73 protein-coding genes, 3 tRNA genes, 3 riboswitches and 1 other annotated feature (1 of these 80 only partly in view) are annotated in these 84,726 nt (G+C 30.1%); of the genes, 65 read left to right on the top strand and 11 right to left on the bottom strand.

What is annotated here, in order from left to right:
- The 24 genes from G594_RS0103400 to G594_RS0103280 all read left to right on the top strand — a co-directional run.
- Nucleotides 1-180, top strand: a 180-nt coding sequence (locus tag G594_RS0103400) for a transketolase C-terminal domain-containing protein (RefSeq protein WP_027097276.1), incomplete at its 5' end; no start/stop codon positions are given.
- Between the two features lie 124 nt (nucleotides 181-304).
- A complete protein-coding gene (locus G594_RS0103395) occupies nucleotides 305-1,159 on the top strand; it encodes a YitT family protein (protein ID WP_027097275.1) in 855 nt (284 codons plus the stop codon).
- A 163-nt stretch (nucleotides 1,160-1,322) separates the two neighbouring features.
- Complete coding sequence (gene ftsE, locus G594_RS0103390) at nucleotides 1,323-2,009, top strand: cell division ATP-binding protein FtsE (RefSeq protein WP_027097274.1); 687 nt, start codon at nucleotides 1,323-1,325, stop codon at nucleotides 2,007-2,009.
- On the top strand, nucleotides 1,999-2,889 hold the full coding sequence (gene ftsX, locus G594_RS0103385) for a permease-like cell division protein FtsX (RefSeq protein WP_027097273.1): 891 nt from the start codon (nucleotides 1,999-2,001) through the stop codon (nucleotides 2,887-2,889). The genes ftsE and ftsX overlap by 11 nt, the downstream gene beginning before the upstream one ends.
- Nucleotides 2,890-2,985: 96 nt before the next feature.
- The gene (locus G594_RS0103380; protein WP_242829695.1) at nucleotides 2,986-4,188 is read left to right on the top strand and encodes a S41 family peptidase; all 1,203 of its coding nucleotides are present in this window, start codon (nucleotides 2,986-2,988) and stop codon (nucleotides 4,186-4,188) included.
- A 14-nt stretch (nucleotides 4,189-4,202) separates the two neighbouring features.
- On the top strand, nucleotides 4,203-5,495 hold the full coding sequence (locus tag G594_RS0103375; protein ID WP_027097271.1) for a PDZ domain-containing protein: 1,293 nt from the start codon (nucleotides 4,203-4,205) through the stop codon (nucleotides 5,493-5,495).
- Nucleotides 5,496-5,755: 260 nt separating this feature from the next.
- On the top strand, nucleotides 5,756-7,717 hold the full coding sequence (gene uvrB / locus G594_RS0103370; protein ID WP_027097270.1) for an excinuclease ABC subunit UvrB: 1,962 nt from the start codon (nucleotides 5,756-5,758) through the stop codon (nucleotides 7,715-7,717).
- Nucleotides 7,718-7,743: 26 nt separating this feature from the next.
- Nucleotides 7,744-9,114, top strand: a complete 1,371-nt coding sequence (locus G594_RS0103365) for a WG repeat-containing protein (RefSeq protein WP_027097269.1) — start codon at nucleotides 7,744-7,746, stop codon at nucleotides 9,112-9,114.
- A 218-nt stretch (nucleotides 9,115-9,332) separates the two neighbouring features.
- Nucleotides 9,333-12,155: an excinuclease ABC subunit UvrA gene (gene uvrA / locus G594_RS0103360; RefSeq protein ID WP_027097268.1), complete on the top strand. Its 2,823-nt coding sequence runs from the start codon at nucleotides 9,333-9,335 to the stop codon at nucleotides 12,153-12,155.
- 96 nt (nucleotides 12,156-12,251) lie between these two features.
- On the top strand, nucleotides 12,252-12,692 hold the full coding sequence (locus G594_RS0103355) for an FHA domain-containing protein (RefSeq protein WP_027097267.1): 441 nt from the start codon (nucleotides 12,252-12,254) through the stop codon (nucleotides 12,690-12,692).
- Between the two features lie 23 nt (nucleotides 12,693-12,715).
- A complete protein-coding gene (locus tag G594_RS0103350; RefSeq protein ID WP_027097266.1) occupies nucleotides 12,716-13,939 on the top strand; it encodes an FtsW/RodA/SpoVE family cell cycle protein in 1,224 nt (407 codons plus the stop codon).
- Between the two features lie 2 nt (nucleotides 13,940-13,941).
- Entirely contained in the window at nucleotides 13,942-15,414 is a 1,473-nt protein-coding gene (locus G594_RS0103345) for a peptidoglycan D,D-transpeptidase FtsI family protein (protein WP_027097265.1), read from the top strand.
- 189 nt (nucleotides 15,415-15,603) lie between these two features.
- A complete protein-coding gene (gene uvrC / locus G594_RS0103340) occupies nucleotides 15,604-17,466 on the top strand; it encodes an excinuclease ABC subunit UvrC (protein ID WP_027097264.1) in 1,863 nt (620 codons plus the stop codon).
- Between the two features lie 124 nt (nucleotides 17,467-17,590).
- Complete coding sequence (gene murB, locus G594_RS0103335) at nucleotides 17,591-18,508, top strand: UDP-N-acetylmuramate dehydrogenase (protein WP_027097263.1); 918 nt, start codon at nucleotides 17,591-17,593, stop codon at nucleotides 18,506-18,508.
- Between the two features lie 194 nt (nucleotides 18,509-18,702).
- Nucleotides 18,703-19,026 (top strand): hypothetical protein, encoded by a 324-nt coding sequence (locus G594_RS0103330; RefSeq protein WP_027097262.1) that lies wholly within the window; start codon nucleotides 18,703-18,705, stop codon nucleotides 19,024-19,026.
- 400 nt (nucleotides 19,027-19,426) lie between these two features.
- Entirely contained in the window at nucleotides 19,427-20,305 is an 879-nt protein-coding gene (gene rapZ / locus G594_RS0103320) for an RNase adapter RapZ (RefSeq protein ID WP_027097261.1), read from the top strand.
- A complete protein-coding gene (locus tag G594_RS0103315) occupies nucleotides 20,302-21,651 on the top strand; it encodes a gluconeogenesis factor YvcK family protein (protein WP_027097260.1) in 1,350 nt (449 codons plus the stop codon). The genes rapZ and G594_RS0103315 overlap by 4 nt, the downstream gene beginning before the upstream one ends.
- 109 nt (nucleotides 21,652-21,760) lie before the next feature.
- A complete protein-coding gene (whiA, locus tag G594_RS0103310; protein WP_027097259.1) occupies nucleotides 21,761-22,708 on the top strand; it encodes a DNA-binding protein WhiA in 948 nt (315 codons plus the stop codon).
- Between the two features lie 15 nt (nucleotides 22,709-22,723).
- The gene (locus G594_RS0103305) at nucleotides 22,724-26,302 is read left to right on the top strand and encodes a DNA polymerase III subunit alpha (protein WP_027097258.1); all 3,579 of its coding nucleotides are present in this window, start codon (nucleotides 22,724-22,726) and stop codon (nucleotides 26,300-26,302) included.
- Between the two features lie 409 nt (nucleotides 26,303-26,711).
- Entirely contained in the window at nucleotides 26,712-27,671 is a 960-nt protein-coding gene (gene pfkA / locus G594_RS0103300; protein WP_027097257.1) for a 6-phosphofructokinase, read from the top strand.
- Between the two features lie 64 nt (nucleotides 27,672-27,735).
- Nucleotides 27,736-29,154, top strand: coding sequence for a pyruvate kinase (gene pyk, locus G594_RS0103295; RefSeq protein ID WP_027097256.1), 1,419 nt, complete (start codon nucleotides 27,736-27,738; stop codon nucleotides 29,152-29,154).
- A gap of 970 nt (nucleotides 29,155-30,124) precedes the next feature.
- Nucleotides 30,125-30,487 carry a DUF1540 domain-containing protein gene (locus G594_RS0103290; protein ID WP_027097255.1) on the top strand — a complete coding sequence of 121 codons (363 nt, stop codon included), beginning with the start codon at nucleotides 30,125-30,127 and terminating at the stop codon, nucleotides 30,485-30,487.
- A gap of 66 nt (nucleotides 30,488-30,553) precedes the next feature.
- Nucleotides 30,554-31,924: a 23S rRNA (uracil(1939)-C(5))-methyltransferase RlmD gene (rlmD, locus tag G594_RS0103285; protein ID WP_027097254.1), complete on the top strand. Its 1,371-nt coding sequence runs from the start codon at nucleotides 30,554-30,556 to the stop codon at nucleotides 31,922-31,924.
- A 224-nt stretch (nucleotides 31,925-32,148) separates the two neighbouring features.
- Nucleotides 32,149-33,279, top strand: coding sequence for a zinc-dependent alcohol dehydrogenase (locus tag G594_RS0103280; RefSeq protein ID WP_027097253.1), 1,131 nt, complete (start codon nucleotides 32,149-32,151; stop codon nucleotides 33,277-33,279).
- Nucleotides 33,280-33,377: 98 nt separating this feature from the next.
- Here the strand turns inward: G594_RS0103280 and G594_RS0103275 are convergent, their stop codons facing one another.
- Both G594_RS0103275 and G594_RS0103270 read right to left on the bottom strand, forming a co-directional pair.
- On the bottom strand, nucleotides 33,378-33,704 hold the full coding sequence (locus G594_RS0103275) for a hypothetical protein (protein ID WP_027097252.1): 327 nt from the start codon (nucleotides 33,702-33,704) through the stop codon (nucleotides 33,378-33,380).
- A 145-nt stretch (nucleotides 33,705-33,849) separates the two neighbouring features.
- Nucleotides 33,850-34,149 (bottom strand): hypothetical protein, encoded by a 300-nt coding sequence (locus G594_RS0103270; RefSeq protein ID WP_027097251.1) that lies wholly within the window; start codon nucleotides 34,147-34,149, stop codon nucleotides 33,850-33,852.
- A gap of 152 nt (nucleotides 34,150-34,301) precedes the next feature.
- Between G594_RS0103270 and G594_RS0103265 the strand changes: the two genes are divergently transcribed.
- The 4 genes from G594_RS0103265 to G594_RS0103250 all read left to right on the top strand — a co-directional run bounded on the left by G594_RS0103265 (nucleotide 34,302) and on the right by G594_RS0103250 (nucleotide 38,330).
- On the top strand, nucleotides 34,302-35,003 hold the full coding sequence (locus G594_RS0103265; protein WP_242829694.1) for an arginase: 702 nt from the start codon (nucleotides 34,302-34,304) through the stop codon (nucleotides 35,001-35,003).
- Between the two features lie 184 nt (nucleotides 35,004-35,187).
- Nucleotides 35,188-36,090, top strand: a complete 903-nt coding sequence (locus tag G594_RS0103260) for a cation diffusion facilitator family transporter (RefSeq protein WP_242829693.1) — start codon at nucleotides 35,188-35,190, stop codon at nucleotides 36,088-36,090.
- Between the two features lie 36 nt (nucleotides 36,091-36,126).
- Nucleotides 36,127-36,186, top strand: a riboswitch (Fluoride riboswitch).
- A 61-nt stretch (nucleotides 36,187-36,247) separates the two neighbouring features.
- Entirely contained in the window at nucleotides 36,248-37,423 is a 1,176-nt protein-coding gene (locus G594_RS0103255; RefSeq protein ID WP_027097248.1) for a cation:proton antiporter, read from the top strand.
- A gap of 70 nt (nucleotides 37,424-37,493) precedes the next feature.
- A complete protein-coding gene (locus tag G594_RS0103250) occupies nucleotides 37,494-38,330 on the top strand; it encodes a MurR/RpiR family transcriptional regulator (protein ID WP_027097247.1) in 837 nt (278 codons plus the stop codon).
- A gap of 75 nt (nucleotides 38,331-38,405) precedes the next feature.
- Here the strand turns inward: G594_RS0103250 and G594_RS0103245 are convergent, their stop codons facing one another.
- Nucleotides 38,406-38,624, bottom strand: coding sequence for a hypothetical protein (locus tag G594_RS0103245; RefSeq protein ID WP_027097246.1), 219 nt, complete (start codon nucleotides 38,622-38,624; stop codon nucleotides 38,406-38,408).
- A 123-nt stretch (nucleotides 38,625-38,747) separates the two neighbouring features.
- Here G594_RS0103245 and G594_RS18275 point away from each other — a divergent pair, with 123 nt between their 5' ends.
- The 8 genes from G594_RS18275 (at nucleotide 38,748) to G594_RS0103205 (ending at nucleotide 47,709) form a co-directional block, all read left to right on the top strand.
- Nucleotides 38,748-39,800: a serine hydrolase domain-containing protein gene (locus tag G594_RS18275; RefSeq protein ID WP_051195896.1), complete on the top strand. Its 1,053-nt coding sequence runs from the start codon at nucleotides 38,748-38,750 to the stop codon at nucleotides 39,798-39,800.
- 169 nt (nucleotides 39,801-39,969) lie between these two features.
- Nucleotides 39,970-41,256, top strand: coding sequence for a PTS sugar transporter subunit IIC (locus G594_RS0103235; RefSeq protein WP_027097245.1), 1,287 nt, complete (start codon nucleotides 39,970-39,972; stop codon nucleotides 41,254-41,256).
- A 12-nt stretch (nucleotides 41,257-41,268) separates the two neighbouring features.
- Nucleotides 41,269-42,303 carry a MupG family TIM beta-alpha barrel fold protein gene (locus G594_RS0103230; RefSeq protein ID WP_027097244.1) on the top strand — a complete coding sequence of 345 codons (1,035 nt, stop codon included), beginning with the start codon at nucleotides 41,269-41,271 and terminating at the stop codon, nucleotides 42,301-42,303.
- 42 nt (nucleotides 42,304-42,345) lie between these two features.
- A complete protein-coding gene (gene murQ, locus G594_RS0103225) occupies nucleotides 42,346-43,245 on the top strand; it encodes an N-acetylmuramic acid 6-phosphate etherase (RefSeq protein WP_027097243.1) in 900 nt (299 codons plus the stop codon).
- A gap of 55 nt (nucleotides 43,246-43,300) precedes the next feature.
- Complete coding sequence (anmK, locus tag G594_RS0103220) at nucleotides 43,301-44,455, top strand: anhydro-N-acetylmuramic acid kinase AnmK (protein ID WP_027097242.1); 1,155 nt, start codon at nucleotides 43,301-43,303, stop codon at nucleotides 44,453-44,455.
- Nucleotides 44,456-45,715, top strand: coding sequence for a PTS sugar transporter subunit IIC (locus G594_RS0103215; RefSeq protein WP_027097241.1), 1,260 nt, complete (start codon nucleotides 44,456-44,458; stop codon nucleotides 45,713-45,715).
- Complete coding sequence (locus G594_RS0103210) at nucleotides 45,703-46,794, top strand: DUF871 domain-containing protein (protein ID WP_027097240.1); 1,092 nt, start codon at nucleotides 45,703-45,705, stop codon at nucleotides 46,792-46,794. The genes G594_RS0103215 and G594_RS0103210 overlap by 13 nt, the downstream gene beginning before the upstream one ends.
- A gap of 9 nt (nucleotides 46,795-46,803) precedes the next feature.
- A complete protein-coding gene (locus tag G594_RS0103205; protein WP_027097239.1) occupies nucleotides 46,804-47,709 on the top strand; it encodes an N-acetylglucosamine kinase in 906 nt (301 codons plus the stop codon).
- A gap of 32 nt (nucleotides 47,710-47,741) precedes the next feature.
- Here G594_RS0103205 and lnt read toward each other — a convergent pair whose 3' ends face one another.
- The gene (gene lnt, locus G594_RS0103200; RefSeq protein ID WP_242829700.1) at nucleotides 47,742-49,262 is read right to left on the bottom strand and encodes an apolipoprotein N-acyltransferase; all 1,521 of its coding nucleotides are present in this window, start codon (nucleotides 49,260-49,262) and stop codon (nucleotides 47,742-47,744) included.
- Between the two features lie 101 nt (nucleotides 49,263-49,363).
- Between lnt and msrB the strand changes: the two genes are divergently transcribed.
- The 3 genes from msrB (at nucleotide 49,364) to G594_RS0103185 (ending at nucleotide 51,053) form a co-directional block, all read left to right on the top strand.
- A complete protein-coding gene (gene msrB / locus G594_RS0103195; RefSeq protein ID WP_027097237.1) occupies nucleotides 49,364-49,810 on the top strand; it encodes a peptide-methionine (R)-S-oxide reductase MsrB in 447 nt (148 codons plus the stop codon).
- A 42-nt stretch (nucleotides 49,811-49,852) separates the two neighbouring features.
- On the top strand, nucleotides 49,853-50,536 hold the full coding sequence (locus G594_RS0103190; protein ID WP_027097236.1) for a peptidoglycan recognition protein family protein: 684 nt from the start codon (nucleotides 49,853-49,855) through the stop codon (nucleotides 50,534-50,536).
- Nucleotides 50,537-50,633: 97 nt separating this feature from the next.
- On the top strand, nucleotides 50,634-51,053 hold the full coding sequence (locus G594_RS0103185; protein WP_027097235.1) for a hypothetical protein: 420 nt from the start codon (nucleotides 50,634-50,636) through the stop codon (nucleotides 51,051-51,053).
- Between the two features lie 31 nt (nucleotides 51,054-51,084).
- On the opposite strand, the gene G594_RS0103180 is transcribed toward G594_RS0103185, so the two are convergent.
- The 3 genes from G594_RS0103180 to G594_RS0103170 are packed head-to-tail and all read right to left on the bottom strand — an operon-like array spanning nucleotide 51,085 to nucleotide 53,019.
- Nucleotides 51,085-52,017, bottom strand: coding sequence for a DUF4097 family beta strand repeat-containing protein (locus tag G594_RS0103180; RefSeq protein ID WP_027097234.1), 933 nt, complete (start codon nucleotides 52,015-52,017; stop codon nucleotides 51,085-51,087).
- Nucleotides 52,017-52,703 carry a DUF1700 domain-containing protein gene (locus G594_RS19515; RefSeq protein ID WP_027097233.1) on the bottom strand — a complete coding sequence of 229 codons (687 nt, stop codon included), beginning with the start codon at nucleotides 52,701-52,703 and terminating at the stop codon, nucleotides 52,017-52,019. Before G594_RS19515 ends, G594_RS0103180 begins: the two co-directional genes overlap by 1 nt.
- Nucleotides 52,696-53,019, bottom strand: coding sequence for a PadR family transcriptional regulator (locus G594_RS0103170; RefSeq protein WP_027097232.1), 324 nt, complete (start codon nucleotides 53,017-53,019; stop codon nucleotides 52,696-52,698). Before G594_RS0103170 ends, G594_RS19515 begins: the two co-directional genes overlap by 8 nt.
- Nucleotides 53,020-53,445: 426 nt before the next feature.
- Between G594_RS0103170 and sfsA the strand changes: the two genes are divergently transcribed.
- The 8 genes from sfsA (at nucleotide 53,446) to G594_RS0103130 (ending at nucleotide 62,208) form a co-directional block, all read left to right on the top strand.
- Entirely contained in the window at nucleotides 53,446-54,138 is a 693-nt protein-coding gene (sfsA, locus tag G594_RS0103165; protein WP_027097231.1) for a DNA/RNA nuclease SfsA, read from the top strand.
- 53 nt (nucleotides 54,139-54,191) lie between these two features.
- Entirely contained in the window at nucleotides 54,192-54,686 is a 495-nt protein-coding gene (locus tag G594_RS0103160) for an NAD(+) diphosphatase (protein ID WP_027097230.1), read from the top strand.
- A gap of 153 nt (nucleotides 54,687-54,839) precedes the next feature.
- Nucleotides 54,840-55,511 carry a beta/alpha barrel domain-containing protein gene (locus G594_RS0103155; RefSeq protein WP_027097229.1) on the top strand — a complete coding sequence of 224 codons (672 nt, stop codon included), beginning with the start codon at nucleotides 54,840-54,842 and terminating at the stop codon, nucleotides 55,509-55,511.
- A gap of 85 nt (nucleotides 55,512-55,596) precedes the next feature.
- Nucleotides 55,597-55,761: riboswitch (Lysine riboswitch) on the top strand.
- A 111-nt stretch (nucleotides 55,762-55,872) separates the two neighbouring features.
- On the top strand, nucleotides 55,873-57,168 hold the full coding sequence (gene lysA / locus G594_RS0103150; RefSeq protein WP_027097228.1) for a diaminopimelate decarboxylase: 1,296 nt from the start codon (nucleotides 55,873-55,875) through the stop codon (nucleotides 57,166-57,168).
- Nucleotides 57,169-57,315: 147 nt separating this feature from the next.
- Nucleotides 57,316-57,573, top strand: a complete 258-nt coding sequence (locus G594_RS0103145; protein WP_242829692.1) for a DUF3006 domain-containing protein — start codon at nucleotides 57,316-57,318, stop codon at nucleotides 57,571-57,573.
- A complete protein-coding gene (gene lepB, locus G594_RS0103140; RefSeq protein ID WP_027097226.1) occupies nucleotides 57,573-58,088 on the top strand; it encodes a signal peptidase I in 516 nt (171 codons plus the stop codon). The genes G594_RS0103145 and lepB overlap by 1 nt, the downstream gene beginning before the upstream one ends.
- 25 nt (nucleotides 58,089-58,113) lie before the next feature.
- Nucleotides 58,114-60,030 carry an ATP-dependent zinc metalloprotease FtsH gene (ftsH, locus tag G594_RS18265; RefSeq protein ID WP_081663539.1) on the top strand — a complete coding sequence of 639 codons (1,917 nt, stop codon included), beginning with the start codon at nucleotides 58,114-58,116 and terminating at the stop codon, nucleotides 60,028-60,030.
- Between the two features lie 78 nt (nucleotides 60,031-60,108).
- On the top strand, nucleotides 60,109-62,208 hold the full coding sequence (locus G594_RS0103130; RefSeq protein WP_027097225.1) for a HelD family protein: 2,100 nt from the start codon (nucleotides 60,109-60,111) through the stop codon (nucleotides 62,206-62,208).
- Nucleotides 62,209-62,276: 68 nt separating this feature from the next.
- Here the strand turns inward: G594_RS0103130 and G594_RS0103125 are convergent, their stop codons facing one another.
- Entirely contained in the window at nucleotides 62,277-63,362 is a 1,086-nt protein-coding gene (locus G594_RS0103125; RefSeq protein WP_027097224.1) for a PRK06851 family protein, read from the bottom strand.
- A gap of 290 nt (nucleotides 63,363-63,652) precedes the next feature.
- Between G594_RS0103125 and G594_RS0103120 the strand changes: the two genes are divergently transcribed.
- From G594_RS0103120 to G594_RS0103110, 3 genes are all read left to right on the top strand, one after another.
- A complete protein-coding gene (locus G594_RS0103120; RefSeq protein WP_027097223.1) occupies nucleotides 63,653-64,483 on the top strand; it encodes a transporter substrate-binding domain-containing protein in 831 nt (276 codons plus the stop codon).
- A gap of 61 nt (nucleotides 64,484-64,544) precedes the next feature.
- Nucleotides 64,545-65,210, top strand: coding sequence for an amino acid ABC transporter permease (locus G594_RS0103115; protein ID WP_027097222.1), 666 nt, complete (start codon nucleotides 64,545-64,547; stop codon nucleotides 65,208-65,210).
- On the top strand, nucleotides 65,197-65,919 hold the full coding sequence (locus G594_RS0103110; protein ID WP_027097221.1) for an amino acid ABC transporter ATP-binding protein: 723 nt from the start codon (nucleotides 65,197-65,199) through the stop codon (nucleotides 65,917-65,919). The genes G594_RS0103115 and G594_RS0103110 overlap by 14 nt, the downstream gene beginning before the upstream one ends.
- Nucleotides 65,920-65,987: 68 nt before the next feature.
- Here G594_RS0103110 and G594_RS0103105 read toward each other — a convergent pair whose 3' ends face one another.
- Complete coding sequence (locus tag G594_RS0103105) at nucleotides 65,988-67,166, bottom strand: cation diffusion facilitator family transporter (protein ID WP_027097220.1); 1,179 nt, start codon at nucleotides 67,164-67,166, stop codon at nucleotides 65,988-65,990.
- 162 nt (nucleotides 67,167-67,328) lie between these two features.
- Here G594_RS0103105 and G594_RS0103100 point away from each other — a divergent pair, with 162 nt between their 5' ends.
- The 10 genes from G594_RS0103100 to G594_RS0103055 all read left to right on the top strand — a co-directional run bounded on the left by G594_RS0103100 (nucleotide 67,329) and on the right by G594_RS0103055 (nucleotide 79,492).
- On the top strand, nucleotides 67,329-68,483 hold the full coding sequence (locus G594_RS0103100; protein ID WP_027097219.1) for an SH3 domain-containing protein: 1,155 nt from the start codon (nucleotides 67,329-67,331) through the stop codon (nucleotides 68,481-68,483).
- A 47-nt stretch (nucleotides 68,484-68,530) separates the two neighbouring features.
- Nucleotides 68,531-69,826, top strand: coding sequence for a M18 family aminopeptidase (locus G594_RS0103095; RefSeq protein ID WP_027097218.1), 1,296 nt, complete (start codon nucleotides 68,531-68,533; stop codon nucleotides 69,824-69,826).
- Nucleotides 69,827-69,877: 51 nt separating this feature from the next.
- Nucleotides 69,878-70,855: a homoserine dehydrogenase gene (locus tag G594_RS0103090; RefSeq protein ID WP_027097217.1), complete on the top strand. Its 978-nt coding sequence runs from the start codon at nucleotides 69,878-69,880 to the stop codon at nucleotides 70,853-70,855.
- A gap of 92 nt (nucleotides 70,856-70,947) precedes the next feature.
- Nucleotides 70,948-72,063 carry a hypothetical protein gene (locus G594_RS0103085; RefSeq protein ID WP_027097216.1) on the top strand — a complete coding sequence of 372 codons (1,116 nt, stop codon included), beginning with the start codon at nucleotides 70,948-70,950 and terminating at the stop codon, nucleotides 72,061-72,063.
- A gap of 78 nt (nucleotides 72,064-72,141) precedes the next feature.
- Nucleotides 72,142-72,711: a 5-formyltetrahydrofolate cyclo-ligase gene (locus G594_RS0103080; RefSeq protein WP_034865812.1), complete on the top strand. Its 570-nt coding sequence runs from the start codon at nucleotides 72,142-72,144 to the stop codon at nucleotides 72,709-72,711.
- 30 nt (nucleotides 72,712-72,741) lie between these two features.
- Nucleotides 72,742-72,849: riboswitch (SAM riboswitch) on the top strand.
- Between the two features lie 100 nt (nucleotides 72,850-72,949).
- Entirely contained in the window at nucleotides 72,950-74,212 is a 1,263-nt protein-coding gene (locus tag G594_RS0103075; protein WP_027097214.1) for an O-acetylhomoserine aminocarboxypropyltransferase/cysteine synthase family protein, read from the top strand.
- Nucleotides 74,213-74,448: 236 nt separating this feature from the next.
- Nucleotides 74,449-75,441, top strand: coding sequence for a LacI family DNA-binding transcriptional regulator (locus tag G594_RS0103070; RefSeq protein WP_027097213.1), 993 nt, complete (start codon nucleotides 74,449-74,451; stop codon nucleotides 75,439-75,441).
- 167 nt (nucleotides 75,442-75,608) lie between these two features.
- On the top strand, nucleotides 75,609-77,036 hold the full coding sequence (locus G594_RS0103065) for a PTS transporter subunit EIIC (RefSeq protein ID WP_027097212.1): 1,428 nt from the start codon (nucleotides 75,609-75,611) through the stop codon (nucleotides 77,034-77,036).
- A gap of 23 nt (nucleotides 77,037-77,059) precedes the next feature.
- On the top strand, nucleotides 77,060-78,547 hold the full coding sequence (locus tag G594_RS0103060) for a glycoside hydrolase family 32 protein (protein WP_034865811.1): 1,488 nt from the start codon (nucleotides 77,060-77,062) through the stop codon (nucleotides 78,545-78,547).
- Between the two features lie 12 nt (nucleotides 78,548-78,559).
- Nucleotides 78,560-79,492 (top strand): carbohydrate kinase family protein, encoded by a 933-nt coding sequence (locus G594_RS0103055; protein ID WP_027097210.1) that lies wholly within the window; start codon nucleotides 78,560-78,562, stop codon nucleotides 79,490-79,492.
- 45 nt (nucleotides 79,493-79,537) lie between these two features.
- On the opposite strand, the gene thrS is transcribed toward G594_RS0103055, so the two are convergent.
- A complete protein-coding gene (gene thrS / locus G594_RS0103050) occupies nucleotides 79,538-81,469 on the bottom strand; it encodes a threonine--tRNA ligase (RefSeq protein WP_027097209.1) in 1,932 nt (643 codons plus the stop codon).
- 56 nt (nucleotides 81,470-81,525) lie between these two features.
- Nucleotides 81,526-81,738: a binding site (T-box leader), on the bottom strand.
- A gap of 126 nt (nucleotides 81,739-81,864) precedes the next feature.
- Between thrS and G594_RS0103045 the strand changes: the two genes are divergently transcribed.
- Nucleotides 81,865-81,948 (top strand) — tRNA-Leu (locus tag G594_RS0103045).
- Between the two features lie 5 nt (nucleotides 81,949-81,953).
- Nucleotides 81,954-82,028: transfer RNA gene (locus G594_RS0103040), tRNA-Gly, on the top strand.
- Nucleotides 82,029-82,077: 49 nt separating this feature from the next.
- Here G594_RS0103040 and G594_RS0103035 read toward each other — a convergent pair.
- Nucleotides 82,078-82,482 (bottom strand): HNH endonuclease signature motif containing protein, encoded by a 405-nt coding sequence (locus tag G594_RS0103035; protein ID WP_027097208.1) that lies wholly within the window; start codon nucleotides 82,480-82,482, stop codon nucleotides 82,078-82,080.
- A 214-nt stretch (nucleotides 82,483-82,696) separates the two neighbouring features.
- Between G594_RS0103035 and G594_RS0103030 the strand changes: the two genes are divergently transcribed.
- The 3 genes from G594_RS0103030 to G594_RS0103020 form a co-directional block, all read left to right on the top strand.
- On the top strand, nucleotides 82,697-83,371 hold the full coding sequence (locus tag G594_RS0103030; RefSeq protein ID WP_034865809.1) for a hypothetical protein: 675 nt from the start codon (nucleotides 82,697-82,699) through the stop codon (nucleotides 83,369-83,371).
- 64 nt (nucleotides 83,372-83,435) lie between these two features.
- Nucleotides 83,436-83,511, top strand: a tRNA-Lys gene (locus tag G594_RS0103025).
- Nucleotides 83,512-83,585: 74 nt separating this feature from the next.
- A protein-coding gene (locus tag G594_RS0103020) for a Na+/H+ antiporter NhaC family protein (RefSeq protein WP_027097206.1) crosses the window boundary here: on the top strand, nucleotides 83,586-84,726 show its 5' portion. The gene runs 143 nt beyond the window's last position; the window shows 1,141 of its 1,284 coding nt (coding positions 1-1,141); the start codon lies at nucleotides 83,586-83,588; the stop codon falls past the right edge of the window.

Raw genomic sequence — 84,726 nt, 5'->3', positions numbered from 1 at the left:
GGACTAGGATCAGCAGTAGCAGAAGTTGTTTCAGAAAAGTGTCCAGTACCTGTTTTAAGAGTTGGTGTTAAGGATACATTTGGGGAAAGTGGAAAACCAAATGAATTATTAGAAAAGTACGGATTAACTTCAAAAGATATAGTTAATAAAGTAAAAAAAGCTTTAGAATTAAAAAAATAGATTAGTAGATAATAAAAAGAACAAAAAAGAACACCGAAAGGTGTTCTTTTTGTTATATAGGGATATTATTAATCTGTCAGAGGAATTATAATTATATTAGTAATTATAGTTGGAGGAGGATAATATGAGTAAAAAATTACTTAGGGAGTACGGTCTAATAACATTAGGAATAATACTTGTAGCTATTTCTGTAGAATACTTTTTTGCGCCTAATAATCTTGCAGCGGGTGGTGTGACTGGTTTAGCAATAGTAGTCAACAACTATATACCAGTAATAAGTGTGGGAAGTATAACTTTGATAGTAAATATAGTTCTCTTTGCTGTAGCATTTATGGTTATAGGTGGGAATTTTGGTGGTAAAACTATATATGCAAGTTTAGGATTATCAGTAATTATGTGGATAATAGAAGAATATTTTTCGCCATATGCAATAACACAGGATTTAATTATTGCAACTATATTCGGAACGATTATATCTGCTTTTGGTATGGCAATAGTTTTTAACAATAATTCTTCGACAGGAGGAACAGATATATTAGCAAAAATATTAAATAAATTTTTTCATTTAAATATAGGCACTAGCTTGTTAATAGTAGATATATTAATAACTTTTGGTGCAGCAGTAACTTTTGGATTAGATATAGGATTTTACTCTATGCTCAGTGTTATAATTCTTGGAATAGCAGTAGATAATTTTATAGATGGATTTAATGCTAGTAAAGAAGTTATGATAATGAGTGATAAAGTAGAGGAAATTAGCAAATTTATATTGGAAGAACTATATAGAGGATGTACTTATTTAAAGGGTGAGGGAGCCTATACAGGTCAAGAACTTAAGGTTATATATTCTGTATTATCAAGATCGGATTTTATAAAGTTAAAGATGTTTATTAAGGATATAGATCCCAAAGCGTTTATAACAGTTAGAGCATCCCATGAAGTTTTAGGAGAAGGATTCAAGGATATGGAAGAAATTTAATGACAAATAAAATCATATTTCTATTTTATTAATGTAAAAAAAAATATATAATAAAGGAATATAGGGGAATAATGTATCCTACCATAGGTGTATGCTATAATAGCATTGTAAGATGGACAGGTATTTTAACGAAAAATATCTTAATATACTAAGGAGTGTTAGAATGATTGAATTTAAGAATATTTCAAAACTTTATAATAATAATGTAAAAGCTCTTTCAGATGTTAGCATAAATATTGAATCGGGGGAATTCGTTTTCTTGGTTGGACCGTCTGGAGCTGGTAAATCAACTTTTATAAAAATGATATTAAAAGAAGTTGAACCTACATCAGGAAAGGTAGTGGTTAATAATACAGACCTTTCAAAGTTGGCAAGAAATGATGTGCCATACTTTAGAAGAAAGATAGGAATGGTATTTCAAGACTTTAGATTAATTCCCAATCTAAATGTATATGAGAATGTAGCCTTTGCTATGAAAGTTGTTGAAGCCACACCAAAAGAAATTAGAAGAAGAGTACCAATGGTATTATCTCTTGTAGGGCTTTCTCATAAGTATAAGATGTTCCCAAATGAACTTTCAGGAGGAGAACAACAAAGAGTTTCATTAGCAAGAGCTATAGTAAATAATCCATCGTTATTAATTGCAGATGAACCTACTGGAAACCTTGATCCAGAAACTGCAAAAGAAATAATGGATTTATTAGATGATATAAATAAAGCTGGAACTACAATCTTAATGGCCACTCACGCTAAAGATATAGTTGATACTATGAAGAAGAGAGTTATCGCTATTGAAGGTGGAGAAATAGCAAGAGATGAAAAGAGAGGTATGTACGAAGATGAAAATTAATACAGTTAATTATTTTATTAGTGATGCATTTAAAAGTTTAAGAAGGAATAAAACTATAAGTCTTGCTTCAGTTATTACTGTTTTAATTACTTTCTCAGTATTAGGGATTTTTACTTTAGTAGCTAAAAATGCTAATTTGGCCATAGGTGGAGTAGAGTCGAAGATAGAGTTAAAAGTTTACTTATTAGATGATGTAAAGTTAATTGATCAAAGAGAAATAGAAGTAAAGTTAAGAGAACAAGATGGTGTTAAAGAAATAGAATATGAGTCAAGAGAACAAGCTTTGAAAAATTTCGAAGATATGATGAAAGATACCCCAGGTTTATTAGAGGGATATACACTAAAAAATAATCCATTACCAGCTTCTTATATAGTAAGACTTACAGACCCTAGTTATGCAGAAGCTATAAGTGAAGCGGTTCAGGATCTTCCTGGTGTTGAGAGTATAGGAAATCAACAAGATGTTATAAATCAAATACATAGTATTGTTAAGGTGGTAAGAGTTGTTGGTATAGTATTATTTATAATTTTAATAGGAGTATCAATATTCTTAATTATGAACACTACAAAGCTAACAGTTTATTCAAGAAGAAGAGAAGTTGGAATAATGAAATTTGTAGGTGCTACAGATTGGTTTATAAGATGGCCATTTATAATCGAAGGAATGGTTATTGGATTATTAGGAGCAATACTATCTGTAATAGGTGTATACTTTATATATAGATTTGGTGTTGGTATTATTGCAAATAATATACTTATGGTTAGTTTAATTAATCCTACATATGTGTTAACAATGTTATCATGGCAGTTTGCCTTAGGAGGAATTGCTGTTGGTGGAATTGCAAGTTACATAGCATTAAGGAAATTCTTGGTAGTATAAATATAAATATTAAGAATAAAATATTTACTATGGGAAAAGGTATTTTGGAATTGAAAGGAAGTTGTTTGGATGTACCAGTCTAGTAAAAATAATAAAATGAAAAAGATTATAAAACCATTGGCGATTATATTATCAATATTAGTAGCATTTTTTGTGGGAAATTATATTACTAGATATGGAATAGTTATAGGTAAAGATGGTTCTAAATATGGAACTTTATTAAAATATGCAGATGATGTAGAACAATTTAAGGGCTTATATGAAGTAAAAGAAGATTTAGAGAAGCTATATGTTGGAGACATAGATCAAGAAAAGCTAGTTGATGGAGCTATTAAGGGAATGACAAGTTCCCTTAATGATCCATATACAGTGTTTATGAATAAAGAAGAATATGATAGGTTTATGCAATCCAATTCAGGAGAGTTTAAAGGTATTGGAGTATATGTAAAGCTTGAGGATGATAAAGTGGTTGTTGATTCAACTATTTCTGGAGGTCCTGCCGAAAAAGTAGGAATTAAAGGTGGAGATGTAATTCTTAAGGTTGATGGTGAAGAGGTTGGAAGTGACCAAAGTAAAGCCGTTGCACTAATAACAGGTGCTGAAAATTCTCAAGTAAATATTATAGTAGGAAGAAAAGATACAGAGTTAGAGTTTAATGTAACTAGAGAAACTATAAAAACTGTTTCAGTAAAGAACGAAATGTTAGAAAATAATATAGGATATATTAATCTTTCTACTTTCAATAAAGATGTTTCAATTGATTTTGTTAACGCTTTAGAAGAACTTAAAGGAAAAGGAATGAAAGGGTTAATATTAGATCTTAGAGGAAATGGTGGAGGCTATCTAGTAGAAGCAATAAATATTGCATCACAATTTATTCCTAAGGGTGAAGTTATTACTTATAGAATTGATAAATATGAAAGTAAGGAAATAAGTAAATCTGAGGGAGGAGTTGCAATAGGATTGCCTCTTGTGATATTAACAGACGGAGGTACAGCAAGTGCATCTGAAGTCGTTACAGGTGCTTTAAAGGACTATAATGCAGCTGTAACTGTTGGAACCACTACATTTGGGAAAGGTGTAGTTCAACTTCCTTTTGAACTTAAAAGTGGCATAGGTGGATTAAAGGTAACTGTTTCTAAGTATTACACTCCAAAGGGAGAAGATATAAATAAAAAAGGGATTATACCTGATTATGAAGTTAAGTTAACTGAAGAAGATGTTAATAAAGATTATAGTAAAGATACAGATCCTCAATTACAAAAGGGCATTGAAGTGATAAAAGACATGATAAAATAGGAGGAGCAAAACTTATGAATCTAATTATGTATACATTAAGATCGGTGGCATATGTTATAGTTGAGCCCTCATTAATGTTAATATTAATTCTTTTAGGCGTAATGTTTTATATGAAGAATAAGAAAGTAACTGCTATGCAGCAGATGATTATAGGAGATAAAGTAAACTCTGCTTTAGAGCTTACTTTATCTCAAATAGTTTTAGGAATTTTGGCGGGCGTTATAGCTAGTTTAATATTAAGTCATTTAGGAATTGTTTTTAAAGAGAATTCTGGAATAGAAATTTTATTTATGATTTCTATATTGTTAATGTTTATAAAACCAAGATTTGTATGTTTTTCTTACTCTGCATCTATTCTTGGATTAGTTAGTTTAATTTTTACTTATTTTAATATAACAACTACTGATGGAGTAAAAATATTAAGAATAGATATAATGTCATTAATGGTTTTTGTTGGAGTTCTTCATATAGTAGAGTCTATTTTGGTAATGTTAGATGGAGAAAAGGGTGCCATTCCTGTTTTTTCGAATAAAGGAGGCAGGATTTCAGGTGGATATGCTTTAAATAGATCTTGGGTATTACCTGTAGCTATTTTTATTGCATATGCAGCTACATCTATGGGATCAACAGCAGGAGCAGAAAGTATATCAACACCAAGTTGGTGGCCTATACTCAGAACAAATGACATATTAAATGTTATAAATACAATGATATTAGGACTAATTCCGTTTTTTGGAGTTTTAGGTTATTCTTCTGTTACCTTTACGCAGAAGAAAAAAAAGAAAGTTCTTTCTTCTGGAATTTCTATATTAATATATGGAATAATCCTAACCATTGTATCTCAGTTAGCTAGGTTTGGATTAATTGGAGAGGTTGTAGTGTTAATTTTTGCTCCTTTAGCTCATGAAGGAATGTTAATGTTGCAAAAGAAGATGGAAGAAAAAAGAGAAGCTATATTTGTTAGTGATGAAGATGGTATATCTGTATTAGAAGTAGTTCCTTATTCTATAGCCTATGAGGCTGGGATACGAGTTGGGGATAAAATTGTATCTCTTAATGATCAGAGTATAGATGATGTAACGGAAATATATAAGATGGTTAGAAGTAGTATATATGATATAAATGTAAAAATTTTAGATATGAATGGTAATGGAAAAGAGATTACATTAAAACCACAAAGAAATAATAACTTAGGTGCTGTTTTAGTACCTAAAGTGGTGCAAAGTGATAAAGTTGTGGCTTTTGAAGATAAGAAGTTTTCTGAAGTATTAGAGAAAATAAAAGAAAAGAGAAAGGATATAAAATGATATAAATTCATTTTATATCCTTTTTAACATCTAGGAAAATATAAATTTAAGGATAATAATTTTATATTTTCCTTACCTTAAGTAGGAGGGGAATAGATATTTACTTTTCTGTGACCTGGAGCTTGCGACGGAACAAGCAAAATAAATATCTATTCCACTTTTTTGAATAAAAAGGGCTTTAAGTACTAATATTATTGACTATAATATACAAAAAAAGTAAAATAATAATACGAATATAAGTTCGAGATAGGAGATTAATGATGAATAGTTTTAAAATACATTCGAAATTTAAACCAACCGGTGATCAACCTCAAGCCATAGACACATTAGTAGAATCATTAAAAGAAAATCATAAAGGGCAGACATTACTGGGGGTAACAGGATCAGGGAAAACTTTTACTATGGCAAATATTATTGAAAGACTTCAAAGACCTACAATAATACTGGCCCATAATAAGACTTTGGCGGCTCAACTATGTTCAGAATTTAAAGAATTTTTTCCTGATAATATAGTTGAATATTTTGTATCATATTATGATTACTATCAACCAGAAGCTTATGTTCCTCAAACAGATACATTTATAGAGAAAGATGCGTCAATTAATGATGAGATAGACAAGTTAAGGCACTCTGCTACATCTGCTTTATTTGAGAGAAGGGATGTAATTATAGTTGCCTCAGTGTCCTGTATTTATGGACTTGGTAATCCAGATGAATACAAGAAATTAACTGTAAGTTTAAGAACAGGAATGGAAAAAGATAGGGATGAAATAGTAAGAAGATTAATAGATATACAGTATGAAAGAAATGATATAGATTTTAAGAGAGGAACATTTAGAGTTAGAGGGGATTCTTTAGATATAATTCCGGCTTCTTCTTCTAATAAAGGAATAAGAGTAGAATTTTTTGGTGAAGAAATTGATAGAATACGTGAATTTGATGTGCTTACAGGAAATATACTTGGTGATAGGGAGCATGTTGCTATATTCCCTGCGTCGCACTTTGCTACATCACAGGAAACATTAGAAAAAGCAATTAGTAGAATTGAGGATGAACTTGAAGAAAGATTAAGGGAGTTGAATGCTCAAGATAAATTATTGGAAGCACAAAGATTAAGACAAAGAACAAATTTTGATATAGAAATGATGAGAGAAATGGGATATTGCAGTGGAATAGAAAATTATTCAAGAATATTAGACTCAAGGGATCCTGGGACTCCACCTAAAACATTACTAGATTATTTCCCAGATGACTATCTAATGTTTATTGATGAAAGTCATGTAACCCTACCTCAAGTAAGGGCAATGTATGCTGGAGATAGATCAAGAAAAAATACCTTGGTGGATTATGGATTTAGGTTACCTTGTGCATATGATAATAGGCCTCTTCAGTTTCCAGAATTTGAAAAGAAAATAAATCAGGTTGTTTATGTAAGTGCTACACCAAGCCAATATGAGTTAGATAATTCATCTGTTATAGCAGAACAAATAATTAGACCAACAGGATTGATAGATCCTGAAATAATTATAAGGCCAATAAAAGGTCAGATTGATGATTTGTATGCTGAAATTAAGAAGACTACAGAAAAAGGATTTAGAACTTTAATAACTACTTTAACTAAGAGGATGGCAGAAGATTTAACTAAGTATCTAACAGAGTTAGGAATAAAAACAACATACATGCATTCTGATATTGAAACAATAGAAAGAATGAAAATAATAAGGGAACTTAGGTTAGGTGAATATGATGTTTTAGTAGGTATAAATCTTTTAAGAGAAGGGTTAGATATTCCAGAAGTAGCATTAGTAGCTATCTTGGATGCTGACAAAGAAGGGTTCTTAAGATCTGAAACATCATTTATACAAACAATAGGAAGGGCAGCTAGAAATTCTGAAAGTAAGGTAATAATGTATGCAGATAATATTACTAGATCTATGGATAGAGCTATAAAGGAAACTAATAGAAGAAGAGAAATACAAGAACAATATAATGAGGAACATGGAATAACGCCAAAGACAATATTAAAGGAAGTAAGAGATGTAATAGAAGCCACAAAAGTTGTTGAAGAAGCAGTTGAATATAAAGCTGAAGAAAAAATGAGTAAAAAGGAAAAAGAAAAGCTTATTAAAAAGTATACAGAAGAAATGATGGATGCAGCTAAGAACTTACAATTTGAAAGAGCTGCTCAATTGAGGGATATGATAGAGCAATTAAAAAAATAATAAGGTGGTAAGAGGAGAAGGGGCTTTTGAAAAGGAAAAATGAAGTTATAGTGTTTTCTATTATTGTAGTATTAATAATTTCTATAATTGGGGTATTTACTACAATAGGAATTAGGTTATCAAAAGATAGTAGCATATCTTTACCTGATTTTAATAAAATTTTAAGTTGGTTCTCTAGTGAAGAAGAGGAGGAAGAAGAAGTATATGTAGAGATTGAAGAAGTAGTTTTAAAGTATGAGGATGTTAAGTACTATCCATATCAAGCAGAGAATAAAAAATGGGGATATGTAGATGAAAACATGAATGTAGTTATAGAAGCTAAATTTGATAATGCTACAATTTTTAGCGAAGGTATAGGATTAGTAGAAAAGGATAATAGATATAGGTACATTTCAAAGGATGGAAATTACATATTTGATAATGCCTATTATTATGCTAGACCATTTTGTGGTGGTTATGCTATGGCTGAAGAAAATGGTAAAAGTGTTTTAATTGACTATGATGGGGAAAAAATATGTGAAATAGATGAAGATATTTATGTTAGCAATTTTGTTGATGGCATAGCAACTTATAAGAAAAGAAATAAGTACGGATACATTGATGCTAGAGGCAATATATTAGTTAAAGCTAAATATGAGTACTGTGAGGATTTTATTAATGGAGTAGCTATTGTTAAAGATAAAGATAATTATTATCTTATTGGGAAGAATGGTAAAAAGCTAGTTAACAGTGGATTTGACTATATAAGGTCCTATGAAAATAAATATTTCTTGTGTAGTGATGATGAAAATTATTATTTGATTGATAACACAGGTAAAAAGATAAACTTACCTATTGATGAAAGAGATATTATAAGGTATCAAAAAGATGGAGTAATATTCCGTAGCGGAAATAATAAATGTGGATTTATGGATTATGAGGGAAATATAGTTTTTGAAGCAGAAGTAGATTTCGTTAATAAGGTTATCAATGGAATAAGTTATGGGGAGATATACAATGGAAGTAAGTATGAAATAGTCTGTATTGATAATAAAGGAAATATAATAGCTAATTATACTGAGTTAGGATATACCGATGTAAATGAGTGGTACGGAGAAATAAATGTATTAAGTAGTAACGAGCATGAATATTTAGTAGGTAAGATGGGGAATAAAATTGAAGATTTAAATGAAGTAATAGTTCAGTTTTATGGGGATTTTATAATACTGTCTAAAAGTGATAATACCAATACAAAAGTATATTCACAAAAGGGAAAGTTATTATTAGAATTAGATGACAGATATTATATTAATAATACAGATTTATATGGTGATGATTATGAAGAAAATATATTATTATTGAGAAATGATAAAGATGAGAATGTTACTATAAATATACATGGCAAAATTGCAAAGTAGTATTAATGCTATGACAGGTGTCATAGCATTTTTTTAATGTATAGGAAAGTATAAACAGCTTAGAAAAAATGATTTTATTATGTTTTTTTCATATTCTTCTCAATAATTGACAAGAATAAATATAAAGTTTAAAATACAATAATAGGAACTTACGTTCGCAGATTGGTTAAGTTTAATATGGACAGAATATATATATAAAATGAAGAGGGGACAAGAGTATGATAGATAAAATAGTAATTAAGGGAGCTAGAGTACATAATCTTAAAAATGTTGATTTAGAAATTCCAAGAGATAAGTTAGTGGTATTTACAGGGCTATCAGGTTCTGGAAAATCATCTTTAGCTTTTGATACATTGTATGCAGAAGGGCAAAGAAGGTATGTAGAGTCACTATCTGCTTATGCAAGACAATTCTTAGGTCAGATGAATAAGCCTGATGTTGATTATATAGAAGGATTATCACCAGCTATATCAATAGATCAAAAGACTACAAGTAAGAATCCTAGGTCTACAGTTGGTACAATAACAGAAATATATGATTACTTAAGATTATTATATGCAAGAGTTGGAACACCATATTGTCCAAAGTGTGGTAAAGAGATAAGTCAACAATCTGTTGACCAAATTGTTGATAAAGTAATGTCTCTTGGGGATAGAACTAAGATTTTAATATTATCTCCACTTATAAGAGGTAGAAAAGGGAATCATGAAAAAGTAATAGAAACAATAAAGAAAAATGGTTTTGTCAGAGCAAGAATAGACGGAGAGATATACGATTTATCAGAAGATGAAATAAAGTTAGAGAAGAATATAAAGCATAATATAGAAGCAGTAGTAGATAGAATAATTATAAAGGATGGAATAGAGGGAAGGCTTACAGATTCTTTAGAAACAGCCTTAAAGCTAGGAGAAGGATTAGCACTTGTAAGTGTTATAGGAGATGATGATATAATATTTAGTGAAAAATTTGCTTGTCCTGATTGTGGAATAAGTATAGATGAACTAGCTCCTAGATTATTTTCTTTTAATTCACCATTTGGTAAATGTGATTATTGTGATGGTCTAGGAACTCTATATGAAATAGATCCAGATTTAGTAATACCAGATAAAAGTCTAAGTCTTATGGAGGGGGCAATTTCAAGTTGGGGAGCTGGAAGGTTAAAAGATGACTCTTGGACTTATGCAATACTTCAAGCTTTAAGTAAGGAATATGATTTTTCACTTAATACTCCAATAAAGGATTTACCTAAGGAAATAGTAGATGTAATTCTTTATGGTACTAAGGGAAAGAAACTTAATGTTACTTATACAAAGGAAGGGGTTACTGCTGAATATAATTATTCATATCCAGGAGAAATCAATAATTTAACTAAAAGATATAGTGAAACAAATTCAGATATGATGAAAAATGAAATCGAACAATATATGAGCGATAATCATTGTCCAAAGTGTAGTGGAGCAAGGTTGAAAAAAGAGGCCTTATCCGTTAAGGTTGGTGGGAAAAATATTTATGAATTTACAAGTATGCCAATTAGAGAAGAATTAGAGTTTTTAGATGGAATAGAATTCTCAGAGAAAAATAAAATTATTAGTGAGCAAATATTAAAGGAAATAAGAAGTAGATTAAATTTCCTAATAGATGTAGGATTAGATTATTTAAATTTATCAAGAAATTCAGGTACTTTATCAGGAGGAGAATCACAAAGAATCAGGTTAGCAACACAAATAGGATCATCTTTAATGGGAGTTCTTTATATTTTAGATGAACCAAGTATAGGTCTTCATCAAAGAGATAATGATAAATTAATAGCTACATTGAAAAACTTAAGGGATGTAGGTAATACTGTTATAGTTGTAGAACATGATGAAGATACAATGAGAGAAGCAGATTATATTGTAGATATTGGACCAAGAGCTGGTGAACATGGTGGGGAAATTGTTGCAGCTGGAACATTTGATGAGATAGTAAATAATGAAAAATCAATTACTGGTCAATATTTGAGTGGGAAGAAAAAAATAGATGTTCCTAAGGTAAGAAGAAAAGGAAATGGCAATAAGATTACCATTAAAGGAGCAAAAGAAAATAATTTAAAAAATATAAATGTTTCAATACCGTTAGGAACTTTAACAATGATTACAGGGGTTTCTGGATCAGGGAAGAGTACATTAGTTAATGAAATCTTATATAAAGGATTAAATAAGATTGTAAATAGAAGCAAAAATCCAGTAGGCTCACATAAAGAAATTACGGGATATGAAAATATTGATAAAATTATTGATATAGACCAAAGCCCTATAGGAAGGACTCCAAGATCAAATCCTGCTACATATACAGGAACTTTTGATATAATAAGAGAATTGTTTGCTAATACTACTGAAGCAAAAATGAGAGGATATAAGCCAGGTAGATTTTCTTTCAATGTAAAGGGGGGAAGATGTGAAGCTTGTTCAGGTGATGGAATAATAAAAATAGAAATGCAGTTCTTATCAGATGTATATGTACCTTGTGAAGTATGTAAAGGTAAGAGGTATAATAGAGAAACTTTAGAAGTAAAATATAAAGGTAAGAATATTGATGATATATTAAATATGACAGTGGAAGAAGGACTAGAGTTTTTTGAAAATTTACCAAGGATAAAGAATAAGTTACAAACATTATATGACGTAGGACTAGGGTATGTAAGATTGGGTCAACCATCTACCCAATTATCTGGAGGAGAAGCACAAAGAATAAAGTTAGCATATGAATTATCTAAAAGAAGTACAGGAAAAACATTATATATACTAGATGAGCCTACAACAGGTTTACATATAGATGATGTAAGCCGATTAGTTGAAATATTACAAAGATTGGTAGATGCAGGAAATACAGTTGTAGTTATAGAGCATAATTTAGATATGATTAAGTGTGCAGATTATATTATTGATTTGGGACCAGAGGGTGGAGATAAGGGAGGTACTTTAATTGTTCAAGGTACTCCAGAAAAGGTTGCTAAATGTGAAGAATCCTATACAGGTAAGTATCTAAAGAGGATGATATAAATCTTAAATTATTCTTAGTTAAGTATAAATATTATGGTTTTATATAACTTTTGTTGTATAATCTACTTATATATGAAAAGTTTTCGAGGTGAAGTTATGAATTTTACGAAATTATCTGCCATAGTATTTGGAATCTTTTTTATAATTTTATTATATTCTTTAATATACTCAGCATTAAAGATAATGTATAAAGATGTTAAAGGTGGCGGAAGAAGAAGACCTTCAGAATCTAGGAAAAATCATGGGTTGGAAGTAATAGAAATTAGTGAAGAAGGAAACTTAAAGAAGGGTTCAGTAATTCCAGTTAAAGGTATTATAACTATAGGGAGAAAAGAGGATAACTCTATTATATTGCAAGATTTACATGTATCAGGTAATCATGCAAAGCTAATTGTTAAGAACAATGTGTTGTTAATTGAAGATTTAAATAGTACAAATGGAACTTTCGTTAATGATAAGAAAATTAATGGAAGGGTCAAATTATTTAGCAAAGATATAGTTACAATAGGAACAACTAAGCTTAAGGTATTAGGTTAACTGGAAGAGTTAGAGGTGATTATATGAAAATGCGAAAGGATGAAAGAAAGTTACTTATACTTACTTATATTTTATGTATAGGCCTTTTTAGTAATCTAGCTATATTATCTGATCCTATAGATAAAAAAGCACTTATAATTGGTGGAGCATTGTGTTTAGTTATAGGATATTCACATTTTGTTATAAGAAGATTTTATCCAGATGGAGATAAATTTTTATTGATTTTTGCAGGAATTTTGTCTGTAATCGGAATAGCCATGTTATATAGACTAGAAACATCACTGGCTATAAAACAAATAGTTTGGTTTATAGTTGGTATTATTGTGTATATTTTGACAGTTGTAATTGTACCTAATATTAGGAGCTTTGCAAAATATAAAACTATATACCTAGTAGCAACTCTTATTTTTGCACCTATGGCCTTATTATTGGGAAAAGAATTAAATGGAGCAAAAAACTGGGTATTCTTAGGGCAATTTGGATTTCAGCCTTCAGAGTTTGGAAAGATATTTTTAGTAATATATCTGGCATCAGTTTTGAAGGATTTTGATAATACGAAAAAGGGATTTGAACATATTAAGCAGCTTATTCAGCCTGCTATAGTAGTAATGATTTTCTTAGGATGCTTAGTTTTACAGAGAGATTTAGGATCAGCATTAATATTCTTTGGAATATCAGTATCAGTATTGTATATCGCTACATCAAAGAAAAAGTATGCCTTTACATGTCTTGGTCTTTTTGCATTAGGGTCAAGTATAGCATATAAGCTGTTCCCACATGTAAGAACAAGAGTTGATATATGGAGAAATCCTTGGGCAGATCCTAATGGATATGGATATTATCAAGTAACTCAAGGATTATATTCAATATCTTCTGGAGGTATGCTTGGTTCTGGCTTAGGACAAGGATATCCAGGATTTGTTCCTGTAAAGGAAAGTGATTATATCTTTGCATCAATATGTGAGGAGTTTGGAATAATATTTGGAATAGGAATATTGATAATATTTTTCTTGCTGTTTTATAGAGCGATAAGAATAGCATTTGTAACGGATGATAAATTTTCCCAATTAGTTGCTGTTGGATTTAGTATAATGATTGCATGTCAAGCTTTAGTAATTGTAGGCGGTATATTTGCAGTTATTCCTTTAACAGGTATAACATTACCTTTTGTAAGTTATGGTGGTAGTTCTATGGTAACTATGTTCTTTACCTTAGGTTTATTACAAAAGGTTTCAGAGGAGGGCTAAAGATGAATGATTTTAAAGATAGTGTAAAAAAAGTAATGATAATATTTTTATTCTTCTTTGTAGCTCTAATATCATATATAGCGTATTTTCAAACATTTAAGGCGCCTGATATAGCAGCTGATGCTGGAAATAAAAGATTATGGGCAAAGAGAAATGAAGTTGTTAGAGGAACTATATACGATAGAGATAAAAATGCACTAACTAAGAGTGAAAGAACAGGGACTTTAACTCAATCTAGAGAATATGTATACGGAGATTTATATGTACACGCATTAGGTTATGCCAGTCAAAAGTATGATTTATCAGGTTTAGAAAAAACTTTTGATACAGAGCTAACTACATATAGTAGTGTGCAAGTTGGATTAAGAAATTTCTTTAAGGATTTAAGTTTTGAATCATTAAAAGAAGCATTTAAAGATAGAAGTAAAGAGGAAAATAAAGTAGGTAATGGAGTTATAACAACATTAGATTATGACGTTCAAAAGGCTGCCTACGATGCGTTAGGAAATAGAAAAGGGGCTGTAGTTGCTTTAGATCCTAATACTGGAGAAGTACTAGCAATGGTATCAAAACCAACATATAATCCTAACGATTTAGAAACAGTAATGAATAAAATTAATGCTGGAGAGGATTTAGGAAGCCCACTTATAAATAGGGCTACTTCAGGTAAATATCCACCTGGATCTACTTTTAAGGTTATAACAACAGCTAGTGCCCTTGAAAATATTGATGGAATAACAAAAAGAATTTTTGAAGATAAAGGAAAGATAGAGCTTGGTGGTGGTCAATCTTTATCTAACAGTCAAAATAAAGTTTATGGAAATATTGATTTAAAAAAAGCTTTCCAAGTTTCTAGTAATGTAGTGTTTGGTACTTTAGCACAAGAGTTAGGAAATAAAACTCTAAAACAAACAGCAGAAGATTTTGGATTTAATAAAGATATTCCTTCTACAGGGTTCTCAATTTCAAAAAGTGAATTCCCTACTCTAGAAAATTATGAAGTAGGTATGATAGCGCAATCAGGTATAGGTCAAAGTAGTATTGTTTCAACTCCAATACAGATGGCTCTAGTAGCAAGTACTATAGCTAATGATGGGGTAATGATGGAACCTAAGCTTGTTAATCAAGTAGTAGACTTAAATATGAATGTAGTAAAGAAGTATGGAGATAAAAAGTATGGTCAGGTACTTCCTACTAGTGATGCAAGGACAATAAAAGACTATATGGTTAATATGGTTAAAAATAACTTTGGAAATAGATCATATTTTAGTGGTATTAATGCAGCAGGTAAAACTGGAACAGCTGATCAAAGAGATAGTAATGGTAATTTACAAAAGCCTCATGCTTGGTTTATAGGTTTTGCACCAGCAGATAATCCTAAAATAGCAGTAGCTGTTATAGTTGAAAATGGAGGATATGGTTCAGAAGCAGCTGCACCAATTGCAGGGGCAGTAATGAAAGCAGCATTAAAATAGTAATTATGAGGAGAAGATTATAGAATTAATCTTCTTCTTTTTATTTATACTAGGAAAATATACAATTTTAATTTTATTATATTTTCATATTAAAAAATTAATAAGCTATAGATAAAATAAATGTTATAAATAATAATATGTAGAACACTAATATAAAAAGAGTTAGAATAAATTTAGGAGGTGGTTAAAATATTTGATTTTGAATATCAACTAAAAGTTTTGCCTGATAAGCCAGGTGTATATTTAATGAAAAATAGCTTAGGAGAAGTTATATATGTTGGTAAGGCTAAGATACTTAAAAATAGGGTGAGACAATATTTTCAAAATTCAAAAAATCACTCAGAAAAAGTTCGATCTATGGTAAAAAACATAGCTGAGTTTGAATATATAGTAACAGATACAGAGATGGAAGCCTTAATATTAGAGTGCAATCTAATAAAGAAGTATAGTCCTAAATATAACATAGCACTTAAAGATGACAAGTTTTATCCATTTATAAAGATTACAACGAATGAAGATTTTCCTAGGGTGTTTGTTACGAGAAACTTTGTGAGAGATGGAAATAAATATTTTGGGCCTTATACAAATGTAACTGCAGTATATGAGACCATTAACCTAATTAGAAAGATATTTCCTATAAGAACCTGTAAGAAGAATATTGTTGAAGGAGAGGCTCCTACAAGGCCTTGTTTGAATTATCACATAAAAAGATGTATGTCACCATGTGGTGGATATATATCAAAAGAGGATTATAATAAAATAATTGATGAAGTTTTAGATATTTTAAATGGTAAAGATAAAAGTATACTTAAGAAGTTAAAAGATGAAATGCAAGAAGCATCTATGGAGCTGAAGTTTGAGAAGGCTGCATATCTTAGAGATAAAATTTTAGCTATTGAAAATTTAGTTGAAAAGCAAAAAATGTTTAGGGTTACTGAGGGGGATGAAGATTTCATTAATTTATATAAAGATGAAAAAGACACATGTGTTCAAGTATTCTTCCTTAGAGATGGTAAGATAACTGGCAGAGAACATTTTATGTTAGAAAATACAGCTGATGAAAGTGATGAGACAATAATAAGTCAGTTTATAATTAATTTTTATTCTGGAGCAGGAAAAATTGCTAAAAATATTTATGTCCCTGTAGTAGAGGATTTAGAGCTATTAGAAGAATTTTTAACTATAAAAAGAGAATCTAAGGTTTGGATAAAGGTACCACAAAAAGGTGAAAAGAAAGATTTATTACAAATGGTTAGAGATAATGCGAAACTAACCTTGGAGCAATTCAAAGATAAAATATTAAAAGAGAAAGAAATTAATAGAGTTTCTGTAGGTGAACTTCAAGAAGTTTTAAATTTAGAAGAACCTCCTTTTAGAATTGAAGCATATGATATATCAAATATACAAGGTGTAGATTCTGTAGGAACTATGATAGTGTTTGAAGAAGGTAAAGCAAAAAGCAGTGATTATAGAAAGTTTAGAATAAAAACTGTAAAAGGTGCTAATGATTATAATAGTATGAGGGAGATATTAACAAGAAGGTTTGAGCATGGTTTAAGGGAGATAAGGGAAATTCAAGAAAGAAATTTGGATTTTTCTAAGGGAAAGTTTTCTAGTTTTCCAGATTTGATTATGATGGATGGTGGAAAAGGTCAAGTTAATGTTGCATTAGAGGTATTAAATGAATTAAATATAGATATAAATGTTTGTGGGTTAGTTAAGGATGATAAACACCAAACAAGAGGTATTATATATAATAATAAAGAAATTATAATAAATAGAAATTCTAATTTGATGCAACTAATTAGAAGGATACAAGATGAGGTCCATAGGTTTGCTATTACATATCATAGAACATTAAGAGATAAAAGAACATTACATTCAGTATTAGAAGATATACCTAATGTTGGGGAGAAGAGAAGAATTGCCTTGCTAACTAAGTTTGGAAACGTGGATAATATAAAGAAAGCAACTATAGAAGAATTATTAGAAACGCCAACAATAGATAGAAGAACTGCTGAAAGTATATATTCTTATTTCAATCAGAAGTAACATTTTATACTTAATATGATATAATAAAAAAATATAAGGTTAAGAAGTTGTAACTTGTTAAATAGTTGATATTATTTTATACTATTTAAAGATTATTTTTGAGAATACTTTTAAGGAGCGTAGTATGAATCAATATTTAAAGTATATAGATAGTTTTAAGAAGATATATGATGATTCTGAGATAAAGATAGATGAAAATATGAGCAATCATATTCATTTTAAGGTTGGTGGACCAGTGGATATATTATTGATTCCATCAAAGGTAAGCCAAGTAGTGGAAACTTTAAAAATATGTAAGAACGAAAATATTCCTTATTTTATAATAGGAAATGGTTCTAACTTGTTAGTTAAAGATGGTGGAATTAGAGGAGTAGTTATAAAATTAAGCAATTTATTATCTATAGAAGTAAATGGTAATATAATAAAGGCTAGTAGTGGTACTCTTTTAGAAGATGTATCTAAGAAGGCAGTAGAAAATTCTTTGACAGGATTTGAATTTGCATGTGGTATCCCTGGTTCTGTAGGTGGTGCTGTATTTATGAATGCTGGAGCTTATGATGGTGAAATTAAGAATGTAATAAAAGAAGCTGAAGTGTTAGATAGGGATGGAAACATAAAGGTATTATCTAAAGAAGAACTTGAACTAGGATATAGAACATCTAAAGTTATGAAGGATAATTTAGTAGTAATAAGTGCAACTTTTGAGTTGACTAAGGGAGATAAAGAAAAGATACGAGAAAGAGTTAATGAACTTACAGAAAAAAGAGAGTCTAAACAGCCTTTAGAATATCCATCAGCAGGTAGTACGTTTAAGAGACCAGAGGGATATTTTGCAGGTAAACTTATTCAAGATGCAGGATTAAAGGGAGCATCACTAGGAGGAGCTGCTGTATCTGAAAAACATTCTGGTTTTGTTATCAATAAAGATGGTGCAACAGCAGAAGATGTATTAAATTTAATAGCCCATGTTCAAAATGAAGTTAAAAAGCAATTTGGAGTGGAACTTCATACTGAAGTAAGAATAATTGGAGAAGACAAATAGAGGGAAATATAGATAAAGGGAGCCTTTGGATAGGCTCTCTTTATTTCTTTACATTTAGTATTAGTGGGAGATATTTGTTTTAATGTGACTTGGACCTTAGGATAGAACAAGGAAAATAAATATCTCCCACCTTTTTTATTTAAATGATTAAATGCAAGTGATATAATAGTTAAATAAAGGAAGGGGAGATATAAATGATTGGTGTTATTATATTTGCAATTATAGGGTTAGGTTTATTAATGTTTGGATTGAGAATTAAGGTATCTAAGAAAATAGATTCTATTTCTTCTATTAATGAAGAAAGGTTAAGAAAGATAAAAAATAGGGATAAGGTGGCAAGTGATTTTGGTAATGGGATGATTTTATTGGCAATAGCATGTTTTGTTTGTGCAGGTTTTATTTATTTTGCAGGAAGAGTTGGCTCATTTATAGGATTAATATTAATTATAATTGCTTCAACAAGATGGAGTAGTTTAAATTCTAGTATAGATGAGAAGATAAAAAGAAAAGAGTATTAATTAAAGAGTTCTATTATTAAGTATATAAAAGTAAAATGAATAAGGAAGATTTCATTTGTGGTCAATCTAGAATGTTATAAATCTATAGAGCACCTCCTTTAATATATAGTTGATACATTAAAGGGGCCTATCTTAACATTAAGTAGGAGGATTGGCTATGACAGTAGGTTGTTTAAGTGCAATACTAATTGGTTGCTCTGCGTTAGCAGTGATAGCTTACAATGTTTACGAAAAGAAATTTAAGTAGGTGAAATCTTCTTTTTGAAAGGTGTATTGGAATGACTTTCTCATTCTAATACACCTTTTGTTAAATAAATGTTTTGTGCAGTTATTATAGGTTAATACCATTTGATGTGTGATATAATAGGTGTAAATAGTAAGGTTTAGTAGGAGGTAAAGTATGAGATTTGTAATAGTTACAGGATTATCGGGAGCAGGAAAAACTGAAGCTACTAAAAGCTTAGAAGATATGGGCTATTTTTGTGTAGACAATTTACCACCAAGGCTTATTCCTAAATTTGCAGAAGCATGTAACTCTGGTAATATCGAAAAGGTGGCTTTGGTTATAGATATAAGAGGAGGCGTATTCTTTGATGATTTATTTGAATCATTAATGTATTTAAAATCTAGTGAGTTTAAATACGAAATATTATTTCTAGATGCTTCTGATGAAATTCTAGTGAAAAGATTTAAAGAAGCTAGAAGAAGCCATCCTCTAGCACCGCAAGGAAGAGTATTAACAGGTATTAGTGAAGAACGAAATAAGTTAAGGGAAGTAAAAGATAGAGCAGATATTATAATAGATACTTCAAAATACGCTATAAGAGATTTAAGAGAAAAGATAAATGAGTATTATGGAGATGTTAAATCACCAGAGAAGCAGTTATCTATAACTATATTAAGCTTTGGTTTTAAATATGGTATTCCTGTAGATTCTGACTTGGTGTTTGATGTTAGGTTTATTCCCAATCCGTTCTATATACCAGAATTAAAGAAGTATTCTGGTAGTGATGAACCAGTAAAAAAATATGTGTTAGATCAAAAAGAAACCCAAGGCTTTATTGAAAAATTAGAAGATATGTTAAGATTTTTAATACCTAATTATATAAAAGAGGGGAAAAGACAACTTATAGTATCTATTGGATGTACAGGTGGAAGACATCGTTCAGTTGCAATAGCTAATGCAATACATGAACAATTACTTAATGATAGCTTTGACTCAAGAATAGAACATAGAGATATCAGTGAAGACCTACATAAAGGAGTAAAGAAACTATGAGGTTTTCAGACTGGTTAAAGCCTGGAATTAAGGTTAAGAGATGGGTTGTATTTGGGGTATTTGGTATATTATTAATAGCCTTTGGTTTTACAGAATTAGTTACAAAGAGACTTTATGATTTTTACTATAAAATGTTTTATATATTTTTAAACTTATCAGGTTTATTTGTAATATATATTTCGGTTACAGAGGCAATGAAGTCAATAATTGTACTTGTTAATAAAGGGTATATTAAAGTTTCATTAGACAGTAAAAAAATTGAAAGTATGATTTATGAAAAAAGATTACTTGTAAGGGGTCCTAAAATTGTAGTAATTGGTGGAGGAACTGGTTTATCTACAATGTTAAGAGGACTTAAGTATTATACATCTAATATTACGGCCATTGTTACTGTAGGAGATGATGGGGGAGGCTCGGGAACATTAAGAGAAGACTTGGGAATTCTACCACCAGGAGATATAAGAAACTGTATATTAGCATTGGCAGATACAGAACCTCTTATGGAAGATTTATTGCAATATAGATTTAAAGATGGAACCTTGAAAGGACAAAGCTTTGGTAATTTATTTTTAGCTGCTATGGATGGTATATCAGATAATTTTGAAGATGCAGTTCAAAAGATGAGTTCGGTATTAGCGGTTACAGGAAAAGTTTTACCTGTAACTTTAGACGATATGCAACTTGAAGCAATACTTGAAAATGGAAATAAGGTTATAGGAGAATCACAAATTCCTGTTGAGGCATTAAATCAAAAGTCTAAAATAAAAAAGCTTATGATAAATCCAGAAAATGCAGAGCCTTTAAAGGACGCTTTAGATGCTATAAAAGAAGCAGATGCAATTGTAATAGGTCCTGGAAGCTTATATACTAGTATAATTCCTAACCTTTTAGTAAAAAAGATTAGCAATAGTGTAAGAAAGAGTGATGCTATAAAAATATATGTTTCAAATATAATGACTCAACCAGGAGAAACAGATAATTTTGATGTATCTGATCATGTTAAAATAATAAAAAAATATGGTGGTAAAGAGATCGTTGATTATGTAATAGCTAACAGTGGAGAAATATCTGAAGAAATAAAAAGTAGATATTTAGAAGAAGGTTCTACATTGGCTAAGTTAGATATAGATAAATTAAAAGATTTAAGTGTAGAAGTTATTTGTGATGATTTAATAAAAATAAAAAATGGAACTGTTAAGCATAATGCAGATAAGCTTGCAGAGATTTTAGCTGATACAATAATGGAGAAAAAGTTATTGTATGATAGAAAGAAAATTATTGAGTATATGTATTTATCACAAAGAATTAAGGATAGAGAAAAAATTAATAAGGACATTGGATTGTAAGAACTACCAAGTAAAGGTAGTTCTTTTCTTATGTCGTTTATAGTATTAATTTATGTTATAATTAAATATTATAAAATAATAGTTTTTTAGATAAAAGGAGAAATACCATATGTCATTTTCATCAAAAGTAAAAGGAGAAATTTGTAGATATGTAGATATAACGAAGTCTGAAGCATTAGCACAAATATCTGCAATTATGAAGGTAAGTGGAACTATAGGATTTAGTGGAAAAGGTATAACATTTAGAATAACTACAGAGAATCCTGGGAGTGCGAGATTAATATTTACATTATTAAAAGATAATTTTAATATACATTCTAAGTTAATGGTTAAAAAGAGTAATTCTCTAAAAAAGAATAATATATATATGGTTGTTATTGATGAAGAGATGGGTGTGAGAAATCTTCTTAAGGAAACGGGTATATTACGAGAAATTGATGGCGTTATGAGTATTAACTATAGGATAGAGGATGAAATGGTAAAGGATGATGAAGAAAGAAGAGCTTATATAAGAGGTGCTTTTATTGGCGGTGGCAGTATAAGCAATCCAGAGAAGACATATCATCTAGAATTTGTAACTCATAGCGAAGAATATGCAGTAGACTTGTCAAAACTTATAAATAGTTATGGATTAAATTCAAAAGTTATCCAAAGAAAAAATTCTTATATCATTTATATAAAAGAAGGGGAGCAAATTGTAGATTTACTTAATATAATTGGGGCTCATTCTTGTCTTCTAGAACTTGAAAACATAAGAATAATGAAGGAAATGAGAAATAACGTAAATAGATTGGTTAATTGTGAAACTGCTAATTTATCTAAGACAGTTAATGCAGCTGTAAGACAAGTGGAAAGTATAAAACTTATTCAATCACAAATAGGGTTACAAAGACTTCCTAAGAATTTAAGGGAAATTGCAGAACTAAGACTAAATTATCCTGATGAGTCTTTAAAAGAACTTGGAGAAATGTTAGATCCACCAGTTGGAAAGTCAGGAGTAAACCATAGATTAAGAAAAATTGAAAAAATAGCTGAAGAATTAAGAGCTAGTGAATAGAAAGGAAGTGAAAGTGTGGGGGAAAAGAAATTCTGCCACCTTCATCTTCATACTGAATATAGTTTATTAGATGGTTCGGGAAAGGTTTCTAAAATTATAAAGCGAGCTAAGGAATTGGGTATGGATAGAATAGCTATCACCGACCATGGAGTTATGTATGGTTGTGTGGAATTCTATAAGCAAGCTGTAGAGCAAGGTATAAAGCCTATCCTAGGATGTGAAGTATATGTTGCAAGCAAATCAATGTATATAAAGCAAGTGGATAAAGAAAATTCAACTAACCATTTAGTACTTCTTGTGAAGAATGAAGTTGGATATCAAAATTTAATGAAGATTGTTTCACAGGCATCTATAGATGGTTTTTATTACAAACCAAGAGTTGACCACGAATATCTAAAAAAGCATAGTGAGGGGATTATAGCTTTAAGTGCTTGTTTAGGTGGAGAGGTACAAAGTAATATATTAAAAGATAATTATGATAAGGCAAAAGAGATTGCATTACTATATAAGGATATATTTAAAGAGGGGTTTTATTTAGAACTTCAAAATCATGGAATGGATGAACAGAGAAAAGTAAATGAAACTAACATAAAAATATCTAAAGAGACAGGAATACCTTTAGTTGCTACAAATGATGTACATTACATAAATCAAAAGGATTCAAAATCACATGATATATTAATGTGTATTCAAACAGGTAAAACAGTAGAAGATGAAAATAGAAGACGATATCCTTCAGATCAATTTTATCTTAAATCCCCAGAAGAAATGTGGGATATGTTTTCGTACATACCAGAAGCTTTAGAGAATACTATAAAGATTGCTGAAGAGTGTAATTATGATTACAAATTTCATGAATCTAAGTTGCCAAAGTTTCCACTTCCAGAAGGAACTGATCCATATGAGTATTTAAAAGAAACATGCTATAAAGGTTTAATAGAAAGATATGATGTATTTGAAAGCTTAAGAAATAAAGAATTAAATTACCAAGATGTTAATTTAATTGTGGATAAAAGTAAAAAAGCTAAAGAATATGTGGATAGATTAGAATATGAGCTTGGTATTATTAAACAAATGGGGTATGTTGATTATTTCTTAATCGTTTGGGATTTTATAAGATTCTCTAATGAAAATGGAATACCAACAGGTCCAGGAAGAGGATCAGCAGCTGGATCTATAGTAGCATATACTCTTGGGATAACTAAAATAGACCCTATAAAATATAGCTTACTATTTGAAAGATTCTTAAACCCTGAAAGAGTAAGTATGCCAGATATAGATTCTGACTTCTGTTATGAAAGAAGACAAGAAGTTATAGACTATGTTGTAGAAAAGTATGGAGTAGATAATGTTTCGCAGATTATAACATTTGGAACAATGGCACCAAGAGCATGTATAAGAGATGTAGGAAGAGCAATGAATTATCCTTATGCAGAAGTAGATAAAATATCTAAAATGATTCCTACTATGCTTGGAATTACAATAGATAAAGCATTAGAGTTAAACCCAGAGCTTAAGAATGAATATGACACTAATGATAGGGTAAGAGCTCTTATAGATGTTAGTAAAGACTTAGAAGGACTTCCAAGGCACTCTTCAACTCATGCAGCTGGTGTAGTAATTGCATCAAAGCCATTAGTTGAATATGTACCACTACAAAAGAATGAGGAAATGATAGTAACTCAGTTTGGTATGACAACTTTAGAAGAATTGGGGCTATTAAAAATGGATTTCCTTGGGCTTAGAACATTAACTGTAATGAATGATGCAGTAAAGATGATAAAAGAGAACCAAGGGGTAGATATTGATTTAGATAAAATAAATTTTGAAGATGAAAAAGTTTATAAGATGCTTGGTGAAGGGAAAACAGCAGGTGTATTCCAGTTAGAATCAGCAGGTATGACTTCATTTATGAAGGAATTAAAACCAGATAGTTTAGAGGATATAATTGCGGGAATTTCGTTATATAGACCAGGTCCAATGTCAGAAATACCAAGATATGTTGAGTGTAAGAATAATCCTGATAAAGTTAATTATATAGTGCCAGAACTTGAAGATATATTAGATGTTACATATGGAGTAATGGTATATCAAGAACAAGTTATGGAGATAGTTAGAAAGCTTGGCGGATATTCTATGGGTAGAAGTGATATGGTTAGAAGAGCCATGTCTAAGAAGAAACATAAGGTAATGGAAGAGGAAAGAAAGAACTTTATATATGGAATAACAGATGAAAATGGTCATGTTGAAGTTCCAGGCTGTGTTAGAAATGGAATTAGTGAAGAAGCAGGTAATAAGATTTTTGATACAATGATGGATTTTGCATCTTATGCATTTAATAAGAGTCATGCTGCTGCTTATGCTGTAGTAGGATATCAAACGGCTTATTTAATGAGATATTATCCAGTTGAAACTATAGCAGCCATGCTTAATTCTGTTATGGGTACAGCAGAAAAAGTATCTAATTATATAAAGTTTGCAGAAAGTCAAGGAATTCAAGTTTTACCACCAGACATAAATGAGAGCTATTCAAAGTTTACTGTTAAAGGTGATAGTATTAGATTTGGCTTAGCAGCTATTAAGAATGTAGGGTGGAACGTTGTAGAAAGTATAGTTAAATCAAGAAAAGAAAAAGGAAAATTCACATCCTTAGAAGATTTAATAGATAAAATTGATCTTACAGCAGTTAATAAAAGAGCTATAGAAAGCTTAATTAAAGCAGGTGCATTAGATGGATTTAAAGTATTTAGATCAAGACTATTGGCTGTATTTGAAAAAGTTATGGATGGTGCATCTAATGAAAGAAAGAGAAATATTGATGGTCAAATGAGTCTTTTTGGCTTAGCTGAGGACGCTATTGATATTCCAAAGATTGTTTTTCCAAATATAAAAGAGTTTGATAAAAGACATATTCTTTTGATGGAGAAGGAGATGACAGGCTTATATTTATCAGGTCATCCATTAGATGAATATAAACAAAGCTTAAAGTTACAGACATCAACTACCATTGAAACTATAGAAAAATCATATGAAATATTCTTAGAGAGTATAAATGCCGAGTTAGATGAAAGCATGATTAGTGAAGAACCTATAATTAATGATAATGATACAGTAATAGTTGGTGGTATACTAACAGAAGTTAATCAAAAAGTAACAAGAAACAACACCATGATGGCTTTCTTAAAGTTGGAGGATTTAACTGGTACTATAGAAGTAATAGTGTTCCCTAAAGCTCTAGATAGACTTAGAGATATAATAAAAGAGGATACCTTAGTAAAATTAAAAGGTAGAGTAAGTATAAAGGAAGATGAGTTACCTAAAATTATATGTGAAAACATAGAGGGATTAGAAAAAATTAATGGTAACAAACTTTATATAAGAGTTAAGGATAAAGGGGCAATAAGAGAAGCTAGTAATGTTATAAAAAATATCATAGGAGATTACTTGGGAAATACTCCTATATATTTATTTGATGCAGAAAAAAGGCAAAATTATAGATTATCTAAAGATAAATGGATAAATGAAGATGATGAAGTTATAGAAAATTTAAAAAATCACTTCGGAGAAGAAAATGTTAAACTTATAGAAGGATAGTCTAAAAAGCTGTATTAGCATTAAAATTTTGTGCTAATATGGCTTTTTTTTAATGTTAAAGTATAATATAAAGATAAAATGTTAAAAAAGTAATAATAAAAGTAGTGGATTTATAATTAAATGTTGAAAATTTATAGTGATATTAACAAAAATGTAAATGAAAAATATTACAAAAATCAAATCGTGAAATATTTTAAAAAGGTTTATAAATTAAGCTTTGCTAGGGTATAATAGTATTGTAAATTTAGATAAAACGACAAAATTCTATAAACTAAGTATGAAAAGTTGAGTTAATTGCATTGATAAAAAGACAAAACTTTTGTACAATTAAATACGGTCATTAATATGTGGTTAAATTTAGTATGTGTGGGACTTAAGCAGTCCCGGTGGTGTGTAAGGAGGAACAAATATGAAGAAGATAGCTATTTTAACAAGTGGTGGCGATGCACCAGGCATGAATGCTGCTATAAGAGCCGTAGTAAGAACAGCGTTAGCTAACGGATTAGAAGTAATGGGAGTTCAAAGAGGATATGCAGGGTTAATAAATGGTGAGTTATTCAACATGAATAGAACCTCTGTATCAGATATAATCCAAAGAGGTGGTACAATCCTTAGAACAGCAAGATGTGCAGAGTTTAAACAAGAAGAGGTTAGAAAAAAGGCTGTTAAGATACTTCAAGCTTATGGAGTAGATGCTTTGGTAGTAATTGGAGGAGATGGATCTTTTACAGGAGCCAAGCTTTTATCTAAGTTAGGAGTAAAAACAGTAGGATTACCAGGAACAATAGACAACGATTTAGCTTACACAGATTATACAATAGGATTTGACACAGCATTAAACACAGTATTAGACGCAATAAATAAAATAAGAGATACGTCCACTTCTCATGAAAGAGTTTCAATAGTAGAAGTAATGGGAAGACATTGTGGAGACCTTGCATTATATGCAGGACTTGCAGGAGGAGCAGAAGCTATAGTTGTTCCAGAAAAAGATTTCGATAAAAATGAATTATGCAGAACAATTCTTGAAGGAAAAGCTAATGGGAAAATGCACAACTTAGTACTTTTAGCAGAAGGAATAGGTGGAGCTTTTGAATTAGCAAAAGAAGTAGAAGATGTTACTGGAATAGAAACAAGAGCTACTATTTTAGGACATATTCAAAGAGGTGGAAGCCCAAGTGCTTATGATAGAGTTTTAGCATCAAAAATGGGTGCGAAAGCTGTAGAGGTACTAATGGAAGGGAAGACTTCAAGAGTTATTGGTATAAGAAATAACGAAATAATCGATGACGATATAGACGAAGCATTAGCAATAGAAAGAAAGTTTGACGAAAAGTTATACGATATTGCAGAAGTCTTATCAAAATAATTAGTTAATATTTTATATTTTAATATTAATAGAGGAAAAAATATTAAAGAGGAGTGTTATTTACATGAGAAAAACTAAAATGGTATGTACTATAGGACCAGCTAGTGAAAACGAAGAGGTATTATCGAAGATTATAGAAGCAGGTATGAATGCTTCAAGACATAACTTCTCACATGGAGATCATGAAGAACATGCTGGAAGAATTAATAAAGTTAAAGAATTAGCTAAGAAGTACAATAAGGAAATTGCTATTATTTTAGATACAAAAGGACCTGAAATAAGAACAGGTAAGTTTGAACCAAACAAAGTTGAATTACAATTAGGTACAGACTTTACTATATATGCAGGTGAAGAAGTTATTGGAGATACAACAAAGTGCTCAGTAACTTATGCAGGATTAGCTAACGATGTTAAAGCAGGAGACACTATTCTTATAGATGATGGTTTAGTTGGATTAACTGTTAAGTCTGTAGAAGGAAATAAGGTTCACTGTGTTGTTAACAATACTGGATTAGTTGGAACTCATAAGGGAGTTAATGTTCCTGGAGTATCAATTAAGCTACCAGCTTTAACTGCTAAAGATGAAGCAGACTTAAAGTTCGGTTGTGAAATTGGAGTAACAATGATTGCTGCATCTTTCATCAGAAAAGCTGCTGACGTTGTTGCAATAAGAGAGTTATTAAACAAAAATGGTGGAGAACACATCATGATCTGTTCAAAGATCGAAAACCAAGAAGGTGTAGATAACATTGATTCAATCTTAGAAGTTTCTGATGCAATAATGGTTGCTAGAGGAGACCTAGGTGTTGAAATTCCAATAGAAAAAGTACCTGCAGTTCAAAAGATGATTATTGAAAAGTGTAATGCAGTAGGTAAGCCAGTAATAACTGCAACTCAAATGCTAGATTCAATGATTAGAAACCCAAGACCAACAAGAGCAGAAGTTTCAGACGTAGCTAATGCTATTTTAGATGGTACAGATGCTATAATGTTATCAGGAGAAAGTGCTAACGGTACTTACCCAGTAGAAGCTGTTCAAACAATGTCTAGAATTGCTACAGAAACAGAAAAGCAATTAGATTATGAAATAGCTGTATCACAAGCTAAGAAACATATACCAGCTATTGGAGGGGTTATTTCAAGAGCTGCATGTAATGCTGCAAATGAATTACAAGCATCAGCTATAATTTCTTCAACTCAAAGTGGTGCAACTGCTAGAAGAATTTCTCAATGTAGACCAGAATGTCCAATTATTGCTGTAACACCATGTGAAAAGGTTGCTAAGTCATTAGCATTCTCATGGGGAGTATATCCAATAGTTGCTGATAGAGTAGAATCTACAGATGAAATGATGGATAAGTCAGTTGAAATAGCTGAAAAGAATGGATTCGTTAATAAGGGTGAAACAGTAGTTATAGCTGCTGGAGTTCCAGTTGATAAGGTTGGAGCTACTAACTTAATGAAGATAAGCGTAGTAGAATAATATATAAAATAGAGCATTGAAATTATCAATGCTCTATTTTTTTAACTTCTAGAAAAGCATAAAATTTTAATTAGTTATAAATCAAAGGTATTATTATTTTTTAATACAAATAGTTAATATTAACAAAAAGTTTACAAATAGCCATCCATATATTAGGATATAATGTATAATATCAGCATAAGTTAGGCATAATTGAAATATGGAATTAAATGGCAACTGATTCTGTATCTGCACCCGAAAGGGTGCTTTTTTTATTTTTTAGGAAACTATAGCTTCAATTAAATTATGGATAACTTCAGTATTTTGATGTTACTAAAGCTTATTAGTTCCTAAAGGATAAAAATAAAATATATGTACATGCGAGATTTTTCACAGGCAAGCTTTGCAAATGTATATGGGCGAAAAAAATCGATTGATATATAGTCTACTTGAAGCTTGCGACTGAACGAGCAAAATAAATATCCCAACATTTTTATATAAATCTTCTTAATATCTTTGCTTATTAAAATTCTAATCTAGTTGTTTTATTTTAAAAAGGTATTATTTTTGTAGATTAGTTCTTTAATAAAAGTGTAAAGAAATATGAATATGAGCAGGAGGTTGTATACTTATAGTCAATACAAAAGGGGTTGCAATATTTTATCCATAGCAAAAGAATAGATATATGAAAAAATATAAGTTCTTAAGAAGTTATAGTAAAAATGCGGTGTTGAATGGATTTTTTGGCTAATGAACTATTAGCCCCCCAATATATAAATATATAAATATATAAAGAAATAAATGTGCATAGTAAAGATGAGTAGATGAATAAATTTTTATTTAATAAATTCTAAAAGAAATCTATTTGCCATAATACTGATAGAATAAACGTTTTATAGATAAGCATATGAAAAAATAAATAAATTCTTATATAAAAGAGCATACTATTCTATAGCATAAATGAAATTTATTTTATTTGGAGGAGATTATTATGACAAGATTAAGTTGTACAGCCAGGACTTGTGTTCATAATGAAGGAGGTTTGTGTGAAGCAGAAAATATATTAGTAGAAGGAACTGATGCAAATACTAGCACAGAAACATTTTGTAGTAGCTTTAGAGAAGATTCAATAGGTGAACAATTTACAGCAGCAGTTACAAATACTAATTATATGGGAGAGCTTATGCAAATTTTTTCTTCAAATGATGAGATAAAAATGAGTCCTAATGTAGGGTGTCATGCTATTCGTTGTTTTTACAATGGAAATGGAAAGTGTGAAGCTTTAGATATAGCAATAAGAGGAGATAAAGCTTCAGAACCAAGAGAAACCTTATGTGAAACATTTGTTGAATAATAAAGGACTTGAGCTATTATTATATGATATAATTTATTGGAATTAGGTAAACGAAAGGTGATTTTTGTGGTTGAAAAGAATAAAGAATATGTTTTAGATATAGTAGCTCAAGGATATGAAGGAGAAGGGATAGCAAAGATAGATAGTTATCCAATATTTATTTCGGGAGCACTTACTGGAGAAAAGGTTAGAGTTAAGATAATTAAAGTTAAAAAAAATTATGCTTATGGAAAAATAGAAGAAATAATAGCACCATCATTAGAGAGAGAAGTGGAGAAGTGTACATATTACAAAAGATGTGGTGGATGTTCTATACAGCACATGAGTTATAAAAAACAATTAGATTTTAAGTGGGAAAGAGTTAAAGATTGTATAAGTAAGATTGGTGGTTTATCAGAAGATATAGTAAGTTATCCTTTAGGGATGGATACTAATCCATATAGATATAGAAATAAAGTACAACTACCAATTGGAAAAGTAAATGGTGAGGTTGTAGTTGGATTTTATGCACCGAGAAGTCACAATATTATAGATATAGATACTTGTTTAATTCAAGATGAGGTAGCTGATAAAGTAGCAACATTAACAAAGCAATGGATAAAAAAGTATAACTTAGAGCCAGTAACTATAGATGGAGAGTTCAATCCTAATGGCATATTAAGACATATCATGATTAGGAGAGGATTTAAAACTAAAGAGGTTATGGTTGTTTTAGTTACAACTAAAAAAGACATACCTCATATAGAGGAATTTAAGAGGTTAATTATTGAAAATATTAAAGAAATAAAGAGTATTGTTTTAAATATAAATAGTAAGAATACAAATGTAATATTAGGTACAGAGTGTATAAATTTATATGGGGCAGATACAATTCAGGATTACATAGGAGACTTTAAGTTTAATATATCTCCTTTATCATTCTTTCAGGTCAATCCAATACAAACTGAAGTGCTATATAACAAAACACTTGAATTTGCAAATTTAAGCGGTGAAGAGGTTGTATTTGATGCATATTGTGGTACAGGAACAATAACTTTATTTTTATCGCAAAAAGCAAAGATGGTTTATGGGGTTGAAATAATAGAGCCAGCTATAGTTAATGCTAAAGAAAATGCAAAGTTAAATAGTGTAAATAATGCAGAATTTTTTGTGGGGAAATCAGAGGAGGTTATTCCAGAGTTAATTAGTAAAGGAATTAAAGCTGATGTAATAGTTGTTGACCCACCAAGAAAAGGATGCGATATAAAATTACTAGAAGCTATTGGTAAGACTAGACCAGAGAGGGTTGTTTATGTATCTTGTGATCCAAGTACTTTAGGAAGAGATTTAAAGATATTAGAGGAGCAAGGATATAAGACTATTGAAGTACAGCCTGTAGATATGTTTCCACAAACAGCTCATATTGAGAACGTAGCTTTACTTGTCAAGGACTGTTAAGGACGAAGAGAAGTATATAGCACGTTCCATGCAAGGTATGCCAAAGAACGAAGAGATTTGTATTGCATACTACTGCGGAGAATGTAGCTTTACTTGTCAAGGACTGTTAAGGATGAGGAAATAATGTAAAAAGGACATTTTGTATATGTCCTTTTTTGTTTTACATACATAATACATTCCTTAGTTGGTAAAAATAAGCACAAGTTAGATTAAGGAGGGTACGTATGAAAGCAATAGTTTATAGAGGAAAAAGAGATGTTGAGGTTGAAAAAGTTGAAGATCCTAAAATTGAAAAGGAAGACGATATAGTTGTTAAGGTAACATCAACAGCCATTTGTGGATCAGATCTTCACCTAATTCATGGAATGATTCCCAATATGCCAAGTGGATTTGTATTAGGGCACGAAACTATGGGAATAGTAGAAGAAGTAGGTAGTGGAGTAACAAAAGTAAAGAAAAATGATAGAGTTATAATCCCGTTTCCTGTAGCTTGTGGGCATTGCTATTTTTGTGAACATGAACAATATAGTCAATGTGATAACTCCAATTCAAATGGCGAGGTTGGTGGTTTATTTGGATATAGTAATACTTATGGTGGATATGCAGGAGGGCAAGCAGAATATATAAGAGTTCCATATGCTAATGTTGGACCTAAGGTTATTCCAGAGGAGCTTGAGGATGAGCAAGTGCTATTTTTAACTGATATTTTACCTACTTCATATTGGGGCGCAGAAATTGGAGGAGTAAAACCTGGGGATACAGTTGTTGTGTTAGGTTGTGGTCCTGTAGGGTTGCTATCAATAAAGTGGGCTATTTTTAGAGGAGCTAAAAGAGTTATAGCAGTAGATCATATAAGTTATAGGTTAGAACATGCAGCTTCATACAAAGGTGTTGAGGTTATAAATTTTGAAGAACATGATAATACGGGAGAATATATAAAAGAGATTACTCATGGTGGTGCAGATGTGGTTTTAGATTGTGTAGGAATGGATGGAAAAGCGTCTAATATAGAAAAAGTAGAAACTATGTTTAAGCTTCAAGGTGGATCAAAATCAGCTATAGAAATTGCTACTCAAGCAGTTAGAAAGTGTGGTACTGTTGTCTTTGTAGGAGTTTATGGAGCAAGATATAATATGTTTCCTTTAGGTGATTTTTATGCGAGAAATGTTACTTTAAAGATGGGGCAATGTCCAGCTCAAAGATACGTAGATCCTATTTTAGATTTAATAAAAAGTGGTAAGTTTGATGCCACAGATATAATTACACATAAATTAAGCTTAGATGAAGGAAAACACGCTTATAGTATATTTGATGAAAAATTGGATAACTGCATAAAGGTAATCCTAAAGCCTTAATTATCTAAGGTTTTATTTAAAGAAGCATTATGATAGCAAAAAGTAGTCTAATTAAAATTAGACTACTTTTTATTATCCACTAATATTTTATTTTTCAATTAGTGTAATAAATCATATAGACGATCAACTGCACAACGAGAATCTGCTACATGACAGTTTAGACCTTTAACTTGCTTATCTAAAGATAATAGAAGGAATTTTTCAGTTTCATTTATACATCCTGAATTACATAAAACTTGAGTTAGAAATAATAAATTAGCTTTTGTTTCTGCTAAAGTAACTCTCATATCACATAATTCTTCAGATAAAGTATTTAATTCTTTAGTTACTGGGTCAACACAAGGTTTTTGAGGGCAAGTTTGAGATTCAAATAATGAAGATAATTCATCTGAGCTTGTACGACAATCAAACATGTTTTTATCCATAGGTATAACCTCCTAATATTATTCAATATATAGTATGAATAATAGGGTGTTAAGGTTATTGTTTTTGTAATTAAAGAGATAAATGTGCTGATATATGTCAAAAATAAAAAAATTAATTTTGACATATATCAGTTAAATTATTTAATTAGCAAATATCATTGTTTAAAGAGTTGATATTTTTTCTTGTTTGAGCAAGTGTAGAAGTAGCATCATTCACTCCTCTTTCAATAGCTAATAATAACTCTTGTTCTTCATCACAAATGCATCCATTGCAAATGCACATAATTCTAACAAGGTTGAGCAAGTTAGCCTTTATTTCTGCTAGGTTAGCTTTCATATCACATAAATCGTTTTGGATATTTCCTATGGTTGAACATGGATCTTGACTATTATTTTCGCAACAGCAATTTCTCTCAAAACCACTGCATTCGCATAAATCTCTCATTGGTTCTCCTCCTAATCCTCTTTAAAGGTTTTACTTGTATATACTATGTAAATTATTGAGGTAGTGTTACAATATATATTTGATTGGAATATATAGGAAGTATATAATGAGGGTAAGAAATGTTTTATAAGTATAAGGAGAATGTGATTATTATGAAGGCGCTCTTGACTATAGATTGGGATTATTTTATGCCATATGTAGGTTATTTTAATTTATCTTATCTAGAGAATAGGAGAAATATAGACAAGCATTGGTATAAATTATATTTAGAGAAAAAACAATGTGGTATAGATATAACTAAAAGAATGGTTGTTGGAAAAGAGAAGAATAATTTTTGGACAAAAATAAGTAAATATTTTAATTTAAATACTATAGATAAAATAATAGTTTCTGATTCCCATAAAATAGCTTATGATTTAGCTAAAATAACTAAGTGTGAAGAAGTGTATAACTTTGATTCTCATACTGACTTAGGATATGGAGGTTTAGAAAGTCTTAATTATGAAGTTAATTGTGCAAATTGGTTAGGTAAACTTCTTAATGAAGGAGAAGTGAGAAGAGGAAATATTATATTAAGTCCATACACAAGTGAAAAAGAGGAATATTTTAAGGAAATAAACGAAAGCTTTGATATATTATATAAAGAAATTGATGAATTAGAGCCACAAGTACAGGTAAATACATTGCATGTATGTAGGTCTGGTGCTTGGACAGCACCATGGTTAGATAATGAGTTTAGAGAATTTATAAAAGGTATTAATAAGAGAATAGAATATAAAGAATATATGGATAGAGAATGGAATATTAATAATATTACTTTGGCTGATAAAATTGAATATCTATTATTTAGCTAATGGTGAATATTGATGTAAATATGTACTTATTCAATATAAAAAAGGTACTAATATGTTATTTACAATTAATGTAACAATTCATATCACCCTATATTAGTGTCGTATTTAACTAGTTTTAGTCAGTTGTGCCTGAAAAATTGTAACGGTATAATAGAATTAGCGATTATTAATTGAGGTGAATAATATGAAAGTGGAAAAAAACATGCTGAAGTTTTCAGCCTTAGGCTGTTTGTTTTTCGCTGCATTAGGATTAGGATGGGGAATAGTAATAAAGTCAAGCATGATTATGTTTGATGGATTATACTCATTTATTAGTTTATTTTTATCTATTCTAGCATTATGGATAACTAATTATATAAGTAAAAATGATTTTGAAAAGTTTCCTTTTGGAAAAGGTATGTTAGAGCCAATAACTGTAGCTTTTAAATCTATAGTGTTAATTATAATGTGTAGTACAACTTTTATTAATGCAGTGAAAGAAGTGATGGCAGGAGGCAATCCTGTAGATACTAATATGGCATTATGGTATTCAATAATATCTACTGTAGGTTGTGCCATTGTATATTTTGTAATAGATAGGAAGGGGAAAAAATTATCATCTGACCTTTTGAATGCGGAAAGTAACCAATGGCTTATGGATACAATTTTAAGTGCAGCAGTTCTTGTTGGATTTATGGTATCATTTATTTTATCTAAAACTTCTTTATCATATTTAACAATATATGTGGATCCGTTTATGGTTATAATATCATCTGTAATATTTATCAGAGTTCCTGTAGTAACACTAATAAATAGTTTTAAAGAGATTGTAAATGTTAATGCTGACGATGATATAAATAATAAGATATATACAATTGTAAAAGATATTGAAGAGGATTATAATTTTGAAGATTCTATTACAAGGGTAAGTAAAGTTGGAAGAGAATTAAGAATTGAAATTGATTTTGTGTTTAATGAGGAATCAACACTAAATGAGCTTGAAGAAATGGATAAAGTAAGAGAAAGAGTTTATAAAAATATGGCTGGTATAAAGTTAGATAAGTGGATGAATGTAAATTTTACGGGAGATAAAAAGTGGGCTCTTTAGTAGACATATAATATAATAAATGATAAAATAAGTTGGAATAATAAGGGCGATGGAGTTCGCCATTAAATGCTTTATGCTAATGACTCCTACAAAGTATAGATTGAAGTCTATATTTTGTAGGTTTTTTTATTGTCAAAAATTATATGGAGGTTAAAGTATGATACTAAGTTTAGCAGTAATTATTACATTAGGGCTTATATTTAATAAGCTATTCAAGTCTATAAAATTGCCAGGATTATTAGGTATGCTTATATTAGGAATTATAGTTGGTCCTAATATGTTGAATTTAATTAGCAATGATATACTTACTATATCACCAGATTTAAGAAAGATAGCATTAATAGTTATACTTTTAAGAGCTGGTCTTGGAATTAATAGAAGCACATTAAAAAAAGTAGGGAAGACAGCTTTAAAAATGAGCTTTCTTCCTTGTGTAATTGAAGGGTTTACTATTGCCTTTGTTAGCAAGTATATATTAAATATATCCTTTATTGAGGCTGGAATGTTAGGTTTTATAATAGCAGCGGTTTCTCCTGCAGTTGTAGTACCTCAAATGTTAGAGTTAATAAATAAAGGAAAAGGAAGGGAAAATGGTGTTCCAACTATAATTTTAGCAGCATCATCTATAGATGATGTATTTGCAATAACTATATTTTCAACCTTTTTAGGGTTATATGGAGGAAGTAATATTAGTATTTCGGGAAAGTTACTTAGTATACCTATTTCTATATTACTAGGAGGGGGAATTGGGATATTAATAGCACTATTATTAATAGGGATATTTAAGAAATTCCACCTAAGAGATACAGAAAAAACGTTAATAATACTTGCATCAGGTATGTTTTTAACTAGTTTAGAAGATATATTTAAAAACATAGTGTCTATAGCTAGTTTATTAGGAGTTATGGCAGTAGGCTTTATATTGTTAGATAAATATCCTAAGGTAGCAAACAGGATATCTGAAAAGTTTAATAAGGTATGGGTTTTTGCAGAAATACTTTTATTTGTATTGGTTGGTGCGCAAGTAGATGTTAAGGTAATTGTACACTCTGGGCTATTAGGATTATTGGTTTTATTTATAGGGTTAGTAGCAAGAAGCATAGGTGTATATATTTCTCTTATGGGAAGTAACCTTAATTTCAAAGAAAAGATATTTTGTATAATCTCATTTATGCCCAAAGCAACAGTTCAAGCAGCTATGGGGGCGGTGCCACTTGCATCAGGGGTAGCTTCAGGAAATTTAATATTAGCTATTGCTGTTTTATCTATAATAGTTACTGCTCCCCTTGGGGCTGTTGGAATAAAGTATTTTGGAGATAAGTGGATAAGTTAATGGTGAAATAAAATTTCGCGTTGACAAAGATATATATGAAATTTTACAATTAACATAAGGAGGGGAGAAAATGAGCTGCATATATAAGATAAAAGAGGGTATGGGGAGTTTTACAGGCACAGAAGAAAAATTAGCAGAATATATTTTAAATAATAAAAATGAAGTGGTTATGCTGAGTGCTCAAGAGTTTGCGGATAGAGTAGAAACATCAGCTGCTGCAGTAATTAGGTTTTCTAAAAAAGTAGGGTATAAAGGATTTACTGAGTTAAAGGTTGAATTGGCAAAAGATAATAGTGAGCCAAATCAATATTTTGATGAAGTTATTAAAGAAGATGATGATGTTAAGGCTTTAGTAGATAAAACACTAAGTTTAAATTATCAAACTTTACAAAAAACTTATAATCTAATAAATTATAGTAATTTAGAGAAAGCAATAGAGTATTTAATTGGATGTAAGAATATTTATCTATTTGGTGTTGGTACATCGGGAATTGTATGCAACGATTTCCAACAGAAACTATCGAGAATTAATAGGAATGTTATTCATCATACAGACACGCATATTCAATTGGCATCAGCTGTACATATAAATAAAGATGATGTTGCTATAGCAATAAGCTATAGTGGAAATACAAAGGAGATAAACGAAGCTATGTTTTATGCAAAAGAAGTTGGAGCAAAAACAATAGCAATAACTCAATTTAGTAATAGTCCTTTGGTTAAGGCATCAGAGTTAGTTTTACATATACCAAGTGAAGAAAAAGAATTAAGGATAGGAGCTATATCATCAAGAATGGCGTCTCTGATTTTAACTGACTTATTGTACTTAGGAATTGCTAAACAAGATATAGGAATAACTAAAAAGCAGATAGTTAAAACTCGAGAAATAATAGGAAAAATAAAGTGATATATTATAAAAAATCCAAAAGAATTTATTTATATAAATGAATTCTTTTGGATTTTTATTATATATAATATAAAATTAAGCTTCTGATTTTACTGAGATTAGTAGGGTTGAAGCTATAGGATCTGATTTAATAGCTTTTTTTGCTACTGCTATAGCAGCTTCATCATCTTCAAGATCGCATGAAAAACAAAGTTTTATACCTTCTTTTTTTATAAAAGTAAATTTTGGAGAATCAATAGATTCAATTAATTTTTTTAGCTTATCTTGCATTATTGCACTGTTTACAACTATCATTTATAATCATCCTCTCTTTTTAATATTAATATTCTTAGTTATAAATATAGTTTACCAACCTTGACATAAAATATCAATATAAAGATAATATAAGTAAAATAAAATTTCAAGAGGGGTATTTAAATGAGAGAAGATCAAAAAAGAGAGATTAAATTTATTATTGAGGATTGTTGCTCTAGAGGAGTATTTCCCGGAGCAAATGTTGCTATCTTATTAGACGATGATGAATATTTATTTTCGGTAGGGAAAAAATCAATTTTACCGAAAGAGGAATTAAATGGTATTGATACTATTTACGACATAGCGTCTTTAACAAAAGTATTAGTTACTACGACATTGACTATGAAACTGATAGATATTGGAAAATTAAAGTTAGATACTCTTGTAAAAGATGTAATTCCAGAATTTAAAAATAAAAATATAAATATTTTTGATTTATTGACTCATACTAGTGGATTACCAGCTGATATAAAATTAGATTTAAGTGCAGATAAAGAGACAATAAGAAGGAAAATATATTATTGTGATTCAATATATGAAAAAAACACAAAAGTTTTATATTCGGATATAGGATTTATATTGCTTGGATTCATAATTGAAGAGATAGTAGGGAAGCCTCTGGATATAGTATCCAAGGAATTTATATTTACCCCATTAAATATGGATGATACTTCTTATCTACCAGATAGTAAATTAGTTGATAGATGTGCACCAACAGAAAATTCTCCACATTTTCGTAAGATATTAAGGGGAGAGGTTCACGATAGGAAGGCTTATTTAATGGGGGGAGTTTCAGGTCATGCAGGAATCTTTTCAGATATAAATGATATGAGTAAGTTTGCAAGGATGATTTTGAATGGAGGCGAATATAATAAAAAAAGAATTTTAAGTGAGAAATCAGTAGAATCATTATTTAAGAGACAAACTCCTATTGGAGAAATTAATAGAGGATTAGGTTATCTTACTTTTGATGTAAGGAGTCCATTTAGTACAATGAACTCTAGTGAATCTATCTTTCATACTGGGTTTACAGGAACATCATTGTTGATTGATAAAGGAAATAAAATTTCAATAATAGTACTTAGTAATAGGGTGCATCCTACAAGAGAAAATATTAAGATAATTGAAGAGCGTAAGAAAATACATGAAAAGATAATGAAAATATTATTTAGCTAATATAAAAACATTGTTAAAGGAGGAAGTTTTATTGAGACTTCCTCCTTAATTTTTAGTGTTTATAAAATATTATTTCAAAAAATATAAAAAAATATTGAAATAATATTTTTAGTGTGATAGACTTATTATTGTAATAGATTACAAATATAAAGAGAGAGAGGTAATATACATGGAAAAATTAACAAGATTCATTGAGGAAAAGATAGCACCACCACTAATAAAATTTTCTCAAATGAGATATGTTCAAATTATTCAAAGAACTTTTATTACTTTTACAGGATTACTAATTGTTGGGTCATTATTCTTATTACTTGCATCATTCCCTGTACAAGGATATAAAGATTTTATTGGAACTTTTTCAGCTAAGTTTGCAGCAGCATCAGGAGTTGGTACATCATTCATAGGTTTATTTGTAGTAATATCAGCTGCTTTCGCAACTATAGAGTATTACAATAAAAATGGTGAAAACAATGATATTTTAGGACCAGTAATTCTTTCAGTTGCATGTTTCTTTTTAATAGTTCCAGCTCAAACTGTAAAAACTTTTATTGAAGGTAAAGATCCAGGAACTTTTGCAGGGGTTCCTACAGATTTCTTAGGGCCTAAGGGAGTATTTGCAGCACTTATAATTGCAATTGTTACTGCAGAATTATATCGTTTCTTTGTGCGTAAAAAGTTAGTTATAAAGATGCCAGAAGGAGTTCCTCCAATGGTTGCACAAGCTTTTGTAGCTTTAATACCATCACTATTAATAGTTACTTTCTGGTGGGTAATTAGAGTTGTACTTAATATTAATTTACCACAAATCATTATGAATGCATTCCAACCGCTAGTAAGCGCAGGTGATAGTGTAGCTACAGTAATGACATCCAGCTTCTTAAATCGTATACTTTGGTCAGTTGGTATACATGGAGGTAACGTAGTAGGTTCTGTTGCATCACCAATTTGGACTCAAATGAATGTTGCTAACCAAGCTGCTATGGCTGCTGGTGAATCATTACCACATTTATTTAGTGGTGTATTTTATGACAACTATATTTGGATAGGGCTAGCACCTTTATCAGCTATTATGTGTTTCTCTAAGTCAAAACGTATTAAAGCATTAGGAGTATTATCATTACCAGCGGCTTTATTTAATATTGGGGAACCATTAATCTTTGGATTACCAATAGTTATGAATCCATTAATGATGATTCCATTTGTTTTAAGTTATATGGTAATTGCAGTTGTAGCAGTTGTGTTAGTATCAACAGGTATTTTACCAGTACCAGTCTTAACAGTACCATGGATAACACCAGCCCCAATAAAAGCATTCTTATCTACTAATGGTAGTTTTGCAGCAGCACTTTTTGTTATAGCAACATGGGTTATATTAGCAGTTGTATTCTGGCCATTCGTAAAAGCTATGGAAAAGAATGATTTAAAGGATGAATTATTACCAATAGATGGTAAATAGTAGGAGGAGAATATGTTAGGAATCTCAGTTTACTTTCAAGATTTAGATTATGATTATCTTGAAAAAGCAGCAAAGATAGGTGCAAAATACATTTTTACATCACTTCATATTCCAGAGGAAGATTATTCGGAATTAGATAAAAAGATGCCAATATTTTTAGAAACTTGTAGAAGTCTAGATTTAGAAATAGTTCCCGATGTATCTCCAGTAACTTTTGAAAAGTTGAATGTTCCACCTAAGGATTATAAGAAATTAAAAGAGTTAGGATTTAAGGCATTAAGACTAGATTATGGATTTGATGACTTTGATACTATAAAGGAGCTATCAAAAAATTTTAAATTAATGCTAAATGCAAGTGTTGTTAATGAAGAATATTTAAAAGAGGCAAAAGAAGCTCAAGTAGATTTTACAAATATTTCCCTAACTCATAATTTTTATCCTAGAAATAATACAGGACTTGGATTAGATTATTTTAAAGAGAAGAATAGGGTATTTAAGGAATATGGTTTAAAAGTACAAGCTTTTGTACCAGGAGATGATTTAAAGCGTTTTCCATTATATGAAGGGTTGCCTACTGTAGAAAGACATCGTCAAGTTCATCCATACGTTGCTGCTGTAGAATTAATCAAGAACTGTGGAGTAGATGATGTATTAATAGGAGACAGTAAAGCTAAGATAGAAACATTAGAATATATAAATAGATATATAGAAGATAAAGTAATAACTATAAAAGCTCATTTTGAAAAAGAGTATGAGTATTTATATAAAGAAGAATATACTTGTCGTAAAGATTTCTCGGAATCAGTTTTACGTTTAATTACACCAAGAACATCTGGAATCAGACCATATAATAATGGATTCCGTAGAAGAGGCTCTATAACTATAGATAATGAGCTTATAGGTAGATATTGTGGAGAGATTCAATTACTTAAAAAAGATTTTGAAGCTGATGCCAGAGTTAATATTATTGGTTTTATACATCCTGAATATGTAGATTTACTAGAATATTTGGATTACAAGACAAAAATTAGATTCGTTAGAATTTAGAGCATAAATATATAAGAGAATAGAAAACTAAGGAGGTTCCCAATGTCAGAAGTAAAAATCACTCATTTAATCACAGAAAAAAGAAATCAGAAAACTATGGGACTCGACGAAATGAGCATTTGTAGCTTTTTAAAAGTAATGAATGAAGAGGACTCTACAGTTGCCGAGAGCGTTAAAAAAGCACTTCCTGAAATAGAAGAAGCTGTGAAACATATTATAGAGGCATTAAATAATAATGGAAGGTTAATATATATAGGGTCTGGTACAAGTGGACGTTTAGGAGTGCTTGATGCAGTAGAATGTCCTCCTACATTTGGGACTACCACTGAGGTAATTGGATTAATAGCAGGAGGTCCAAGTGCTTTTGTTAAGGCCAAAGAGGGTGCTGAAGACGAAAAGGAACAAGGAGCAAAAGATATAGTAGATGCGAGGGTTAAAAGCAATGATGTAGTAGTTGGAATAGCTGCTAGTGGCAGAACTCCTCATACTATAGGTGCATTAGAAAAAGCAAAGGAAATTGGAGCATTTACTGTAAGCTTAAGTTGTAACCTTAATAGTGAAGTAGGAAAAATTGCTGATATTGCTATTGAAGTTGAAGTTGGGCCGGAAGTAATAACTGGGTCCACAAGATTAAAGGCAGGAACAGCTCAAAAGTTAGTATTGAATATGCTTTCTACAGCTAGTATGGTAGGTATAGGAAAAACATATCAAAACCTAATGGTAGATATGAAAGCTACAAATTTAAAGCTTATTGAAAGGTCTAAAAGAATTATAATGGAGGCTACAGGGTGTACCTATGAAACAGCAAGCATTAAATTTGAGGAGTCAGATAGAGAATGTAAGGTAGCTATAATAATGGTGTTATTAGATTGTAGCAAAGAAGAGGCAGTTAAGAGATTAAATGCAAGTAAAGGCTTTGTTAAGAAGGCTATAAATAATTAATAATTAAAAAGACTGTATTTTTATACAGTCTTTTTTCGAATAGGAGGTAAAGTATATGTATGCTGTAGGCTTAATGTCAGGTACTTCCTTAGATGGCGTAGATGCTGCTCTAGTAAAAGTAAATGGAAGTGGTTTAGATACAAGAATAGAGATGATAGGATTTAATACTTATGTAATTCCAGATGATATAAAAAAAGAAATAAAAATGGCATGTAGTTTAGAGTATTCTAATGTGAGATTAATATGTAGCTTAAATTTTAAATTGGGATATTTATTTGCGGACTGTGTTAAGAAGATATGTGAAGAAAGTAACTTTGATATATCAAAATTGGATTTTATAGCTAGTCATGGACAGACTATTTATCATGTTCCAAGGAAAGGTAAGGATGTGATTCCGTCTACTTTACAGATAGGGGAAAGCGCTATCATAGCCTATGAAACCGGAAAAAAAGTAATTTCAAACTTTAGAGTTATGGATATGGCAGCTGGAGGGGAGGGAGCTCCACTCGTACCATTTAGTGAGTATATACTTTATGGAAGCAAGGGAGAAGGGGTGCTTCTTCAAAACATAGGAGGAATAGGTAATGTAACAGTGATTCCTAAGAATGTAGGAGTTGATGAAATTTACGCCTTTGATACTGGACCAGGTAATATGATTATTGATGAGGTAATGCTTAGACTATTCAATAAAAGATATGATTTAAATGGAGAAACTTCAGCTATAGGTAGTGTAAATGAAGAGATGCTGGAGTTTATGATGTCTAATCCTTATATAAGTGCTATTCCACCTAAAACAACAGGTAGGGAAGAGTTTGGAGAACAATATGTAGAAAAGTTACTTAAGAAATTTAATTCTATTAAAAAGGAAGATATTGTTTCGACGGTAACTATGTTTACAGCGAAATCTATAGCAGAAAATTATAAGAATTTTATCTTAAAAAAGCATGTTATTAATAAAGTTATTATAGGTGGCGGCGGTGCACATAACTATACATTACTAAGATATTTAAGAGAATTATTACCAGAAATTCAAGTGGTAACTCAAGAGGAAGAAGGATATTCAAGTGATGCAAAAGAGGCCATTGCTTTTATTATATTAGGAAATGAAACAATACATAGAAGTTTTTCTAATGTACCAAGTGCTACAGGAGCAAGGGAAAAGGTTGTACTGGGATCTATATGTGACTGTCCTTTTGTAGGAGGAAATTAAATGAATGAATTAGCAGAAAAGTTAAACGAGAAACTATCAACACCCATAATGTTTTTATCTGGGCAAAGACATTTAAAGGCTATAAAGATGGCAATAATAGGCGCAATGCCATTATTAACAGTATTAGGTACATTTTTATTAATTGCTTCTTTAGGAATGAGATTTAATAGTGGTTTTATACAAGATAATAAGGTAGCTTTAGTGCTTCCATATTTTCTTTTCAATGCTATATTATTTATCTATATTTCATATGGAATAGGATCGGAATTAAGTATTTCTTATGGACTTGATGGGAAAAAAGTTGGATTTATATCCATTTTTTCTACCACTTTAATTTTGTTTATTCAATATATTAATTTTGGGGAAATATATATGAATATATATGAATATTTATTTTTATCATATTTTCCTACCATTATAATTTCAATTATATCTGTAGAATTGTATAGATTGTTTTCTAAGATAAGTCTAAAGAAATTAAGTTTTAAAGAAGTTCCCGTAGCTGCTATAGAATACTTAGATGGAATGATTTCTATTTTTCTAGTAGTTATGATAATAACTATATTTGCGAATTTATTATCCTTTAATTGGATTACACCTATAAGTAATATATTAACTGTAGTAATGAATTTTATAGGATCATATTTTGGTATGGTATTAATAGTAGTAATTACTTGTTTGTTTTGGATTCTAGGTATACATGGAGTAGCTGTAATAGGCACATTAATTAGGCCTTTTTGGTTTCAAATGATATTCTTAAATGCCTTTGCCCCAATAAATGGATTTACTTGTCCTTATATAGCTAATGAAATATTTTATCAATGGTTTATATGGGTGGGGGGCTCTGGATGTACTATAGGACTTGTACTTTTGATGAGATACCTATCTAAGAGTAATCATCTTAAAGAAATCGGAAAGAGTACATTTATATCATCCTTGTTTAATATAAATGAGGGAGTAATATTTGGTACACCTATATCATGTAATAAGAATATGATGATACCATTTTTAATAGCACCACTTATATCTGGAACAGTAGCTTGGTTTGCTATGAATAGTGGATTAGTAAATGCTCCATTTATATTAGTACCGTGGGTACTTCCAGCTCCAATAGGGGCTTTCGTATCTACAGGTGGAGATATATCAGCTATTATTTTATGTGCTATACAAATAATAATATCAGTAATTGTATATTATCCATTTTTTAAATCATATGATAATAGAATATTTTACGAGGAGAATAAAACATGCGTAAGTTAGGAATTTCGATTTATCCAGAGAAGTCTACTAAAGAAAGAATATTAAAATATATAGATGAAGCACATGAAGCGGGCTTTAGCAGAATTTTTTCATGTCTTCTTTCAGCAGAAGAAGATAAAGAAAATATTAAAAAAACTTTTAAAAGTATAAATGAATATGCTTCAAAGAAAGGATTTGAAATAATAGTAGATGTAAGTCCAAAGGTGTTTACAAAGTTAGGGATTAGTTATAATGATTTAACCTTTTTTAAAGAAATAGGAGCAGATGGAGTACGTTTAGATGCAGGTTATAGTGGAAGTGAAGAATCAATTATGACTTTCAATCCTCAAGGGTTGAAGATTGAGATAAATATGAGTAACAATACAAATTATATTGATACTATAATGGACTATATGCCTAATAAGTATAATTTAATTGCTTGTCATAATTTTTATCCTCATAGGTATAGTGGATTAAACTTACAACATTTTTTAGATTGCACAGCTAGATTTAAAAAGTATGGGTTAAGAACAGCAGCATTCATTACTTCACAAAGTAATGAGGCTTTTGGGCCTTGGCCTGTAACAGATGGATTACCTACTTTAGAGATTCATAGAACTTTACCAATTCAGGTACAAGCTAAGCATTTAATTGCTTTAGGTTGTATTGATGATATAGTAATTTCTAATTGTTATCCAACGAAAGAGGAAATAAATGAATTGTCAAAAATACGTAGGGATATGGTTACTTTTAACGTAAATTTGGTTGATAATCTTCCGGAAATAGAAAAAAAGATAATTTTAGATGAATTACATTTTAATAGGGGCGATAAGAGTGACAATATGATACGTTCCACTCAAAGTAGAGTTAAGTATAAGAATCATGAGTTTAGAAAGTTTAATACTCCAGATATTTTAAAGCCAGGAGATATAATAATTGAAAGTAGTGAATATGGACACTATGCCGGAGAATTACAGATAGTATTAAATGAAATGGAGAATAGTGGTAGGAGTAATGTAGTTGGTCATATTGTAGAAGATGAGGTATTTATTTTGAAAGAAATAAAGCCATGGCAAAAGTTTAGCTTTCAGAGTGTATAGGAGGTAAATATGTACTATATTGGAGTAGATGCAGGCGGTACAAAAACATTATTTTCATTATTTAACCATGAAGGAAATGTACTATATAAGGTGGTATTAGGTACTTGTCATTTTATGCAAGTTGGATATGAAGGATTGTATAGTGTTATTAAGGAAGGAATTAATAATATATTAGAAAATTCTCCAGTTGAGATTGAAAAGGAGGATTTAATAGTTTCTTTTGGATTAGCAGGCTATGGTAAAAACCCTGAAATAAGAGCAAATATAGAAAGTTCAGTAGAAAAAGCATGCAATGGTATTAAGTACTTATTACATAATGATGTTGAAATTGCAATGAAGGGTGCTCTAGGTGGGAAGGATGGAATAGTAGTAATAGCAGGGACTGGATCTATCGCATTCTCTATTAATAAAGGCAAGACTAAAAGATCAGGTGGCTGGGGCTTTAGTATAGGTGATGAAGGTAGTGCTTATTGGATAGGTAATAAAACATTAAATGCTTTTTCAAAAGAAGTTGATGGAAGACTACCTAAAGGAGAACTATATAATATAGTTATGAAGGAATGTGGCTTTGGTGATCCTTATGAGTTAATTTCTTATGTTAATGAGAAGCTTAAATTCAAGAGAGAAGAGATTGCTAAGTTTTCATTAACTTGTTCAAAGGCAGCAGAAAAAAATGATGAAGTGGCTATTTCAATATTTAATGATGCAGGAAAAGAAATTGCTGAATTAATTAATTTACTTTTGATTGACTTTAAGGAAGATAATGTACCTGTTTCCTATATTGGTGGTGTATTTAAGTCAGAAGAGCTAATAAAGACACCAATTATGAAATATATGAATAAAAAGGGGAGATTAAAAACTCCTTTATATACTCCAGAGTATGGAGCGTATCTTTATGGGATAGAAGAAAAATAAATTTAAGAAAAGTGTTGAGCTATGAAAATGGCTCAACACTTTTTGTATAGATTTTTACTTTTTAAGAATTGAAAAGATATTATAAAAATACAGAAAGTTAGTATAGGTATGTTCCCCCAATAAGAATATAATGTTCTGTTATCAATTAAGTTTGCGGTTCCAGTGATATATCCCGAAGTAGATTGTGGAACTGTATTTAATATTCTACCTTTATTATCTATAACGGCAGATATTCCTGTATTTGCAGAAGTAAGTATATATCTATTAAATTCGATTGCACGTAATACAGAATGTCTAAGATGTTGTTCAAGTTGTTTTGATTCTTTAAACCATGAATCATTGGTGGCTATACATAATATTTGAGCTCCCTTTTTTATTTCACTTTTAGGTATATCAGAAAAAATGGATTCGAAACAAATAAATGGTCCTATTGTTCCGAAACTAGTTTTTATTGTAGGAGTGCTTTCATCTCCCTGTAAGTTATCTGAAAAAGCCTTTAATTCTTTTAATTTAGGAAAGGTTTTAAATATCATATTTGAGAAAGGAATAAATTCCCCTAAAGGGACTAAGTGTCCTTTTCTATATATGCCTGAAATATTTCCATCAGGATTAAAACAATATAAAGCATTATACTTTTTAAAATCAGAAAATGTAAAAGCTCCTACGAGTAAATTAGATTTATTTTTTATTGCAATTTCTTTATACAAATTATATATATCCTCATTTTTATTCAAATATATTGGTACAGCTGTTTCTGGCCATATAACTAAATCAATGTTAGGATTATCTTCAAAAGATTCATTAGTTAAAGATATGTGTGTATCTAGGTTTTCTTTAACAAAGTTTTCTTCAATTTTATTATAAGAAGATATATTACCTTGAATAATAGAATAGTCAATAGTGGTATATTTATTATTTCCTATGTTTAAACATATATAGTTGCCTATGATAATAAGAACTAGCGATATACATAATATTATCAAAGATTTTTTTCTACTATTTTTATTAAGTATAATTATTGAAAAAATACAGTTTATAAAAACTATAAAAAAGGAAATAAATAAGCTTCCAAATACGGATGCTATCTGTATAAGGAATGGACAGTTAGTTAGAGGGAGAGAAAGAGGAAACCAAGAGAACCCTAATGGGCCTAAACCTTGAAACCACTCTAAAAAAGTCCATAAGCTTGCTATATAAATAGCTTTCTGAAGTAAACCTAAATTTAATATATTTAATATAAAGCTTATTAGAGAAAACAAAGCTCCTTCATATATACTTATAAACAACCAACAACCAAGGATAATAAAAAAACTTGATAATTTATTAAATCCAAAGTTAGTCAGTGGATATAGAGACCATAGCCAATGAACTCCTAATAAATAAAAGATAAAGCCATATGTAAAACCATACAAGAAAGCATTTAGCTTAGAGAGCTTATTTTTTATTAAGTAATATAGAAGTGGAGTAAGACTGATAAAAGTAATAGGCCACAAATTTTCAAAATAAAAAGGTAAAGCAGTCAAAATAGCTGAAATAGTAGAGTAAATAAACATATACTTATACATAAAAATCACCCACTATAGTTTTTGTGTAATATAATAAAAAATTCATAAAAACAGATAATAAATTAGAGAAAAGGTAAGGAGGAGAAATAATGACTAATAAATATAGAAAAAAGAGTAAGGAAGAACTTAAAAAGGTTTTATCAGATGAAGAGTATAGGATAACCCAAGAGAATGGTACTGAATATCCCTTTAGAAATAGATATAATGATAATTATGAAGATGGGATATATGTGGATATAACAACAGGAGAGCCACTATTTATTTCTACTGATAAATTTAATTCAGGGTGTGGATGGCCTGCGTTTTCAAAACCTATAGATAGAAAGCTGATTAATGAAAAAGTAGATAGAAGTCATGGAATGGTTAGAACAGAGGTTAGAAGTAAAACTGGAGATGCACATTTAGGACATGTATTTTGTGATGGTCCTGAAGAGTTAGGTGGACTAAGATATTGTATTAATTCTGCAGCTTTAAAGTTTATACCTAAAGAAGAAATGAAAAAGAAAGGATATGAAGAATATTTACATTTGTTGTAAAATATATATGGTGTAACTTTACATAGGGATGGAGGAGCTATTATGGAACAGCTAGAAGCAAAAAGAATAGATTACCAAAGGATAATGAAAAGGAGAAGAAAAAGAACTTATATAGTTTCGCTTCTATTAGTAATATCCATTATAGGTATTATAATTTATGGACATTCTAAAAATAAAGTGGATTATTTATATAATATGGGAAAAGGGAGATATGGATTAGAAGAGTTAAGGGACTTAAGAAAAGATTATGAAAAGGAACTAAATATACAAAGTATAGACTACAATTGGGGAGATGGGGTTGAACTAGGAAATAGACCTAAATATATTATTTATCATCATTCAGCGTCTTCTAACTTGTCTCCAGAGCAAATACATGATATGCACTTACAAAGGGGATGGAGTGGTATAGGATATCATTTCTATATTAGAAAAGATGGAACAATATACAGAGGTAGAAAAGAAGAAATGATAGGTGCTCATGCTAAAGGGAGGAACAGAGATAGTATAGGTATATGTTTAGAAGGAAATTTTGAAGATGAATCTATTACATATAAACAAATGAATTCATTAGTAAAACTCTCAGCAGATATGATAATAAAATATAACATTGAAGAATCTGAGGGGCATAAGGATGTTTATAATACGTTATGTCCTGGAAAGAATTTTGATATAAAAGAAATACAAGAAAAAGTAGCTGATGAACTTATAAGATTAAGGGAAGAATAAAATTTTCAGAAAAATTAGAAAATAAAGACAACTGTATAGAATACCCAAGGAAAATATTGTATAATTTAAATATAATTATCTTTTGGGTGGTGTGTTTATGCAGCTAGATTTATATACTTTATATTTATATTCCTATTGTAAAGAATATTTATTCTCAAATAATATAGATATAATAAAACTTAGAGCATTTTCAGATACATCTAATTGTATTTTTCTAGATGAATTTATAAGTGAAGAAAAGTTAGCTGATGCCCCTATGGAATTTTTTAATTATTTAAAAAGAAGGCAATGTTTTGATGTTAAGATAGGAAAAAATAAAAAGAACGGTATAATAATTGAGTGTAGTTGTAGATATTCATTAGAATATTGGTGCAGAGATATATCTAAAGAGAAAGATGGACAATTAGTCTTTGTAAAGAAGGATGAATTATTATGGGCAACAAAATATAGACAACTTACCAAAGAGGATATTTATAATATAAGAAGAGATTTAAAATTGAAAAGATATAAAGAATAAAAATAAAAGGCTCTGATTAATTCAGAGCCTTTTACCTTACATAGAGTTCACCACTTGTGGTTTTTACATCTACCTTCTTACTACCATCACCATTAGTTACAGAGTAGTTATTATTATTTAAAAAGTTAGGTGTTAATCTATCACTGTCAATATTACCTGATGAAGTGTTAAATATTAAAGCATAACCAATAGATTCATTTATATATAAATCTATCTCTCCTGAGGTAGAAGATATTGTAGATTTGTTTCCTAAGTTGTTAAGGTATAACTCGGTTTCTCCAGAAGATGTAGAAGAAGAAAGTTCCCCTAGTGAAGAAACTGAAACCTTAATATCACCACTTGTAGTATTTAAGGTTGAATCAAGTGACTTTATATCAGATAAATCTATATCATTACTAGTAGTTTGAAGTTTTAATGTTTTTGAAGTTAGGTTTTTTAGTTGAATTTCTCCGCTATTAGAATTAATAGTAACATTTTCAAGATCTCCACCAGTAATTTCACAGTCACCACTTATAGAATTGATCTTAATATTATTTTTGTAAGTTAAAGGAATGTAAATATTTATATTAATATCATTGTATCCGTTAGTATTCAAATTTACTCTAAATGTATTATTTAACGAAGAGATGTCACTAACTATATTTGAGATAGTAATATCTCCTAAGGTATATGAAGTACCATCTATTTTTATAACATTTCCATCATAAAATTGTATTTTTACATCAACTGATGAAGTTGTAATATCTATTGTTTTAATATCAGAGGAAAGTTCTTTTTCTAAAGAGCCTATATTTTTATAATTATGCCAGTTAAAATTAAAATCATCATTCCATTTATTTATATAATTAGATATCTTAAAATCACTATTATAAAGAACAATGGCTGCAGATACATAAGAAGCAAGACTTATTATAGCAAGAACAGAAAGAAAAATTTTCATTTTTCTAGACATAAAGTTTTTCATTATATACCCTCCTTATTTGATAATTTATTCATCAGTTTTTTTATTATTAAAATTATAAATTTTATAAGATAAATTAACAGAATGAAACATATTAAAGTAGCTGAAATTGAACCTATAGTAATTAAAAGAGTTACTGAAGTAGGGAAGTCAGCAAAGAATGCAGGTACTCCAAATCCTAAAATGGTAAAACCGAATTTTCCTAAAAGCATAAGTATTCCTGAGATACTAAATGCAAAAGGTATTGCTAATAAACCTGTTCCAAGTCCCAATACAGTTGCTAATCCTGCTATTACAATAGGGAAAAATAATATTAACAAACCAACAATCATACAAATTTTTAGAATTATATTGATTAAAGAATTAGATGAGCTATTAGTGCTATTATTAGAGTATTTTTTATTGGAATCATCATTGTAATTAGTATATGTTTCGTTGTTAGCTTCTTTTTCTTCATAAGTATCTTCATATTCTGTATTAGTGGTGGAAACTTGAATATAGTTACTTCTATATTGATTTACTATAGTATAGGGGTCACCAAGCTCCTCTATTATTTCTTCTTCTGTTTTTCCATCAGATTGTGCATTGGAAAAGTGTTCCTTATAATCATATAAAATTTCTTGTAATTCATGAGCAGGAAAATCTATTAAACCTTCTTCAAGAATTTTAAAAAATTCCATTTTATTCATATTCTAAGCCTCCCAACAAAATATTGTTTACTGAGTTTTGAAAGTCTAACCATTCTCTTTCTAGCTCATTTTTTATTTTATATCCAGACTCTGTAAGTCGATAGTATTTTCTAGGTGGTCCTTCTTGAGATTCCTGTAAATATGTTGTGAAGTAGCCCTCGTTAGTTAACCTTCTAAGAATAGGATATATAGTTCCATCAGATATAGAAATATGCTTTGATATTTCGTTTACTAGTTCATAGCCATAGCAATCTTTTTTAGAAAGTACTGATAAGACGCATAGTTCTAAGATTCCTTTCTTTAACTGTATGTTCATTACCAAGCCTCCTATGTTATTTTATAACTATATTATATGATTTGGTATTATATAATACAAGATAGTGAATGATGTTTAATATAAAGTTAAGATTTCTTAATTTTTTATTAAAAAGTGGATGTGTATAACTATTATAAGTTATTAACAGTGAGAAGGCTGATAAATACAGGGGTTTGTTTATAGTGTGGATAAAGTGAATAAAAATGTGGATAACTTATTTTAATTGGGGATTAAGATTAGTATAAGTGTGGACACAATATATATGAATAAGAGATATTTCTACAACAATATAGAGAATATTGCATAAAAAATTATTATCAGTTAGAATTTGTTACATATAGATAGTAATTTTTGTTGATAACTATACACAAAATCCACAAAACTGTGGATTAAATCTGTGGATAATGTGGATAATGAGGTGGAAAAATGAAATATAATAAGAAAATTATAAAAGCAAGCTTTATAAAAAGACCAAATAGATTTAATGCATCTGTATTAATTGATGGGGAAGAAATTGTAGTTCATGTTCCTAATACAGGAAGATGCAGAGAAATATTGATTCCAGGATGTACAGTTTATCTAAGGGAGGAGTTAAATCCAAATAGAAAGACTAGGTATGATTTAATAGCTGCCCTTAAAGGAGATAAGTTAATAAGTATTGATTCACAAATTCCTAATAAGGTGGTAAAAGAAGCATTACAATTAGGAGTTGTGGAAAAGTTGAAAAAATATAATAATATATTAAGTGAGAAAACTTTTGGAGATAGTAGGTTTGATTTTAAATTATCTAATGATGATGGAGAAGAATATTATTTAGAAGTAAAGGGTGTAACTTTAGAAGAAGAAAGAAGATGCAGATTTCCTGATGCACCAACTGATAGGGGAAGAAAACACTTACTTGAGTTAATAGAAGTTAAGAAAAGTGGTAGAGGAGCTGGGGTATTGTTTTTAATACAAATAGAAGATGTAGTATCCTTTACTCCTAATGATGAAACAGATCCTAAGTTTGCAGAAGCTTTAAGATTAGCTAATGAAAATGGTGTGGATATTTTTGCTTATTCTTGCAGGGTTACAGAGGATAGTATAACTTTATTTAAGCCTTTAGATATTATATTGTGATAGAAAATTCTCTATGATATAGTTAATAGTATAATTGTATTTGGGGGTAAGCTATGAAATTTATTTATTGTCCTAAGTGTGGAGCTAAGTTAGAAGAAAAATATAGTTGGGATGAAGGTGGAGTACCCTATTGTGTAAAGGATGATTTGTTATTCTTTGATGTGCCTAAGCCTTGTATTATGGTGGCTGTAATTAAAGATGATGAAGTTTTATTATTAAAGCAAAGTTATATTTATAAGAATTCTAGAGTTCTTATTTCAGGGTATATAGGTATAGATGAAAAGGCAGAGGATACAGTCCATAGAGAAGTTTTTGAGGAAACTGGAATAAAAATTGATAATGTTAGATTCTTAGGGACTGAATATATAGAAGGTAAGGAATTATTGATGCTTACATTTATGGCCTTTTATAAGGATGGTTATATAATCAAATCTGATGAAGTTGAAGCTGTTTCTTGGGAAAAACTAAATAAGTCTTTAGAATTAATGAATGAAGATGTAATAGGAAAAAAAGTTATTAAAAAAGTATTAGATATTTTAAAAAGATAAGATCTTAGTTTAGCTAAGGTCTCTTTTTGGGTAAAGTAACATAAAAGTATTATTTTTATTTATAAAATTAATATATTTTTTATAAAAATATTTAATTAATATCTTATAATATATTTAGGGAAATAACATAATAATTAAAAGGGAGTGTAGGGAATGGAGAAAGAGAGCAAATTCCTTCCTGAAATTAAGGGGACTTTAAGAAATCATGTAGTAGAAGTTCCACCTGAAATCAGAAATTGCGGAGGAATAAAAATATTTGGCAAGAGAATTAAATCGTTATTATTTACTACTGATGTAGCAATTATAAGAAATACCAATGCAGATGCTATTATTGCAGTTTATCCATTTACCCCGCAACCTCTTATTACTGAAGCGCTAATAATGGCAGCCGATGTACCTGTATTTTGTGGAGTAGGAGGGGGAATAACTCAAGGGAAAAGAGTTGTAAATCTTGCTATGGATGCAGAGTTTAAAGGTGCAATGGGTGTAGTTGTAAATTCTCCTACATCAAATGAAGTGGTCAGGAAAGTAAGAGCAACTATAGATATACCTGTAGTTGTTACAATAGTATCAGAATATGAAAATATAGCTGAAAGAATTGAATCAGGAGCTACAATTTTAAATGTATCAGGAGGAAAGAATACTCCTAAGATAGTAAGAAAGATAAAAGAGCAGTTTCCAGAATTCCCTGTTATAGCTACAGGTGGTCCAACAAGGGAAAGTATTAAAGAGACAATATTAGCAGGAGCAAATGCTATAACATATACGCCACCAACTACAGCAGAGATAATGAGTGAATTGATGGATAAGTATAGAGAATTTTAGAAGAATGTGATAAAAAATATTGAATTAAGTGAAAAATATGGTATCATAAATTTAAACCTTGAGTAAAATAATATAGTAAGAATATGCCTAGGGTAGAGGTGCCAAAGCAAATAGTAGTTAATCAGAGTCGGCAGATGAAGAAGATTAATGAAAGGTGTTAGGCCGAAGAGATAGCATTTGCAGATGCTTTTTCTGGTTATATATAGAATATATATATAACTGTCACAAAGTGTGATGAGCTACAAGGTACATTGTCATAATGTATTTTAACAAGTTTAGATTTGTTTAGTAGTAGTCACAGAAGATTCTGTGACATTTTTTTTACTCTAAAAGGTTAATTTTAAAATTGGGGGCTTTATGTATGAAATTATTTGGAAGCATGGAAGTAAAGGATGAGGAGTTAATAATTGGGGGCATTAGGGCAAGTGATTTAGTAAAAGAATATGGAACGCCTTTATATGTAATGGACGAAAAGTTACTTAGAGATACCTGTAATGAGTATTATAAAAACTTTAAATGTGATGAAGATGGAAATAGAGTCGCTTTTGCAGGAAAAGCATTTTTAACAGTAGAAATGGCAAAGCTAATAAAAGAAGAGGGCTTATGTCTTGATGTAGTTTCTGGAGGGGAATTATATACTGCATATAAAGCAGGGATTCCTATGGAAAGAATATATTTTCATGGAAACAATAAGACCTTAGATGAGATAGAATTAGGTGTAAAATTAGGTGTAGGTAGATTTATTGTAGATAATTTATATGAGATGGAATATCTTGATAAGTTTGCTAAGGAGTATGGAAAGGTACAGGATATATATTTAAGAATTACTCCAGGTATAGAAGCTCATACCCATGATTATATAAAAACAGGTCAAATAGACTCTAAGTTTGGTTTTGCGCCAGTGGGAGATATTATAATGTCTGCTATTAAGAAAGCCATATCTCTAGGGAATATAAATTTATCAGGGCTTCATTGCCATATTGGTTCTCAAATATTTGAATTAGAACCTTTTGAAGATGCAGCAGAAGTAATGCTTAATTTAATAAAAAAGATAAAAAATGAAACTGGATATATTATAAATGAGTTAGATTTAGGTGGGGGATTTGGTATATACTATACAGAAGCAGATTCACCTAAAGCAACAAAAGAATATTGTAAAGCTATTTTAAATAAGGTTGATTATGTATGTAAAAATCTAAATATTAAGAAACCAATTTTGACTATAGAGCCAGGCCGTTCAATAGTTGGAAATGCAGGCCTGACTTTATACAAAGTTGGGGCAATTAAGGATATACCTAATGTAAGAAAGTATGTTTCAGTAGATGGAGGTATGGTTGATAATATTAGACCAGCTCTTTATGATGCTAAGTATGAATGTGGCATAGCCAATAAAATGAATGAAGATTGTATTGAAAAGGTAACTATAGCTGGAAAGTGTTGTGAATCAGGAGATATATTAATTAAGGATACAATGCTACCAGTTTGTGAAACTGGAGATATTCTTGCAATCATGTCAACAGGAGCTTATGGATATTCAATGTCTAATAATTATAATAAGATTCCAAAAGCTGCAGTAATAATGACAATGGAAGGTAATTCAAGAGTAGTAGCTAAGAGAGAAAGCTATGAAGACTTAATAAAAAATGAAATAAATTAGCTAATTATTAAAAGGTTATATTAAGTTTTATATAGCCTTTTTTTTATGTCGAAATATTGGGTATAATAACAATAATAAAATATTTATTTTTTATTAAATATATTGTAAAGAGGTTATAAAAAACATTCAATATGTTATACTTAAAATATGAATTTTGGGAAAGGAAGGATAAGATATAGACAGATGAAAGAAGTGTTTATAGTAGATAGAATAGAGGGTGACTATTTTGTAATAGAAACACCAGAAGAAGATATAATAAATGTAGAGAAGTATTTAGTAGAAAGTGGAGCTAAAGAGGGAGATTGTTTGGTAAAGAAAGATGGCCACTTCCGTATAGATATAGAAGAAACTAAAAAAAGAAAAGAAGAAATTTCAAACTTAATGAAGGGAATGTGGGCTGATTAATGAGTGATCAAAAGAGTAATTTTATAAAAGATTGGGTGTTACCAATTTTACTAGCATTTGTAATTGCTTTATTAATTAAGCAATTTTTAATATTTAAAGTTGAAATACCATCAGGTTCAATGATTCCTACTTTGAATGTTGATGATCAGTTATTTGTTAGTAGGATATACAACCTTGATAACATAAAACGTGGAGATATACTTGTGTTTAGGTCAGAAGAATTAGATGATATGTTAATTAAAAGAGTAATTGGTCTTCCAGGGGATAAAATTGATATAGAGGATGGAGTAGTATCAGTAAATGGTGAAGTTTTACAAGAGGATTATGTAGTAAATAATGATCATTTTTATGGGAAATTTGAGGTGCCAGAAGGGAAGTACTTCTTCTTAGGAGATAATAGGCCAATATCTCATGATTCTAGAAAGTGGATAAATCCATATATTGATGGAAAATATATAGAAGCTAAGGCACAAATAAAAGTATATCCATTTAAGGATTTTGGTAGTATAAAGTAATTTTACGAAAGAGGTGAATATAGGTATGGAAAAGGAACCTAAAAAGAATAAGTCGTCTTTTTGGACGTATTTTATATTAATTGGAGCAATATTATTCATGGTTAGCTATGGAAGAAATATGTATAAGAATCAAGAGATTTCATACAATGATTTCTTAGCACTAATGCAAAAAAAGCAAATAACTAAAATAGTTATTTCTAAAGAGAATTTAATAATAACTCCAAGTGAAGATTCAGAATATAAAGGTAAAACATTATATACAGTAAATCTTAATGATGAAGAATTAATAAAGGAATTGAAGGAGTCAGATGATATAGAATTCTATGGAACAAATCCAAAGGAATCTGTTTTATTAGAGAGTTTAATTTCTATGGCAATTCCACTGTTACTTTTATTCTTTATGTGGAAAATGGTTTTTAATAGAATGGGTAAAATGGGTGGAGGAATGGGCTCCATAGGCAAAAACAATGCTAAGGTATATGTTGAAAATGAAATTGGTGTGACATTTAAAGATGTTGCAGGACAAGAAGAGGCCAAAGAATCATTAGAAGAGGTAATTGATTTTTTAAATTGTCCAGCTAAATATACTGAAATAGGTGCAAAACTTCCAAAGGGAGCATTATTAGTAGGACCTCCAGGTACAGGAAAGACACTTATTGCTAAAGCTGTAGCAGGTGAAGCAAAGGTACCGTTTTTCTCGTTATCAGGTTCAAGTTTTGTAGAAATGTTTGTTGGTGTTGGTGCATCAAGAGTAAGAGAGTTATTTAAGGATGCAGAAGCGAAAGCACCATGTATAATATTCATAGATGAAATTGATGCTATAGGTAAGAGTAGAGATAATCAGCTACAAAGTAATGATGAAAGAGAGCAAACTCTAAATCAATTACTTTCTGAAATGGATGGCTTTGATTCTTCTAAAGGTATTGTAATACTGGCAGCTACAAATAGACCAGAAATTTTAGATAAGGCATTATTAAGACCAGGAAGATTTGATAGAAGAATAATTGTAGACAGACCTGATTTTAAAGGTAGAGAAGCTATTCTTAGAGTACATGCTAAAAATGTATGCTTAGATGCAGAAGTTGATTTAAAAGAAATAGCTAAAGGAACTCCAGGTGCAGTTGGGGCAGATTTAGCAAATATTATAAATGAAGCTGCTTTAAGAGCTGTAAAACATGGAAGAAAAGCAGTTTTACAAGAGGACTTAAGGGATGCTGTGGAAGTTATAATAGCTGGTAAAGAAAAGAAGGATAGAATACTTTCAGATAAGGAAAAGAAAGCTGTTGCATTCCATGAAGTAGGACACGCACTTGTTGCTGCCTTATTAGAAGGGACAGATCCAGTACATAAGATTACTATTGTGCCTAGAACTATGGGAGCTTTAGGGTACACTATGCAACTTCCTGAAGAGGAAAAATACTTAATTTCAAAAGAAGAGCTTATGAATCAAATTATGGTTATGCTTGGTGGTAGATCTGCTGAAGAAGAAGTATTTGGGTTAATATCTACAGGCGCATCTAATGATATTGAAAGAGCAACTCAAACTGCAAGAAGTATGGTTACTATGTATGGTATGAGTGAAAGATTTGATATGATGGGCCTTGAATCAATGCAAAATAGATACTTAGATGGTAGAGCCGTAAGAAATTGTAGTGAAGAAACTTCTACTATAATAGATGAAGAGATACTAAAAGTAATAAAAGATGCTCATAATAAAGCTAGAGCGCTATTAAGAGACAATAGGGATTTATTGGATAAGATATCTGAGATATTATTAGAGAAGGAAACTCTATTTGGGGATGAATTCATGGCAATAGTATGTGAAAAGTATCCAGAGCTAAAAAAAGAAGAAGCTAAAGAAAAGGTTGAAGAGGTAAATACTGAAACTGTTGTTGGAGTTGATGATATTACTGAAGCAGAAGATAAAACAAATAATGAATAATAATATATAGTAAAAAATCACAGTTGCCTAGAATAGACTTCTGTGATTTTTTAGCCTAGTTATTTTGGAGGTGTTTTTTTGAATAAAGATTTAGAGTTTATAATGGAAGAAGGAAAACTAGAGGAGACACTTAAGATTTTAAATAATGAAATTTTAAATTATCTATCTAAAAGAAAAAGTATAACAGATTATATAGTTGATTACAGAAAAAAAGTAATTGAAGAATATAGAGATGATGAAGATAAGGTAATTGAATACTTTGACCATGAAAATTATGTTAAGGAAGAAGCGTTTAAGACTATAGATAAGAGATTGAAGGAATTTACTATATTAAAGGATTCTCCTTACTTTGGTAAGATAACTTTCACAGAAGAGGATGAGGGAGCTGAGGAATTCTATATTGGTAGATTTGGGTTAACACCAGAAGATAGTTATGACCCTGTTATAGTAGATTGGAGAGCACCAGTTGCATCACTATTTTATAAAGGTACATTAGGAGAAACTACTTATGATTGTCCTAATGGAGCTATAAATGCAAATCTTTTAGGAAGAAGACAATTAATAGTTAAAAAAGGCGAGCTTAAAGGTTTATTTGATTCAGCTATAGATGTAAAAGATGATATACTTCAAATGGTTTTAACATCTAATTCAAGTGAAAAATTAAAAGATATAGTAATGACAATTCAAGAAGAGCAGGATGAAATAATAAGAGCTCCAAAGGATAAGGTTGTTGTTGTAAATGGAGTAGCGGGTTCAGGTAAAACAACTATAGCTCTTCATAGAGTTTCATATTTACTTTATAACTTTAGAAAACAATTTGGAGATAAGGTATTAATACTTGGACCTAATGATATATTTATGGATTATATTGGTCAAGTTCTTCCTACCTTAGGTGAAAGTGGAGTTACTCAAATGACATTCCAAAACTTTGCTATATCAGAAATAGGTTTAGAAGAACCAGTAAAAGGTTTCTCTGAATATATAGAAGAAGCAATGAGTGGAAATGAAGAAGCTCTTAAAGAATATAAGTATAAAAGCTCTAAGAAATTTACAGAACTATTAGATGATACTTTAGAAAAGATGAATGAGGAGTATTTTAAAATACAACCTGTAAGATTCTTTGATGAAGAGATTGTTTCTGTAGATGAAATTAAAGAATTATTTACTAAATATTATGGATATATGCCTCTATTTAGAAGAAGTGAAAAGATTAAGAGAATACTTACTTCTAAGATTAAGGATAAGAGAGATGAATTAGTAAGAGAATTAGAAGCTAAGATTAAAGAAGAAATATCACAGCTATCTCCAGATGAACTGGAAATTGAAAAGAACAATCTTTTATTTAAGAGAAGAATAAGAATAAGGGAAATTGTTAGAGGTGTGATGAATTCTAGAGATGAGCTAGAATCTTGGATTAATCACGAAGATACAGTAAACCTATATAAAAGAATAACTAATACTGAAGCTCTTGGATATATGGATTTAGCAGGGATATTATATTTAATGGTTATGCTTGAGGGCAAGAAGTGTAAGAAAGAATATAAGCATGTAGTAATTGATGAAGCACAAGATTATAATACAACGCAATTTAAGCTTATAAAGGAGCTTACAGGATGTAAGAGCTACACTATAGTTGGAGATAGTAATCAAAGGCTAATTACAATGTTAGAAGAGCCAGCTATGTTAAATCTAGAAGAAGTATTTGGAGATGCTGTTAAGGAATTTAGTTTGTTAAAGAGCTATAGATCAACTCAACAAATAATGGAATATGCAAGTCAATTCTTAAATGAAGATAAGGTTATACCTTTAGTTAGAGAGGGAGAACCTGTTATAGAGGAAGAAACTACATCAAAGGAAGATTTAATTGAAACCATTGTATCTATAATAGAAGATTATCAAGAAGATGGATTAGAGAGCATAGCAGTTATAACTAAAAATAAAGAAAATATGCCAGAAATATCAGGTCTGTTAAAAGAAAGAATTAAGATAATGAGCTTTGATAGAGATGATTTAATTTATAATGGAGGAAATGTATTAATTCCTGCATATTATGCAAAAGGTCTAGAATTTGATGGAGTAATAATTCTAGAAGAGGGAGAAGAAACTCCAAGTTTAGTTAAATATATTATGTGCACAAGAGCACTTCATAGATTATCCATAATAAAAAAGCAGTCGTAAGACTGCTTTTTTTACTGTCTATGAGTGCAGTGGCAGAAGAAGAAAAATAAATATCCACCTCGCCTCTTTTATTTTGTATACTTTTCTATTTTTTTTAAGGTATCTTTATATATATCATCAACTACAGAAAAATCCATGGCCTTAATATAATAACTTTCAAGCTCATCATGGAAGCTTTTAGCTTTTTTAATACATTGCAAAGCCTTAGTTATAAGAGTATCAAATAAAATTTTATCATTTTCAACTTCTGATTTTCTAGAAGATAGAGCTTGAGATGAACATAAGTCCTTCATGTCATATACATTGCAATCATAGGAAAGTCTGCTTATTTCATTTGTTGTAAATATTCCAGTTGATATTTCTGGAATTATAATATTCTCTAATCTTTCTGGAATTAGAGGATCGTGTAAATATTCAACGAAGTAGCCTAGCTTTTGAGCTTCAGATCCTATATATCTTAATATATCAGTTTTGCCAAAGCCAGGACCGCCTTTTAAAGTATATAATTTATCAATATTAGAGGATAATGCCTTATTGTAAGTGACTATTCCATTAGGTGTAAAAGCCGTACCAAATAAATGTCTCTCGCCACCAAAGCCTGATTTTGAGGAGGTTAATATTTCACCTTTTATTTTATCCATAAAAGTATTTACCTTATAAGAGTTTAAGGATTCATAATTCAAAGTGCTCCAATCTTCATGAACACTTTTTGCTGCTCCTAAAAATCTGTATGCTCGCTTGAAGGTTTTTCCTATTTCTTTGTTAATACTAATTAGTTCTTTTTTGTTCTTGCTAAGTACATCCATATTAAGAGCTATTCCTAAGTTTACTATCTCATCTACAGCCCCTGGAGTAATAGGATCTACAACGTGAGGTGAAGTTCCATCCAGTATAGCTACGTTAAGTTCCTTGATTACTAAACCATCTAAAGAGTTATTATCTGAAGAACAGTGATGGTATTCAAGGGAATAGCCAAGATCTAAAAAGTAAGCTCCTATCTTTTTCATGAATGAAGATTTACCTGTACCAGGCCCACCTTTAAGGCAGATTATTTTGTTAGCATCTTCTTGTGTCAAGATATACCTATAGAAAGAATAAAAACCTTTGGAGGTGTTGCCACCTGGAAATAAATCTCTTTGTTTAGAATAATTCATACTTTACTCCTATACTCAAATTATATTTTCAAATCAATATAATATATGATTTATATGAGTAAAGTGATAAAAGTTTTATAAAAAACAAGATGTGCATAAAGTTGCTTCAAAAATAAGGAATAGTGGTATAAATATAAGTTTTTTGCATAATATTAAGGGGAAACTTTTAATGGTATGGAAAAATATTAAAAAAATATGCAAAAGGTGTTGCATAAATATAAGAGTGTGGTGTATAATTATACCATAGTAAATGAAAGATAAGTTTTAGAAATAAAGGGGGACAACATAAAATGAAAAAAGGATTATTAAAGAAGCTATTTGCTACAATACTTGTTGGGGCTATGGCAATTTCAATGGTTGCATGTGGGGGAGAAGATGCAGATGAGAAAGATGCATTAACAAAAATAAAAGAAAAAGGTGAACTAACAGTCGGTATGAGTGTAGACTATGCTCCATATGAATTTTTTGTTATGGAAAATGGTAAGAAAAAGATGGTTGGAATGGATTTAGAGATTCTAAAAGAAGTAGCTAAAGATATTGGAGTTGACTTTAAAGTTGAAGAAATGGAGTTTAAGGGTATATGTACAGCAGTTAATGCTGGACAAGTTGATATAGGATTATCTGGGTTATCACCGGATGAAAAGAGAAAAGAAATAGTAGATTTTTCAGATATTTATTTTGAGGCGGAGCAAGGAATATTAATAAATAAAAAAGATGCTTCTAAAATTAAAAAACTAGGAGATCTTAAAGGACTAAAAGTAGGGGCTCAACTTGGTTCTATTCAAGCAGATATTGCAAACACAATTCCAGATGCAAAAACTAAATTTCTAGAAGAAGTTCCAGTATTAATTCAAGATTTACTTGCAGGAAATTTAGATGCAGTTATAGTTGAATTACCTGTTGCAGATGTTCAAAGTGTAATTCATCCAGAACTTGCAAGAGCAGAAGAAAAAGTTCAAGACGAAGCAGGCGGCGGGTCCGCAATTGCCGTTCCAAAGGATCAAAAAGCTTTATTAGATGAAATAAATAAGACAATCAAGAGATTAATTGACGAAGGAAAGATAGATACATTCTATAAGGATGCAGTTAAACTATCTAAGAGTGAAGTTGTTGGAGAGTAATTAATGATAGAGTCTCTTAATGTTTTAAGAGGCTCTTACTATATTTTTAAGGAGAGTAAGTATGAAAGGTTTAAGCTTTAATTTTTTAAGTGAATATTTTCCACTGTTTATTGAAGGATTATTATGGACATTATTAATAGCTTTATTAGCCGTGATATTTGGTGTTATACTAGGAAGTATTCTATGTTTTATGAAGAAATCAAAATTTATAATATTAAGAGCAATTGCAAATATATACATCGAGATAGTTAGAGGTACACCAGTACTTTTACAAGTATATATTGTTTACTTTGGATTAACAGCTTTTGGAATAAAGCTAGGTGCATTTACATCAGCAATTATTGCATTATCAGTTAATTCTGCAGCCTACGTAGCAGAAATAATTAGAAGTGGTATTGAGGCTGTAGATAGTGGCCAGATGGAGGCAGCTAGAAGTTTAGGGATGACTAGTAAAATGGCAATGTTTAATATTATATTACCGCAAGCAATAAAGAATATATTACCAGCGATAGGTAATGAGTTTGTTGCAGTAATAAAAGAGTCATCTATGGCTTCTGTAATTGGTGTTGCGGAAATAATGTATGCGTCTAAAATAGTTACTGGAGCTACATATAGAAGTATGGAACCACTAATGATCGCGGCTATATTTTATTTCATACTTACATTTACTTTAGGAAGACTTATGGGATATCTTGAAAGGAGGTTGAAGGCTAGTGATTCACGTTAACAATTTACACAAAAGCTTTGGAAAAAATGATGTTTTAAAGGGAATTAATGAGCACATAAATAAGGGGGAAGTGGTAGTTGTTATTGGACCATCTGGTTCAGGAAAATCAACTTTTTTAAGATGCCTTAACCTTTTAGAAGTACCTACTGAAGGTGAAATAATATTTGAAGGTAATGATATTACAGATAAAAAGAATGATATTAATAAGTTAAGACAAAAGATGGGTATGGTATTCCAACAATTTAATCTTTTCCCACATAAAACAGTGTTAGAGAATATAACAATTTCTCCTATTAAGGTTAAAGGAATAAATAAAGAGGAAGCTAATAAAAAAGCTATGGAGCTTTTGAAGATGGTAGGCCTTGTTGATAAAGCTGAAGCGTATCCATCATCCCTATCTGGAGGACAAAAGCAAAGAATAGCTATAGCTAGAGCGCTTGCAATGGAACCTGATGTTATGCTTTTTGATGAGCCAACATCTGCATTAGATCCTGAAATGGTAGGAGAAGTTTTAGGAGTAATGAAGGACTTAGCCAAGGGCGGAATGACAATGGTTATAGTTACTCATGAAATGGGATTTGCTAAAGAAGTTGGAGATAGAGTTTTATTCATGGATGGGGGAGTAATTGTAGAACAAGGAACTCCTGAGGAAATATTCAACAATCCTAAAAATCCAAGAACAATAGATTTCTTATCAAAGGTACTTTGATAGGTACAAGGTAAAAAGTAGATAAAAGGAAGTTGCTCAGCAACTTCCTTTTATCTACCTACTTATCTTTATACATAATCATTGTCTATTGTTATTATACAATTATATTCCGGATGTATAGATTTAATTGCTGCTATTATATCTTCTTTTAACTCATCAACACTCATAATCTTTTTAAGATTTTCTGGATTAACTACAATATCAAAAATTAAGTTCTTCTTTTTACCTTCCCCAACAACTCTAAAATCATGCATAGATTTTATTAAAGGATTATATTTTATTATTTTATTAATCTCATCATAAGCTAGCTTAACTTCATCAGTAAATACACAGATAGGATCCATATGAATAACTAGATATATATTCAATTTGCTAGAAATTTCTCTTTCAGCTGTATCAATTATTTCATGAATTTTCATAACCGATATATCAGATGGTATTTCTGCATGGATAGATGCCATACATCTTCCAGGTCCATAGTTATGAACAATTAAGTCATGAACTCCTGTAATGTGTTCATATGATAGAACCATTTCTTTAATACTGTTAACTAATTCTGGATCAGGGGCTTCTCCTAAAATAGGATTTATAGTTTCTTTAATAAGGGTATAACCAGAATATACTATAAATACTGCTACAATAAGACCAAAGTATCCATCTATAGGGAAAGATGTAAACTTAGATGCTAAAAATGAAATTGTAACACAAGAAGAAGTAAAAACATCTCCTAATGCATCTACAGAAGCAGCTTTCAATGCAGAAGAATTAATAGTATTACCTATAAACTTGTTAAATCTTGATAACCAAAGTTTAAATAAAATTGATACTAATAATAGTATAAATGGTATAAATTCAAATGTTATACTAACAGGGTTAAGTATACGCTCAAAAGATGACTTAATAAACTGTATACCTACTAGCATTACCATGAATGCTACTATTAAAGCTGATATATATTCCATTCTACCATGTCCAAATGGATGTTCAGCATCAGCAGGCTTATCAGCCATTTTAAAACCAATAATTGTAACGATAGAAGAAGCGGCGTCAGATAAGTTATTAAATGCATCTGCCATAATAGCAATACTTGAAGCTACTACACCTACTGTAAGTTTGATAGCGAATAAAATTAAATTAATTATTATTCCTACTACACCACCAAGTACTCCATAGGTACTTCTTACCTTTTCACTTTTTATGTCTTCACTATTTTTAATAAACTTCTTTACTAAAAAGTTTGATATCAATAACATCAACTCCTATCATTATATATAAACATATATTATTCTATATCACTTAAATATAATAATCAATTATATCACTAAAAATGCAGAAAATCTGTACTTAATTTTGGATGAATATGGTATAATCAATTATGTAAATTAGTGGTAAGTGAGGTGGGAAATATCATGAAGCAGGCTATTACAGAAGTAAACGGAATAAGCATAACTAAAAACTTAATTGGAATAAACTATACAAAAGGAATATTTATAAAACCTAAATATATAGTTGTTCATGATATATCAGATAATAGATTTACTACTATGAGGGAGTATAGAAATTATATTGCTAGAGAGAAGGATGCAAAAGAATCTATACATTATTTAGTAGGACCAAGGAATGTAATAAAGTTGTTAGAGGACGATTGGAGAGGGTGGCATGTAGGGGACAAGCCATCAAAGGAAGTAACTAATTCTAATAGTATTTCTGTTGCTATGTTTATTAGAGATAGTAAGGATATAAGTAGAACTTTAAAAAATGTTATAGTATTAGTTAATAAACTTAGGGAGATTTACGGTATAGGAATTAATAACGTAAAAAGACATTATGATGTTACTGGTAAGATTTGTCCTGAATTATTAGTGAATGAGAAGGCTTGGAATAGATTTAAACTTGCTTTAAAGGGGATAGAAAGTGAATTAACTCCTATAGCAAAGGGAAAAATTATAGGAGTGCTTTCATCGCTAAATTTAAGAAAAGAGCCTAATGATGAATCAGAGGTAATAGGTAGAATTGCTTCAAAAGATAGTTTTAATATATACGAAAAACGGGGAGAATGGGTAAAGACTACCTATGAAACTGAAGATAAAATAATAGTAGGTTATTTAAATAAAGAATATATAGAAATAGAAGATTTAGATATTGAAGAGGAAGAAGCTTTAGGGGATATAAGTGAAGAAGAGGCATTAAAAGAAATAAGTAAGTTTTATAAACAACCTAAAAAGATATACAATGCCTTAGAAGAACTAGAAAAATTGAGTAAAAGTAAAGATAGTATAATAGAAGTTCCTAAGGTAGAGAATAGTACTATAATTGAAAAAAGAAAAGTAACTGTTCCTACAATAAAAAGAGATATAAACAGGGAAGGAACTGTTGTAAATATAGATACTAATTTAGCTGTAAGAAGAGGTGCAGGAGAAGAAAACTATGTAGTAGGTTACTTATTAGCTGCACAAAGAGTTAATGTTATGCAGGAAATTGGAGATTGGTATAAGATAGTGTACCAAAGTACAATAGGAAAAAGAATAGGGTTTGTTGAAAAATACTTTATAAAGCTTGGGTAGCTTTGTTAAAATATAATAACTATAAGATAAAATTAAGGAGCATAAACATGAAAAAAGAATTAGCAAAAGAATTGATCGAATTTATAAATGAAAGTCCAACTGCGTATCATGGAGCACATACTGTAAAGAGTATGCTAGATAAAGTTGGCTATAAGGAAGTAAAGGAAAATGAAAAGTGGAATTTAACTAGTGGTGGTAAGTATTATTTTATGAAGAATGGTTCTGCAATAATAGCCTTTCAAATAGGAAGTGAAGAAATTGAAAATGGTGGATTTAAGTTAATAGGAGCACATACTGATTCACCTACATTTAAAATAAAGCCTAATGCAGAAATGAAGGTGGAAAATAAGTATGTAAAACTAAATACTGAAGTTTATGGTGGCCCAATTTTAAGTACTTGGTTTGATAGACCACTTTCATTAGCAGGGAGGGTTGCGATAAAGGGAGAAAATCCTTTAAAGCCTTCAATAAAGCTAATAGATTTAAAAAAGCCACTATTAATAATACCAAACTTAGCTATTCATATGAATAGAAATGTTAATGAAGGATATGCAATTAATAGACAAAAAGATACATTACCACTATTAGGTTTTATAAATGAAAAGTTTGAAAAAGAGGGCTATCTTTTAAAGTTAATAAGTGATGAATTAGGAGTAAAAATAGAAGAAATTTTAGATTTTGATTTATTCTTATATGAATGTGAAAAGGGGTGTTTATTAGGTTTAGAAGAGGAGTTAATTTCTGCAGGAAGACTTGATGATTTATGGATGGTTTATGCTGGAGTTAAAGCTCTTATAGACAGTAATGATTCTAAAGCTACAAAGGTTATGGTATGTATAGATAATGAAGAGATTGGAAGTTTAACAGCTCAAGGTGCAAACTCAACTCTATTACAAACAGTTTTAGAAAGAATTACACTAGCTTTAGGAAAAGACAGAGAAGAGTTTATGAGAGCTTTATCGAATTCAGTTATGATATCAGCAGATTTAGCTCATGCTGTTCACCCAAATCAGGTGGAAAAACATGATCCAGTTAATAAACCAGTACTAGGTGGAGGACCTGTAATTAAAATGGCAGCATCAGGTAGCTATTCAACTGATAGTTATGCATCTGCTATTTTTAAGGGAGTTTGTGCAAATGCAAATGTTCCATGTCAAGTGTTTGTTAGTAGATCAGATGTAAGAGGTGGTACTACAATAGGACCAATAACAGCAGCTAATTTATGTATTCCAGTTGTTGATATGGGAGCACCTTTATTATCAATGCATTCTGTAAGAGAGTTAGCAAGTGTGCTAGATAATGAATACACAGTAAAAGCATTCACTGAATTTTATAATATATAATAAAAAACTCGCTTTGCGAGTTTTTTTATTACTTAAGATTGGGGAGAGAGTATGAATATAGGAATAATAGGTTATGGTGGAGTTGGGAAAGCATTAGTTAGATTAATAAAAAAGAAAAAATATGATTTTAATATAAAATTTATAATAAAGAGTGATGGTGGAATTGTCTGCAAAAGTGGAATAGATATAGACAGCATACTTATAAATGAGGATAACCTGCAGAGGCATGAACTTTGGTCGAAGGGGTTAAGCTTAGAGAATGTTATAGATAATGATATTGATTACTTAATTGAGCTTACTCCCACTAATAAAGATACTGGAGAGCCTGCATTATCATTTATAAAGTTAGCATTAAAAAATGGTATAAGTGTAGTTACTGGAAATAAAGGACCTGTATTAATAGATTATAAAGGTTTGAAAAGGTTAGCTGAAGAAAATAATGCTAAGTTAGGAATAGGATGCACAGTGGGAGCTGCACTTCCTACTATAGAAGGTGGTGCAGTTGGCTGTGCAGGAGCAGATATATTATGCATTGAAGGAATATTAAATGGAACAAGTAACTTTATTCTAAGTGAGATGTCAGAAAAGGCAGTTAGCTATGAGGAAGCTTTACATAAAGCACAAAGCATAGGTATAGCTGAAACTAATCCTTATATGGATGTGGAAGGGTATGATACTGCTATAAAAATGATTATTCTTACCAACTATTTTTTTGATTCACAAATAACATTAAAGGATGTAGATATAGTTGGTATAAGCAATATATCCAAAGAAGTTATTAATAGGGTAAAAGATAGTGGAGGAAAGATTAAACTTCTGGGAAAAACATATAGAGAAAATAATGAAATAAAAATAAAAGTTTCACCAGAAATATTAAATGTTGAACATAGTTTATATAGTGTAGATAGGAAAAACAAGGGGATTTTATTTAATACTGATGTTCTTGGAAATATAACAATTATAGGGGGAGCTTCAGGTGTAGAAAATGCAGCAGCATCAATTGTTAGAGATATAACAAATTTAAAGTAAAAAAAGAAAAATTCATTGTAAATATTTCCACAATAGTATAAAATATTAAGCATAGGGTGTTTATGTTAAATTAAGGCGTTGAGGTGGTATTTATGGAGAGAATGTTAAGTAAACTTGAATTTATGCTTATGGGGTTAAGACAATTAACTTTAAGTGCTGTATATGCTTGGTTTCCTGAATTAAAAAAGGAAGATATATTAGAGGCATTACAACAATCACCAAAGTTTAAGGTGGAAGGAAATATAGTAACTTTAAAAAGTGAAACAGAGCTTTATGAAGAAGAGCTTCAAAAAGATATATTAAAAGATCTTATGGGAGAAGCAGATGGAGATGACGATTTATTAGGATATGATGATGACCTAGACTTAATCGCAGAAGAAGATAATAGTGGCTTTTGCTCATCTAATATTAAACTAGATGATGAAGTGATATTAGTTAATTCTAATGAAAATAACTTAGAAGATATAGTTGAAGATCCTATAGTAGACAGTCAATGGGTAGAAGCAAAAGAAGCTACAGAAGAAATCCCAGAGGTAGAAGTTGTACAACCTGTTCAAGGAGATATTGCTTCTTTAGAAGAAAATACAGCTAATGAAGATTATTTTAATTACTATTACAATAGTGATAATGAAGAAGTAAAAGAGGAAAAGAATAAAATAGAAGAAAAGGTTGTTGAGAACGTGGTTGAGAATGTGATTGAGAAGGTTGTTCAAGTTACAGATTTAACTAAGGTAAAGGGATCAGATATATGTTATGAAGATTTAGTGAGAATAATAGATGAGTATAATGATGCTGTAGAAAGTAAATTAAACTATGCAATAGAAAATAAGTTTGAAGTTAGAGTAAAAGCTATTAAGAGCTTCTATGAAAATAAATATAATGTAAGAATTAAAGAAGAAGGTATATTAGGAACTACTGCTTGTATATTCTCTTTAATACATAAGAAAAAGGGTATGGAAGTAGCATATTTGGTTGTATGTGAAAAACTAAATGAATTAATTCTTAATTATATGTTAGACCATTATGATGATGAAGTTGTTTACTTCTGTCCTGTAGAAGGTTCAGAAGTAGAGTTTGAAGTTGGTTTAAATGAATTCTACTTAAAAGATACAGACGTTATCTTTGACAAGTTCTTAGAACACTATGTAGTAGTTGAAGAATGTGATGTAAAGATTAAGAACCTAGAAGTTATTGTAGGAAGTAATTAGTTAGGTTATAATAAGAAATAAGAATAATTATGAAACTCAAGCAAATGACGCTTGGGTTTCTCTATTTTGGTGGTTAATATGGATAAAAAAGAGATAAGAAGAAAAGTAATTTCAAAAAGAGATTTGTTAAAGAATAAAATTGAACTAGATGAAGTAATTGAGAAGAAGTTAAAAGACAATAAAATTTATAAGAATAGTAAAAATATTTTCATATATTTAGGTTTTGGAAGTGAGATAAATACTATTAAATATGTAGAAGACTTTCTTCAAGAAGGAAAGAAAATAATTGTTCCATATACAGATATGAAAAATAAAGTAATGTATGGGATAGAGATAAATACTTTAGATGGATTAAAGAAAAATAAGTTTGGAATATTAGAGCCCACAGATGGTTCTGAAATATTTAATAAAGAGGATATCGATTTAATAATAATGCCAGGAGTAGCTTTTGATAGAAGTGGAAATAGAGTTGGCTATGGAGGGGGATATTATGACAAGTTTTTAAGTGAAATTAACAGTGATATTCCAACTATAGCATTAGCTTATGATATTCAAATATTAGAAGAAGTACCTTCAGAAAAGCATGATATAAAAGTCCATATGGTAATTACAGAAAAAGAAACCATAAAATGCTTGAAAAGTAAATAAGATAGTGTATAATTAGATTAATCGTATAATCTTTTATTAAGAATGGTGGAGGGACTGGCCCTATGAAGCCTAGCAACAACTAATATTCATTTATTAGAACTGTGCTAAATCCTGCAGGAGTTTCCTGAGAAATGAGAGGTTAAGTTATGACGAAGTTAATATAAATTATGTCGTTATTGCTATTTATCTCTTTGATAGATAGCTTTATTTTTATATAAAATTATTAGGAGGGGCTATTATGAAAATTGAAACTAAGTGTTTACATGAAGGCTATAAGCCTAAAAATGGAGAGCCAAGGGCTTTGCCCATATATCAAAGCACAACATACACCTATGACTCTACAGATCAAGTAGGACAATTATTTGATTTGACTGCAGAGGGACATATGTATTCAAGAATATCTAATCCTACTGTTGGGGCAGTTGAGGAAAAGATAGCATCATTAGAAGGGGGAATAGGTGCCCTATGTACTACATCTGGTCAAGCTGCATCTATGATAAGTATATTAAATATACTTAGTGCAGGTGACCATATTGTAAGCGCAGCTACTATATATGGGGGAACAATAAATCTTTTGGCAGTTACTCTTAAGAAATTTGGTATAGAATGTACTTTTGTCGATCCAGATGCATCAGAAGAGGAAATCCAAAAATCATTTAGAGATAATACTAAAGTTGTATTTGGAGAGACTATTGCAAATCCAGCTATTTCAATATTAGATATAGAAAAGTTTGCAAATATTGCTCATAAAAATAACGTACCATTAATTATAGATAATACATTTGCAACACCTATTTTGTGTAGACCAATAGAATATGGTGCAGATATAGTTATTCATTCAACAACAAAATACATGGATGGACATGCAGTTCAAGTTGGTGGAGTTATTGTAGATAGCGGCAATTTTGATTGGACAAACGGTAAGTTCCCAGAGTTTACTGAACCAGATGAATCTTATCATGGTGTTGTATATACTGAAATTTTTGGAAAAGCAGCTTATATAACAAAAGCAAGAGTTCAACTTATGAGAGATTTAGGCTGCTATCCATCTGCACAAAATGCTTTTTTATTAAATTTAGGTTTAGAAACATTACCGGTTAGAATAGAAAGACATTGCAAAAATGCTGAAAAGATAGCGGAGTTCTTAAGTTCATCAGATAAAGTTGAATTTGTAAATTATCCAACTTTAAAAGAAAATAAGTATTATCATTTAGCAAGTAAGTATCTTCCTAAAGGATGTAGTGGAGTAATATCCTTCTCAATAAAGGGGGGAAGAGAAGAAGCGGTTAAGTTTATGGATTCATTAAACTTAGCTTCAAATGTAGTACATGTTGCAGATATAAGAACTTGCGTACTTCATCCAGCAAGTTCAACTCACAGACAATTAACAGATGAACAATTAGTAGCAGCAGGAATTACACCAGGATTAGTTAGATTATCTGTTGGTTTAGAAAATGTGGAAGATATTATTGATGACTTAAAACAAGCGTTGTTAAAATAATATAATAAAGATAAAAGAAATGTGGAAGGGAAAGTTAATGGTAATTTTCCCTTCCTTTTTTATGTGATGATATATGTAGTTAAATTAAATTATTTAAAATACTTTATTAAATAAGAAAAATGTGTTTTTACATAAACATATTTTTATCCTATAATTGATATATATTAAAGTTAGAAGAATATAATATTCAAAATAAATTACTATAAAATAAGAGTGAAATTTAAGTAGGAGAAAATATGAGTAATTTAACTATTAAGGATATTGCTGAATTAGCAGGTGTGGCAAAAAGTACAGTTTCTAAATACTTAAATGGTGGAAGTGTTAGTGAAACAACAAAAATAAAGATAAAAAAAGTAGTAGAAGAAAATAATTATGAACCTAATGCATTTGCACAAAGTTTGAAAGCAAAAAGAAGTAAGTTTATAGGAATTATAGCACCATGCTTAGATTCAATTGTTACATCAAGAGTTATAATGTCTATAGATAGAACATTAAGGGAAAATTCGTATAATCCATTAATACTAAATACTAGTCACAATAAGGATTTAGAAATAGATAACTTAGAGAGTTTGAATAGATTAAAAGTAGACGGAATAATTTTAGTAGCTACTGAAATTACAAGTAGGCATAAAGAGATTATAAATAAGTTGAGGGTGCCTGTTTTAATAGTAGGACAGGAATGTAAGGAAGTTAAATCAATAGCAAATGATGATTATAATGCTGGAGCAACTATTGGGGAATATGTAGCGAAGCTAGGACATAAAAAAATATTATATTTTGGGGTAGATGAATTTGATATAGCTGTTGGAGTAAAACGTAAAGCTGGGATAATAGATAAGCTAAAAGAATATAATGTTGAAGAAATTAGAGTTGAGATTACAGATTTTACAACAAAAACAACAGAAAAAATAGCTTATAAGGTACTACAAGATTATAATCCAACAATGGTTATATGTGCTACAGATAATATAGCCTTAGGTGTATTAAAAGCAATACATTCACTAGGGAAAAGGATTAAAGAGGATATATCTTTATCTGGATTTGGTGGATATGATATATCAGAGATAATTACACCTAGTTTAACTACAATTAAATTTCATAACGAAGAAGTAGGAAATATTGCGGCTAACAGTATAATTAGTATGATTGAAGGAAAGGAAATTCCGGATCTTCAAACAATAGGATTTGATTTAATTAAAGGGAATAGTATCAAAAAAATAAAAAATTAAGAGTAAAGTTATGAGATTTTATTAAATTTCATAACTTTTTTAATAATATGAGAAATTGAAAAAATATTTATGAAAAAGTTTTCTGAAAGCATTGAATTAAAAAAAGAATAGTGCTATATTTTATTTATAGAACTTTGGAAACCGGTTTCCAAGATGGGAGGATTAAAATGAGCCAAAAGAAAGAACAATACAAATTAATTTCTCAGGAACTATTGAACTTTATTGGGGGAAAAGAAAATGTGCAAGGAGCAGCTCACTGTGCTACTAGATTAAGACTAATATTGGATAATAATGATAGGGCAGACTTAAAAGCAATTGAGAAAATTGATTTAGTTAAGGGAGTATTTATTGCAGGAGATCAATTGCAAATAATATTTGGGGCAGGTACTGTAAACAATGTTTATGATGCATTTATAGAAGAAACAGGTAAAGGTGAAATGTCATTAGGAGAAGTCAAAGCAGTAGCTTCTCAAAACCAAAATTGGTTTCAAAAATCAATAAAATCATTGTCAGATGTATTTGTTGAAATAATTCCAGGTTTACTTGCAGCAGCTTTATTAATGGGAATTACAGGATTATTAAGTCAACAAGGTATATTTGGTGAACAATCAATAGTAGAAATGTATCCAGCTTTAGCAGGTTTAAATAGGTTTATACAAATAGCATCTACAGGTATATTTACAATATTACCACTTTTAGTAGCATATTCAGCTACTAAACGTTATGGAGGTTCTCCAGTTTTAGGTTTAGTTATTGGAGCTATAATGCTACATCCAGACCTAGCCAATGCATATTCAGCTGCTAATGGAAGTGTAGAACCAGAAGTAATTAATTTATTTGGTTTAAAAGTAGAGTTGGTTGCATTCCAAGGGGGAATAATAATAGCTTTAATGATGGGATTTGTAACTGCTAAGTTAGATAAATTCTTCAATAAGAAAATACCAGATATGGTTAAATTATTTTTATCACCAATATCTACAGTTATAGTAGCTACATTTTTATTATTTACTATAATAGGACCAATAGGTCGTGAATTAGCTAATATTGTAACAACATCATTATTATGGTCTACAGAAAACTTAGGTATAGTAGGATATATGTTATTTGCAGGAATTCAACAAATAATAGTTATTACAGGGTTACATCATGTTATAGGAGCTGTAGAAGCTCAATTAATAGCAGATACAGGTAGAAACTTTATAATGCCTTTAATGTCAATAGCATTAATTGCACAAGGTGGAGCTGTATTAGGATATTTATATTTAAAATGGAAAGATGATAAAACAAAGCAAATTTGCATATCATCATTTGGATCAGTTCTTTTTGGAATATCAGAACCAGCAATTTTTGGTGTAACATTAAAGAATAAGTTCCCATTAATAGCGGGGTGTTTAGCAGCTACACTAGGTGGAGCGTACATTTACATAACTAAGGTATCAGCAATAGGTTTTGGAGCTACAGCTATTCCTGGACTTGCTATTGTAGCGGCTGAAAATAATGGACACTTACATTATTTAATAGCTCATCTTATAGCATTATTAGCAGGAGCAATATTTACAATTCTATATGGAAAAGTGAAATTGAAGATAAAATAGTTAATTAAAGAGAGGATGTATTGATGGATATTTTTAAAGAAGAAAAACATAGAACTATATTAGAAGCAACAAATGAAGAACTTTTAGAACTAAAAGATAAAGCAAAAGATAAGCTATGGAAGCCTATATATCATATATATCCACAATATGGATTACTAAATGATCCCAATGGATTAGCTTATTTTAATGGAAAATATCATGTTTTTCACCAATGGTATCCTTTTGGAGTTACACATGGAATGAAGCATTGGGCTCATTTAGAATCAGAGGACTTAGTTTCATGGAATAGACTACCAGTTGCGATAATTCCAACTGAAAAGTATGAATCACATGGAGCTTACTCAGGAAACTCAATTGAAATAAATGAAGAGTTGTATTTATATTATACTGGAAATATAAAATTTGATAAAAATAATAGGAGTGCAAATCAATGTTTAGCCATAATGAATAAAGATGGTGAAATAAAGAAGTTTGAGAATAACCCTATAATTGAAGGTGTTCCTAATGGATATACAGGACATGTAAGAGACCCTAAGGTTTTTAAATTAAAAGAAAATTATTACATGATACTTGGTGCGCAAAGAGTAAATGAAACTGGAACATTTATTATGTATAAATCTATTGACGGAATCAAATGGGAATTAATTGGTGAACTGGAATTAGAGAATTTCCCCAAAGAATTTGGTTACATGTGGGAATGTCCTGATTATGTGAAAATAGATGATAAAGATGTTTTAATATTTTCCCCACAAGGTATAGATAAGGAAGGAAACAAATATAACAATATATTTAATGTAATATATGCAATAGGAAAACTAGATATAGATAATTTAAAATTTAAGGTAGATTCATATGAAGAACTAGATAAAGGCTTTGATTTTTATGCACCACAAAGTTTTAAAGGAAAGGATGGACAAGCATTACTGTTTGCTTGGGCTGGAATGGGAGAATTTAAATATCCAACAGATAAAAAGTTATGGGCACATTGTCTAACCTTTCCTAGAGAATTATCCATTAGTAATGATAAATTAATACAAAAGCCAGTTAAGGAGATACTAAAATTAAGTAAATTAGAAGTAAGTGAAAATGGAATTGTTAATAAAAAAGAAATAATAGCAAATGACAATAATACTTATTATTTGAAAGTGAATTTAACTTTAAATGAATCAAATAATTTTGGGATAAATTTATGTTCTTCTAATGAAGAAAGATTAGAGTTAAACTTTAATAGAGAAAATAATAGTGTTTCCTTAAATAGAAATAAAATGAAGCATAGATTTATTGAAGAATATGGATTAACTAGAGAAGCAGAATTAAATATAGATAAAAATATAGATATTGAAGTTATAGTTGATAATAGTATAGTTGAAATATTTATAAATGGTGGCAAAATAACTATGAGTACAAGAGTGTTTCCATTAGAAAAGTCTACAGGAATAGAGATATATGCAGATAATGAAATAAGATACAATTATACTAAGCATGTATTGAATTCAGGAATTTTAGATTAAAGGAGAAGTACAATGAAAAAAGTATATTGTATTGGAGAACTACTAATAGATTTTGTATCTAACAATGGAGAGGAATATAGCAAGAAACCAGGGGGAGCTCCAGCAAATGTTGCAGTAGCAATTAGCAAGTTAGGAGGAAAAGCGTACTTTTTAGGGCAAGTAGGTAAAGATAGCTTTGGCAAATATTTGGAAGATGTTCTAATAGATAATAATGTAGATACAAAGTATCTAAAAAAAGAAGGAAGGACAACCTTAGCTATGGTCTCCCTAGATAAATCTGGAGAAAGAAACTTTGATTTTTACAGAGGTGGAGATGGAGATTATGAAGTTGATATAAATAATTTATCAATAGATAGTGATACTATAGTTCATTTTGGATCAGCAACAGCATTTTTACCAGGAAATCTTAGAAATACTTATTATAAAGTTTTAGAAGAAGCTAAGAATAAAAAGGCAACAATAACATTTGATCCTAACTATAGAGAAGTTTTAATAACAGATGATATAATGAAACAATATAAAGATGATTGTTGGAATTTTATGAGGAAAGCTGAATTTATAAAAATAAGTGATGAAGAGGCTAAGCTTTTAACTGAAACTGATAATATAGAATTAGCCGTTAAGTCTTTGATAAATAGTAAATTAAATGCAATAGCAATTACTTTAGGAAAAGAAGGGACTATGATAATTAAAGACGGAAAGGCAATTGTCATCGGCTCTATCAAAATAAAGCAAAAGGATTCAACTGGAGCAGGGGATGCGTTTGTAGGAGCTGTATTATCACAATTATCAAAAATAGATAATAAAAATGATGTATCATTTGATAACTGGAAGAAAATAATTGAGTTTGCTAATAAGGTTGGAGCAATAACTTGCACAAACTATGGAGCAATAACGTCTATCCCTACAATGGAAGAAGTAGAGTCATATATAGAGAGTGAATAAAAAGGAGCTGTACACTAATTATTTAGTGTAACAGCCCCATCTTTACTATCTTTCTTTGTTTGCTATCTCTTCAAGAATTCTAGCTTCAAAGTCTGCATATGCTATGCTTCCTTCATCACCATTCTTTCTACTTCTAACAGCAACAGCATTGTTTTCAGCTTCTTTTTCACCAACAACTAAGATATAAGGAACTCTTTCTAATCTAGCTTCTCTTATCTTATATCCTATCTTTTCAGCTCTGTAGTCAGCTTCAATTCTAATTCCCTTATTTCTAAGAGATTTAACAATAGATTCAGCATAATCATTATATTTATCTGATATTGGTAAAATCTTGGCTTGAACTGGTGCCATCCAAGTTGGGAATGCTCCAGCATACTTTTCGATTAAAGTAGCAATTGTTCTTTCATAGCATCCAATTGATGATCTATGAATGATGTAAGGAGTTTTCTTATTACCATCTTTATCGATGTAAGTCATATTAAATCTATCTGCTAATGCAAAGTCAATTTGAACAGTTATAATTGTATCCTCTTTTCCGTGAACATTTTTACATTGAATATCAAGCTTTGGACCATAGAATGCAGCTTCACCAGCAGCTTCAACATATGGAATTCCAATATGATCTAAGATATTTTTCATTATAACTTGAGTTTCTTCCCAAGCTTTAGCGTTGTCTATATATTTAATCTTATCTGTTGGATCCCATTTAGAGAATCTGTAAGTTATATCTTCAGAGATTCCTAAAGTATCCATAACATAATTAATTAAATCAACAACTCCTTTAAATTCTTCTTCAAGTTGTTCAGGAGTAACAATTATGTGACCTTCAGATAAAGTGAATTGTCTAACTCTAGTTAATCCATGCATCTCTCCTGATGATTCATTTCTGAATAGAGTTGAAGTTTCAGCATATCTTATTGGAAGGTCTCTATAGCTGTGTTGTTCTGCGTTATATATAGTGAATTGGAATGGACAAGTCATTGGCCTTAAAGCCATAACTTCATCATCTTTTTCTTCATCACCTAAAACAAACATACCATCTTTATAGTGAGACCAGTGACCAGACACTTTATATAAGTCACTTTTAGCCATATATGGAGTCTTAGTTAAAACATATCCTCTTCTTTCTTCTTCATCTTCAATCCATCTTTGAAGAGTTTGGAAAAGTTTAGCTCCTTTTGGCATGAATAGTGGAAGCCCTTGACCCACATTTTCATGAGTTGTAAATATTCCAAGTTCTCTTCCTAATTTGTTGTGATCTCTCTTTTTAGCTTCTTCTAAAGCTTCTAGATGAGCATCTAAGTCAGCTTTCTTTAAGAATGCAGTACCATATATTCTAGAAAGCATCTTATTCTTCTCATCACCCTTCCAGTATGCACCGGCAGTTCTAAGAAGCTTGATTGCTTTTACATTTTTAATTGACATTAAGTGTGGACCAGCGCATAAATCTGTGAAATCCCCCATTTTGTAGAATGAAATAACTTCATCTTCTGGTAGGTCATTTATTAATTCAACTTTGTAAGGTTCATCTGCCATTAGCTTTAAAGCCTCATCTCTTGGAAGTTCAAATCTTTCTATAGCTGGATTTTCCTTAATTATTTTTTTCATTTCTTCTTCTAATTTTTCAACATCTTCAGCTGAGAAAGCGATATCTCTATCGAAATCATAGTAGAATCCATTTTCAATTGATGGACCAATAGCAAGTTTTGCTTCTGGGAATAATCTTTTTACAGCATAAGCTAAAACGTGAGATATACTGTGTCTTACAGCATCCTTACCTTCTTGAGAATCAAATGTGCATATAGCAAGCTCCACATCTTCATTAACAATATGACGAAGGTCTACAACTTTTCCATTAATAATACCGCAACATGCGTTTCTAGCTAATCCTTCGCTAATAGATTTAGCTATATCAAGTACTGATAGTCCGGCTTCAAATTCTTTCACTGAACCGTCTTTTAAAGTAACTTTAATCATTTTTATATCTCCTTCCAAATTCTTTTCAAAAATAAAAAAACTCCGTTCTCTAAAAATATAGAGACGAAGAAATATCCGTGGTTCCACTCTAATTACCTATAGAAATATATTATAGGTCACTTAAGTTTATCGTAACGTGATAAATACGGACTTTATTAGAGTCACTCAGAGGTGGTCTTCAGTTATGATCATTTAAAGATACTTCCAGCTAATGTATCCTCTCTCTGAAAATGAAGTTAATAACTTACTCTTCTCTTCAACGTTTTAAAAATTATATTTTATTAATTAATTATAATTATTTAATTTTTAAATGTCAACATTTATAAAGTTTCAATATTATAGTATATAGGTATTGATTTCTATAGCATACAAATTGTATAATATTGGTATAAGATGCAGATGTGGCGGAATTGGCAGACGCACTAGACTTAGGATCTAGCGCCTTAGGCGTGGGGGTTCGACTCCCTTCATCTGCACCATTTATGCGGAAATGGCTCAACGGTAGAGCGCCACCTTGCCAAGGTGGACGTTGCGGGTTCGAATCCCGTTTTCCGCTCCAAACCTACACTTATAAAAAGCTCTAGCAAAAATGCTGGAGCTTTTTATATTCAATAAATTTCTTCAAGTAGTTTTTGAATTTTTATATTTTCAATCATTTCTTCGGTGTATAAAGTCCCACCCATGAGATATAATATAATATCTTCTTTCTTATAACCTTCTTTATACAGACGCAAATCTTTAGTTATACGTTTTGCAACATTTAAAGAAAAATTTAAAGTGTTACTTAACTCTTTTATTGTATAGAAATTTTTGTTAAGAAGCTTAAGTAATTCTTTTTGTAGTTCTAATTTATATTTTAAATCTATTTCAATAGAGTGATGGGGTCCATTTTTACCACGATGGTGTTCATTACAAAGGTATTTATAGTTAATTTCTATATCTAAACCGCCTTCACTTCTATGAACTATATGGTGTATATCAGCTGGCTTATTACATATTTCACAAAAGAACAATAACATACCTCCTTATTCAATATGTACTCATTATATAATAAATTAAAAACAACTTCAATTTTGTAAAAAATTTCAATTAAAATTATTAAATAACAGTATGAATAGTAATTCAAATACATATTTTATAATAACGTGTAAACACGTAGTATGGTATTGATAAAGGGGTATATCTTACTATATAATATATTATATAAAGGAAAGAAAGGTGATAAGGGTGAGACAAAACTATAACTCCTTTAAGTATTGGGAATCATTAATTCATGAAAATAAAACAATAAGAGGTCATATGTTTATGGATAATCCACCAAAGGAAAAGTCACTTTATATTCATACCTTGATATTTTCAAAAAATAATGGTATTGATAATATCTATGCATATTTTCCTGATGCGAAAGTGCTACTTGGATATATTCAATATTCTTTCTTGCAAGAAGCTTTTTATAAATGGATATATGGTAAAGATAGGATAATAATTAATATCCCATCACTTCCCGTTGATAAAATTATAAGAGATGGATTATCGAAGGGGAAAATATCAAAGAGTGAAGCACAATTAATGTTGAGTCACTATACAAGAGTATCAAAAATGTGGGATCTACCAAAAGATAGAGTTATACCTGAATTGATTAAGTTCAGTAGAGAGTTTAATAAAACTTGGTATGGTGATAATAAAGAATTTTTATATTTAAAGATATTTAGAAATCCAGAGGAGCTTGGTAATTTTATTGTAGATTCTACTATGTTAACTAATGATGAAAATACATTTATAAGTAAGACTGGTGTAACAGTAAGTGAATGGAAGAAAATATGTAGTGAAGCAATAAAAAATAAATTGAGCGCAGAGAAGTTTAAAGAAATATTGCAAAAGAATTTGTCAGAAGTTATATAAAAAAATAATATTATAGCATCTTGACCATAAAAAAGTTGGATGCTATAATATTTTATGTAAATAAGCGCTATTAGCTCAGTTGGTAGAGCACCTGACTCTTAATCAGGGTGTCCCGGGTTCGAATCCCTGATGGCGCACCAAATGAAAGGAATCTAGTTATAGATTCCTTTTTTTCTTGTATAATAAAAGAGACTTAATTTGAGAGGAGAAATATATGAAAACAAAAGGAAAAGTTTCTGCATTATTACCGTTAGCAGTTTTTTTAATAGTTTACGCAGGAACATCAATTATAGCAAAAGACTTTTATGCAGTGTCAGTGATAGTACCATTTTTAATATCTGCCATAGTTGCTTTATCAATGAATAAAAAAAGAAAATTTGAAGATAAGATTCAAGATTTTTGTAAGGGAGCAGGAAATCCCAATGTTATATTAATGATTTTTATATTCGTATTAGCAGGAGCGTTTGCACAAGTAGCTAAGGCTATGGGAGCTGTTGATTCAACAGTAAATTTTGGACTTTCAATTTTACCTACAAGTATACTTGTACCAGGTGTATTTATAATAGCTTCATTTATAGCTTTATCAGTAGGAACATCAATGGGGACAATAGTTGCCTTAGTTCCAATAGCAGTAGGAATATCAGAGAAGACAGGAATAGCTGTTGCTATAGTTGTAGGGGCTGTGGTTAGTGGAGCTATGTTTGGGGATAATTTATCTATGATATCAGATACAACAATTGCAGCAACTAGAACTCAAGGTTGTGAAATGAAAGATAAGTTTAAAATGAATTTCAAAATAGTATTACCAGCAGCTATAGTTACTGCCATTATATTTATGATTCTTACAAAAGGAACAGCTATACAAACTTTAGGTGATTATGAATATAGTTTTATAAAGATACTTCCATACATAGCTGTATTAATATCTGCATTAATGGGTATAAATGTAATATTTATATTAATAGGTGGAATTGTATTTGCAGGAGTTATAGGGCTTTTATATGGAAGCTTTGATATAATAGGCTTATTTACTAATATTTCAGCTGGAATACAAGGTATGAGCGAACTTATAATAATCTCTTTATTAATAGCAGGAACCATTGAGTTAATTAAAAATAATGGTGGAATAGAATATATATTAAATAAAGGTATGAAGAACTTTAAAAGTAAAAGGGGAGCTGAACTTGGTATTGCTACATTGGTAAGTCTAGTTGATATCTGCACGGCTAATAATACTATTGCAATAGTAACTGTTGGACCAATAGCAAAAGATATTTCAGATGAGTTTGAGTTAGAACCTAGAAGAGTAGCTGGTATAATGGATATGTTCTCATGTGTATTTCAAGGATTAATTC

It is taken from the genome of Clostridium paraputrificum AGR2156 (assembly GCF_000424025.1).
Classification (GTDB): Bacteria; Bacillota; Clostridia; order Clostridiales; family Clostridiaceae; genus Clostridium; species Clostridium paraputrificum.
Note: the sequence above shows the minus strand (reverse complement) of the source record. Positions and strands in the feature narration are given on the sequence as shown.

Excerpts from the sequence above, each read along its gene's own strand:
- G594_RS0103395 (WP_027097275.1), top strand. The coding sequence starts at position 305 with ATGAGTAAAAAATTACTTAGGGAGTACGGTCTAATAACATTAGGAATA.
- ftsE (WP_027097274.1), top strand. The coding sequence starts at position 1,323 with ATGATTGAATTTAAGAATATTTCAAAACTTTATAATAATAATGTAAAA.
- ftsX (WP_027097273.1), top strand. The coding sequence starts at position 1,999 with ATGAAAATTAATACAGTTAATTATTTTATTAGTGATGCATTTAAAAGT.
- G594_RS0103380 (WP_242829695.1), top strand. The coding sequence starts at position 2,986 with ATGAAAAAGATTATAAAACCATTGGCGATTATATTATCAATATTAGTA.
- G594_RS0103375 (WP_027097271.1), top strand. The coding sequence starts at position 4,203 with ATGAATCTAATTATGTATACATTAAGATCGGTGGCATATGTTATAGTT.
- uvrB (WP_027097270.1), top strand. The coding sequence starts at position 5,756 with ATGAATAGTTTTAAAATACATTCGAAATTTAAACCAACCGGTGATCAA.
- uvrA (WP_027097268.1), top strand. The coding sequence starts at position 9,333 with ATGATAGATAAAATAGTAATTAAGGGAGCTAGAGTACATAATCTTAAA.
- G594_RS0103355 (WP_027097267.1), top strand. The coding sequence starts at position 12,252 with ATGAATTTTACGAAATTATCTGCCATAGTATTTGGAATCTTTTTTATA.
- G594_RS0103350 (WP_027097266.1), top strand. The coding sequence starts at position 12,716 with ATGAAAATGCGAAAGGATGAAAGAAAGTTACTTATACTTACTTATATT.
- G594_RS0103345 (WP_027097265.1), top strand. The coding sequence starts at position 13,942 with ATGAATGATTTTAAAGATAGTGTAAAAAAAGTAATGATAATATTTTTA.
- murB (WP_027097263.1), top strand. The coding sequence starts at position 17,591 with ATGAATCAATATTTAAAGTATATAGATAGTTTTAAGAAGATATATGAT.
- G594_RS0103330 (WP_027097262.1), top strand. The coding sequence starts at position 18,703 with ATGATTGGTGTTATTATATTTGCAATTATAGGGTTAGGTTTATTAATG.
- rapZ (WP_027097261.1), top strand. The coding sequence starts at position 19,427 with ATGAGATTTGTAATAGTTACAGGATTATCGGGAGCAGGAAAAACTGAA.
- G594_RS0103315 (WP_027097260.1), top strand. The coding sequence starts at position 20,302 with ATGAGGTTTTCAGACTGGTTAAAGCCTGGAATTAAGGTTAAGAGATGG.
- whiA (WP_027097259.1), top strand. The coding sequence starts at position 21,761 with ATGTCATTTTCATCAAAAGTAAAAGGAGAAATTTGTAGATATGTAGAT.
- pfkA (WP_027097257.1), top strand. The coding sequence starts at position 26,712 with ATGAAGAAGATAGCTATTTTAACAAGTGGTGGCGATGCACCAGGCATG.
- pyk (WP_027097256.1), top strand. The coding sequence starts at position 27,736 with ATGAGAAAAACTAAAATGGTATGTACTATAGGACCAGCTAGTGAAAAC.
- G594_RS0103290 (WP_027097255.1), top strand. The coding sequence starts at position 30,125 with ATGACAAGATTAAGTTGTACAGCCAGGACTTGTGTTCATAATGAAGGA.
- G594_RS0103280 (WP_027097253.1), top strand. The coding sequence starts at position 32,149 with ATGAAAGCAATAGTTTATAGAGGAAAAAGAGATGTTGAGGTTGAAAAA.
- G594_RS0103275 (WP_027097252.1), bottom strand. The coding sequence starts at position 33,704 with ATGGATAAAAACATGTTTGATTGTCGTACAAGCTCAGATGAATTATCT.
- G594_RS0103270 (WP_027097251.1), bottom strand. The coding sequence starts at position 34,149 with ATGAGAGATTTATGCGAATGCAGTGGTTTTGAGAGAAATTGCTGTTGC.
- G594_RS0103265 (WP_242829694.1), top strand. The coding sequence starts at position 34,302 with ATGAAGGCGCTCTTGACTATAGATTGGGATTATTTTATGCCATATGTA.
- G594_RS0103260 (WP_242829693.1), top strand. The coding sequence starts at position 35,188 with ATGAAAGTGGAAAAAAACATGCTGAAGTTTTCAGCCTTAGGCTGTTTG.
- G594_RS0103255 (WP_027097248.1), top strand. The coding sequence starts at position 36,248 with ATGATACTAAGTTTAGCAGTAATTATTACATTAGGGCTTATATTTAAT.
- G594_RS0103250 (WP_027097247.1), top strand. The coding sequence starts at position 37,494 with ATGAGCTGCATATATAAGATAAAAGAGGGTATGGGGAGTTTTACAGGC.
- G594_RS0103245 (WP_027097246.1), bottom strand. The coding sequence starts at position 38,624 with ATGATAGTTGTAAACAGTGCAATAATGCAAGATAAGCTAAAAAAATTA.
- G594_RS18275 (WP_051195896.1), top strand. The coding sequence starts at position 38,748 with ATGAGAGAAGATCAAAAAAGAGAGATTAAATTTATTATTGAGGATTGT.
- G594_RS0103235 (WP_027097245.1), top strand. The coding sequence starts at position 39,970 with ATGGAAAAATTAACAAGATTCATTGAGGAAAAGATAGCACCACCACTA.
- G594_RS0103230 (WP_027097244.1), top strand. The coding sequence starts at position 41,269 with ATGTTAGGAATCTCAGTTTACTTTCAAGATTTAGATTATGATTATCTT.
- murQ (WP_027097243.1), top strand. The coding sequence starts at position 42,346 with ATGTCAGAAGTAAAAATCACTCATTTAATCACAGAAAAAAGAAATCAG.
- anmK (WP_027097242.1), top strand. The coding sequence starts at position 43,301 with ATGTATGCTGTAGGCTTAATGTCAGGTACTTCCTTAGATGGCGTAGAT.
- G594_RS0103215 (WP_027097241.1), top strand. The coding sequence starts at position 44,456 with ATGAATGAATTAGCAGAAAAGTTAAACGAGAAACTATCAACACCCATA.
- G594_RS0103210 (WP_027097240.1), top strand. The coding sequence starts at position 45,703 with ATGCGTAAGTTAGGAATTTCGATTTATCCAGAGAAGTCTACTAAAGAA.
- G594_RS0103205 (WP_027097239.1), top strand. The coding sequence starts at position 46,804 with ATGTACTATATTGGAGTAGATGCAGGCGGTACAAAAACATTATTTTCA.
- lnt (WP_242829700.1), bottom strand. The coding sequence starts at position 49,262 with ATGTTTATTTACTCTACTATTTCAGCTATTTTGACTGCTTTACCTTTT.
- msrB (WP_027097237.1), top strand. The coding sequence starts at position 49,364 with ATGACTAATAAATATAGAAAAAAGAGTAAGGAAGAACTTAAAAAGGTT.
- G594_RS0103190 (WP_027097236.1), top strand. The coding sequence starts at position 49,853 with ATGGAACAGCTAGAAGCAAAAAGAATAGATTACCAAAGGATAATGAAA.
- G594_RS0103185 (WP_027097235.1), top strand. The coding sequence starts at position 50,634 with ATGCAGCTAGATTTATATACTTTATATTTATATTCCTATTGTAAAGAA.
- G594_RS0103180 (WP_027097234.1), bottom strand. The coding sequence starts at position 52,017 with ATGAAAAACTTTATGTCTAGAAAAATGAAAATTTTTCTTTCTGTTCTT.
- G594_RS19515 (WP_027097233.1), bottom strand. The coding sequence starts at position 52,703 with ATGAATAAAATGGAATTTTTTAAAATTCTTGAAGAAGGTTTAATAGAT.
- G594_RS0103170 (WP_027097232.1), bottom strand. The coding sequence starts at position 53,019 with ATGAACATACAGTTAAAGAAAGGAATCTTAGAACTATGCGTCTTATCA.
- sfsA (WP_027097231.1), top strand. The coding sequence starts at position 53,446 with ATGAAATATAATAAGAAAATTATAAAAGCAAGCTTTATAAAAAGACCA.
- G594_RS0103160 (WP_027097230.1), top strand. The coding sequence starts at position 54,192 with ATGAAATTTATTTATTGTCCTAAGTGTGGAGCTAAGTTAGAAGAAAAA.
- G594_RS0103155 (WP_027097229.1), top strand. The coding sequence starts at position 54,840 with ATGGAGAAAGAGAGCAAATTCCTTCCTGAAATTAAGGGGACTTTAAGA.
- lysA (WP_027097228.1), top strand. The coding sequence starts at position 55,873 with ATGAAATTATTTGGAAGCATGGAAGTAAAGGATGAGGAGTTAATAATT.
- G594_RS0103145 (WP_242829692.1), top strand. The coding sequence starts at position 57,316 with ATGAATTTTGGGAAAGGAAGGATAAGATATAGACAGATGAAAGAAGTG.
- lepB (WP_027097226.1), top strand. The coding sequence starts at position 57,573 with ATGAGTGATCAAAAGAGTAATTTTATAAAAGATTGGGTGTTACCAATT.
- ftsH (WP_081663539.1), top strand. The coding sequence starts at position 58,114 with ATGGAAAAGGAACCTAAAAAGAATAAGTCGTCTTTTTGGACGTATTTT.
- G594_RS0103125 (WP_027097224.1), bottom strand. The coding sequence starts at position 63,362 with ATGAATTATTCTAAACAAAGAGATTTATTTCCAGGTGGCAACACCTCC.
- G594_RS0103120 (WP_027097223.1), top strand. The coding sequence starts at position 63,653 with ATGAAAAAAGGATTATTAAAGAAGCTATTTGCTACAATACTTGTTGGG.
- G594_RS0103115 (WP_027097222.1), top strand. The coding sequence starts at position 64,545 with ATGAAAGGTTTAAGCTTTAATTTTTTAAGTGAATATTTTCCACTGTTT.
- G594_RS0103100 (WP_027097219.1), top strand. The coding sequence starts at position 67,329 with ATGAAGCAGGCTATTACAGAAGTAAACGGAATAAGCATAACTAAAAAC.
- G594_RS0103095 (WP_027097218.1), top strand. The coding sequence starts at position 68,531 with ATGAAAAAAGAATTAGCAAAAGAATTGATCGAATTTATAAATGAAAGT.
- G594_RS0103090 (WP_027097217.1), top strand. The coding sequence starts at position 69,878 with ATGAATATAGGAATAATAGGTTATGGTGGAGTTGGGAAAGCATTAGTT.
- G594_RS0103085 (WP_027097216.1), top strand. The coding sequence starts at position 70,948 with ATGGAGAGAATGTTAAGTAAACTTGAATTTATGCTTATGGGGTTAAGA.
- G594_RS0103080 (WP_034865812.1), top strand. The coding sequence starts at position 72,142 with ATGGATAAAAAAGAGATAAGAAGAAAAGTAATTTCAAAAAGAGATTTG.
- G594_RS0103075 (WP_027097214.1), top strand. The coding sequence starts at position 72,950 with ATGAAAATTGAAACTAAGTGTTTACATGAAGGCTATAAGCCTAAAAAT.
- G594_RS0103070 (WP_027097213.1), top strand. The coding sequence starts at position 74,449 with ATGAGTAATTTAACTATTAAGGATATTGCTGAATTAGCAGGTGTGGCA.
- G594_RS0103065 (WP_027097212.1), top strand. The coding sequence starts at position 75,609 with ATGAGCCAAAAGAAAGAACAATACAAATTAATTTCTCAGGAACTATTG.
- G594_RS0103060 (WP_034865811.1), top strand. The coding sequence starts at position 77,060 with ATGGATATTTTTAAAGAAGAAAAACATAGAACTATATTAGAAGCAACA.
- G594_RS0103055 (WP_027097210.1), top strand. The coding sequence starts at position 78,560 with ATGAAAAAAGTATATTGTATTGGAGAACTACTAATAGATTTTGTATCT.
- thrS (WP_027097209.1), bottom strand. The coding sequence starts at position 81,469 with ATGATTAAAGTTACTTTAAAAGACGGTTCAGTGAAAGAATTTGAAGCC.